This is a genomic window from Candidatus Planktophila versatilis, from assembly GCF_002288105.1.
Lineage (GTDB): Bacteria > Actinomycetota > Actinomycetes > Nanopelagicales > Nanopelagicaceae > Planktophila > Planktophila versatilis.
In genome coordinates this window covers 687,542-799,865 of the sequence record NZ_CP016774.1, presented here as the reverse complement: position 1 = coordinate 799,865, position 112,324 = coordinate 687,542, and the positions used below count along the sequence as shown (strand labels likewise).

General features: G+C 49.2%; 117 protein-coding genes, 3 tRNA genes and 1 riboswitch (1 of these 121 only partly in view). Of the genes, 75 read left to right on the top strand and 45 right to left on the bottom strand.

Annotated features, from left to right (window positions below; genetic code table 11):
* Window positions 1–85: 85 nt before the first annotated feature.
* From rpsP to A1sIA79_RS04040, 10 genes are all read left to right on the top strand, one after another.
* Entirely contained in the window at window positions 86–646 is a 561-nt protein-coding gene (gene rpsP / locus A1sIA79_RS04085) for a 30S ribosomal protein S16 (RefSeq protein WP_095674949.1), read from the top strand.
* 2 nt (window positions 647–648) lie between these two features.
* Window positions 649–888, top strand: a complete 240-nt coding sequence (locus A1sIA79_RS04080; protein WP_095674948.1) for an RNA-binding protein — start codon at window positions 649–651, stop codon at window positions 886–888.
* A gap of 11 nt (window positions 889–899) precedes the next feature.
* Window positions 900–1,403 carry a ribosome maturation factor RimM gene (gene rimM / locus A1sIA79_RS04075; RefSeq protein WP_095674947.1) on the top strand — a complete coding sequence of 168 codons (504 nt, stop codon included), beginning with the start codon at window positions 900–902 and terminating at the stop codon, window positions 1,401–1,403.
* Window positions 1,400–2,083, top strand: a complete 684-nt coding sequence (gene trmD, locus A1sIA79_RS04070) for a tRNA (guanosine(37)-N1)-methyltransferase TrmD (protein ID WP_095674946.1) — start codon at window positions 1,400–1,402, stop codon at window positions 2,081–2,083. The genes rimM and trmD overlap by 4 nt, the downstream gene beginning before the upstream one ends.
* Window positions 2,084–2,120: 37 nt before the next feature.
* On the top strand, window positions 2,121–3,089 hold the full coding sequence (locus tag A1sIA79_RS04065) for an acyl-ACP desaturase (RefSeq protein ID WP_095674945.1): 969 nt from the start codon (window positions 2,121–2,123) through the stop codon (window positions 3,087–3,089).
* A gap of 21 nt (window positions 3,090–3,110) precedes the next feature.
* Entirely contained in the window at window positions 3,111–4,526 is a 1,416-nt protein-coding gene (gene miaB / locus A1sIA79_RS04060; protein WP_095674944.1) for a tRNA (N6-isopentenyl adenosine(37)-C2)-methylthiotransferase MiaB, read from the top strand.
* Complete coding sequence (miaA, locus tag A1sIA79_RS04055) at window positions 4,523–5,422, top strand: tRNA (adenosine(37)-N6)-dimethylallyltransferase MiaA (RefSeq protein WP_095674943.1); 900 nt, start codon at window positions 4,523–4,525, stop codon at window positions 5,420–5,422. Before miaB ends, miaA begins: the two co-directional genes overlap by 4 nt.
* A gap of 4 nt (window positions 5,423–5,426) precedes the next feature.
* Window positions 5,427–6,236: a diaminopimelate epimerase gene (gene dapF / locus A1sIA79_RS04050; protein ID WP_095674942.1), complete on the top strand. Its 810-nt coding sequence runs from the start codon at window positions 5,427–5,429 to the stop codon at window positions 6,234–6,236.
* Entirely contained in the window at window positions 6,233–7,717 is a 1,485-nt protein-coding gene (gene hflX, locus A1sIA79_RS04045; protein WP_095674941.1) for a GTPase HflX, read from the top strand. Before dapF ends, hflX begins: the two co-directional genes overlap by 4 nt.
* 109 nt (window positions 7,718–7,826) lie before the next feature.
* A complete protein-coding gene (locus A1sIA79_RS04040) occupies window positions 7,827–8,123 on the top strand; it encodes a DUF4193 domain-containing protein (protein ID WP_095674940.1) in 297 nt (98 codons plus the stop codon).
* Here the strand turns inward: A1sIA79_RS04040 and A1sIA79_RS04035 are convergent.
* A complete protein-coding gene (locus A1sIA79_RS04035) occupies window positions 8,101–8,532 on the bottom strand; it encodes a DUF3093 domain-containing protein (protein ID WP_095674939.1) in 432 nt (143 codons plus the stop codon). The two genes, A1sIA79_RS04040 and A1sIA79_RS04035, sit on opposite strands and share 23 nt — an antisense overlap.
* A gap of 42 nt (window positions 8,533–8,574) precedes the next feature.
* Between A1sIA79_RS04035 and A1sIA79_RS04030 the strand changes: the two genes are divergently transcribed.
* The 3 genes from A1sIA79_RS04030 to A1sIA79_RS04020 are packed head-to-tail and all read left to right on the top strand — an operon-like array spanning window position 8,575 to window position 10,222.
* Window positions 8,575–9,159, top strand: coding sequence for a PaaI family thioesterase (locus A1sIA79_RS04030; protein ID WP_095674938.1), 585 nt, complete (start codon window positions 8,575–8,577; stop codon window positions 9,157–9,159).
* Window positions 9,156–9,596, top strand: a complete 441-nt coding sequence (dut, locus tag A1sIA79_RS04025) for a dUTP diphosphatase (protein ID WP_095674937.1) — start codon at window positions 9,156–9,158, stop codon at window positions 9,594–9,596. Before A1sIA79_RS04030 ends, dut begins: the two co-directional genes overlap by 4 nt.
* Window positions 9,596–10,222 (top strand): DUF3159 domain-containing protein, encoded by a 627-nt coding sequence (locus tag A1sIA79_RS04020; protein ID WP_223298321.1) that lies wholly within the window; start codon window positions 9,596–9,598, stop codon window positions 10,220–10,222. The genes dut and A1sIA79_RS04020 overlap by 1 nt, the downstream gene beginning before the upstream one ends.
* Here A1sIA79_RS04020 and A1sIA79_RS04015 read toward each other — a convergent pair.
* Both A1sIA79_RS04015 and A1sIA79_RS04010 read right to left on the bottom strand, forming a co-directional pair.
* Complete coding sequence (locus A1sIA79_RS04015; protein ID WP_095674936.1) at window positions 10,219–10,881, bottom strand: potassium channel family protein; 663 nt, start codon at window positions 10,879–10,881, stop codon at window positions 10,219–10,221. The two genes, A1sIA79_RS04020 and A1sIA79_RS04015, sit on opposite strands and share 4 nt — an antisense overlap.
* 3 nt (window positions 10,882–10,884) lie before the next feature.
* Window positions 10,885–11,544 carry a potassium channel family protein gene (locus A1sIA79_RS04010; protein ID WP_095674935.1) on the bottom strand — a complete coding sequence of 220 codons (660 nt, stop codon included), beginning with the start codon at window positions 11,542–11,544 and terminating at the stop codon, window positions 10,885–10,887.
* Between the two features lie 51 nt (window positions 11,545–11,595).
* Here A1sIA79_RS04010 and A1sIA79_RS04005 point away from each other — a divergent pair, with 51 nt between their 5' ends.
* Genes A1sIA79_RS04005 through dxs form a run of 3 tightly spaced genes read left to right on the top strand, consistent with a single transcriptional unit; the run spans window position 11,596 to window position 17,432 of the window.
* Entirely contained in the window at window positions 11,596–12,810 is a 1,215-nt protein-coding gene (locus tag A1sIA79_RS04005) for a class I SAM-dependent RNA methyltransferase (RefSeq protein WP_095674934.1), read from the top strand.
* A 33-nt stretch (window positions 12,811–12,843) separates the two neighbouring features.
* A complete protein-coding gene (gene acnA, locus A1sIA79_RS04000; RefSeq protein ID WP_095674933.1) occupies window positions 12,844–15,501 on the top strand; it encodes an aconitate hydratase AcnA in 2,658 nt (885 codons plus the stop codon).
* 14 nt (window positions 15,502–15,515) lie between these two features.
* Window positions 15,516–17,432: a 1-deoxy-D-xylulose-5-phosphate synthase gene (gene dxs / locus A1sIA79_RS03995; protein WP_095674932.1), complete on the top strand. Its 1,917-nt coding sequence runs from the start codon at window positions 15,516–15,518 to the stop codon at window positions 17,430–17,432.
* Here the strand turns inward: dxs and A1sIA79_RS03990 are convergent.
* The 5 genes from A1sIA79_RS03990 to A1sIA79_RS03970 are packed head-to-tail and all read right to left on the bottom strand — an operon-like array spanning window position 17,371 to window position 23,482.
* Window positions 17,371–19,482 (bottom strand): 3-hydroxyacyl-CoA dehydrogenase NAD-binding domain-containing protein, encoded by a 2,112-nt coding sequence (locus A1sIA79_RS03990; RefSeq protein ID WP_095674931.1) that lies wholly within the window; start codon window positions 19,480–19,482, stop codon window positions 17,371–17,373. The two genes, dxs and A1sIA79_RS03990, sit on opposite strands and share 62 nt — an antisense overlap.
* A complete protein-coding gene (locus A1sIA79_RS03985) occupies window positions 19,482–20,681 on the bottom strand; it encodes a thiolase family protein (RefSeq protein WP_095674930.1) in 1,200 nt (399 codons plus the stop codon). Before A1sIA79_RS03985 ends, A1sIA79_RS03990 begins: the two co-directional genes overlap by 1 nt.
* Window positions 20,682–20,738: 57 nt before the next feature.
* Entirely contained in the window at window positions 20,739–21,560 is an 822-nt protein-coding gene (gene efeU, locus A1sIA79_RS03980) for an iron uptake transporter permease EfeU (protein WP_095674929.1), read from the bottom strand.
* A 55-nt stretch (window positions 21,561–21,615) separates the two neighbouring features.
* Window positions 21,616–22,905 (bottom strand): HRDC domain-containing protein, encoded by a 1,290-nt coding sequence (locus tag A1sIA79_RS03975; protein WP_190277033.1) that lies wholly within the window; start codon window positions 22,903–22,905, stop codon window positions 21,616–21,618.
* The gene (locus A1sIA79_RS03970; protein ID WP_223298320.1) at window positions 22,898–23,482 is read right to left on the bottom strand and encodes a DUF3000 domain-containing protein; all 585 of its coding nucleotides are present in this window, start codon (window positions 23,480–23,482) and stop codon (window positions 22,898–22,900) included. Before A1sIA79_RS03970 ends, A1sIA79_RS03975 begins: the two co-directional genes overlap by 8 nt.
* A gap of 71 nt (window positions 23,483–23,553) precedes the next feature.
* Between A1sIA79_RS03970 and A1sIA79_RS03965 the strand changes: the two genes are divergently transcribed.
* Window positions 23,554–24,396 (top strand): DMT family transporter, encoded by an 843-nt coding sequence (locus A1sIA79_RS03965; protein ID WP_095674928.1) that lies wholly within the window; start codon window positions 23,554–23,556, stop codon window positions 24,394–24,396.
* Here the strand turns inward: A1sIA79_RS03965 and A1sIA79_RS03960 are convergent, their stop codons facing one another.
* A complete protein-coding gene (locus tag A1sIA79_RS03960; RefSeq protein WP_095674927.1) occupies window positions 24,397–24,888 on the bottom strand; it encodes a dihydrofolate reductase family protein in 492 nt (163 codons plus the stop codon).
* Between the two features lie 92 nt (window positions 24,889–24,980).
* Between A1sIA79_RS03960 and A1sIA79_RS03955 the strand changes: the two genes are divergently transcribed.
* Window positions 24,981–25,991 carry a C40 family peptidase gene (locus A1sIA79_RS03955; protein ID WP_223298319.1) on the top strand — a complete coding sequence of 337 codons (1,011 nt, stop codon included), beginning with the start codon at window positions 24,981–24,983 and terminating at the stop codon, window positions 25,989–25,991.
* A complete protein-coding gene (locus tag A1sIA79_RS03950) occupies window positions 25,991–27,148 on the top strand; it encodes a glycosyltransferase family 4 protein (protein ID WP_095674926.1) in 1,158 nt (385 codons plus the stop codon). Before A1sIA79_RS03955 ends, A1sIA79_RS03950 begins: the two co-directional genes overlap by 1 nt.
* Here A1sIA79_RS03950 and A1sIA79_RS03945 read toward each other — a convergent pair.
* Genes A1sIA79_RS03945 through A1sIA79_RS03935 form a run of 3 tightly spaced genes read right to left on the bottom strand, consistent with a single transcriptional unit; the run spans window position 27,141 to window position 30,118 of the window.
* A complete protein-coding gene (locus A1sIA79_RS03945) occupies window positions 27,141–27,758 on the bottom strand; it encodes a response regulator transcription factor (RefSeq protein WP_095674925.1) in 618 nt (205 codons plus the stop codon). The two genes, A1sIA79_RS03950 and A1sIA79_RS03945, sit on opposite strands and share 8 nt — an antisense overlap.
* Window positions 27,755–28,327, bottom strand: a complete 573-nt coding sequence (locus A1sIA79_RS03940; RefSeq protein WP_095674924.1) for a sensor histidine kinase — start codon at window positions 28,325–28,327, stop codon at window positions 27,755–27,757. The genes A1sIA79_RS03945 and A1sIA79_RS03940 overlap by 4 nt, the downstream gene beginning before the upstream one ends.
* A gap of 3 nt (window positions 28,328–28,330) precedes the next feature.
* Window positions 28,331–30,118, bottom strand: a complete 1,788-nt coding sequence (locus A1sIA79_RS03935; RefSeq protein ID WP_095674923.1) for an AMP-dependent synthetase/ligase — start codon at window positions 30,116–30,118, stop codon at window positions 28,331–28,333.
* Window positions 30,119–30,187: 69 nt separating this feature from the next.
* On the opposite strand from A1sIA79_RS03935, the gene A1sIA79_RS03930 reads away from it, so the two are divergent.
* Genes A1sIA79_RS03930 through A1sIA79_RS03920 form a run of 3 tightly spaced genes read left to right on the top strand, consistent with a single transcriptional unit; the run spans window position 30,188 to window position 32,323 of the window.
* Window positions 30,188–30,622 (top strand): SRPBCC family protein, encoded by a 435-nt coding sequence (locus A1sIA79_RS03930; RefSeq protein ID WP_095674922.1) that lies wholly within the window; start codon window positions 30,188–30,190, stop codon window positions 30,620–30,622.
* Entirely contained in the window at window positions 30,623–31,567 is a 945-nt protein-coding gene (locus A1sIA79_RS03925) for an ROK family glucokinase (RefSeq protein WP_095674921.1), read from the top strand.
* Between the two features lie 54 nt (window positions 31,568–31,621).
* A complete protein-coding gene (locus tag A1sIA79_RS03920; protein ID WP_223298318.1) occupies window positions 31,622–32,323 on the top strand; it encodes a lysophospholipid acyltransferase family protein in 702 nt (233 codons plus the stop codon).
* Here the strand turns inward: A1sIA79_RS03920 and A1sIA79_RS03915 are convergent.
* Together A1sIA79_RS03915 and A1sIA79_RS03910 are read right to left on the bottom strand one after the other, a co-directional pair.
* Window positions 32,320–33,018 (bottom strand): PD-(D/E)XK nuclease family protein, encoded by a 699-nt coding sequence (locus A1sIA79_RS03915; RefSeq protein ID WP_095674919.1) that lies wholly within the window; start codon window positions 33,016–33,018, stop codon window positions 32,320–32,322. The two genes, A1sIA79_RS03920 and A1sIA79_RS03915, sit on opposite strands and share 4 nt — an antisense overlap.
* Window positions 33,019–33,033: 15 nt before the next feature.
* Complete coding sequence (locus A1sIA79_RS03910; RefSeq protein ID WP_095674918.1) at window positions 33,034–33,675, bottom strand: LysE family translocator; 642 nt, start codon at window positions 33,673–33,675, stop codon at window positions 33,034–33,036.
* Between the two features lie 121 nt (window positions 33,676–33,796).
* On the opposite strand from A1sIA79_RS03910, the gene A1sIA79_RS03905 reads away from it, so the two are divergent.
* The 5 genes from A1sIA79_RS03905 (at window position 33,797) to A1sIA79_RS03885 (ending at window position 38,540) form a co-directional block, all read left to right on the top strand.
* Window positions 33,797–34,333 carry a PadR family transcriptional regulator gene (locus A1sIA79_RS03905; protein WP_095674917.1) on the top strand — a complete coding sequence of 179 codons (537 nt, stop codon included), beginning with the start codon at window positions 33,797–33,799 and terminating at the stop codon, window positions 34,331–34,333.
* Complete coding sequence (locus A1sIA79_RS03900) at window positions 34,330–35,430, top strand: inositol-3-phosphate synthase (protein ID WP_095674916.1); 1,101 nt, start codon at window positions 34,330–34,332, stop codon at window positions 35,428–35,430. Before A1sIA79_RS03905 ends, A1sIA79_RS03900 begins: the two co-directional genes overlap by 4 nt.
* Before the next feature lie 80 nt (window positions 35,431–35,510).
* The gene (locus A1sIA79_RS03895; protein ID WP_095674915.1) at window positions 35,511–36,254 is read left to right on the top strand and encodes an enoyl-CoA hydratase; all 744 of its coding nucleotides are present in this window, start codon (window positions 35,511–35,513) and stop codon (window positions 36,252–36,254) included.
* Window positions 36,255–36,265: 11 nt separating this feature from the next.
* Window positions 36,266–37,096 (top strand): SDR family oxidoreductase, encoded by an 831-nt coding sequence (locus A1sIA79_RS03890; RefSeq protein WP_095674914.1) that lies wholly within the window; start codon window positions 36,266–36,268, stop codon window positions 37,094–37,096.
* A 34-nt stretch (window positions 37,097–37,130) separates the two neighbouring features.
* The gene (locus A1sIA79_RS03885) at window positions 37,131–38,540 is read left to right on the top strand and encodes a purine-cytosine permease family protein (RefSeq protein ID WP_095674913.1); all 1,410 of its coding nucleotides are present in this window, start codon (window positions 37,131–37,133) and stop codon (window positions 38,538–38,540) included.
* On the opposite strand, the gene A1sIA79_RS03880 is transcribed toward A1sIA79_RS03885, so the two are convergent.
* A complete protein-coding gene (locus A1sIA79_RS03880; protein ID WP_095674912.1) occupies window positions 38,515–39,309 on the bottom strand; it encodes a Na+/H+ antiporter NhaA in 795 nt (264 codons plus the stop codon). The genes A1sIA79_RS03885 and A1sIA79_RS03880 overlap by 26 nt on opposite strands.
* Before the next feature lie 108 nt (window positions 39,310–39,417).
* Between A1sIA79_RS03880 and A1sIA79_RS03875 the strand changes: the two genes are divergently transcribed.
* Window positions 39,418–39,864 (top strand): hypothetical protein, encoded by a 447-nt coding sequence (locus tag A1sIA79_RS03875; protein WP_095674911.1) that lies wholly within the window; start codon window positions 39,418–39,420, stop codon window positions 39,862–39,864.
* Here the strand turns inward: A1sIA79_RS03875 and A1sIA79_RS03870 are convergent.
* Entirely contained in the window at window positions 39,836–40,453 is a 618-nt protein-coding gene (locus A1sIA79_RS03870; protein ID WP_095674910.1) for a TetR/AcrR family transcriptional regulator, read from the bottom strand. The two genes, A1sIA79_RS03875 and A1sIA79_RS03870, sit on opposite strands and share 29 nt — an antisense overlap.
* 104 nt (window positions 40,454–40,557) lie before the next feature.
* Window positions 40,558–41,991, bottom strand: a complete 1,434-nt coding sequence (glnA, locus tag A1sIA79_RS03865) for a type I glutamate--ammonia ligase (RefSeq protein WP_095674909.1) — start codon at window positions 41,989–41,991, stop codon at window positions 40,558–40,560.
* A gap of 154 nt (window positions 41,992–42,145) precedes the next feature.
* Here glnA and A1sIA79_RS03860 point away from each other — a divergent pair, with 154 nt between their 5' ends.
* Together A1sIA79_RS03860 and A1sIA79_RS03855 are read left to right on the top strand one after the other, a co-directional pair.
* Window positions 42,146–42,532: an RDD family protein gene (locus tag A1sIA79_RS03860; RefSeq protein ID WP_095674908.1), complete on the top strand. Its 387-nt coding sequence runs from the start codon at window positions 42,146–42,148 to the stop codon at window positions 42,530–42,532.
* 9 nt (window positions 42,533–42,541) lie between these two features.
* Window positions 42,542–43,192, top strand: a complete 651-nt coding sequence (locus A1sIA79_RS03855; RefSeq protein WP_095674907.1) for a UbiA family prenyltransferase — start codon at window positions 42,542–42,544, stop codon at window positions 43,190–43,192.
* 3 nt (window positions 43,193–43,195) lie between these two features.
* Here the strand turns inward: A1sIA79_RS03855 and A1sIA79_RS03850 are convergent, their stop codons facing one another.
* Genes A1sIA79_RS03850 through lipB form a run of 4 tightly spaced genes read right to left on the bottom strand, consistent with a single transcriptional unit; the run spans window position 43,196 to window position 46,167 of the window.
* Complete coding sequence (locus A1sIA79_RS03850) at window positions 43,196–43,870, bottom strand: DUF4191 domain-containing protein (RefSeq protein WP_095674906.1); 675 nt, start codon at window positions 43,868–43,870, stop codon at window positions 43,196–43,198.
* A 5-nt stretch (window positions 43,871–43,875) separates the two neighbouring features.
* Entirely contained in the window at window positions 43,876–44,574 is a 699-nt protein-coding gene (locus tag A1sIA79_RS03845; protein ID WP_095674905.1) for a lysophospholipid acyltransferase family protein, read from the bottom strand.
* Window positions 44,567–45,499: a lipoyl synthase gene (gene lipA / locus A1sIA79_RS03840; protein ID WP_095674904.1), complete on the bottom strand. Its 933-nt coding sequence runs from the start codon at window positions 45,497–45,499 to the stop codon at window positions 44,567–44,569. Before lipA ends, A1sIA79_RS03845 begins: the two co-directional genes overlap by 8 nt.
* Window positions 45,496–46,167 (bottom strand): lipoyl(octanoyl) transferase LipB, encoded by a 672-nt coding sequence (gene lipB, locus A1sIA79_RS03835; RefSeq protein ID WP_223298317.1) that lies wholly within the window; start codon window positions 46,165–46,167, stop codon window positions 45,496–45,498. Before lipB ends, lipA begins: the two co-directional genes overlap by 4 nt.
* Before the next feature lie 75 nt (window positions 46,168–46,242).
* On the opposite strand from lipB, the gene A1sIA79_RS03830 reads away from it, so the two are divergent.
* Window positions 46,243–48,396: an MMPL family transporter gene (locus tag A1sIA79_RS03830; RefSeq protein WP_095674903.1), complete on the top strand. Its 2,154-nt coding sequence runs from the start codon at window positions 46,243–46,245 to the stop codon at window positions 48,394–48,396.
* A gap of 14 nt (window positions 48,397–48,410) precedes the next feature.
* The gene (locus A1sIA79_RS03825) at window positions 48,411–49,556 is read left to right on the top strand and encodes an NAD(P)/FAD-dependent oxidoreductase (RefSeq protein WP_095674902.1); all 1,146 of its coding nucleotides are present in this window, start codon (window positions 48,411–48,413) and stop codon (window positions 49,554–49,556) included.
* On the opposite strand, the gene A1sIA79_RS03820 is transcribed toward A1sIA79_RS03825, so the two are convergent.
* The 4 genes from A1sIA79_RS03820 to A1sIA79_RS03805 all read right to left on the bottom strand — a co-directional run bounded on the left by A1sIA79_RS03820 (window position 49,533) and on the right by A1sIA79_RS03805 (window position 55,061).
* Window positions 49,533–50,423: a TIGR01777 family oxidoreductase gene (locus A1sIA79_RS03820; RefSeq protein WP_095674901.1), complete on the bottom strand. Its 891-nt coding sequence runs from the start codon at window positions 50,421–50,423 to the stop codon at window positions 49,533–49,535. The two genes, A1sIA79_RS03825 and A1sIA79_RS03820, sit on opposite strands and share 24 nt — an antisense overlap.
* A 3-nt stretch (window positions 50,424–50,426) precedes the next feature.
* A complete protein-coding gene (gene sucB, locus A1sIA79_RS03815) occupies window positions 50,427–52,082 on the bottom strand; it encodes a 2-oxoglutarate dehydrogenase, E2 component, dihydrolipoamide succinyltransferase (protein ID WP_095674900.1) in 1,656 nt (551 codons plus the stop codon).
* Window positions 52,083–52,101: 19 nt separating this feature from the next.
* Window positions 52,102–53,469, bottom strand: a complete 1,368-nt coding sequence (lpdA, locus tag A1sIA79_RS03810; protein ID WP_095674899.1) for a dihydrolipoyl dehydrogenase — start codon at window positions 53,467–53,469, stop codon at window positions 52,102–52,104.
* Window positions 53,470–53,561: 92 nt separating this feature from the next.
* Entirely contained in the window at window positions 53,562–55,061 is a 1,500-nt protein-coding gene (locus A1sIA79_RS03805) for a leucyl aminopeptidase (RefSeq protein WP_095674898.1), read from the bottom strand.
* Between the two features lie 81 nt (window positions 55,062–55,142).
* On the opposite strand from A1sIA79_RS03805, the gene gcvT reads away from it, so the two are divergent.
* Window positions 55,143–56,231 (top strand): glycine cleavage system aminomethyltransferase GcvT, encoded by a 1,089-nt coding sequence (gene gcvT, locus A1sIA79_RS03800; RefSeq protein WP_095674897.1) that lies wholly within the window; start codon window positions 55,143–55,145, stop codon window positions 56,229–56,231.
* Here gcvT and A1sIA79_RS03795 read toward each other — a convergent pair.
* The 4 genes from A1sIA79_RS03795 to A1sIA79_RS03780 are packed head-to-tail and all read right to left on the bottom strand — an operon-like array spanning window position 56,191 to window position 59,911.
* Window positions 56,191–57,018: an ECF transporter S component gene (locus tag A1sIA79_RS03795; RefSeq protein ID WP_095674896.1), complete on the bottom strand. Its 828-nt coding sequence runs from the start codon at window positions 57,016–57,018 to the stop codon at window positions 56,191–56,193. The genes gcvT and A1sIA79_RS03795 overlap by 41 nt on opposite strands.
* On the bottom strand, window positions 57,015–58,619 hold the full coding sequence (locus tag A1sIA79_RS03790; protein ID WP_095674895.1) for an ABC transporter ATP-binding protein: 1,605 nt from the start codon (window positions 58,617–58,619) through the stop codon (window positions 57,015–57,017). Before A1sIA79_RS03790 ends, A1sIA79_RS03795 begins: the two co-directional genes overlap by 4 nt.
* A complete protein-coding gene (locus A1sIA79_RS03785) occupies window positions 58,616–59,359 on the bottom strand; it encodes an energy-coupling factor transporter transmembrane component T family protein (protein ID WP_095674894.1) in 744 nt (247 codons plus the stop codon). The genes A1sIA79_RS03790 and A1sIA79_RS03785 overlap by 4 nt, the downstream gene beginning before the upstream one ends.
* Before the next feature lie 12 nt (window positions 59,360–59,371).
* Window positions 59,372–59,911, bottom strand: a complete 540-nt coding sequence (locus A1sIA79_RS03780; RefSeq protein ID WP_095674893.1) for an SCO2322 family protein — start codon at window positions 59,909–59,911, stop codon at window positions 59,372–59,374.
* 75 nt (window positions 59,912–59,986) lie between these two features.
* Window positions 59,987–60,147, bottom strand: a riboswitch (adenosylcobalamin (AdoCbl) riboswitch).
* 62 nt (window positions 60,148–60,209) lie between these two features.
* Between A1sIA79_RS03780 and A1sIA79_RS03775 the strand changes: the two genes are divergently transcribed.
* On the top strand, window positions 60,210–61,211 hold the full coding sequence (locus A1sIA79_RS03775; RefSeq protein ID WP_095674892.1) for an aldo/keto reductase family protein: 1,002 nt from the start codon (window positions 60,210–60,212) through the stop codon (window positions 61,209–61,211).
* A gap of 10 nt (window positions 61,212–61,221) precedes the next feature.
* On the opposite strand, the gene A1sIA79_RS03770 is transcribed toward A1sIA79_RS03775, so the two are convergent.
* Both A1sIA79_RS03770 and nadA read right to left on the bottom strand, forming a co-directional pair.
* On the bottom strand, window positions 61,222–61,752 hold the full coding sequence (locus tag A1sIA79_RS03770; RefSeq protein WP_095674891.1) for a DUF3043 domain-containing protein: 531 nt from the start codon (window positions 61,750–61,752) through the stop codon (window positions 61,222–61,224).
* 8 nt (window positions 61,753–61,760) lie between these two features.
* Window positions 61,761–62,900, bottom strand: a complete 1,140-nt coding sequence (gene nadA / locus A1sIA79_RS03765) for a quinolinate synthase NadA (RefSeq protein WP_095675488.1) — start codon at window positions 62,898–62,900, stop codon at window positions 61,761–61,763.
* A 66-nt stretch (window positions 62,901–62,966) separates the two neighbouring features.
* On the opposite strand from nadA, the gene erpA reads away from it, so the two are divergent.
* Both erpA and A1sIA79_RS03755 read left to right on the top strand, forming a co-directional pair.
* On the top strand, window positions 62,967–63,329 hold the full coding sequence (gene erpA, locus A1sIA79_RS03760) for an iron-sulfur cluster insertion protein ErpA (RefSeq protein WP_095674890.1): 363 nt from the start codon (window positions 62,967–62,969) through the stop codon (window positions 63,327–63,329).
* Between the two features lie 39 nt (window positions 63,330–63,368).
* Window positions 63,369–64,346, top strand: coding sequence for a carbohydrate kinase family protein (locus A1sIA79_RS03755; RefSeq protein WP_095674889.1), 978 nt, complete (start codon window positions 63,369–63,371; stop codon window positions 64,344–64,346).
* On the opposite strand, the gene A1sIA79_RS03750 is transcribed toward A1sIA79_RS03755, so the two are convergent.
* Window positions 64,343–65,410, bottom strand: coding sequence for an aminotransferase class V-fold PLP-dependent enzyme (locus tag A1sIA79_RS03750; RefSeq protein WP_095674888.1), 1,068 nt, complete (start codon window positions 65,408–65,410; stop codon window positions 64,343–64,345). The two genes, A1sIA79_RS03755 and A1sIA79_RS03750, sit on opposite strands and share 4 nt — an antisense overlap.
* Before the next feature lie 22 nt (window positions 65,411–65,432).
* Here A1sIA79_RS03750 and ctaC point away from each other — a divergent pair, with 22 nt between their 5' ends.
* The 4 genes from ctaC to A1sIA79_RS03730 are packed head-to-tail and all read left to right on the top strand — an operon-like array spanning window position 65,433 to window position 69,163.
* Entirely contained in the window at window positions 65,433–66,206 is a 774-nt protein-coding gene (gene ctaC / locus A1sIA79_RS03745; RefSeq protein WP_095674887.1) for an aa3-type cytochrome oxidase subunit II, read from the top strand.
* On the top strand, window positions 66,203–67,861 hold the full coding sequence (ctaD, locus tag A1sIA79_RS03740; RefSeq protein WP_095674886.1) for an aa3-type cytochrome oxidase subunit I: 1,659 nt from the start codon (window positions 66,203–66,205) through the stop codon (window positions 67,859–67,861). The genes ctaC and ctaD overlap by 4 nt, the downstream gene beginning before the upstream one ends.
* Before the next feature lie 2 nt (window positions 67,862–67,863).
* Window positions 67,864–68,268 (top strand): cytochrome c oxidase subunit 4, encoded by a 405-nt coding sequence (locus A1sIA79_RS03735; RefSeq protein ID WP_095674885.1) that lies wholly within the window; start codon window positions 67,864–67,866, stop codon window positions 68,266–68,268.
* A gap of 31 nt (window positions 68,269–68,299) precedes the next feature.
* Window positions 68,300–69,163, top strand: coding sequence for a DMT family transporter (locus A1sIA79_RS03730; RefSeq protein ID WP_095674884.1), 864 nt, complete (start codon window positions 68,300–68,302; stop codon window positions 69,161–69,163).
* A gap of 10 nt (window positions 69,164–69,173) precedes the next feature.
* Here the strand turns inward: A1sIA79_RS03730 and qcrB are convergent, their stop codons facing one another.
* The 4 genes from qcrB to ctaE are packed head-to-tail and all read right to left on the bottom strand — an operon-like array spanning window position 69,174 to window position 73,206.
* Window positions 69,174–70,763, bottom strand: coding sequence for a cytochrome bc1 complex cytochrome b subunit (gene qcrB / locus A1sIA79_RS03725; RefSeq protein ID WP_095674883.1), 1,590 nt, complete (start codon window positions 70,761–70,763; stop codon window positions 69,174–69,176).
* Window positions 70,760–71,752, bottom strand: a complete 993-nt coding sequence (qcrA, locus tag A1sIA79_RS03720) for a cytochrome bc1 complex Rieske iron-sulfur subunit (protein ID WP_095674882.1) — start codon at window positions 71,750–71,752, stop codon at window positions 70,760–70,762. Before qcrA ends, qcrB begins: the two co-directional genes overlap by 4 nt.
* 4 nt (window positions 71,753–71,756) lie before the next feature.
* Window positions 71,757–72,551, bottom strand: coding sequence for a cytochrome bc1 complex diheme cytochrome c subunit (gene qcrC / locus A1sIA79_RS03715; RefSeq protein WP_095674881.1), 795 nt, complete (start codon window positions 72,549–72,551; stop codon window positions 71,757–71,759).
* A gap of 25 nt (window positions 72,552–72,576) precedes the next feature.
* Window positions 72,577–73,206 (bottom strand): aa3-type cytochrome oxidase subunit III, encoded by a 630-nt coding sequence (gene ctaE / locus A1sIA79_RS03710; protein WP_095674880.1) that lies wholly within the window; start codon window positions 73,204–73,206, stop codon window positions 72,577–72,579.
* A gap of 140 nt (window positions 73,207–73,346) precedes the next feature.
* Here ctaE and A1sIA79_RS03705 point away from each other — a divergent pair, with 140 nt between their 5' ends.
* Window positions 73,347–73,793 (top strand): response regulator transcription factor, encoded by a 447-nt coding sequence (locus A1sIA79_RS03705; RefSeq protein WP_095674879.1) that lies wholly within the window; start codon window positions 73,347–73,349, stop codon window positions 73,791–73,793.
* A gap of 23 nt (window positions 73,794–73,816) precedes the next feature.
* Window positions 73,817–74,875, top strand: coding sequence for an anthranilate phosphoribosyltransferase (trpD, locus tag A1sIA79_RS03700; protein WP_095674878.1), 1,059 nt, complete (start codon window positions 73,817–73,819; stop codon window positions 74,873–74,875).
* Here trpD and A1sIA79_RS03695 read toward each other — a convergent pair.
* Complete coding sequence (locus tag A1sIA79_RS03695; protein WP_095674877.1) at window positions 74,850–75,530, bottom strand: exonuclease domain-containing protein; 681 nt, start codon at window positions 75,528–75,530, stop codon at window positions 74,850–74,852. The two genes, trpD and A1sIA79_RS03695, sit on opposite strands and share 26 nt — an antisense overlap.
* Window positions 75,531–75,554: 24 nt before the next feature.
* Here A1sIA79_RS03695 and A1sIA79_RS03690 point away from each other — a divergent pair, with 24 nt between their 5' ends.
* The 8 genes from A1sIA79_RS03690 to A1sIA79_RS03655 are packed head-to-tail and all read left to right on the top strand — an operon-like array spanning window position 75,555 to window position 82,322.
* Entirely contained in the window at window positions 75,555–76,319 is a 765-nt protein-coding gene (locus A1sIA79_RS03690; protein ID WP_095674876.1) for an alpha/beta hydrolase, read from the top strand.
* A gap of 25 nt (window positions 76,320–76,344) precedes the next feature.
* Entirely contained in the window at window positions 76,345–77,253 is a 909-nt protein-coding gene (locus A1sIA79_RS03685) for an oxygenase MpaB family protein (RefSeq protein ID WP_095674875.1), read from the top strand.
* Entirely contained in the window at window positions 77,250–77,654 is a 405-nt protein-coding gene (locus A1sIA79_RS03680) for an HIT family protein (protein WP_095674874.1), read from the top strand. The genes A1sIA79_RS03685 and A1sIA79_RS03680 overlap by 4 nt, the downstream gene beginning before the upstream one ends.
* A gap of 4 nt (window positions 77,655–77,658) precedes the next feature.
* On the top strand, window positions 77,659–78,801 hold the full coding sequence (locus tag A1sIA79_RS03675) for an NAD(P)/FAD-dependent oxidoreductase (RefSeq protein ID WP_095674873.1): 1,143 nt from the start codon (window positions 77,659–77,661) through the stop codon (window positions 78,799–78,801).
* Window positions 78,798–79,061 (top strand): (2Fe-2S)-binding protein, encoded by a 264-nt coding sequence (locus A1sIA79_RS03670; RefSeq protein ID WP_223298112.1) that lies wholly within the window; start codon window positions 78,798–78,800, stop codon window positions 79,059–79,061. Before A1sIA79_RS03675 ends, A1sIA79_RS03670 begins: the two co-directional genes overlap by 4 nt.
* Entirely contained in the window at window positions 79,058–80,392 is a 1,335-nt protein-coding gene (locus A1sIA79_RS03665; RefSeq protein ID WP_095674872.1) for an FAD/NAD(P)-dependent oxidoreductase, read from the top strand. Before A1sIA79_RS03670 ends, A1sIA79_RS03665 begins: the two co-directional genes overlap by 4 nt.
* A gap of 22 nt (window positions 80,393–80,414) precedes the next feature.
* Entirely contained in the window at window positions 80,415–81,308 is an 894-nt protein-coding gene (locus A1sIA79_RS03660; protein ID WP_095674871.1) for a dihydrodipicolinate synthase family protein, read from the top strand.
* 9 nt (window positions 81,309–81,317) lie between these two features.
* A complete protein-coding gene (locus A1sIA79_RS03655; RefSeq protein ID WP_095674870.1) occupies window positions 81,318–82,322 on the top strand; it encodes a proline racemase family protein in 1,005 nt (334 codons plus the stop codon).
* Here A1sIA79_RS03655 and A1sIA79_RS03650 read toward each other — a convergent pair.
* A complete protein-coding gene (locus A1sIA79_RS03650) occupies window positions 82,319–83,806 on the bottom strand; it encodes an aldehyde dehydrogenase (NADP(+)) (protein ID WP_095674869.1) in 1,488 nt (495 codons plus the stop codon). The two genes, A1sIA79_RS03655 and A1sIA79_RS03650, sit on opposite strands and share 4 nt — an antisense overlap.
* 28 nt (window positions 83,807–83,834) lie before the next feature.
* On the opposite strand from A1sIA79_RS03650, the gene A1sIA79_RS03645 reads away from it, so the two are divergent.
* Entirely contained in the window at window positions 83,835–84,707 is an 873-nt protein-coding gene (locus A1sIA79_RS03645; RefSeq protein ID WP_125918787.1) for a DMT family transporter, read from the top strand.
* Here the strand turns inward: A1sIA79_RS03645 and A1sIA79_RS03640 are convergent.
* A complete protein-coding gene (locus A1sIA79_RS03640) occupies window positions 84,697–85,308 on the bottom strand; it encodes a LysE/ArgO family amino acid transporter (protein ID WP_095674867.1) in 612 nt (203 codons plus the stop codon). The genes A1sIA79_RS03645 and A1sIA79_RS03640 overlap by 11 nt on opposite strands.
* Window positions 85,309–85,412: 104 nt before the next feature.
* Between A1sIA79_RS03640 and A1sIA79_RS03635 the strand changes: the two genes are divergently transcribed.
* The gene (locus A1sIA79_RS03635) at window positions 85,413–85,970 is read left to right on the top strand and encodes a hypothetical protein (protein ID WP_095674866.1); all 558 of its coding nucleotides are present in this window, start codon (window positions 85,413–85,415) and stop codon (window positions 85,968–85,970) included.
* Window positions 85,971–86,293: 323 nt separating this feature from the next.
* Here the strand turns inward: A1sIA79_RS03635 and A1sIA79_RS03630 are convergent.
* From A1sIA79_RS03630 to A1sIA79_RS03615, 4 genes are all read right to left on the bottom strand, one after another.
* A tRNA-Val gene (locus A1sIA79_RS03630) sits at window positions 86,294–86,365 on the bottom strand.
* 55 nt (window positions 86,366–86,420) lie between these two features.
* Window positions 86,421–86,765 carry a phosphomannose isomerase type II C-terminal cupin domain gene (locus tag A1sIA79_RS03625; RefSeq protein ID WP_095674865.1) on the bottom strand — a complete coding sequence of 115 codons (345 nt, stop codon included), beginning with the start codon at window positions 86,763–86,765 and terminating at the stop codon, window positions 86,421–86,423.
* 37 nt (window positions 86,766–86,802) lie between these two features.
* A tRNA-Cys gene (locus A1sIA79_RS03620) sits at window positions 86,803–86,873 on the bottom strand.
* A gap of 62 nt (window positions 86,874–86,935) precedes the next feature.
* Window positions 86,936–87,008: transfer RNA gene (locus A1sIA79_RS03615), tRNA-Gly, on the bottom strand.
* A gap of 81 nt (window positions 87,009–87,089) precedes the next feature.
* Between A1sIA79_RS03615 and A1sIA79_RS03610 the strand changes: the two genes are divergently transcribed.
* Genes A1sIA79_RS03610 through A1sIA79_RS03595 form a run of 4 tightly spaced genes read left to right on the top strand, consistent with a single transcriptional unit; the run spans window position 87,090 to window position 91,348 of the window.
* Entirely contained in the window at window positions 87,090–88,115 is a 1,026-nt protein-coding gene (locus A1sIA79_RS03610; RefSeq protein ID WP_223298314.1) for a chorismate-binding protein, read from the top strand.
* On the top strand, window positions 88,105–88,827 hold the full coding sequence (locus tag A1sIA79_RS03605; RefSeq protein ID WP_095674864.1) for an aminotransferase class IV: 723 nt from the start codon (window positions 88,105–88,107) through the stop codon (window positions 88,825–88,827). The genes A1sIA79_RS03610 and A1sIA79_RS03605 overlap by 11 nt, the downstream gene beginning before the upstream one ends.
* Before the next feature lie 5 nt (window positions 88,828–88,832).
* Window positions 88,833–90,821 carry a threonine--tRNA ligase gene (thrS, locus tag A1sIA79_RS03600; protein ID WP_095674863.1) on the top strand — a complete coding sequence of 663 codons (1,989 nt, stop codon included), beginning with the start codon at window positions 88,833–88,835 and terminating at the stop codon, window positions 90,819–90,821.
* 26 nt (window positions 90,822–90,847) lie between these two features.
* Window positions 90,848–91,348, top strand: coding sequence for an HIT family protein (locus tag A1sIA79_RS03595; RefSeq protein ID WP_095675485.1), 501 nt, complete (start codon window positions 90,848–90,850; stop codon window positions 91,346–91,348).
* On the opposite strand, the gene A1sIA79_RS03590 is transcribed toward A1sIA79_RS03595, so the two are convergent.
* Window positions 91,331–91,927 (bottom strand): P-loop NTPase family protein, encoded by a 597-nt coding sequence (locus tag A1sIA79_RS03590; protein WP_095674862.1) that lies wholly within the window; start codon window positions 91,925–91,927, stop codon window positions 91,331–91,333. The two genes, A1sIA79_RS03595 and A1sIA79_RS03590, sit on opposite strands and share 18 nt — an antisense overlap.
* 24 nt (window positions 91,928–91,951) lie before the next feature.
* Between A1sIA79_RS03590 and pgsA the strand changes: the two genes are divergently transcribed.
* From pgsA to A1sIA79_RS03520, 14 genes are read left to right on the top strand one after another with little or no spacing between them, the layout of a single operon-like run.
* Window positions 91,952–92,554 carry a phosphatidylinositol phosphate synthase gene (pgsA, locus tag A1sIA79_RS03585; RefSeq protein WP_095674861.1) on the top strand — a complete coding sequence of 201 codons (603 nt, stop codon included), beginning with the start codon at window positions 91,952–91,954 and terminating at the stop codon, window positions 92,552–92,554.
* Window positions 92,551–93,435 carry a phosphatidylinositol mannoside acyltransferase gene (locus A1sIA79_RS03580; protein ID WP_095674860.1) on the top strand — a complete coding sequence of 295 codons (885 nt, stop codon included), beginning with the start codon at window positions 92,551–92,553 and terminating at the stop codon, window positions 93,433–93,435. Before pgsA ends, A1sIA79_RS03580 begins: the two co-directional genes overlap by 4 nt.
* Window positions 93,435–94,613 (top strand): glycosyltransferase family 4 protein, encoded by a 1,179-nt coding sequence (locus tag A1sIA79_RS03575; protein WP_095674859.1) that lies wholly within the window; start codon window positions 93,435–93,437, stop codon window positions 94,611–94,613. The genes A1sIA79_RS03580 and A1sIA79_RS03575 overlap by 1 nt, the downstream gene beginning before the upstream one ends.
* Complete coding sequence (locus A1sIA79_RS03570; protein ID WP_095674858.1) at window positions 94,606–95,109, top strand: LemA family protein; 504 nt, start codon at window positions 94,606–94,608, stop codon at window positions 95,107–95,109. Before A1sIA79_RS03575 ends, A1sIA79_RS03570 begins: the two co-directional genes overlap by 8 nt.
* Entirely contained in the window at window positions 95,099–96,133 is a 1,035-nt protein-coding gene (locus A1sIA79_RS03565; RefSeq protein WP_095674857.1) for a DUF3048 domain-containing protein, read from the top strand. Before A1sIA79_RS03570 ends, A1sIA79_RS03565 begins: the two co-directional genes overlap by 11 nt.
* 44 nt (window positions 96,134–96,177) lie before the next feature.
* Window positions 96,178–97,065 carry a pyridoxal 5'-phosphate synthase lyase subunit PdxS gene (gene pdxS, locus A1sIA79_RS03560; protein WP_095674856.1) on the top strand — a complete coding sequence of 296 codons (888 nt, stop codon included), beginning with the start codon at window positions 96,178–96,180 and terminating at the stop codon, window positions 97,063–97,065.
* Between the two features lie 13 nt (window positions 97,066–97,078).
* Window positions 97,079–97,651, top strand: coding sequence for a pyridoxal 5'-phosphate synthase glutaminase subunit PdxT (pdxT, locus tag A1sIA79_RS03555; protein WP_095674855.1), 573 nt, complete (start codon window positions 97,079–97,081; stop codon window positions 97,649–97,651).
* A 58-nt stretch (window positions 97,652–97,709) separates the two neighbouring features.
* Window positions 97,710–98,462 (top strand): YebC/PmpR family DNA-binding transcriptional regulator, encoded by a 753-nt coding sequence (locus A1sIA79_RS03550; protein ID WP_095674854.1) that lies wholly within the window; start codon window positions 97,710–97,712, stop codon window positions 98,460–98,462.
* Window positions 98,463–98,494: 32 nt separating this feature from the next.
* The gene (ruvC, locus tag A1sIA79_RS03545) at window positions 98,495–99,049 is read left to right on the top strand and encodes a crossover junction endodeoxyribonuclease RuvC (protein WP_095674853.1); all 555 of its coding nucleotides are present in this window, start codon (window positions 98,495–98,497) and stop codon (window positions 99,047–99,049) included.
* On the top strand, window positions 99,046–99,654 hold the full coding sequence (ruvA, locus tag A1sIA79_RS03540; protein WP_095674852.1) for a Holliday junction branch migration protein RuvA: 609 nt from the start codon (window positions 99,046–99,048) through the stop codon (window positions 99,652–99,654). Before ruvC ends, ruvA begins: the two co-directional genes overlap by 4 nt.
* Window positions 99,655–100,713, top strand: coding sequence for a Holliday junction branch migration DNA helicase RuvB (gene ruvB / locus A1sIA79_RS03535; protein WP_095674851.1), 1,059 nt, complete (start codon window positions 99,655–99,657; stop codon window positions 100,711–100,713). It abuts the gene before it with no gap.
* Between the two features lie 11 nt (window positions 100,714–100,724).
* Window positions 100,725–102,257 (top strand): protein translocase subunit SecD, encoded by a 1,533-nt coding sequence (gene secD / locus A1sIA79_RS03530; RefSeq protein ID WP_095674850.1) that lies wholly within the window; start codon window positions 100,725–100,727, stop codon window positions 102,255–102,257.
* Between the two features lie 4 nt (window positions 102,258–102,261).
* Window positions 102,262–103,311, top strand: a complete 1,050-nt coding sequence (gene secF / locus A1sIA79_RS03525; RefSeq protein WP_095674849.1) for a protein translocase subunit SecF — start codon at window positions 102,262–102,264, stop codon at window positions 103,309–103,311.
* 11 nt (window positions 103,312–103,322) lie between these two features.
* Window positions 103,323–105,482, top strand: coding sequence for a RelA/SpoT family protein (locus A1sIA79_RS03520; RefSeq protein WP_095674848.1), 2,160 nt, complete (start codon window positions 103,323–103,325; stop codon window positions 105,480–105,482).
* A gap of 10 nt (window positions 105,483–105,492) precedes the next feature.
* Here the strand turns inward: A1sIA79_RS03520 and A1sIA79_RS03515 are convergent, their stop codons facing one another.
* Window positions 105,493–106,809, bottom strand: coding sequence for a DUF349 domain-containing protein (locus tag A1sIA79_RS03515; protein WP_095674847.1), 1,317 nt, complete (start codon window positions 106,807–106,809; stop codon window positions 105,493–105,495).
* A gap of 117 nt (window positions 106,810–106,926) precedes the next feature.
* Between A1sIA79_RS03515 and A1sIA79_RS03510 the strand changes: the two genes are divergently transcribed.
* The 5 genes in view from A1sIA79_RS03510 to alaS are tightly spaced (at most 38 nt apart) and all read left to right on the top strand, a layout consistent with a single transcriptional unit that may run on beyond the window.
* Window positions 106,927–107,583: an MBL fold metallo-hydrolase gene (locus A1sIA79_RS03510; protein WP_095674846.1), complete on the top strand. Its 657-nt coding sequence runs from the start codon at window positions 106,927–106,929 to the stop codon at window positions 107,581–107,583.
* Window positions 107,580–108,848, top strand: coding sequence for a histidine--tRNA ligase (gene hisS, locus A1sIA79_RS03505; protein WP_095674845.1), 1,269 nt, complete (start codon window positions 107,580–107,582; stop codon window positions 108,846–108,848). The genes A1sIA79_RS03510 and hisS overlap by 4 nt, the downstream gene beginning before the upstream one ends.
* Before the next feature lie 29 nt (window positions 108,849–108,877).
* Complete coding sequence (gene aspS, locus A1sIA79_RS03500) at window positions 108,878–110,617, top strand: aspartate--tRNA ligase (protein WP_095674844.1); 1,740 nt, start codon at window positions 108,878–108,880, stop codon at window positions 110,615–110,617.
* A gap of 18 nt (window positions 110,618–110,635) precedes the next feature.
* Window positions 110,636–110,998 (top strand): DUF948 domain-containing protein, encoded by a 363-nt coding sequence (locus A1sIA79_RS03495; protein WP_095674843.1) that lies wholly within the window; start codon window positions 110,636–110,638, stop codon window positions 110,996–110,998.
* Between the two features lie 38 nt (window positions 110,999–111,036).
* On the top strand, window positions 111,037–112,324 hold the 5' end (the start) of the coding sequence (gene alaS, locus A1sIA79_RS03490) for an alanine--tRNA ligase (RefSeq protein ID WP_095674842.1). The gene runs 1,388 nt beyond the window's last position; the window shows 1,288 of its 2,676 coding nt (coding positions 1–1,288); it begins with the start codon at window positions 111,037–111,039; its stop codon lies beyond the right edge, outside the window.

Here is a 112,324-nt window from a genome sequence, read left to right as displayed (position 1 = left end):
ACAATCCAATCCACAGTTGGACCACTTAGTTACGCACCCCGCTGTAGCAATTTGGTTCGGCACACTTTTTAGGAGCACAAGTTCTTTGTCTACAAAAATTCGCTTAATGCGCATGGGAAAAATTCGCACACCTTATTTCCGCATCGTAGTTACAGATTCACGTAAGGCTCGTAACGGTCTTTCAATTGAAGAAATTGGTCGCTACGTTCCAGGTCAAGAACCATCACTGATCGAAGTTAATTCAGAGCGTGCTCTGTACTGGCTTGGTGTTGGTGCACAACCATCAGAGGCAGTAGAGGCGCTTCTGAAGGTGACCGGAGATTGGCAGAAGCACAAGGGTCTTCCAGGAACAGAAGGAACGCTTCGTGTTGCAGCTCCAAAGCCACACAAGAGCGTTGCCTATGAAGCAGCTGTGAAGGCTGCCGCTGCAGAACCTGCAGAAGGTGCAACAACTTTGAAGAAGAAGGCACAGGACAAATTAGCTGCAAAGGCAAATCCTATTGTGGCAGAGCCAGTGGCAGAAGTTGTTGCAGAAGCTCCAGCTGAAGCTGCAGTAGAAACTCCAGTCGAAGTTGTAGCCGAAGAAACTCCCGCTCCAGAAGCGGTTGTAGAAGATGCGGCTGTAGCAGAAACTCCTGCTGAATAAATATGATTGACGAAGCACTCGAACATCTCGTAAAGGGAATCGTTGATAACCCTGACGATGTCAATGTTAAGGAAAAGACTCATCGTCGAGGAACAACTCTCGAAGTACGTGTTAATCCTGAAGATATCGGCAAGGTGATTGGCCGTAACGGTCGTACAGCTAAGGCGCTACGCACAGTCGTAAGCGCGCTAGCAGGACGCACTGTTCGTGTTGATCTCATCGATACCGACGAGGTTCGCTAACTTTTACACCCATGAAATTAAACGTGGGCCGCATTGGTAGAGCTCACGGAATTTTAGGTGAAGCGACAATCGAAGTTCGCACTGACGAAGCTGAAAATCGCTTTGCTATTGGTGCAGTCTTAGAGACAGATAGCCACGGTGAATTAACTGTGGTTTCTGCCCGCGTTCACAATGGAATTCTTCTCCTTGGTTTCCAAGGAATTGAGGACCGCAATTCGATTGAAGCGCTGCGCAATGAACTTCTCTATGCCGAAGTTGATATCCAAGCGCCCGGAATTGATGAAGATGATTATCACGTCTTACAACTTGTTGGCTGCACCGCATATCTCGTTGACGGAGATGAATTCGGAGTTGTCACCGATGTTTTGAACTTGCCGGGTCAAGATGTCTTAGCAATCAAGAGCGCTGATGGCGAAGTGCTGATTCCATTTGTCCGTCAATTGGTTCCGGTTGTCGATATTAATGCTAAGCGAATGACGGTAATTCCACCTGATATCGATGGAAGTGTGCGATGAAAATAGATGTCATTTCCATATTTCCTGAGTATCTATCACCGCTGAAACTATCCCTCCTCGGCAAAGCTCAAAGCTCAGGTCTACTTGAGATTGAAGTTCATGATCTGCGCGCTCTGAGTACCGATAATCACAACACTGTTGATGACACCCCCTACGGTGGAGGCGCCGGTATGGTGATGTTGCCGGAAGTTTGGGGAAAGACCCTTGATCCATTGATGAGTGAGAATACAGATCTCATCATCCTCACCCCAGCAGGTCGTCGCTTTACTCAGAAAACAGCGGAAGAATTCTCAACTGCAAACCATCTAGTTTTTGCATGCGGACGCTATGAAGGAATTGATGATCGTGTGCGTCAGTATTATTCAACGCAAGAATTTAAGAATCGCAATATTCGCGTTCATGAAATCTCCATTGGTGACTATGTTCTAGGTGGGGGAGAAGTTGCATCGATGGTCATGATTGAGGCCATTACACGACTCATACCAGGAGTGCTCGGTAACCCAGAGTCTTTGTCGGAAGAATCACATAAATTTGAGGGCTACCTCGAATATCCAAACTTTACCAAGCCACAAGAATGGCGAGGTATCTCGGTACCAGAGATATTACTCAGCGGAAATCACGCAGAAATTGCAAAGTGGCGAAGCCAACAGGCAGAAAAACGTGCAAAAGATAATCTTTAACTCGAAAGTAATGGCACTTCTGCCTTACTCTTAGCCCATGAGTGAAGAGTCAGCAAAGATCCAGTCTCGCTTAATTCGCGACCTAGAGCCTATTGTTGCAGTTGAACTCGAGCGACATATTTCAGTTCAGAAGAATTGGTACCCACATGAATATGTCCCATGGTCTGAAGGACGCGATTATGCGGGTCCACTTAATGGAGATGCCTGGGAAGCGAAAGATTCTCGCCTGACTCCGGTGGCGCAAGATTCACTCGTACTCAATTTACTGACAGAAGATAACTTGCCGAGTTACCACACCGAGATTTCAATCTCGATGGGCCGTGATGGCGCATGGGGTAATTGGATCGAACGTTGGACGGCAGAAGAAGCTCGCCATGCGATTGTTATTCGTGACTACCTCATGGCTACTCGAGGTGTTGACCCATACGAACTCGAAGATCTTCGGATGGCTCATATGTCACTCGGATATCAGACTCCATATGAGAACGACATGCTGCACACGATTGCTTACGTCTCCTTCCAAGAGTTAGCAACACGTATTTCACACCGCAATACTGGAAAAATTTCAGAGGATTCGATTGCCGAAGGAATGATGCAGCGAATAGCGCTGGATGAGAATCTTCATATGCTTTTCTATCGCAATACTCTTTCTGCAGCACTTGATATGGAACCTAACGCTGCAATGCGCGCCATTACAGATGTAGTAACAAACTTTGATATGCCAGGGGCAAACATGCCGGGCTTTGGACGAAAAGCTGTGCAGATTGCGCTGGCTGGAATCTATGATCTGCAGCAACACCTCGATGATGTGATTGCTCCCGTTCTGCGGGCTTGGAATGTATTTGAAAGAACCGATCTTTCCGGTGATGGAATTAAGGCTCGTGATGAACTTCAGGCCTTCATGGATGAGACATATAAAGCGGCTTCCGTATTTAACGATAAGCGCGAAGTTCACTTCGAGCGTCAAATCGCGCGCGGTATTGCACCGATTCGCATCACTAACTGACTCTGAAATAAGATAGGCGCCATGTCGCGCACATATTTGGTTGAGACCTACGGGTGTCAGATGAACGTGCACGACTCAGAACGCATCGCTGGTCTGCTAGATGAAGCAGGACATATTCCTGTTATTCCCGGTGAACAAGCTGACATCGTGGTCTTTAATACCTGTGCGGTTCGCGAGAATGCTGATAATAAGCTCTATGGAAATCTAAGCTTCCTGGCACCGATTAAGAAGAAGAATCCTGCGATGCAGATTGCCGTTGGCGGATGTTTGGCGCAGAAGGATCAATCGATTATCCTTAAAAAAGCGCCATATGTGGATGTAGTTTTTGGAACGCATAATGTGGGCTCCTTGCCGCTTCTACTTGAGCGTGCTCGTATCGAAGAAGAGTCTCAGATTGAAATATTGGAATCACTTGAGCATTTTCCTTCTACGCTACCTGCTCGCAGATTCTCGGCCTTCACTTCGTGGGTCTCAATCTCCGTTGGATGCAATAACACCTGCACCTTCTGTATCGTTCCCGCACTTCGCGGAGTAGAGAAAGATCGAGCTGCCTCAGATGTGCTCAAAGAGATGCAGATGCTGGCCGATCAGGGTGTCATCGAAATTACTCTGCTTGGGCAGAATGTGAACGCCTATGGTGTCGAATTTGGTGATCGCGGCGCCTTTGCCAAACTCTTACGTGATGCTGGCAAGATCCAGGGGCTAGAACGAGTTCGTTTCATGTCCCCTCATCCTCGTGATTTCACCGATGATGTCATTGAGGCGATGGCCCAGACTGAGAATGTCATGCCACATCTGCACATGCCGTTGCAATCAGGCTCAGATTCCATTTTGCAATCTATGCGCCGGTCATATCGCACTGATAAGTATCTCGGAATTCTTGAACGGGTACGGGCAGCTATTCCGCAAGCGATGATTACAACTGACATCATTGTTGGCTTTCCGGGAGAGAGTGAAGAAGATTTTCAGGGGACGTTAGATATCACAACGCAGGCGCGATTTGCCGCGGCTTATACATATAAGTATTCAATTCGTCCTGGTACACCTGCAGGAGTTATGCCAAACCAAGTGCCGCAGGAGATTGTGGCAGAGAGATATACCCGCTTGCATGAGCACCAACAGAAAATCTCGCTTTCAGTCAATGAAGAATCTATTGGCTCAACGCATCGTGTGATGGTCTCTGAAGTTGAGGGTCGACGAGATGAGTCTCGCTCTCGCATGACCGGAAAATCAGAAGATTTCCGGCTTGTGCACTTCGATGCCGATACTGATGCCCGCCCCGGTGATTTTGTTGATGTTCACATTACCGAAGCATCGGCGCACTATCTGATCGGAAGCGCAGTGTCAGTAATGCGCACACGTGGGGGAGATGCCCATGCGGCAAAGTCCGCGCCAGCTTCAACATCGCTAGGAATTCCAAAGGTTCGTACTTCGTGAAAGTAATTGTCATTTGTGGTGCCACCGCAACGGGTAAGAGTGAAATGGCGCTAGATGTTGCAGAGCAGATAGGCGCCGAAATTATCAATGCCGACTCGATGCAGCTATATACGGGTATGGATATTGGTACGGCAAAGCTAAGCGTTGCAGAGCGCCGCGGTATTCCTCATCACCTACTTGATGTTCTGAGCGTGAAGCAGGATTCCACTGTTGCCTGGTATCAACAGCTGGCGCGTGATCGAATCAGTGAAATTCATTCTCGGAATCAACATGTGGTCATCGTTGGCGGAACCGGGCTCTATATCAAGGCCGTTCTAGATGACCTCAACTTTCCAGATACCAACCCGGAAGTGCGAGCACGACTGGAGTCTGAGGCAGAAGAGTTTGGATCAGATTCACTTTTCACACGTTTGCAAGAGTTAGATCCGGCAGCAGCGTTGGCTATTGATCGAGCGAATACTCGTCGGATTATTCGTGCTCTAGAAGTCATTGAAATTACTGGAAGGCCATTTACTGCAAATCTTCCACGAGAAGATAGCTCGAGATTTCCAGATGCGCTGCAATTTGGCCTAGTCATGGAGCGCGAGCATCTTGGAGAGCGGATTGATCTTCGGGTGGAGAAAATGTGGGAGCAAGGATTCCTCGCAGAAGTTGATGCACTCATTGCAGAAGGAATTCTTCAAGGGTCAACTGCTCAACGCGCCTTGGGATATTCAGCCCTGATTGCAATGCGCGCCGGACAGATGACGGAAGCGGAAGCTAAGGAAGAGACAAAGCGCTCCACCCGCCAATATGCACGCCGGCAAGAGACCTGGTTCTCACGCGATGCCCGGATTCAATGGATAGCACCTCATCAACCTCGCCTTGAAACCATCATGCAGAAGATAAACTCATAGCGTTATGTCGAAATCAATCATTGCCACATATGGTCACGGAACTGAGAATGATTTTGTCATTCTCTTTGACCCAGATAATCAACGCGAGATCTCGTCTCACCAAATAGCCGCAATCTGCAATCGTAAGACTGGCATCGGAGCCGATGGGTTTATTCGCATTCTAAAAAATGGCAAGCAGTGGTTTATGGATTATCACAACGCCGATGGCTCACTTGCGGAGATGTGCGGCAATGGAATTCGGGTGATGGCCAAGTACCTAGTTACGCACGAGCATCAGCCTGAAGGCATTTTTGCTATTGATACCCGGGCTGGAATCAAGCACCTTCGCGTTCCACGTGATGGCGATATCTCGGTCAATATGGGTCATGTGACAGATGAGATGGAAGAAATCTCGGTCACACACAATGGGCATACCTGGAGCGGATACAACATCAATGTGGGAAATCCACATGCAGTGGTATTCGTCGATGATCTCGAGCAAGTGGGCTCACTAGAAGTAGCACCGCTTGTCTCACCTGCATCCTCTTATCCTGAAGGCGTCAATGTTGAATTTGTTCAGTTACTTCCAGATAAAGAAGCACGTATGCGCGTGCATGAACGCGGTAGCGGTGAGACACGATCTTGTGGAACTGGTACCTGCGCAGTGGCGTTAGCAGCTGCTATGAAGACAGGTATCTCGCTGCCATCTCGATGGACAATTTTCCCACCAGGAGGTCGGCTCATTGTCGATATTGATAACCATTCAAATGCGACTCTGATTGGCCCGGCAGAACTCATCAGCGAACATGACATCTCTACCTACCTCAATTCATGACTACCTCCGAGGACGGTTACGACAAACTTTTCGAAGATCTACTGCGAGAGAGCGCACGAGCCGCCGCCGACTTTGATTCTGATGAGACCGAGTATGAAGAAAATGAACAGCAGGAACTTTCCGATCGAAATGCACTTCGACGGGTAAAAAGCTTCTCCACAGAACTTCAAGATATTTCTGATGCCGAATATCGTCAACTACAACTTGAACGGGTAGTGCTCGTTGGTGTGTGGACCGAAGGCACTGCTGAGATGGCAGATAATTCCTTAGCTGAGCTCAAAGCACTTGCAGAAACTGCTGGTTCGGAAGTGATGGAAGGACTCATTCAACGCCGAGATAAACCTGATCCATCTACCTATATCGGTTCCGGAAAGTTAATTGAGCTACGACAAATTGTTATCGCCACAGGGGCCGACACTGTCGTATGCGACGGCGAACTTTCACCTTCGCAGCTTCGCACCTTAGAAGAGAAACTTAAGGTGAAGGTTGTTGATCGGGTTGCGCTAATCCTTGATATTTTTGCCCAACATGCAAAGAGTAAAGAAGGCAAGGCGCAGGTTGAGTTAGCCCAGATTGCCTATCTTCTTCCGCGACTTCGTGGATGGGGAGATTCTCTCTCTCGTCAGGTCGGCGGACGCGCAGCAGGTGGCGCCGGTATCGGCGGTAGAGGTCCCGGTGAAACCAAGATTGAGACCGATCGCAGACGTATCCGCGACAAGATGGCCAAGCTTCGACGTGAAATCGCCGAGATGAAAACTTCTCGCGACACAAAGCGACAAGAGCGCAAGCGAAATAACATCCCATCGGTTGCTATCGCTGGTTATACAAATGCTGGAAAATCTTCACTTCTTAATGCGCTCACCGGTGCGGGAGTGTTGGTAGAAAACGCGCTCTTTGCAACCCTTGATCCCACGGTTCGTAAGTGCGAAACCGCGGAAGGTCGCATCTACACACTCTCAGACACCGTCGGTTTTGTTCGCCATCTGCCGCATCAGCTCATCGATGCCTTTAAATCAACTCTGGAAGAGGTGTCAGGCTCAGATCTGATTGTGCATGTAGTAGATGGATCTCACACAGACCCCTTTGAACAGATTCGCGCTGTTCGTGAAGTTATTACTGAAATTGGTGGGGCACACATCCCAGAAATTATCGCTATTAACAAGGTCGATATTGCAGATCCTGCTGTTGTCCTTGAAATATTGCGAAAAGAACCCAATAGCTATGCCTTCTCCGTCCGTTCTGGATTTGGAATGGAGGGACTTATTCGTGCAATCGAAAAATCTCTTCCTCATCCAAGTGTCGAGATAACAGCGGTAATTCCATATAGCCGAGGCGATCTAGTTTCTGCCGTCCATGAACAGGGCGAAATTCTGAGTGAAGAACATCTACCTGAGGGAACATCGATTCATGCCTACGTTGATGCCGGGCTAGCGATGGCTATTGCCAAAGCGGAAGAAATCGCCGCCTCTACCCAGGAATAAAACCGACACGCCGGGGGTTGTATCGGCTAGATAGCGGGTAATGCGCGACTATTCGCGCAGGTAGCGGACCAATCGTTCGCACAAAGATGATGGAAGCGAGGTGAGATCAGTGGCAACAGATTACGACACACCCAGAAAAACCGACGAGGAGCTTCACGAGGAATCGTTGGAAGAACTCAAAGCAAAGCGAGTAGATGCACAATCAGGACAGATTGATGTTGATGAAGCAGAAGCTGCAGAGACTCTTGAACTTCCTGGAGCAGATCTCTCAGGTGAAAAACTTGCCGTGCGAGTGGTGCCAGTACAGACAGATGAATTCACATGCTCTAAATGTTTCCTCATTCACCACATTACTCAATTAGCAAAAGGTGAAGGCGCGAAAGCTATTTGTAAAGAGTGCTCTTAAGCTCTTTCCCTTTTTTGCAACTAACAAGCCAATAAGGTGTGGGATCACGCGGATCCTTGAGCGTAATCTTCACACCTGTTGACATCCAAAACTTAATTGCCAAGAAGGCGGCAGGATCAGCATCACGCGTGCGCAGCAGTCTCATAGCGTTCTTATCTAGAATTTCAACGCCTGCTAGATATTTGACTCCTATATGAGCTTTCCCGATTACCAACTCATCCTGGGTAACTCTGACTTCACTCTTTGCCGTCACGGCAATGGCAAGAAGTGCAATGGTCAGAGCGATGAAGGTGACCAGCGCGCTGAAATTGCCCAGCGCAGCCCAGACTGCGATGACTAAAGATAGAAACATGAAGTAGATGAAGGCCAAGAGCCAAAGTGGGGGACGTATCACTTCTTTAAAGAGCATGAGCCCTAGGCTATCTCTTACTTCATCAAGTAACCTTGCGCCATGAGTCGCGTTGCATCCACTACGCCGCCTGAGGGCTCGGTGATTCCAGAGCGTCATCCGCTCTCACCTTCAACAGGTGCCCAGATACCTTCACACTTTGCACATTGCTTCGGCTGCGGTGAACTTCACCCCACCGGACTACATCTTGTTGCTCATGTCGGTAAAGGCGCAGATATCACTGCCGAATTTACTGTCTCGGAAAATCATCAAGGGGCTCCGGGTCTGGCACACGGTGGTCTCTTATCACTTGCCTTCGATGAAGCGCTAGGAAAATTGATGTGGCTCCTTCGCGCCCCGGCAGTTACTGCTCGCCTGGAAACGGATTTTCTAAAGCCTGTGCCGATTGGAACCGTTCTGCATATTTCTGCTCGGATCACGGGCCAAGTAAATAGAAAAGTGTATTCAGAGGCGGTTGGGCGACTAGGGGGAATCGATGGCGAAATTGCAGTGCGTGCAGCCGCACTCTTTGTCATCGTGCCGATGAAGCATTTCTTAGAGAGTGCACCGGCAGAATATTTGGCAGCACTTCGCAAAAACCCACAACTTTTCGCCTTTGTAGATCCTGAATTCGAGATTAATCCATGAGTAATTTTCAGGTCTTAATTAAAAGACTAGATCCTGATCTGCCGCTTCCGAAATACTCCAAAGGTGGAGATGCGGGAGCCGATATCGTCTCCCGGATTGACATCACCTTGCAGCCGGGGGAGCGAGCATTGGTGCCTACTGGAATTTCCATCGCACTTCCTGATGGTTATGTTGCACTGGTCCACCCACGCTCTGGCTTAGCAATTAAACATGGAGTCACGATGGTCAATGCCCCAGGCACCGTCGACGCTGGATTTCGCGGAGAACTTCAATGCATCTTGATTAATCATGATTCTCAAGAAAGTGTTAGTTTTAAGCGAGGCGATCGAATTGCACAATTGGTCTTTCAAAAAGTAGAACGCGCCGAATTTATTGAAGTTGATGTGCTGCCAGGCTCAGGTCGCGGCGAAGGTGGATTTGGATCAACTGGATCGTGATGAGTAGCGATAATCAAATGAACTCAGCTGAAGATAGAGATAAGGTCATTTCCGCCTTTGGCGGCAAGAAGGGGCTGATTGATTCAGGTATTCCGGCAGTAATATTCTTGGTTATTTTCAATGTCACCAAAGATTTGCAGAGCGCACTCATAGCTTCAATTTCCATCTCAGCGCTTCTGACGGTGATTCGTTTAGCCAGGCGGGATACTCTTCAGCACGCTTCGAGTGGATTTATTGGCGTTCTTATCTGTGCCTGGTTTGCCAATAGAACTGGCAATGCAAGTGATCTCTATGTTCCTAAGTTGTTGACCAATCTTGGATATGGAAGCGTGTATCTGATTGCAAACCTCGTTGGTTGGCCGGTTCTTGGCCTGATGCTTGGGCCAATTTTGGGCGAAAACCTCTCATGGCGTAATCATCCAGAACGTAAGCGGGCTTATGTGCAGGCAAGCTGGCTCTGGGTAGCGATGTTCTTCACGCGAATTGCAGTGCAGTATCCAATTTATAGAAGCGGTAATGTCAATTTGCTAGGAACTGTCAATCTAGCGATGGGATATCCGTTCTTTATCGCTACCGCATATGGTTCTTGGCTCATTATTCGCCGCGTTCCCACAGTTAAGCCTTAAGAACGAGCGATAAAACAATCTCTGATTTTATCTTCAGCTTGGGCTGAAGCAACAAAGAGCAATTCATCGCCAGCGATAAAGAGATCACTTGGCGTAGGCGAGATTACTCGTCCATCTCGCACGATGGCAGCAAGGGATGCATCTTCCGGAAGCTCTACTTCTTCAATTGTTTTTCCAATACAGATAGAAGAATCTGGCAGCGTAATTTCAACTAGATTTGCCTGACCCTTTCTAAATGAGAACAGACGAACAACATCGCCAACGCTGACGGCCTCTTCAACAAGTGCGGAAATAATTCGCGGGGTAGATACCGCAACATCAACGCCCCAAGATTGATCAAAGAGCCATTCATTCTTTGGGTGATTGATTCGAGCGACAACTCGGGGAACTCCGTATTCAGTCTTGCCAAGAAGTGATGCGACAAGATTGACCTTGTCATCGCCGGTAGCGGCAACTAGTACCTGACAGTTATTCAATTGAGCATTATCAAGTGATGCAATCTCACAAGCATCTGCCATCAACCACTCAGCGTCAGGCACGGAATCAATCTTTAACGCTTTCGGATCGCGGTCTATCAGAAGAACCTGGTGGCCATTATCAAGAAGTTCGCGAGCAATTGCTCGTCCCACATTTCCGGCACCTGCAATAGCAATTCTCATTTCTTAGGCACCTGGGCCTTTCGATAACACTGCTTCAGCAATTGCCAATTGTGTATCGAGAATAGTCATGTGGACTAAGTCTCCATCTTGTAAAACGGTGTGCTCATCGGGGATGAGTGCTTCACCTAAACGGGTCAGGAAAGCCACGCGTGACTCGGTGGCTGTTTCAAGTTCAGAGATCGGACGACCGTACCAATTTAGATGTGGGTGCACCTCAAGTAATTGAACGGTGCCTGTGGCATCGCGCCATTCTGAACGAGCACCACCTGGCAAAATTCGACGAAGGATTTGATCACTTGCCCAAATAACTGTGGCAACTGTTGGAATACCTAAGCGCTGATAAATTTCAGCACGCCCTGGGTCATAAATGCGAGCAACAACATTAGTGACGCCATAATTCTCGCGGGCAACGCGGGCAGCTAAAATATTTGAGTTATCACCATTACTGACTGCAGCAAATGCATCAGCGCCATCAATTCCCGCTTCCAGCAAAGTGTCGCGATCAAAGCCAACACCAACAATTGTGCGCCCCTTGAAATCAGCACCGAGTCGACGGAAGGCGTCTTTTGATTGATCAATGATGGCTACTGAGTGTCCAGCTGCTTCCAGAGCGGTCGCCAAAGATGAACCGACTCGTCCGCAACCCATGATGACTACGTGCACAGGACTAACTTACTACTCTTGCGCAGATTTATCTCGACTACGCTAAGGCCTATGTCACCACCCAAGAAAGCGTCCATCGAGGTGGGGGCGCGAATCAGGGTCGAGATTGAGAAAGTCGCCCATGGCGGCCACTTCATCGCACGCCATGAGGGCGCCGTGATCTTTGTTCGCCACGCGATTCCAGGTGAATCTGTTGAGATCGAAGTAACGAGTGTGGGTGCAAGTTTTAACCGAGCTGATGTAGTTGAAGTAATAACACCTTCGGCTGACCGCGTAACAGCACCGTGTAGATATGCACACAGGCTTGGCTGCGGTGGCTGCGATTTCCAACATATAACACCAGCGCGCCAGCGAAATCTCAAGAGTGAAGTAATCTCAGAACAGTTTTCTAGAATTGCAAAGATGGAAATTGACGTTGAGGTAGAAGAGGTAAGTGCACCCCTGGGATGGCGAACTCGGTGTTCGGCGCACTCAACTAAGAGTGGCGCCCTAGGTTTCTATCAAGCACGCAGCCACAAAGTAACCCCAGTCGATGACTGCCGGATTCTTGTTCCGGAGATGAAATTTGCAGAGCTTGCCCAACGTGGAGTCAAAGGCGATCAACGGCTAGAGATTTCCATTTCCAACACTGGCGAACGCACAATCGCCACCGCAAACTCTCGTGATGAATCACCGATGCGACTCTCTGATGGTCCCGAAATTGCCCACTATCAGGTGGGAGATAAAGTCTTTAATGTCAGTCAGAAATCTTTTTGGCAAAGTCATAAAGATGCCCCTCGTGTACTCAGTGATGTGGTTGTCGAACTAGGTCAATTCCAAGCCGGTGATCACGTGCTAGATCTCTATGGGGGAGTCGGACTATTTGCAGCAGCTATTTTGCCAATCATTGGAGAAGCAGGCGCTGTTGATATCGTCGAGGGAAGTAAAGCTGCCACTGCCGATGCCAGTAGTAATTTCGCAGACAACAGCAATGTCACCGTGATTACCGCCGATGTAGCAAAAGCCATCACTCGATTTACACAGGCAGATGTCATTGTTCTCGATCCACCGCGGGAGGGTGCTGGAAAAGAAGTACTGCAAAATTGTGCACGGATTGCACCGCGTGCGATCATCTATGTGGCGTGCGACCCAGCGGCGCTGGCCCGGGACACCGGATATCTGCGTGAATTCGGATACACGCTAGAAAAAATACGCGCCTTCGACCTCTTTCCCATGACACATCACATCGAATGTGTTGCCAGATTTGTTGCCGATAAGGTATCTTGATATCAAGATAAATTCACTGAAGGAAGTTGCGTGATGAGTAAGAATTCATTGGGAACCAAGAAAAATCTCACTGTCGGCGGTAAAGATTTTGAAATCTTTGATATTTCAACGGTTGAAGGCGCCGCGAGTTTACCTTTCTCGCTCAAGATACTTTTAGAGAATTTACTACGCACTGAAGATGGCGCAAATATCACCATTGATCACATCAAGGCGCTGGCACAGTGGGACCCATCAGTCGAGCCAGATACGGAAATTCAATTTACCCCAGCACGCGTTGTGATGCAGGACTTCACAGGCGTTCCTTGTGTAGTCGACCTTGCCACTATGCGCGAGGCGATTGTCGATCTTGGTGGAGACCCAAGCAAGGTAAACCCATTAGCTCCAGCTGAATTGGTGATCGATCACTCTGTAATTGCAGATGTCTTTGGAACAAAAGATTCTTTTGAGAAGAACACAGATATTGAATACGAACGCAATCGTGAGCGCTACCGATTCTTGCGTTGGGGCCAAGGCGCCTTTGATGAATTTAAGGTAGTTCCACCGGGAACGGGCATCGTTCACCAAGTAAATATTGAGTACCTAGCTCGCGTTGTCATGACCCGGACTATCAATGGCGTGCTCCGTGCATATCCAGACACTGTTGTTGGTACCGATTCACACACCACGATGGTCAATGGGCTTGGAGTTCTCGGTTGGGGCGTTGGCGGCATCGAAGCAGAAGCGGCCCTTCTTGGTCAGCCAGTTTCAATGTTGATTCCACGCGTTGTCGGTTTCAAACTCTCTGGCCAGCTTCCTGTGGGCACAACTGCTACAGATATGGCGTTAACCATTACTGAGATGCTTCGCAAGCACGGAGTAGTTGGTAAGTTCGTAGAGTTCTACGGACCTGGCGTGGTCTCTGTCCCAATGGCCAACCGCACCACAATTGGAAACATGTCGCCCGAATACGGATCAACGTGTGCGATTTTCCCTATCGATGAAGAGACCCTTCGCTACTTGCGACTTACTGGACGAAGTGATGAGCAAGTAGCTCTCGTGGAACAGTATGCAAAGGCACAGGGCATGTGGCATGACCCATCTATTTCACCGCGCTTTTCCGAAAATATTGAACTAGATCTTTCAACTGTTGTTTCATCAATTGCTGGACCAAAGCGCCCGCAAGATCGCATCTCACTTACCGACTCAAAGAGTGCATTTTCTAAGATTCTTCCAACCTATTTCACTGACAAGACTGGAAAAGAAGCGTATCCAGTGCATGTGGGGGCTAACGACACAACAATCAAAAATGGAGATGTGGTTATTGCATCGATTACATCGTGCACAAATACATCTAATCCTTCGGTCATGATTGGCGCGGCTCTTCTTGCCAAGAAAGCGGTAGAGAAGGGGCTGACATCTAAACCATGGGTGAAAACCACCTTGGCTCCTGGCTCAAAAGTTGTTACTGATTACTACGACCGCTCTGGACTTACCAAATACATGGAAGCACTCGGATTTAACCTTGTTGGCTACGGATGCGTTACCTGTATTGGCAACTCCGGACCGCTGCCTATTGAAATCAGTAAGGCAGTCAATGAGAACGATCTTGCAGTCTCTGCGGTGCTTTCCGGAAATAGAAACTTTGAAGGGCGCATTAGCCCAGATGTGAAGATGAATTACTTAGCTTCACCACCTTTGGTAGTTGCCTACGCACTTGCTGGAACCATGAACCATGATTTTGAGAAAGATTCCTTGGGTATGGATAAAGAGGGGAAGCCAGTTCTTCTTAAAGACATCTGGCCAACTGAAGCAGAGATTCAATCAGTCATTGACTCTTCAATTTCCTCTGAAATGTTTACCAAGGATTATGCATCTGTCTTTGAAGGCGATCATCGTTGGAAGTCACTTGATACTCCAACTGGAAAGACATTTGATTGGGATCCGAAATCAACTTACGTCCGCAAGCCGCCATATTTCGATGGCATGCCAGCGCAGCCAAAACCAGTAACAGATATAGCAGGAGCACGAGTCTTAGCAATTCTGGGGGATTCTGTGACAACTGATCACATTTCACCTGCTGGAAATATCAAGGCTGATTCACCTGCCGGTAAGTATTTGGAAGACAATGGTGTGGAGCGTAAAGATTTCAACTCTTACGGCTCCAGACGTGGAAATCACGAAGTAATGATTCGTGGAACCTTTGCCAATATCCGCCTAAAGAACACACTTCTAGACGGTGTCGAAGGTGGATTCACTCGCAACTTCTTAGCAGATGGCGCGCAATCAACTATTTATGATGCATCTGTTGCCTATCAAGCAGCTGGAGTTCCTCTAGTAATTCTTGCTGGCAAAGAGTATGGATCAGGTTCTTCCCGTGACTGGGCGGCAAAAGGAACAGCGCTACTTGGTGTACGAGCAGTAATTGCGGAAAGCTTCGAAAGAATTCACCGCTCTAACTTAATTGGCATGGGAGTTCTTCCGCTTCAATTTATTAACGGACAGAGCGCGCTATCACTTGGTATCAAAGGTGATGAGGTCTTTGCCATCACAGGAGTGGTAGCACTTAACAACGGCCAGGTTCCAAAGGAAGTCACCGTCACAGCGGGGGATATCACCTTCACAGCAAAGGTGAGAATCGATACACCGGGTGAGGCAGATTATTATCGCCACGGCGGCATCATGCAGTATGTGCTGCGCCAACTGCGTGGCTAATCTAGACTGGGCCGATGCTTGAAACGATAAAGAGCCCAGCCGATCTTCAAGGGCTCTCCTATGAGCAGCTGACTGAACTCAGCGCTGAGATTCGTCAATTTCTTATTACCAAAGTTTCAAAGACTGGTGGCCACCTTGGACCCAATCTTGGCGTTGTGGAACTCACGATTGCAATCCACCGGATATTTGATTCTCCAAAAGATGTAGTTCTCTTTGATACCGGTCATCAATCATACGTTCACAAAATTCTTACCGGCCGCGCTGATCAATTCGATGGCCTGCGCCAACGTGGCGGAATAGCCGGTTATCCCAACCGCGCTGAGAGTGAACACGATGTGATTGAAAATTCACATGCCTCTACCGCACTCTCATGGGGCGATGGAATTTCTCGTGGATTTGCCATCACCAATCAAATCGATCGCAGCGTTGTAGTAGTTGTAGGTGACGGTGCACTTACTGGCGGAATGTCATGGGAAGCCCTTAATAACATTGCAGCGTCAAATGATCGAAATCTTGTCGTTATTGTCAATGACAACGAACGTTCTTACTCACCAACTATTGGCGGCCTAGCTACATATCTAGCAACTCTTCGAGTCACTCGTGGCTATGAGAAGTTCCTTGATTGGGGCAAAGAGGTACTAACAAAGACCCCGGTTGTTGGAAATCCAATTTATGAAACTCTTCACGGAATGAAGAAGGGGATCAAAGACATCATTGCGCCACAAGGAATGTTTGAAGATCTTGGTCTTAAATATGTTGGCCCTATTGATGGACATGATTTAGTTGCGATGGAGCGGGCGCTGACCCAGGCAAAAGAGTTTGGTCAACCAGTATTAGTTCATGTGATTACTGAAAAAGGTAAGGGTCATCAACCTGCCATTGAAGATCAGGCTGAGAAGTTCCACGCCGTGGGCGTTGTTGATCCCGAGACCGGAACTCCGCTTGGCAAGTCAACAACCAGCTGGACCAATATTTTTTCTGAAGAGATGCTCGCAATCGGTGAAGAGCGCGAAGATATTGTTGCCCTCACAGCGGCAATGCTCGGGCCTACTGGCCTAGATAAGTTCCAAGAGAAGTTTCCGATGCGCACTATCGATGTGGGAATAGCTGAACAACATGCTGTCACCAGCGCAGCCGGACTGGCATTTACCGGTCTTCACCCTGTCATTGCTGTGTATTCAACATTTCTCAATCGCGCCTTTGATCAACTCTTACTCGATGTTGCACTCCATAAGGCCGGTGTCACTTTTGTACTCGATCGTTCTGGAGTTACCGGAGATGATGGACCTTCTCATCACGGAATCTGGGATCTAGCACTCACCGGAATCATTCCAACAATGCGGGTAGCCGCACCGCGCGATGCCTCACGACTACGTGAAACTTTGCGCGAAGCACTCGAAGTCAGTGATGCACCTACTGCAATTCGTTTTCCGAAAGGTGCAGTCACCAAAGACATTCCGGCCTTCGAACGACGCGATGGTGTGGATGTGCTCTACCGAGGAGAAAGTGCCGACGTACTTCTTGTCAGTATCGGTGCCATGGCAGCAATTTCGGTGGAAGCCGCCTCACAGGCATACCGTGAAGGTGTGGGCGTGACAGTTATTGATCCGCGCTGGGTGAAGCCAATCCCAGAGTCACTTATTACTATGGCACGTCGCTATAAGAGCGTTGTTGTTCTAGAAGATGGCATCAAGCGCGCCGGAATTGCAAGTTCAATCTCGGAAGCATTTCGCGAGGCAGGCCTGAACGTCGCTATTCACAGCATTGGCATTCCGCTTGAGTTTATTGAGCACTCAAAGCGATCAGAGATTCTTGATGACCTTGGAATTAACGCCCAGCGGATTTCACGCGACATCGTCGCATGGAACTCTACTGTGGAAGAGATGCAATTCCCGGAGCATGAAAACGTTGACCGCACACAGAATCGCTAATTCCTTCACGATCTAAGTACGGCAAAATTCCACCTAAGTGCATCGGCCAACCGGCTCCCATCAACATGCAGAGATCAATCTCTGCCGGACTAGAAACCACACCTTCATCGAGCATCATCCGCGCTTCTTCCGCTAACGCTTTGAGTGCACGAAGTCGTACTTGCTCAGCTGTTGATGGCGCATCACCCTTGTGAACCAGGGCAAGAGCAGCCGGGTTGGCGCTAAATGTGCCATCGTCGTTTTTGAGATAGAAAGTCTTTACGCCTTCTTTGACCATCGCCTGCATTGTGGGGGAGATGCGATATCGCGGTCCTAGATTTGCATGCAGTGTTTCGGCAACGTGTACAGCAACACCCGGACCAACAAGACCTAATAATTCAAAGGGCGACATTGGAAAGCCGATGCTGCGCATCGCATTATCAGCTACCTGCGGATCAGTTCCCTCATCAACTGCGTCGGTGATTTCTCCCATGAAGCGTGTGAGTAAACGATTGACGACAAAGCCCGGAGCATCTTTGCAAATAATCATCGTCTTTTTCAACTCTTTGCCAATACTGACGGCAGTTGCAGTAGTTGCATCATCGGTATGAGTTGTGCGAGCGATTTCAAGAAGAGGCATCACCGCAACTGGATTAAAGAAGTGAAAACCAACTACTCGTTCTGGATGTTCTAAGCCTTCGCTCATGGCTTGAACTGATAGCGATGAGGTATTTGTGGCCAGCACGCATTCTGGTCCAACAATCTTCTCCAATTTTTTGAAGAGCTCTTGCTTAAGCGTTAGCTCTTCAAAGATCGCTTCGATGACAAAGTCACAACCCGCAAAGACACTTTGATCTGCAGAACCGCTGATGAGCAAGGCAAGACGCGCGGCAGATTCTGCGTTCATGCGCTTTTTCTCGACCAACTTAGTTAATTCAGCCTTTACCCACGCCACACCTTTATCAGCGCGCGCTTGGTCAATGTCGGTCATGACAACGGGACATTTAAGGTTGCGAAGAAGAAGCAGCGCTAGTTGGGAAGCCATCAATCCAGCACCGACAACGCCTACTCGAGCAACCTTTCGTGCTAGCGCTGGCTTTGGCGCCCCTTCAACCTTTTTACGCTTCTTTTGAATGACATTAAAGGCATAGAGGGAGGCACGTAATGGATCTGACATCGTCAGATCTGCCAGCGCTTGATCTTCGGCATCAAAACCAGCACCACGGGAATTGGTTTTGGCAGCTTTGATGAGCTCTAGCGCCTTAGTAGGTGATGCCATTTCTGCGCCACCATATTTCTTCAACGCAGTTGCGCGACCAGCAGAAAGTGCAGCATCCCAAGCCGGGTCTGCTGAGTAATCTTTTCGCTCAATATTTTGCGCTCCATTTAACATGCGAGCTGCAAAGGAGACCGATTTTTCTAAGAAATCTGCCGGTTCGTAGACGGCATCCACAACACCGAGTGCCAGCGCATCCTTTGCTTTCATCATGGTGTTGTTATTGAGTGAATTACCAATAATCACCTGCACCGCACGTTCTGGTCCAATTAACTTAGGAAGAATGGTCGCACCGCCCCACCCTGGAACGAGTCCGAGGAATACTTCTGGTAGCGCGGTAAATGCGGTGGTGGCAAGTGTGCGGTAATTACAGTGCAGTGCTATTTCTAGACCGCCACCAAGGGCTAACCCATTAACGAATGCGAATGTTGGAATTCCAATCTCATCTAAACGCCGAAAAACATCGTGGCCCAGCTTGCCAATGGCCACTGCTTGATCGCGGGTATTAAGAAATGCTAGGCCTGAGAGGTCAGCGCCAGCGGCAAAGATAAATGGCTTTCCAATAATTGCAATCGCAGCAGGTGTGCGAGCGGCGGCATCAGTGATTGCAGCATCTAAGGCCAACAGTGATTGTGGTCCGAGGGTGTTGGGGCGAGTGTGATCGAGTCCGTTATCAAGTGTGATCAAGGCAAGTGAACCCTTAAAGCCAAATGGTGTGAGATCCACATCGCGCACTAGCGATTGGGTAATGACTTCTTCCGGTGCACCTTCCGGAAGGGTAATTGCGGTAGCCATTACTTAGTCCCTCCTGTGTAATGTGGATTTTCCCAAATAACAGTTCCACCCATTCCTAAACCAATACACATCGTAGTAATTCCATAACGAACATCTGTTTTCTCTTCAAATGTGCGAGCTAAATTAAGCATCAGGCGCACACCTGATGAGGCAAGTGGATGGCCAACAGCGATGGCGCCCCCGTAAGGATTCACACGCGGATCATCATCTGCAATTCCAAAGTGATCTAGAAATGCCAGTACTTGCACGGCAAATGCTTCATTGACTTCAAAGGCTCCAATATCTTCAATCTTAAGTCCAGCTTTATTAAGTGCTTTGATCGTTGCTGGAACCGGTCCATATCCCATTACTTCTGGCTCAACGCCGGCAAAGGCGAAAGTGACAAGCCGGGCCTTAATGGAAAGTCCAAGTTCTTTTGCTTTAGCTTCACTTGCGAGCAACGCAGCAGTAGCACCATCGTTGAGACCAGATGAGTTTCCGGCAGTGACGCGACCTGCTGGGCGAAACGGAGTTTTCAGTCCAGCTAGACCTTCAATAGTTGTTGTGGGGCGAGGTGATTCATCAACAGTTGCAATACCCCAACCAGTCTCAGGATGACGGGCCGCCGTTGGAATGAGATCTCGCTGAATCTTTCCATCTGCATATGCCTTCGCAGTTTTCATCTGAGAATTAAAGGCATAGGTATCTGCCCGCTCTTTTGTTAAATGTGGGAAGCGATCATGTAAGCGTTCTGCCGTTGCTCCCATGGCAAGTGCATCTTGTTCCACCAACTTCTCAGCTAGGTAACGCGGATTAGGATCCATGAGTTCACCCATTGGATGATTTCCCATATGTTCAACACCGCCAGCGATTGCAATATCTATTGCGCCCATCGCTATAGCGCCGGCAATGGTGGTTGTTGCAGTCAGTGCACCGGCGCACCAGCGATCGATGGAGTAGCCAGGAACAGTTTTAGGAAGGCCAGCAAGGAGGGAGGCGCTGCGACCAATATTCATTCCTTGATCACCAGTCTGGGTTGCAGCCGCGATGGCAACATCGTCAATGAGTTCGGGGGAGAGTTGGGGATTGCGCTCGAGTAGCCCGCGCATCGCTCGCACCATTAAGTCATCTGCGCGAGTTCCTGAATACATGCTGCCCGCTTTTCCAAATGGAGTGCGCACTGCATCAACGAGGACAACGCTATGGAGCTGGGATGTCATAGAACTTCCTTTACCTGGTGAGTATGAAGCTAGGTTACTCGCCAGTAGAAAAAAGCGCTACGCGTTGGCGGGAGTATTTACCTTCTTAGCCGGGGCGAGGTAGAACCTCAGCGTCAAGCCAATGTAGGTGAGCCATCCGGCTAGTTGTAGCCACGATGTTGTGGTGTCAAAACCGATCATTCCACCCAAGAGCCCAGCAACAAGTGACTCCTTTGGCATCCAGGAAGTAACGTCCCAGACAAATGCATCTGGGCCAGGAAGAATTCCGAACTCTTGGAACTCGTGAATACCGTAGGAAAGAACTCCAGCTGCAACAACTACGAGAGCCACACCAGAGTAGGTAAAGAACTTTCCGAGATTGAGTTTAATTGAGCTCTTGTAGATTCCGATTCCAAGTCCGATAGCAAGTGCTAAACCAAGAATTAAGCCCAGGGTCGCACTTGATACAGCGCCCACTGTCTTAAAGTTTGTATAGAGAAATAGTGAAGTTTCCAGGCCTTCGCGAGCAACGGCGAAGAAGGCCGCAAGTGCCAGTGCGATAGAACCTGCACCAATCGCTGATTCAGCCTTGTTCTGCAGTTCATTACGAAGTCCGCGAGCAGCACGCTTCATCCAGAAGACCATCCAGGTTACGAAGCCAACAGCTATGAAAGAGGTTGTTCCCGCAAAAAGCTCTTCCCCACGTGATGAGAGTTCGGCAGATGTGTATGACAGGAATGCGCCAAAGGCGAGACTGGCCACGATCGCAACTGCCACACCACTCCAGAGCGCGCGCAAATGGCGCTGGCGCCCAGTCTTGACTAGGTAGGCAACCAAAATACCGACGATGAGTGAAGCTTCTAGCCCTTCACGAAGGGCGATGATGAATGTACTGAGCATGGAATGAGAATAATTGACTCCCCATATTTACGCAACTCCTATGTTGCGTAATTCATCACTCTTCAGCCGACTCCGAAGTGGGTTCTGCCTCGGGCAGCTCCAGGGCGACGGTCTCCAAAAGGGCCGCCTCAAGGACGGGAGCAGCTATCTCGGCCTGCCAGCGACGGGCACCCAGCGCTTGCAAGGCCTCCTGCACAGAGCTGTTTAGGGGAGGCGACCAACAGATGCGGCGCACGAGTTCCGGGCTAATCAGATTCTCAAGAGGGATCGAAAGCTCCTCGGCCTTGGCAGCAAGGTTAAAGCGAGCATGTGAAAGCGGGATGAATTTTTCAGGAAAACGTTCGCGCCAGAGTTTAATCGGCGGCAAGGTATCGCTTTTAGAACGCGCCTCTGGCCACTGATCTTCTGGCAACTCCATTGCAGTGGTGATTGATGTAATCCATATGGCTGCATTCTCTAACCAGCGCGCTCGCAATCCGAGCGGGCGCAAGATCTTCTCCAGATGTTTGCGATTTGTAATAGGTGACTTCTCGGCATTCTGCGCCAACTCAGTAATCGCGGCATCTGATAACAATCGACTAGGTGAGACATCTGCGCCCCGCGCAATCTCATCCCGCGCCTGCCATAACTCGCGCACTATCGCCATCTGCAGTCGCTTCTTAATTTTATGCATTCCAGAAGTACGACGCCATGGATCAATACGAGGGGCCGGCGCAGGAGCAGAAATGATTGCGGCAAAATCTTCCTCGGCCCATTTCCATTTCTTTGCATCTACTAAGAGTGCATGGACTTTATCGCGCAGTTCTACCAGAAGTTCCACATCAAGTGCTGCGTAGTTAAGCCATTCTTCCGGCAATGGGCGCTTAGACCAATCAGCTGCCGAATGTTCTTTGGCTAGTGATACCCCCATCAATGATTCCAAAAGTGGCCCTAGGCCAACGCGGGCAAGACCGGCAATACGTCCGCCAAGTTCGGTATCAAAGAGAATTTGCGGATTTATGCCTAATTCACGCAGACAGGGAAGATCTTGGGTACTTGCATGCAAAATCACTTCTTCTTCTGCAATCAAATTATTGAGTTCGACAAAGCATCGATGACCAGGACCAAATGGAATAGGGTCGATCAGATGCAATCCGCCCCCTGTGCGTTTTATCTGAATCAAATATGCGCGCGCACTGTATTTAAAGCCCGATGCACGCTCTGCATCAAATGCATATGGTCCGACCCCTTGCGCAAGTGCGGCTAGCGCCGCATCAAATGCTTGCTCGGTTTCGATGATTGCTGGAACTCCTGCTGCGGGATGCAGTAAGGCGATAGCGGCCGGCGTCTGTTCTTCTTCAGGCACGACGTCTTGCTGAACCAATTGTGGCAACACCTTCTGGAAGCGGTGGCAATCCGGCGACTTCCGTCATGAGATTGCACCAGGCCTGCACGTGCGGAAAGATTTCTTCAATCTGAGAAATAAGTGGAGTCCACGAAGCTCTGATCTCAATTTCGGAATCGCTATTGCGAGGAGATAACTTTCCAAAGGAGGCGCTAGAAACTCGAGTGACGGTTCCACTCGGTGCGTTGAATTGCGCGCCCGTTGCTCCTAAGCAATCAAGTAACCAGTTCCAGCCAACTTCAGGAAGTAGTGGGTCTTCTTGCATTTCGCTATCAACGTCGGCTCGCATAAAAGTAACGCAGCGAAAGTCACCTTCCCAGGTTTCTTGTCCACCTGGTTCGTGTAAGACCACAAAGCGGCCTGATGCAATTTCATTCTCGGCATCACCCGTAAGGCCATTTGAAATATCTGCTGTGAATGCAAATGAGTATGTGGCCAATTTCTGTGGTGCCGGTACTTCTTCCAGAATGATTTCTGCTCGAGGAGTGAAGGTACGAAGAAGTTCAATCATTTCATTAAAGGCAATTGGCGACTTCACTGCTCAATTCTAAAGTTTGTCCTGCGGTTTACCCGGGAGGCTAAGCCGATAGCCCGGTAGAGTCTGCCCTCATGGCCAGCATCCTCGCTCTCTTCTCGAGCGTTTTATGGGGAAGTGCCGATTATCACGCTGGCAGATTAAGTAAGAAATTTCCAACGATCGCAGTTCTAGCCGTTACTCAGGCAATTGGCTTTATTACTGGCGTTGTACTCGTTCTTGTCAGTCGCAGTTGGGATGCAGAGCCATTTGGAAGCGGGGGATATTTACTACCTGGAATGTGTGCCGGCATTTTTGGTTATCTCGGACTCATTTGTTTGTATGCCGGACTTTCAACTGGCCGCATGGGAGTTGTTTCACCCATTAGCTCCCTGAGCGCATTGATTCCACTTGGCTACGCGCTCTTCGTTAAAGGTGATCAGCTATCTACGATTGTCAGTATTGGAGTATTCATTGCAATGCTCGGTGGATTCCTGGCAAGTGGTCCGGAAGTTTCGCAGGGCCTTCCGTTAAAGCCAGTCCTCTTAGCCTTAAGCGCAGCGGTCTTCTTCGGTAGCGCACTGGTCTGTATGGCAATTGGTTCCGAGAGCAGTGCGCTGATGACCATGACAACGATGCGCACAACGACCCTGCTTGTTGGGATCACACTCTTTCTTCGTTATCGCCACGTTGGTGGATTAGGTAAGCCTGAACTACCAGTGCTCATCTTTATCGGAGTCGCAGATTTTGTGGCGAATTTGCTGTTGGGGGTTGCGACAACCAAGGGGTTAGTCTCTATTGCAATGGTGCTTGGTGCGCTTTATCCGATAGCGACCTCGTTACTGGCCTTCTTATTTCTTCATGAGAGATTACACAAGGTTCAGTATTTCGGAATAATTTTTGCAGTCCTAGGAGTTTCTATTATCTCCGTCTTTTAATTACTTCGATGCTGAGATGAATCTCGTCCCATCGATTACTTTCTCTTCCTGTGTTGTGAAGACTTCCAATAGCGCATCAATATCGACTCTCAATTCTCCGCCGGTGATGCTGGTAATACTCAGTTCCAGTTGGTCAATTTGGCCGGCGGCAATAAGTTCACTAATCATTGTTGCCCCGGCTTCAACATGAATACGAGGCCCAAAAGTCTCTATAGCTTTCACTAGCCCGGCTACCGGTGAAAGGTTCCATAGGTGGGCCAGTGGATTACTCGCTAATGGATTATCTAGTTGATGTGAAATCACCACTACCGGAACTGGTGTGCGAAGGTATGGCTCAGTACGCGCAGTGTTTCCACCGATGAAGATGCAATCAGCTAATCTGCGATGTTCAAGAAATTGCGCCCGATCGGCGCCACTGGTGACCCCCTGCGAAGTGCCGCCTTTTGTGGTCGAGCCATCTGCGCCTACTACCAGCGTTGCGATCACAGCCATGAGCGGAGAATATTCTTTTTCTCACACGATTATCATGGATATTCCACGCTTAAAATTGAAAATCAGCAATGAGGGGCATTAGCCTTTGAAACATGAAGAAACCGATGAGCGCTGCCACATGGGGCACCTCGTTAGCCATTCTTCTCTCCATAATTCAAGCGCCCACCTCGCAGGCGGCCCCAACTCTGGCGCAAGTGCAGGCACAGGTCATTCGTTATGAAGAGGAAGCAACCGCTGCGGCAGAAGGTGCGCAAGAAGCGAAGGTGAAATTGAATTCACTCACTCGAAGCCTTGCCGGCATTCAGGCGCAAGCCGAAATTCAAGCAAAGACAGTGGATGCAATTTCAAAGACGTTAGGTGCGATCGCTATCGATCAGTACAAATCTGGAACGATAAGTCAGAGCCTTGAACTGCTCTTCTCATCTGATCCTTCGCTCTATCTCTCATCTGCAGGCTCGCTAGAAGCAATCACGCGACAAAAAGGAATTCAGCTACGAAAGTTTCAATCAGCGGAACAGCAACTCAACGCCACCTCGCTCACAGTCAGTGATCGCCTAGCTCAGGTAAAGGCGTTGCAGAAAAAGTTGGCCGAGAAGAGCGCGCTAGCAACAGCCAAATTAGCTCAGGCAGAATCAGTATTGGCAAAACTAAAGAAGGAAGATCGCGAGCGACTAGCGAGGTTGGCGCAAGAGCGTGAAGATGCCGATCAAGCTTCTTCATTGAAGGCGGCAAGGAGTGCTGCCGGGGTATCAGGCCGTGCTGGGCTTGCAATTAAATTCGCTTTTAAACAAATTGGCGACAAGTATGTATTCGGTGCCGACGGGATGATCTACTGGGATTGCTCAGGATTAACGATGCGCGCATACCAAACGGCCGGAGTTTCACTTCCACATTCTTCAGCGGCGCAATCTCGTATGGGTAAATCAATTCCTTTTAGTCAAAAGAAGCCAGGAGATTTAATGTTCTTCGGCAGACCAGTCTCACACGTTGGAATTTATCTAGGTGGCGGCAAGATGGTCCATGCGCCTCGTTCCGGATCGCGTGTGAAAGTTGCAACGACCGATATGGGACGTAAGCGGCTGGTCGCAATACGCCGGTTCTAATGCTTGAAAATAGATTAGAACATCCACAAATACTCTGTATCACAAATGACTTTGGACCTCGCGCTGGAGGAATTGAAACTTTTATTATTGGATTGATTCAGCGCTTGCCCAAGAATTGCGTCATCGTCTACACCGCTTCCCAAGCGGGTTCTGCGCCCTTTGATGCGATGTGGCTACACGATTATGGCGTCGAAGTGATTCGAGATCCTTCCAAGGTATTACTTCCATCGTTTCGGGTGGGAAGGAAGGTAAGAAAGTTAGTTCGTGAGCGCGACATCAAAACTGTTTTCTTTGGTGCAGCTGCTCCCTTGGCACTTCTTGCCCCGGGACTTCGTAGAGTTGGAGTGAAGAAAATTGTTGCACTCACCCACGGACATGAAGTCTGGTGGTCCAGACTCTGGCCATTTTCCTGGGCTATCGCCCGAATTGGGCGCGCAGTTGATTCACTTACTTATCTAGGAGATTTCACGCGGGGAGAAATCGCCAAGGCGTTAGCTCCTGGCGATGTTGCAAAGCTAGTTCGCATCGCACCGGGAATCGACACGGATCATTTCACACCGCGCAGTGATGCCCGAGAACTTCGGGAAAGTTTAGGGCTTGGCAGTAAGACGGTAATTGTCAGCGTGGGGCGCCTGGTGCACCGAAAGGGACAAGATGTCTTGATTGCGGCGATGCCAGAGATCATCGCAGCTATTCCTGATTCCCATCTGCTCTTCATTGGCGAGGGTCCATATAAGAAGGAACTTGAGAAACGGATTAAGAAACTAGGTTTAGAAAACCGAGTTACTTTTGTTGGTCGAGTTCAGTACTCGGAGCTACCGCAATATATCTGTATCGGAGATGTCTTTGCCATGCCATCTCGTTCCCGCCTTGCTGGACTTGAAGTTGAAGGACTAGGAATTGTTTACCTTGAGGCGAGTGCATGTGGATTGCCCGTCATTGGCGGAATCTCTGGGGGAGCACCGGATGCAATTTTGCAAGGTGAGACGGGTTTTGCTGTCGATGGAACATCAGCGCATGAGGTTGCTCTGGCTGTGGTGAAAGTACTTGCAGATAAAGAGTTAGCGCAGAAACTAGGAATACGCGGACGGCAATGGATTATTGAAAAGTGGCAATGGCAGATCTGGTCAGAGCGGTTTAATCAGCTACTTAAGTAAGTCCAGTGACACGTGCTTTTTCAATTGCCTGCAGCCGACTGTGCACATCTAATTTGCGATAGATGCTGGAAAGATGGGTCTTGAGGGTCGCCTCTGTGATGAATAGCGAAGAGGCTAGCTCTGCAACCGGGGCAGCCTTGTGAAGTTGTGTGAGAATTTGTAGTTCTCGTTGCGATAAATCAAATTTATCTCGCTTTCGCTCTACGGTTTTCACAGTCTCACGAGAGGAAAAGGAAAGCGGTGCAACCAGAGAGTGATCTATTGCGGCCAGGATTTCAAGAAGCGGCGCGGATTTATTCAGATATGACGAAGCACCCGCCTTCATGGAAGCGAGAAGAAAGTCATCGTGTTCATTGAGGGTCAGAACAATGATGGCAATCGTCTGTGATATCGAACGGGCCCAAGAAACTATCTCTAAACCACTTCCATCGGGAAGATTGATATCAACAACGATGACATCAGGATTCACTTTCGCCATCTGGGCAAACGCCTCTGACTTTGATGCCGCTTGAAATATGGAGAAATCTTCTCGTCTTTCTAGCGCGGCACAAATTCCGGCTCGAACGATGGCATGGTCATCAATAACTAGAACCCGGATTGAGGTGCTCATACTGAGATTGAAATATGAGTGCCGTCTCTATCTTCAATGATGCAACTTCCGTTGAGAGCCTGAATTCGTTCTGTGATTCCTTGCAGCCCCCAACGGTTCTCTTTCATCACTGCGCCACCATTTCCGTTATCACTTATCTCTAGGTAGGTGTGATTGTTGACCCAGTAGAGCTTGATGAGAATGAGGGTAGCCCCAGAGTGGGCAACGATGTTTCGAAGGATCTCTGATGCCACTGCCAATAGTTCACTTTGCGCAGTGGCATCTACCGCTACCTCCTCAATCTCAAATGAGATCTCCATCCCAGCGCAAATTTCTTTCGCATACCTTTGTAGGAGCAAGTGAAATGGATCTTCGGAGTCTTTCCGCAGTGCAAGAATTTCATTGCGAACTTTGATGATCAGAGAATCGATATGTAACCGTGAGGCTCGAACCTGATTTCGTGAGAGTTCACTCAACTTCGAATCAGCCATGATGAGATCGAGTTGATAGCCAAGGCCAACTAAATCTTGCGCAATTCCATCGTGTAACTCCCGAGCAATACGTAGTCGCTCGGGAGTATTAGTAGCCACTAATTACTTTGTAAAGAGCGCTGAAATTTCAGCAGCAAATTGCTGGGCAATGATGTGACGCTTAAGCGAGAGTTTTGCTGTGAGCTGTCCACCTGCGATAGTGAAATCAACTGGCAGAATCGTAAACTTGCGAATTGATTCCGCCTTCGAAACTGCCTTATTTGCTTCATCGACAGCTGTTTGAATGACCGCAATTAAATCGGGGTCATTTCGCAGCGACTCGATTGTTGCGCCAGTCTTTGCATTCGTTGCAATCCAGCCTTTGAGCATATCTTGGTCGATAGTTATCAGAGATGCGATAAATGGTTGGTTATCTCCGACGACCATGCATTGACTGATAAGGGGGTGAGCGCGAAGACGATCTTCCAGAACAGCTGGCGCCACATTCTTACCACCGGCAGTCACAATGATTTCCTTCTTGCGGCCGGTGATATAGAGATAGCCATCTTCATCAAGGCGACCAAGGTCGCCAGATCTAAACCAGGCACCGTCGAAGACCTCTTCATTTGCCGCATCGTTCTGCCAGTATCCACGCATCACGATTGGTCCGCTGATGAGAACTTCGCCATCGTCTGCAATCTTGATGGAAGTTCCAGGAATTGGTTTACCTACTGAGCCAACGCGAAGAGAATTGGTGAGATTTAAAGTAGCTCCAGCGGTAGTTTCGGTGAGTCCGTAACCCTCTAGAACTGTCACGCCTGCCCCACGATAGAAGTGTCCGAGTCGTTCACCCAGTGGTGCGCCACCAGAGATAGCTGCTTCAACTGCGCCACCCATACCGGCGCGAATCTTTGAATACACAAGCTTGTCGAAGAGTGCATGCTTGAGAGTCAGAAGTGGATTAAAGCCACCTTTATCTTTGCTCTCGCTATATGCGATAGCTACATGAGCAGCTGCTCTAAATATCTTTCCCTTACCGGCAGCCTCTGCGCGCGCCTCGGCGCCGTTGTAAATCTTTTCAAAGATGCGTGGCACAGCAAGTACGAAGGTTGGCTTAAAGGATGCTAAATCTTGCGGTAGTCGACCTACCGGATCACTGCAATGCGCTAGGTGAAGTCCGGCATGGATCGAGCCAATTTGAACCATTCGACCAAAGACGTGTGCGACCGGTAAGAAGAGCAGGGTAGAGCCACCTGGTTTCTTAAAGAGATCACTTGCCGCCTCAACAACATTTCCACACTCTGCCAGAAAGTTTGAGTGAGTAATTTGCACACCTTTTGGACGTCCGGTTGTTCCGGATGTGTAGATCAAAGTCGCAAGTGTGGTTGGCGCCAACGAATTGCGACGACGTTGGATTTCTTCATCGGTGATCTGCGCCCCTGAATTACGGAGCCCTGGAAGAACATCATCTGTCATGACCCAGACGTGTTTTGTGTAAGAAGGAAGAACTGGCGTGACAAATTCTTTTAACAATGGAGTTTCAACAATGATTCCAACTGCTCCAGAATCTTCTAGAATCCATTGCACTTGTTCGGCAGAGGATGTTTCATAAATAGGAACTACCGAGCCACCGGCATACCAAATTGCGAAATCTAGGACGGTCCACTCATAACGCGTGCGCGCCATGATTGCTACCCGATCACCAACGGCAATTCCGGCAGCGACCAAACCTTTTGCAGTGGCGCGGATTTCTACTTCCAATTCCTTCGCAGTCATTGGTTGCCATCCATCGCCAAGCGGACGCGAGATTGTGATTCGCTCCGGTTCGGTTCTTGCGCGGTCGGCGATGAGATCGGTGAGATTTCCGGTGGTTGCAGCGGGAATAATGGCGGGTGTGGAGACTAGATTCATGGCTCTAACGCTATATGGCAGATGCCAGAAATGGGAAGATGCTTTTCAAATAATTGATAGCCTTTGACCATGTCTGAGAAAAGTTCTTCCACGATAGTCATCGATGCCCCACTCGCCGACGTACAGGCAGCCCTATTTGATATCGCCACTTATCCCGAATGGCTCACCTCCATTAAGAAGGCCGATGTCTTAGAAAGTGATGACCAGGGACGGGCGGTCAAAGCCAAGCTCTCCATCGATGCAGGCATGATGAAAGATCGCGTCACTCTGGATTATGACTGGAGTGCGGCCCCTGCGAGTCTGTCATTTACTATGGATGAAGCCGATCTACTCACGCAAATGGATGGCACTTATTTCATTAAAGCGTTAGATGAAGATTCAACGCAGGTAACGTATGAACTCACTGTTGCAGTCTCGCTTCCTGTGCCAGCAATGATGATTACCAAAGCACAGCAGCAGACAATTGATGCAGCACTGAAAGAGTTAGCTGCGCGAGTTTCCTAGATGGGTTACACGGTAGGCATCGACATCGGGGGAACGAAAGTTCTTGGTGGAGTTGTCGATGAGACAGGTGCACTCATTAAACGAGCACGCAGAGATACACCTGCCGAAGGTGGAGTAGCACTCACGCAGGCTATTGCAGATGTTGCGCTAGAACTCATGAAAGATTCCGAGATTGAATCAGTTGGAGTCTCGGTTGCCGCCTTTATCTCCGCAGACCGCAAGACAATTCTGGCCACGCCAAACATTAAGGATTGGAATGGGGTCAATCTTGATTACGAACTCACCTCGCGTATTGGGCTACCGGTAGTCATTGAAAATGATGCCAACTCCGCCGCTTGGGGTGAATTTAAATTTGGTGCAGGTCGCGGTAAAGAAAATATCTTGATGCTCACCGTTGGAACCGGAATTGGTGGCGGAATCGTAGTAAATAGCAATCTCCTTCGGGGATCATTTGGTATCGCCGCCGAGATTGGACACTTACGCATTGTGCCAAACGGCCTGCTTTGTGGCTGCGGCGCTTATGGATGCTTTGAACAATATGGTTCAGGGACCGCACTTCTTCGACATGCACGCGAAGCAATACAGGCACACCCTGATCGCGCTAGCAATATTCTTAATCGTGGTGATGGCTCGATTGAAGGAGTCAAAGGCAGTGCAATCACCGCAGCTGCGGGCGATGGCGATGAACTCGCGCTCTCAATTTTTGAAATAACTGGAGATTACATAGGAGCAGGAATCGCATCCCTTGCTGTCATTCTTGATCCAGAAGCAGTAGTTATTGGTGGGGGAGTAATTGATGCAGGAGATATTCTGCTCAATCCGATTCGCACCGGGATGGAGAAGTACATGCCTTTTGCAGGAAAACATCCACATCCGCAAATCATTGGTGCACAGTTGGGTAATGAGGCTGGATTAGTCGGAGTTGCCGACCTTGCGCGCATCTAGAGCGCCCGGCTGGACGTTTTACACAATAGAAGAGATTCGCGGTAAATTACTTCGGTGAACAACCTTCCTTACGGAACGCTCCGTGCGTTCCTGACTCCCTTCTTGATGTTGTTGTTCAGACCAAAGGTAAAGGGTCTACGTAACGTTCCAGTTTCCGGACCCCTCATTCTTGCCTCCAACCATCTCTCCTTTAGCGATTCCATCTTCATGCCCTTAGTTGTTCCACGTAAAGTAACTTTCCTTGCTAAGAGTGAATACTTCACTTCCCCTGGACCTAAGGGATTCATTAAGAAGCTGACCTTTATCGCACTTGGACAAGTACCAGTAGATCGCTCGGGTGGACGGCGCAGTGAGGCTGCCCTGATTACTGGACTGCAAGTTCTTTCGGCCGGCAACTCACTGGGAATTTATCCAGAAGGAACTAGGTCTCCTGATGGTCGCTTATATAAGGGCCGCACCGGAATTGCCCGCTTGGCAATTGAATCTGGCGCACCAGTGATTCCAATCGCAATGTTTAATACCGACAAGATCCAACCGACGGGAAAAGTTGTTCCCAAGGTGATGCGGGTAGGAATTACGTTTGGCGAGCCGATGTATTTTGAAGGCGATTCAACTGACCTTCAATATTTACGTGAAGTCACAGATCAAATCATGAAGCGAATTCAACAGCTCTCTGGGCAAGAATATGCGGACACTTATGCAGTGAAAGTGAAGAAGTCTAAAGTCAAGGACGAAAATAGCGAAGAGAGCGATTAATCGATCTGCAGCTCTGAACGCTTAAGTAAGTAGTTACAAACATTGCACTCCGCACCGGAATCGGGCATCCCACCTTCGATTGTTGAAATGAGCTCTTCTAGAAGTGCGGTAAATGTTGCGGTGTCACGTTCGACCGGAACATAGTGTTGGTTAACTCCAAAGCCGTGAGAATTCGAGGCAAGTTCACTTGCAGATGTCTCTGTTACTCCAGCTAACTTCCAAATCAGCAGCCCCATGGAGGTGACAGGAAATGGCTTTCCCTTATCTGGGTTCTCTAGCGCATGTGCATATGCTTCAAGTTGCGGGGCATAAAACGGCCCATTATCGCGATCTGAATCAGAGACCTTGCAATCAATAATTCCAACAGTGCCATCTTCGTAATGACCCAAGAGGTCATAAATTCCCAATATCTTCCAACGTGTTTCAAAGCCATTGATTTTTATGGGAGCACTCTTTACCCACTGCCCCCATTGCTTTACTACACCGGGCTTTAACGTGGGAGAAATATCTGGCATTGATGCGCGCCGGAAATGCTCTTCTTGCGAATCTGCCAGTGGTTTGACAAGTGGAAACTCTTTCTTCAGATCGAATTTAAACCAGTACTTAAGCCAGAGACATCGTTTGCACGTTGATAATCCGAAGGTGAGATCAGATGGAGCAATCGTGTCGCGGGCAGGAACCTCTGGTTTATTCATAGCGACATTCTCTCGCTAGGAACTGACAACTGCGCTGATCAGCACGAGTACTCCAAGCACAATCATGACGAGCCCACCGGTTGCACGTAAGCCCTCAAGGCGCCGGGCATCAGTTGCCAACCACTGCCTGGCAGTTCCGGCAAGTAATCCCCAAGTGCCATCAGAGATAAATGCCAGAACACAGAAGACCAAGCCCATAAAGAGAAGTTGCGCGGTGACATTGCCGCCGTCGATATCAACAAATTGGGGAAGGACAGCGGCGAAGAAGACGATTGCCTTTGGATTGAGAACACCGACCCAGAATCCATCACGAATCGATTGCCCCACACTTGGCACACGTGGTCCCTGGTTGGTCATATCAGCTGCATGCTCAGAACGTTTTCTAATGGCATCGATGCCCAGATAGATTAGATAAAGCCCGCCTCCCCATTGCACCGCCAGATAGGCAAGATCGGAGCGAGCAAGGATGGGACCTAGTCCCAAGGCAACCAGGGTCGATAAGACAAATGAGCCCGAGACATTTCCGGCCACAGTTAAGACGGCCACTTTGCGCCCCCAGGAGATGGCGCGGGCTATGACAAATAGGACGCTGGGCCCTGGAGCCAGGATGATGATGATGGCGGCCACGATGTATTCAGGCAGGCGCGTTGGAATCACCGGCCCAGGGTAGCGCCAGGGGCGGTGTGTCGATTTGCGATTGGCGCCTGACTCCAGTTAAATACCGTCTAGATATATCGTTACGATATATACATCGGTTATAACCATTCGGAGGCAGGAAATGCGATCACGCGCAGATTCACTGGAGTTTGCCCTGCTTGGGCTGCTCTCAGATTCTGCCCTCCATGGCTATGAGCTGCGTAAGCGCCTGATGACGATCTTTGGCCCCTTTCGGGCGCTCTCGTTCTCAGTTCTCTATCCGCAACTCAAGCGGATGGTGATTGCCCAAAGCATTGAAGCGAAAGAGGTAGGTGTGACATCACGTCGCACCCGCATCGTCTACACAATTACTGAAAAAGGACTCAAACGTTTTGCTGAACTCAATGGTTCTGTGACTGCAGAAGCTTGGGAAGATGAAGGCTTTGGAGTGCGCTTTGCATTCTTTAGCCCGACCACAATGAATAACCGGGTAAGAATTTTGGAGGGGCGCTTGCGTCGCCTTCAAGATAAGGCAGAGGCGCTGCGTACTGATCTTCAGGCGCAACCTCTGGGGATAGATAAGTATCTCGAAGAGTGGCGACGCTTTTCACTCGAGTCACTCGAGCGCGAGATTTCATGGTTAGAAACAATGATTAAGAGTGAAGGGAAAGTAAAGTGAATTTAAAGACTGGAACTGGAGACATTCGCGTTGCGATTGTTGGAGTTGGAAACTGTGCCAACTCGCTCGTGCAAGGTGTTACCTATTACAAGGATGCAGCGATAGATCAGGAAATTCCTGGCCTTATGCATGCAGTAATCGGCAACTACCACATCAACAATGTTAAATTTGTCGCAGCCTTCGACGTTGATGCCAAAAAAGTAGGTCTTGATCTCGCTGACGCTATCTGGGCAAGTGAAAACAACACCATTAAATTCTCTGACGTCGCCAAGACTGGTGTCCCTGTACAACGTGGAGTCACCCTCGATGGACTCGGAAAGTATTACAAAGAGACTATTGCCGAATCCACTGCTGCTGCGGTTGATGTCGTGGCTACTCTTAAAGAGGAAGCTGTCGATGTTCTAATTTGTTACCTTCCTGTGGGCTCAGAAGAGGCTGCAAAGTTCTATGCTCAATGTGCCATCGATGCGGGTTGTGCATTTGTGAATGCGCTACCGGTCTTTATTGCATCCGATCCAGTATGGGCGAAGAAGTTTGAAGATGCCGGGATTCCTATCGTCGGCGATGACATCAAGAGCCAGGTCGGTGCCACAATCACCCACCGGATTATGGCCAAGCTATTTCAAGATCGTGGAGTTCACCTTGATCGCACCTACCAGCTTAACGTGGGTGGAAATATGGACTTTAAAAATATGCTGGAACGCGATCGTCTTGAATCAAAGAAGATCTCAAAGACCAACTCAGTTACTTCTCAGCTAGATCACGACATGGGTGCAAAGAATGTACACATTGGACCTTCTGATTACATTCCATGGCTTGATGACCGCAAATGGGCCTATGTCCGCCTTGAAGGTCGCGCCTTTGGTGATGTTCCTTTGAACCTGGAATACAAGCTTGAAGTATGGGATTCTCCCAACTCAGCAGGCGTGATTATTGATGCGCTGCGCTGCGCAAAGCTAGGTCTTGATCGCAAGATCGGGGGAGCACTCCTTGCTCCATCTTCATACTTCATGAAGACTCCACCAATTCAATACACAGATGAACAAGCTCACACAGCGGTCGAAGAATTCATTTCGGCGGTACTTGTTAAAAAATAAATCTACATAAAAAACCCCGGGTTCTGAGTAATCAGAGCCTGGGGTTTTCTTTCTTGCACTTCTCGCTTTAAGATGCCTCAATGAGTGAAATCACCAGCACCCGCATAGGCCAGACCCAGGTAATTCGCTTCAATCGCCCCGAGAAGATGAATGCAATCACTCGCGATATGTATGCCGGGTTAACATCTGCACTCAATGACGCTGCCGGAGATTTCGGCGTTCGCACAGTTGTCATCACCAGCGAAGGCGATCATTTCACCGCGGGAAATGACATTAAAGACTTCATGGCTAACCCGCCAACGGAGGAATCATCGGATGTCGCACGATTCTTAGCATCTCTCCTTGAATTCCCAAAGCCACTTATCGCTGCGGTGAAAGGTAATGCCGTTGGAGTGGGGACAACGATGCTCTTACATTGCGACATCGTCATTGCGACACCAAATACTAGCTTTTCCATGCCATTTACCTCACTTGGTTTAGTCCCGGAAGCAGGCTCCACAAAGTTATTTCCTGAACTCGTGGGATATCAACGAGCTGCTCGAATCTTTATGACAGGTGATCCATTTACTGCAGATGAAGCTAAAGAGATGGGACTTGTTGAAACCATTACTTCAGATCCAGAAAAAGTCGCAATGGAGATTGCAGAGCAGATAGGACAACAACCACCACAAGCAATCATTAACACCAAAGCCCTCATGAAGGCCGGTAAGCATGATGCCGTGGCCGCGGTAATGAAGGCAGAGTTTCAGATCTTCGCACTTGCGTTGCAATCTGAAGAGGCGGCAGATGCCTTTATGAAGTTCATGTCCAAGAAGAGTAAATAGGGGAGTCTGTAATGTCACTTCAGGGAAAACGTATATTTGTTACTGGCGGTTCTCGCGGTATTGGTTTAGCTATCGCACTGCGGGCTGCTGCAGATGGTGCTCTTGTAGCAATTGCAGCAAAGACATCTGATCCAAACCCAAAGTTACCTGGAACGATTCACTCTGCAGCCGAGGAGATTCGGGCTGCTGGCGGCACAGCCCTACCTATCCAGTGCGACCTACGTGATGAGAATCAGATTGCAGATGCAGTTGCCCAAGCCGCTAAAGAATTTGGTGGCATTGATATTCTGATCAACAATGCCAGTGCGATTAATCTGACTCGCACCGAAGATACTCCAGCGAAGCGATTTGACCTTATGTTTGATGTCAACGTGCGTGGAACATTCTTGACTTCACAGGCCGCGCTACCGCACCTTCGTGAATCAGCCGAAGCTGGACGCAACCCACATATTCTTACCTTGTCGCCTCCACTTTCTATGAAAGCTAAGTGGTTTAAGGACCATGTTGCATACACGATGGCTAAATATGGAATGAGTATGTGTGTCCTTGGTATGGCTGAAGAGTTTAAGCGAGATGGAATTGCCGTTAATGCGCTCTGGCCGCGCACCGCAATCGATACCGCCGCCCTGCAAATGATTCCTGGAGTAGATACCGCAGCTTGTCGCACACCTGAAATACTTGCAGATACCGCTTACATCATTCTGAATCGCAATTCAAAGGAATGTACAGGCAACTTCTTCGTCGATGATGAGGTTCTGGCAGCTGAAGGAATCACAGATCTTGAGAAGTATTCAGTCGTTCCTGGAACGAAAGACTTCTTACTCGATTTCTTCTTAGACTGAGCAAATATTGGTTAGGTAATCTAAACTCGCCTGCATGAACCTGGAACTCAACGGCACCAACGTTATCGATGAGAGCGAGCGTGGTGGTAAAGCGTCCTCACTCTTCTGGCCTTGGTGTGGGGCGAACGTTTCTTTGCTTGCTCTTTCTTACGGCTCCTTCTTCTTAGGCTTTGGCATCTCTTTCTGGCAGGCAACGGTTGCAGCGGTTTTAGGAACAGTCCTTTCATTCCTGCTTGTCGGTGTTAGTTCACTTGCTGGCAAGAAATCAAATGCGCCAACGATGGTGCTTTCTAGAGCCGCCTTTGGAGTGAAAGGCAACCTGCTACCGGGCCTGCTCTCCTACTTAATCTTTGTTGGTTGGGAAACAGTGCTTGTCTCTCTTGCAACGTTAGCTACCGGCACAGTGTTCGTGCGAGTTGGCCAGCTTGATCGCGACACTGCGATGATTCTTGGTTTTGCACTAGCAGTCGCACTTACTGTCTCAGCCGGGGTGCTGGGCTTTGGCGTGATCATGAAACTACAGCGCTATCTAACGATTATCACGATCGCCATGACCTGCGTATACATCGCGCTGACAATCAACAAAGTTGATTGGAGTCTTGTGACATCTATGAAAGCTGGAAGCGTGCAGGGCTTCATTGGAGCACTGATTTTCGGTGCCACCGGAATAGGTTTGGGTTGGGTGAATTCTGCCGCTGACTATTCACGCTACCTGCCCAGGACCGTCTCCAGCAGAAGCGTTATCGGCTGGACCGTCTTTGGAGCATCAGTGGTCCCAATTATCCTGGTTATTTTTGGTGCCGCCCTCTCTGCTAGTAGTGAAGATCTGGCGGGTGCGATTGCCAGTGACCCCATCGGCGCACTGACAACTATTTTGCCAACCTGGTATTTGATTATCTTTGCGCTGGTAGCAATCCTTGGCTTGGTTGGGGGAGCGATTCTTAATCTCTACTCATCTGGATTAACTCTTATTTCACTTGGTCTACCTGTGAAACGACATGTTGCAGCTTCACTTGATGCCATCATCATGCTTGCTGGGGCTATCTACTTCGTCTGGGTTGCAGATGACTTCTTCTATCCATTCCAGGGATTTCTCATCACACTGGGCGTTCCTATTGCCGCCTGGTCTGCGATATTTGTGACCGATGTATTGCTGCGAAAGCGTTATGACCAGAATGATCTCTATCGAATAGAAGGTCGATATGGTGCCTGGAATTTCACATCAATTGGCATATTGGTTATTGCGACCATCGTTGGCTGGGGATTTGTCACAAATGGTTTTGCTAGTTGGCTTACTTGGCAGGGCTATTTCTTGGGTGCACTTGGTGGCAAAGAGGGGCAGTGGGCATATGCAAATCTGGGAGTCTTCTTTGCCCTCGTTATTGGCTTTTTTGGATATGCATTAATCGCGCGAAAAACTATCGTGCGACAGGAGAGCGTTTAAGCCAGAGGAGTCCGAGAAGGCCAGAGATAAGAGCTGCGATAAAGAGCCCCATTCGAACCTGGCTAAGTTCCACATCAGATTTCACTGTAATTTCGGCGATCACCATAGACACGGTGAGGCCCATGCCAGATAGGAAGCCAATTCCGATGATGTCCGTGAGTTGGACATTTCTCGGATATTTAAGAGATGTTATTTTCACAAGTAACCAGGCGGTCAAAGATATGCCGAGAACTTTTCCAACAACTCTGGCGGCGATAATTGAAAGTGAGACTGCAGATGTTGCCTGGGAGAAATCCAACTGGGCTAATAAATTGATGATGATATAGACAGGAATGATGAAGAAGGTTACGACAGGGGAGAGAACTTTGATGAGTTGGGCGCGATAAGGAAGTAGGTAACCAATTGCGGCCGCGCCTAAGGTGTAGATAAAACTTTCTAGGCGCAGCTCAGATTTAAAGAACATTCCGATTACCGCAAGCGAGAAGAAGTCATCAGCAATCGCGAGAGTCAGAAGGAAGAACCGCACCTCAGGTTTAATCCGTTTTCCAAGGAGTGAGAGAGCACCTAAAGCCAGTGCTACGTCTGTAGGCATAGAAACTGCCCAAGCGGGCGAGTCTGGATTGAGGGAGATGAAAATAATCGCGGGCACCAACATTCCGCCAAAAGCACAGATCGCGGGAAGAATTACATCCTTAGGTTTTTCAAGCCCATGTCGGATTTCAAGTCCAATTAATAGAAAGAAGATGAAAGTCAGGATGTGCGAGAGCATGCTTAGATTCTAATGTATTTGCCGACGTTAATCAGGAACCTGTCGAATAAAAGTAGATGGAGATAGGCATAAGGTCTAACGCATACACCCATTTGATAGGAGTTTTTTGTGAAGAAGTTTCTCTCCGTTTTAATCCTCGGTTTGCTCGTAGTAAGTAGTAGTAGCGCATCAGCTCTAACACAGGTAAAGGTAACCCCGCAGTTTAAAATCAATAAGAAGAACCCGATAGTCACGATTAAGGTCGCTGGACTTCCACTAGATCACGGAATCTATATCAGCCAATGCATGGCTCCTAAAAAGGCTGGAGATTTGCCAACGGCATGTAATCCTTCGACTGCTTCCAAGCTCTGGATCTCAAGTGTCGCCGCTGATCAGAAAATGGGAGCGAAGTCCGGAACATCAAAATTGACGATGAAGCTGGATAAGTATTTCGATAAGGGTGATTGCATTCACACAACATGCGTCCTCTTTGTTACAAGCGATCACAACGCATCAGATGATCGCAGTGAAGACCAAGCTCTCAAAATTAAATTTGACGGCCTTCTTCCCTTCTAGCATCTTGAGCTAGCGCTCGGAGTCCAGCTAACGAATATTTCTGTGCGTTACGGATTTCGAGCGCTGATTCATGCCCAGATTCGATTCTAGTTGCGGCGACATCAATGGTGTTCTGCAGATAACTCATTGCACCTCGAATATCCTCAAGTCCCATCTGTTCAAGTGGGGCAGCGATAGATGCCATGAGATTTCTATGGCCTTGAGCAATTTCTCCTCGACGAAATTCGGGTATAGCAGCGCTGTTCAAACTCTTAACAAGTAAGTGTCGACCATCAATGACATATTCAAGTGCTTCTGCAATCCACAGTTCGATGTATCGATAAGGGTCCTGGACATCTTTCACCGCTGTCATTAGACGTTCTTGATAGATGGAGAGCTCTTCCATGACTAAGTCCGCAACTAAATCCGCTGAGGATGAGAAATATTCATAGACCGAAGATCGAGCAATGCCCGCCTTCTTAGCTACTGCGGCTACTGTTATAGACGATGCTCCGTCTTTAAGCGCGATTGAAAGAGCAGCGTCAATAATCTGACTCTGGCGCATCTTGCGTTGCTCTAGAATCGTCCGAGCTTGAATCTTTGGAGACATGTCGCAATTCTTCTATGAGCGGACACTTGGTGCCACTGGAACTGATGTGATGTTGGAAATAGAAAACCCCGCCATCGCTGACGGGGTTTTCCTATAACAATCTCTTAGATGTCGTAGTAGAGCTCGAACTCAGCTGGATGTGGACGCAAGCGAACATAATCAACTTCATTCTTACGCTTCCACTCAATCCAGGTTGAGATGAGGTCTTCGGTGAAGACGCCACCCTTGGTGAGGAACTCGTGATCCTTTTCCAGGCTGTTAAGAACAGCATCAAGTGAACCTGGAACTTGAGGAATAGAGGCAGCTTCTTCGCCCTCTAGTTCATAGAGATCCTTATCAACTGGAGCAGGTGGTTCAATTTTGTTCACGATTCCATCGATACCAGCCATGAGCATCGCAGCAAATGCTAGATATGGATTAGATGATGGATCTGGGCAACGGAACTCGACGCGCTTAGCCTTTGGTGATGACCCGGTAATTGGAATACGGATACATGCAGAACGATTACGAGCTGAGTAAACAAGGTTTACTGGCGCTTCATAACCTGGAACCAGGCGACGATATGAGTTCACAGTTGGGTTGGTGAAGGCAAGTAGTGATGGAGCGTGCTTGAGAAGTCCGCCGATGTACCAGCGCGCCATATCTGAAAGATCGCCATATGTGCCAGCTTCGAAGAAGAGTGGCTTGCCGTTCTTCCACAGTGACTGGTGAACGTGCATACCAGAACCGTTATCTCCAAAGAGTGGCTTTGGCATGAAGGTGGCGGTCTTACCACCTTCCCAAGCAACGTTGCGAATAATGTATTTGAACTTCATCAATTCATCACCGGCAGAGAGAATGTCGGTGAAGCGATAGTTAATCTCCATCTGTCCGGCAGTTCCCACTTCGTGGTGTGAACGCTCGACCAGAAGACCTGCGCGACCGAGTTCCATCACCATTTCATCTCGAAGGTCTGCAAATTGATCTGTTGGTGAGACTGGGAAGTAACCGCCCTTAACGCGTGTGCGATAGCCACGGTTAGGTGTTCCATCTGGATCGGCAACGATGCCGGTATTCCAAGAACCTTCATATGAATCGATGTGGTGGTATGCCTCATTAATGCCAGTCTTAAAACGCACTGCATCAAAGACGTAGAACTCAGCCTCTGGTGCAAAGAACGCCTGATCTGCAATACCAGTTGACTTCAAGTAATCAACAGCCTTCTTCACTACACCACGTGGGTCGCGTGAGTATGGAGTGTTATCAGAAGGGTTGTGAACAGAGAAGATAATGACAAGAGTTTTTTCAAGACGGAATGGATCAATAAATGCTGATTCTGGAACTGGGAGCAACTTCATATCTGACTCATGGATTGATTGGAATCCGCGAATCGATGAACCATCGAACATCAGTCCATCGGTAAAGACAGCTTCATCAAATGATTCAACTGGAACGTTGAAGTGATGCTGGATACCTGGAAGGTCGGTGAAGCGAACATCGACAAGCTTCACATCTTCCTTCTTGATGTATGCAAAAATTTCGGTTGAATTCTTAAACATAGTTACTCCCATTTAAGGCTAGTGATTGCCCAGCGAAATCGTCTTTGCGAGCTCAACTCTGAGTGCGCCTGATGGAGTGAAGGTTAGTTCCGTTGCGTAAAAATGTCATATTCTCTGTGTTACAGCCGTGTTACATCACACTAGGCTTGCGCCCATGACTCAGAAGGATTTTCCGCGTGTGAGCCAAGGCCGTCGCCTTATGGGCATCACTCTCGACTGGTTGGCCTGCTATGCCATAGCCCTTGGCTTCTTTGCCGGGTCAGGCACTTTGGCCGATCGAGTTCCTAACGCTCGAATCCCGCTCCTGATTCTGCTCTTCGCCGAGTACTCACTCTTGATCGCACTCACCGGAGCATCCTTTGGCCATCGTCTTGTGGGGCTTAAGGTCGTTCGCTTTTCAGATGCTGGACCAGTAACACCCATACAAGCTCTCATTAGGACAGCTCTTCTTATGCCACTGGTTACCGCGATCACCTTCGATGAAAACGGTCGAGGGATTAATGAGAGATTTTCTAATACCGTTTTGGTGCGTAGTAGATAGCTGATTGCAATGTCGAAAATCGCTGCGCTTCTGAAAGCATCACACTTTGGTCCCACCGTACTTGTCACAACGATTGCCTTCTTCTTCGCCCAGTATTACTGGTGGGAGGGTCCGGCTTATCTCATAGCTTTCGGAGTTTTCTTAGGTCAACTCATTGTTGGCTGGAGCAATGACCTATATGACTATCAGGATGATCTCTCACATCAGCGAATAAAGAAGCCGCTCGTTGCCCAGGCTATTTCTTATAACGCACTTCGCAAGTGGACCTTCTGGATGATTCCATCTGCTTTCTTTGCAAATCTTTTTGGCCCACTGGGCATAAAAGGCGGCCTGGTATATATGTTGGGAATCGCTTGCGGAGTTGGTTACAACTTCTACTTTAAGTTCACAGCTCTTTCTCCGCTTCCTTACGCAGTTGCATTTGCGGCGCTTCCTTCATGCATTGTGAAATCGAAGGAGATTACGCCGCCACTGTGGATGTGGCTTGGGGGAGCGATCTTTGGCGTGGCAGCACATTTCATCAATGTGTTAAAGGATATGAAAAAGGATCAGCAAAGCGGAATTCGTGGACTGCCACAAAGACTAGGTAGCGTTGGCTCAATTATTGCAGCTGCAGTTCTGATTATTGCTGGAGTTCTTCTACTTCTTTACTCCCGCTAGGGCTTAACGAATCTTTATACCTTTTGGCATTGGACCCTTTGGAATCGGCATAGACAGACCACCAACTGCTTTCAGACGCGCACGAACTTCACGCATTTGATGAGCAGATAGCTTCTTAGGAAGTTTGGTGACGTGCTTTTGTAACTTACGAATTGAAATCTGGCCATCGCCATCGCCCACGATAATTTCAGTAATGGGTACACCTGGAGCAAAGCGTTCAGCCTTCTTCTTTTCGTCTTGAATCATCTGACGCACTGCAAAGCCACCTTCGCCGGTAAGAACAATTCCGGCGCGACCAACGCTGCGATGGACCATATCTTGTTGGCGATTGACTGCAACAGCGGGAGTTGTTGTCCATCCTTTACGAATTGCCATGAGAACACTGGCGCCTGCGCCCATTTGGCCTTCAATATTTGCATAGGCAGCAGAGCCCGCAACACGAGTAAAGAGAAACATTGCAGCGAGCACAGCCACCGGAATTGTGACAAAGCCGCCATAGACAGGGTGATCAAAAACAAAGCCAAGCGTGATTCCAATTGCTAGAACAATGAGGAATGTAACAATGAGAACAACACCGATCCACGGTTTTACTGATTTAGTGACGGCATATGCATCACGAATCGTTTTAAAACGAGGAGTCTTGATCTTGGGTTCTTTACTCTTTTTTCGCTTAAACATGGGCGTTAGTTTAGGGGAGCGGGGGCGCTACCACCAAGGCGGAGCGGGGCCCAGCGTTGACCCTGGTGTGAATCGGGATACTTCTGCTGCACCTGATGAAGCATCGTAATCATAGTTTCGCGTAGCAAACTCTCACTGGCTTCAACATCGCTCTGCTTATCAAAGTAGAGCGGCTCACCGAATTCCACGATGATGGGTATCTTCTCGCGTCGCAGATTGCGCTTCACCTTTTTAGTCCAAATTCGCTGCGAACCCCAGACGATTGTGGGAATAACGGGAACACCGGCAGCCATGGCAAGACGCACGGCGCCAGATTTTAACTCCTTTATTTCAAAGCTGACCGAGATGGTTCCTTCCGGAAAGATGCCGACTATTTCACCTGCGCGAAGGGCGCGTAGTGCTGCTACGAAAGATGCCGAGCCACTATTTCTATCGACGCAGATATGGTGCATTCCACGCATAAGCGGCCCAGCTAATTTATTATCGAAAACTTCTTTCTTTGCCATGAAGCGTACGTAGCGACCAGTGGGAAGAGCGGCAGTTCCGGTGAGTGCGAAGTCTAAATAGCCCACGTGATTGATGGAGAGAATTGCCCCTCCATCGCGTGGAATATGGTGAACGCCCTGAAAATCAAATCGAAGTCCTAGATATTTCCAAAAAAGCTTAATAGCTACGACAACTGGTGGATAGACAAGATCAGCCACGTAGTGAGCGCTTTTCTTGTGCTTGCTTATATAAGCGACCAGCGCGATATGAGCTTCGCACCAGTGGGCCACTCATAACGCCACTGAAACCAATGTCTTCGGCCTCTTGTGCCAACTCAACGAATTCATGAGGCTTGACCCATCGCTCAACTGGGTGATGCTTACTTGTCGGACGCAAATATTGCGTGATAGTGATGAGGTCACATCCGGCAGCATGGAGATCTATGAGTGCCTGTGAAATTTCTTCACGAGTTTCACCAAGGCCAAGGATGAGGTTTGATTTAGTGATTAGACCAAATTCTCGCGCCTGGGTAATGACATTGAGCGAGCGTTCATAGGTAAATGCCGGACGAATCCTTTTGAAGATACGCGGAACTGTTTCAAGATTGTGTGCGAAAACTTCAGGACGTGTCTCAAAAACTTCGTTGAGAAGGACGGGGTTTCCGCTGAAATCTGGGGCAAGCATTTCAACACCAGTGCCAGGGTTGAGTTCGTGCACCTTACGAATAGTCTCGGCATAGAGCCAGGCACCTTCATCTTCTAAATCATCACGAGTAACTCCTGTGATGGTGGCGTATTTAAGACCCATTGATTGCACTGACTCTGCAACTCGTCGTGGTTCATCTCGGTCTAGTGGGTCAGGTTTACCAGTATCGATATTACAAAAATCGCAACGACGAGTGCACTTTTCGCCGCCGATAAGAAATGTTGCCTCTTTATCTTCCCAACATTCAAAAATATTCGGACATGCCGCTTCTTGGCAGACTGTATGAAGGCCTTCGGATTGAACAAGGGAGCGAAGTCTGGTGTATTCAGGGCCCATATTCGCCCGAGTCTTAATCCACTCCGGCTTGCGTTCAATAGGGGTCTCGGTATTTCGAGCTTCAATACGGAGCAGCTTGCGACCTTCGGGTGCGATTGTCATGCGCTCACCTTCGCTAAGTGTTGGCAGAGAATCTCTTCGACAACAGGTTGCACTTCATTAATAGTAATCGCTCTACCCAATTCCTTTGCCATTGAGGTAACTTCGGCATCGTTAATCCCACAGGGAACAATCTTGGTAAAGGCCGCTAAATCAGGATTTACATTGATGGCAAATCCGTGCATGCTCACACCCGATGCCACACGGATTCCAATGGCTGCAATTTTGCGCGCACCGCTTGAATCCTCCACCCAGACCCCAGATCTTCCGACGATGCGTTTACTTTCAATACCGAAGTGATTGCAGACTTCAATCAGCGCTGCTTCAATTTCGCGTACGAAACCAACTAATTCGCGTGGGTTAGCGAGTTTAACAATGGGATATCCAACTAGCTGTCCAATTCCGTGCCAAGTAATTTTCCCACCACGATCAACATCAATGACGGGCGTGCCATCTGTTGGCTTCTCTGAATCGAGAGTCCTTCTGCCAGCGGTGTAGACCGATGGATGTTCAACAATGAGTAGCGTATTTCTAGCGAGCTCTTTGGTTACATCCAGATGAATTTTGCGTTGGATCGCCAGCGCCTGGTCATAATCCCGGGTACCGAGTCGCTGGGTCGCGATGGCTTCTGCGGATATTTGCGACTCGAGGTCGGGGCTAACAACTGGCACGGGTACAGCCTAAAGGTAGGCTAGGGCTCTAGCGAATCTCACATCCGCGCAAGCCCGAAAGGTCCACCCATCTCCATGTCTATTAACACTGCCCAAAAATCTCGTAAGCCTTTTGCCCTTGCAATGCTCGTGGTCATCATCTGGTTCCTGATCGTGGGCATCTTCGGACCGCTCTTCGGCAAGCTCACCTCGGTTCAAGAGAACAACAACTCTTCATTCCTGCCAAAGGGTGCGGAAGCCACACAGGCATCTGAAGTTATTCAAACATTCTCCGGCAAGGACTCATTTAACTTGCCAGCGCTGGTTCTCTTTGAGGGTAAGACAACTCCCGAAACTATCGCAAAGATTAATGATCACATGCTTGGTGTTGGTGAACTGACTTTAGGTGGAACTGAGAAGAAGATCTCTGATTACCTAGCTCCAGATCAGGTGATTACTGTTTTCCCAGCGGCAGATGGTGAAGCCATTTTGGCAAATGTTCCACTTGATGGAAGCGCCATTGGCGAGCTATTGCCTAATGACGAGCCAGTTCTACCAGCAGTGGTTGAAGCTCTGCGCGAAGATGTCAAGGAATTTGCCCAAGGTGCTGGCGTCACTCAATATGTGACAGGACCTGCTGGATTACTCGGTGATCTCTTTAAAGCATTTGGTGCAATCGATTCGGTTTTACTCTTGGCAACACTCGGCGTGGTGGCAGTGATCCTGATCTTTGTTTATCGTTCTCCGATTCTTTGGATTATTCCCTTACTTTCATCGCTATTTGCTCTGGCAACTGCCGGTGGAATTATCTATCTCTTGGCAAAAAATGACATTCTCGATGTGGATGGACAATCGCAGGGAATTCTTTCGGTTTTAGTTATCGGTGCGGCAACGGATTACGCGCTGCTTTTGATTGCTCGCTATCGAGAAGAGTTGCATCATCATGAAAATAGGTTCGATGCCATGCGCGCTGCCTATAAAGGTGTGTGGGAACCAATCTTGGCTTCTGGTTCCACCGTCGCAATCTCGCTTATGGTTCTTCTCTTTAGCCAATTAACCAACACAGCAAGCTTGGGTCCTATCGGAGCTATCGGAATTGTTGTCTCAATGATCACCATTCTGACTTTACTGCCAGCCCTGATGTTGATTTTTGGTCGCTGGTTGTTCTGGCCGCGCGTGCCACATAATGATGGCGATGATCATGTGCTGGAAGGCATGTGGTCAAAGGTAGGAAATTCTATTGGTCGCAATCCACGTAAGTCTTGGATAGTAACTGGAGCCATTCTTCTACTCTTTGCATTTGCATCAACTACTTTGAAAACTGATGGATTAGGAACGGTAGATTCATTTACCGGAAATCCAGAATCAGTAGTTGGCCAAAAACTACTAGAAAAGCACTTTCCGGGCGGTCAAGGTGACCCCACACAGGTTGTCGTCAGTGCCGATAAAATTCAAGTGGTAACAGATGCGGTCAGGAACGCCCCTGGCGTAACAGATGTTTCTCCACAATTAGATGGTTTCCCGGTTCCGGGTCAACCACTGCCGGCGGTTAAGATTGTGAACAATAGGGCGATATTGAATCTGACCCTGAATAAGGCACCGGATAGCGTTGAAGCGGGTAATGATGTTCCTGAGATTCGCCGACTTGCTAAGGCGGCAGATCCCACCGCTTTAGTGGGTGGAACCAGTGCGGTGTATTACGACGTACGTCAGGCAAATGATCGTGATAACAAAACAATTATTCCAATCATCTTGATTGTCATCACCATCATCTTGGGACTTCTACTGCGAAGTATTCTTAGTGCAATAGTTCTGCTTGGAACTGTAGTTCTCTCATACTTTGCAACTTTGGGTGTGTGCGCACTTGTCTTTAACCATGTATTTGGTTTCGCCGGCGGAGATAATTCATTCCCACTCTTCGCCTTCATCTTCCTGGTAGCTCTTGGCATTGACTACAACATCTTCCTTATGACGCGTGTGCGGGAAGAGTCGACAAAGATTGGAACTCGTGCCGGAGTTGTTAAAGGTGTGACCGTCACAGGTGCCGTGATTACATCTGCTGGAATTGTGCTCGCTGCTACCTTTGCCGTCCTTGGCTTGCTCCCACTGGTTCCACTTGCGCAACTCGGCTTTGCCGTCGCATTTGGAGTACTGCTTGACACCATTATCGTTCGATCAATATTGGTGCCGGCGCTAGTTCATGAAATTGGACCAAAAATCTGGTGGCCTTCAAAACTGCAAAATAAGTAAGCCATAATCACTTCGTGTCCGATAAACCTGTTGCCGTAATCGGGGCTGGCCTTGCCGGGCTCAGTGCCGCACTTACCTTGCAAGAGGCTGGTCGTGAGGTTGTTATCTACGACGGTAGTGATCGCGTGGGGGGCAGGGTAGCCACAGATTACATCGATGGGTTCACACTTGATCGCGGCTTTCAGCTCATCAATGCCAAATACCCAGAGCTCCTTCGACTCGGAGTAGTTGATGAATTGGATTTCATCTTTGCACCACGCACTATTGATGTGTGCGTGGGAGAGAAAAGGATCGCGCTCGGAGACCCGCGTAGTAATCCGTTCGCTAGTTTGAATCCGGCAGCTGGAACCTTAATTCAGAAGCTTGGCTTGGTTGCCTATCTCTTGCGCACAGCTGATGCAGCGAAATCTGTCGAAGAAGAACTAAGCCATCTAGGAAAACTTTATTCACGAGTACTCAAACCATTTCTCTCCGGCGTCTTTTTGACATCACCGGCATCGGTGAATGCAGTAATTGGAAAAGGATTGATTACATCGTTCATTTCTGGAAAGCCCGGGCTACCGCGTAAGGGGGTGGGGGCACTCCCAGCTGCACTTGCCGCTCGTATTCGCAAGATTGAGCTGAACCACCGAATCGACTCGTTATCGCAGTTTGAGAATCAAGAAGTTATCGTTGCCACAGATCTCACGACGGCTGCGCAATTACTTGATATTGCAAATGTGCCCAAATTGGCCGGTAGTACGACCTGGTACTACGAAGTACCCCAAGAACTCACCGGATCTGCGCGCCTGCTTATTGATGGTGAGCACCGGGGCCCGGTAGTGAACTCCATTGTCCTATCCAACTTGATTTCTACATATGCACCAGATGGAAAATCTCTGCTGGCTAGTACGACGCTAGATTTCGCTTCAGAGTCCGAGGTGCGAAGACATCTGGCTCTGATGTGGGGAGCACACACAGGCGGATGGTCCCTTATCGCTAAATATGACATTCCAAAGTCGCTACCAATTTTTGCGATTGGCAATCAAAGCGCAGCATCATCACAATTTTCTAATAACATCTATGTGGCGGGGGATTACAGAACTGCACCTTCACAAAATGGAGCGCTTTTGTCAGGTCGCCTTGCGGCGCAGGAGTTACTCCTCGATCAGGGCCGTTAGTGCAGTTGTGATGTGTGGGTAATCCCAGGTAAAGCCAGCTTCGGTAAGCGCCTGCGGAGTTACCTTCTTGCTTCCGAGGACTTCACTTGAGAAACCACCGAGTGCGATCTTTAGCGCAAAGGCTGGTGCTGGAAAAAGGGCTGGGCGGTGCATTGCGCGAGCTAGTGCTGATGTGAATTCTTGGTTCGTCACAGGATTCGGAGAGGTGAGGTTAACCGGACCAGATATTGGTTTTTCTAGGATAAAAGTGATTGCGTTGATGAGATCGTGCAAGGTAATCCAAGACCACCATTGTTTACCTGAACCAAGTTTTCCACCCAGACCTAAACGAAACAGTGGCAACATCTTTCCTAGTGCGCCGCCAGTTGGATCAAGAACGAGACCGGTGCGAATCTTTACGGTGCGCACACCCGTTGCAAGATCTGCAGCACCTTCCCACTCGCGGCAGACGGCTGCTAGGAAATCATCGCCGACGCGATCACTTTCTACAACCGCGCGGTTTCCTGATTCGCCATACCAACCAATAGCACTGGCTGATATGAAGACTTGTGGCTTTACTTCTGTCACAGCATTTGCAATCGCAGTCGTTCCAAGCAGACGTGAGTTAAGGATTTCCGACTTATATTTCTTGCTCCAACGCTTATCGCCAACGCCAACTCCGGCCAAGTGAATCACCGCATCGACGCCACGTAGGGCTTCGATATCTACATATCCAGTCTTTGGATCCCACTGAATTTCATCAGGTGCAACAACGGCCCGGCGCACAAGGCGCTGCACAGTGTGGCCTTCACTTTTAAGATGACCAACAAGTGCGGTTCCGATAAGACCGGAGGCGCCAGTGATTGCAATACGTTGCGGAACTGACATCTATTAGAGACCTAGGTCTGCTTCGAAGGAACCACCTTCTAGCCGCTCTTTGAGTGTTACCAAGAAGCGAGCTGCATCTGCGCCGTCAACAACTCGGTGATCATAGGAAAGTCCAAGATAGACCATGGAGCGAATCGCAATAGTTTCTCCACCATCTTCACCCTTAACGACCATCGGACGTTTCACAACTGCCCCTAGTCCAAGGATCGCGACCTGTGGTTGGTTAATGATCGGGGTATCAAAGAGCGCGCCACGTGAACCGGTGTTAGTGATTGTAAATGTTCCGCCGCCTAGTTCATTTGGAGTGACCTTGTTATCGCGAGTACGCGCAGCAAGATCTGCAATCTTTCGGGCAACGCCCCCCATGTTCAGATCACCCGCATTATGGATAACTGGGACCAAAAGACCACGATCGGTATCAACGGCAATAGCTAGGTGCTCTGCGCCGTGGTAAATAATCTGGTCACCTTCGACAGATGAGTTCAATACCGGATGTTGCTTCAGGGCTTCACATACTGCCACCGCAAAGAACGGAAGGAATGAGAGCTTGACGCCTTCACGTGCTTCAAATGTTGCCTTTGATTTATCACGCAAGCGTGCAATCTTGGTGACATCCACTTCAACCACAGTGGTCAATTGTGCTGATACTTGTAGTGATTCAACCATGCGAGCTGCAATAACTTTTCGCAGGCGAGACATAGTCACAGTTGTTCCGCGAAGAGGCGATGCGGCAACTGGCGCTGCTGCTTTCACTGGCGCCGAAGCAGCAGGTGCTACTGAAGCTGGCGCAGCAGGAGCGTTCTTCGGAGCAAGGGCTTCAATATCTTCCTTACGAATTCTTCCGCCGATACCGGTTCCCTTAACTGATGCCAGATTTACCCCGAGATCGTTAGCGAGTTTGCGAACGATCGGAGTGACATAGGCATCTGTTGGTTGTGAGACAGGAGCAGGTGCAACAGGTGTTGGTGCTACAGGAGTTACAACGGGTGCAGCAACTGGTGCTGGGGCCGTAGCAACTGGGGCTGCAACTACTGGAGCAGGTGCGGCTGGTGCTGGAGTCGCAACTGGTGCTGGTGCGCCACCTTGAACTCCAATGAGTCCTAGACGTGCACCGACTGCAACAGTTGTATCCACCGCTACATCGATGGCTAACAAAACTCCTGCGACAGGCGATGGAATTTCGGTATCGACTTTATCTGTAGAAACTTCAAGAAGTGCTTCATCAACTGCAACCGCATCACCAATGTTCTTAAGCCAACGTGTGACAGTTCCTTCACTCACTGATTCACCGAGTGCTGGCATGGAAATCACTGTTCCGCTACCACTGGCAGCAACAGGTGCTGCAACAGGAGGGGGAGTTGGTGCTGCAACAGGTGCTGCGGCAACAGGTGCTGCGGCAACAGGTGCCGGTGTGCTTGCGCCAGCTTGTGCAATTACTGCTAACTCTGCTCCAACTGCAACGGTCTGATCTACGCCGACAACAATCTTTGAAAGAACGCCTGCTGCTGGCGATGGGATCTCGGTATCAACCTTGTCTGTCGAAACTTCAAGGAGTGGCTCATCAACTGCAACGACGTCGCCTTCATTCTTAAGCCAACGAGTGACGGTGCCTTCAGTGACGCTCTCTCCGAGAGCTGGCATTGTGACTGAGAATGACATAGTTATTTTCTCCTCTTACTTAACCGTGCGAGTGAAGTGGTTTGCCTGCCAGAGCCATATGAGCTTCGCCCATCGCCTCTGACATTGTTGGATGTGCATGTAGAAGAGGAGCAACATCATCTGCAGTTGCTTCCCAGTTAAAGATTAATTGTGCTTCAGCAAGAAGTTCACCGACGCGAGCTCCCACCATATGAATTCCTAAAATTGGGCCATTCTTTTGCGCCACAAGTTTGATGGATCCGGCGGTCTTAAGAATCTGCGCCTTGCCATTACCGGCTAGGTTGTAGTCGAGCTCAACCACATCGTGTCCGCGTTCCTTGGCAACCTTTGTGGAGAGACCAACGGAGGCAACTTCAGGCTCGGAATAGGTAACGCGTGGAACGCCATCGTAATTAATTGGTCGAGGATTCAGACCAGCAATTGTTTCGGCAACAAGAATTCCCTCCTGGAATCCAACATGTGCTAACTGCAAGGTAGGGATGATGTCTCCTACTGCGAAGATGCCAGGAATATTTGTGCGGCAGTGGTCATCAACTGTGATGTATCCGCGATCCATTGCGATACCGACTTCTTTGTAGCCAATCCCATCGGTGACAGGCCCACGACCAACAGAGACTAGAAGAACATCAGCTGTGAATTCACGACCATCTTCTAAAGTGACCGTTACTCCCTTGGAATCAACGCGATGGGATTTAAATCGAGTTCCAAGCTCAAAGTTGATGCCACGTTTGCGAAAAGCTCGCTCAAGTAACTTGCTTGAAGATTCATCTTCTAGTGCTACTAGATGCGGCAGACCTTCAATGATTGTGACCTCAGAACCGAATGATTTCCAGACCGATGCAAACTCGCAACCGATAACGCCACCACCAAGAACGATGACGCTCTTAGGGACATAATCCATTGCGGTGCCATGATCGGATGTGATGACCTGCTTGCCATCGATATCTAAGCCAGGCAGCGTGCGCGCATAGGATCCGGTAGCTAGAACAATATTTTTTCCAACGTACTGGGTTCCGTTAACATCAACTGTGTTATTTGAAACTAGACGTCCAGTTCCTTCAACGTAGGTGATTCCGCGAGATTTAACCAGACCTTGTAGTCCTTTATAGAGACCGGCGATGACGCCATCCTTATAGGAGTTCACTCCGCCCATATCGATGGAGTTAAATGTTGCATTGACTCCAAATTGGGAAGACTCGCGAGCGCTATCTGCAACTTCACCTGCGTGAAGCAACGCCTTGGTTGGAATACATCCGCGGTGTAAACAAGTACCGCCAACCTTGTCCTTCTCGATCAGTGCCACGGATAAACCGAGTTGTGCACCTCGAAGGGCTGCTGCGTAACCGCCGCTTCCTCCACCAAGAACTACAAGATCAAAATTCGACACAGATTGACTCCTCTAAGCCTGCTCAACTTTAGCTTCCAACAGGGGTTATCTTGCCAGCCTTAGCCGCCTAAGGCTAAATCGCGAGAGAGTGACTACTGGCCGCGCGCTAATTCGACCAAAGAGCGCAGGGCGATACCTGTGCCTCCCACGGGGGTGTAGCCATGGGGCGCAGCTTCGTTAAATGCTGGGCCGGCAATATCAAGATGTAGCCAGGGAAGATCTTCGCTGACAAACTCCTTAAGAAATAGACCGGCAACAAGCATGCCGCCCATGCGATCTCCGATATTGGCCATATCGGCAACAGGGGAGTCAAGTGATGCACGTAACTCAACCGGAAGTGGCATGGGCCAGAAAGATTCACCGGCAATCTCTGTCGCTCTCAAAAAGGTAGCTGAGAAATCTTCATTGTTAGTCATGACCGCACTGGTGCGAGTACCGAGTGCGACAACTTGGGCGCCAGTAAGAGTTGCAACATCGATGATTCCATCTAGGTCACTTGTTTCCTGTGCTTTCACAAGTGCATCCGCCAGAACTAAACGACCCTCTGCATCAGGGTTGAGAACTTCCACGGTTTTTCCACCATAGATGGTGATGACATCACTGGGTCTGGTCGCATTCTCACTCACCATATTTTCAGCAAGGGGCGCCCAAGTTTCGATAGCTACCGGTAACTTCAGTAAAGCGATAGCAATTGTTGCTGCGCACACCGCCGCAGCTCCACTCATATCTGACTTCATCGCCTCCATACCGAGGGCGGGCTTGAGCGCGAGTCCACCGGTGTCGAAGGTAATTCCTTTCCCGACGAAGGCATATTTCTTCTGCGGTGTCGCACCCTTTGGGGTGTAGGTAATGTTCAGAAGTCTTGGTGGATTAACCGATCCTTGACCGACAGCGGTGATGCCACCGAAACCTTTAGATTTCAATTGCGATTCGTTCATCACTGAAACTTTTAGCCCCACAGCTGCGCCACCAGCAACTTTGACAGCGTCGCTGATTGCGGCGCAGAAACTTTCCGGTGTGAGGTGACTTGGGGGAGTGTTGATTAAATCGCGCACCAGATGGGTATAGGTAGCAATCACTTCGGCTGAGTGAGCAGCATCCTTTGCTGCAGGTGTTGGGGCTAGAAGTGAGAAGAGGGTGATGTTTTTTAGGGGAGACTTTTGAGCATCCTTCGTAGAACCTCTAAATGAATCAAAGAGGTAGCTTCCAAGTCCAGCTCCTTCGGCGATAGCAGTCAGACTGCGGAGATCCTTGGCGGGCAGTGCGAAAGTTGCACTGGCATGTCCGGCTAGCGAGCGAGCGGCGGCGCCAGCCGCGCGACGTAGTACTTCAGAGTCATAAGATGATGAAACTTTTCCGAGTCCGGTAAAGATAATCAAGCGAGTTGTGATGCCGGCAACTTTAATTACTTCATCGGCTTTTCCTGTCGCACCTAAATCACTGAGGGCTTGTAGCAGAGGTTTGGTGTCAAAGGGAAGGTCACCAGATTCAATCTGAAATGAAGCCTTGGCACTCTTTCCAACTTTTGACGCGAGACCAACAACCAGCACATCGTCTTTCACGATTCCGTCGGTGAGGCGGATGGTTGTCATTAATTGCTCCTTCGATTCTCTCGCCCAGTTTTCGTGATGGCGATACAGAGTTCAGATGTTGGGTAAGTGTAAGTTGTCATCGTGAAAAACTCACCTTTGCATCAGAAACATATCCAGCGCCAAGCCAAGATGGCCGACTTTGGTGGTTGGTTGATGCCGATTGAATACCCCGGAGCTGGAGTTCTTGCTGAGCACAAGGCGGTGCGCGAGCGGGTTGGGTTATTTGACGTTTCCCATCTTGGCAAAGCCAGTGTGAGCGGACCAGGGTCGCTGGAATTTCTCAATCTGATGTTTACCAATGATCTGAGCCGAATTACTGATGGCAAGGCCCAATACACCCTGCTCTGCAACGATGATGGTGGAGTTGTTGATGACCTAATTGCCTATAAGAATAGTGATGAGGATTTCTTCTTAATCCCAAATGCATCAAATACTGCTGATGTAGTTCGCGTTCTGCAATCCCAAGCCCCACAGGGAATTTCGGTCACCAATCTTCATGAAGAATTCGGGGTGTTAGCGCTGCAAGGCCCCGACGCGCAGGCAGTGATTGAAAGCTTGGGAGTTAACCCAACGATGGATTACATGGCTTTTGCTCACGTCATGATTGGTGGTTGCGATGTGATTCTCTGCCGAACTGGTTACACCGGTGAACATGGATATGAAATCGTTCCACGTTGGGATGATGCCGAAGTTGTGTGGGATGTCCTAGTGCAAGCGATGCAAGCATTCGATGGCGAGGTATGCGGACTAGGAGCCCGAGATACCTTGCGCACTGAGATGGGTTATCCATTACACGGTCATGAACTCACGCTAGAGATCACACCAGTTCAGGCAAGTGCGGGATGGGCAATCGGATGGAAGAAAGTGAATTTTCGCGGCGCCACATCGCTACGTGCCGAGCGCGAAGAGGGCACTGTTCGCACACTGCGCGCCCTGAAATCAAATGATCGCGGTATTCCGCGCGCGGGAATGGTTGTGAAAGATATGCAAGGTGCGGAAGTAGGAGTCGTCACAAGCGGAACCTTCTCCCCGTCACTAAAAGCTGGAATTGCACTGGCACTGATTAATCCAGGGTTGAGCGAAGGTGATGAAGTAGTGATAGATGTGCGAGGGCGCACATCTTTGGCAACTATAGCTTCGTTGCCTTTTTCCCCATCGCACGTTCGCTAGTCGTTAAATTTCTAAATTCAATTGGTGAGAGAAATGCAGCGCGCGTATGAGCACGTCGCAGCGCTCCAAGTACGGGTGCCCCGGTCAAAATTATCAGAACCGACGTGAATATCGCACGGGGAATATCCCAGGCCATGGCAGATAAGAAGTGGTAACTCAGAAAGTTACTCAAGTTGGCAGATATCGGTGCACCAGCAGTGAATGAAAGTTGAGAGTCGACCCCCAAAAACCATGGCCAGAATTGCAAATCCATGGCGATTCCAAAGAATTCGGCGGCAAGAATTCCATAAAAAACGAGAAGTGCAATCTCTTTCTTTCCGCGCACCTTGCGTGGGAGTAACCCAACTCCAAGACCAATCCAGGCTGCGGCAAAACATTGATATGCCAGCCACGGTCCGGTGCCGCCAGTGATGAGCGCTGATAGCAACATGGAAAGTGCTCCGAGGAGAAAGCCAAATGATGGACCAAAAACTCGCGCACTTAAGATTAAGAGGAACCACATAGGTTCAAGGCCCACCGCACCCGTTCCAAGAGGACGCAGGGCAGCAACTAGCGCGCAAAGCAGAGCAAGGAGGGCGACTGATTTTGCATCGAGTGAACCGTTACTGACACTGATCAGAAAGAGCGCGAGTGCAAGTGGAGTAGCACAGAGAAAAATCCATTGCGGATGCGAAACTTGCGTAGAGATTAGAAATGGCCAGCAGAATCCAAGTAGTCCCACCGTACTCGTTGCAGCTAGCACCAAGGACTGTAGCTTCGAGAAGATGAGTATGTTCTTGGTTTTCATGAGTTTGCTGCTAACGCTGCAACAACATGATCAACTGTGAGCCATGGTTGCGGAGACATAATTTTTGCAACTTGTGGTGCAAAGGCGGGCGAACTCAGTAAAACATCGAGGGTAGAACCATCGGCAACTATTTCACCTTCTGCTAAGAAAATAACTCGGTCAGCTAATTCGGCAACAAGTTCAACATCGTGTGTGGCAAGTAGAACGGGGTTATTAAGTGTTTTGGCATACTCTTTGAGTGCAAGTGTAAAGAGTGCTTTTGCTTGATAATCCAAACCTCGAGTGGGCTCATCAAGAATGAGAAGTTTCGGATTTCCAGAGAGCACAATGCTCAGTACGAGTGCTAACCGCTGTCCTTCGGATAGATCGTGGGGATGTGCAGTCTCAGATATTGCCGGAACAAGTCTGTTTAAGAATGCGAGTGTGGTGCCTGGCGTAAGGCCAGCTTGGACATCGGCTTGCGTGCACTCACCTCGCACGCTTTGGCCATAGAGTAAATCGGCCGGCTCTTGTGGAACATAACCAATCGTTTCTCGTCGTTTACTTCCTGCCAGCTCAGCCGGATCGCCACCGTAAACCCGCACCGAACCAGCATTGGGGTTTAGTACTCCCACAATGGCTTCAAGAAGCGAACTCTTACCAGCTCCATTGCGTCCCATCAGAGCAACAATTTCTCCTTGGCCGATAACGGTCGAAATCTTATGCAGCGCAACATCGTCGCCATATTGAATCTGAAGTGAGTCCACTTCGATCACGGGTGAAGTTGACGGTCGTGGCTGTGCCACCACCTGGGTATCAATATTTCTGACTTCAGTTGTAAGCCGGCGCACTTCTCGCACACTCGTTCCAAATTCACTTAAGTTCAGCGCGCGGGCTAGTCGGATAATTGGCGGAACAAGAGTTGATTTTTCAAGTATCTCTTCGGCGCTACCAATGGAAGTTTCGCCATCACTTTCGATATAGATGATGCGATCAACAAATTGAATCACTCGTTCCAAACGATGCTCGGCAATGATGACAGTGACGCTGAGATCGTGCACCAGGCGGTGCAAGACAGAGAGAACTTCTTCGGCCGCTATCGGATCCAATGCACTGGTCGGTTCATCAAGAACCAATACTTTGGGGTGCATTACCAGCGCTGAGGCGATGGCCACACGCTGTTGCTCACCACCGCTGAGCGAACTGATTGCTCGATTACGAACCGAGTTCAGACTGAGTAAATCAAGGACTTCCTCGACCCGCTTTCGCATCACATCAGGTGCGAAATTAAGAGCTTCCATGCCAAATGCAATCTCTTCTTCGACAATATCTGTCACAAAACCATTGATGGGGTTCTGTCCAACAATTCCTACTAAGTGAGCGAGGGAGCCGGGCTTTACCTCGCGCGTAGAAATTCCATCGACTGTAATGTCACCAGCCAGGATTCCACCCGTGTGATGGGGAACAAGGCCATTGATAAGACGTAAGAGTGAAGATTTTCCAGATCCGGTCTGGCCCATGACTAAGACCATTTCACCTTCAGCGATCTGGCAAGTGAGGTCTTCCAAGATTGTCTTGGTCGAGTGCGGATAGATCAGTGAAACATTGGAAAAGGTAATCATGATGCGACCATCACAGTTGCCGCGGCCACAGCCGTTATCACAAAGTAAAAATCACGAGCAAGCCACGGTGCGGGGCGATAGCGAGACCTCTTTCGGCTCACACCATAACCACGTGAATCCATTGATTGCGCCAGCTGCAAAGAGCGAGTGAGAGTTTCCTCCAGTAATGGCAGGGCGATAGAGCGCAGCGAGACTTTATCGATGCCTCTCATCTGTTGCGCCCTTCTTATTCGTTTCACACTCTGTGCAAGTTGTGGAAAGACGGAGGTTGCAATTACAAGGGTGATGCCGATTTCATAAATGAATACGGGCAAGACTCGGAGCAATTTGTGTGGACTAGTCAGAGCTGACGCCGCTCCGAAGAGAGCGATCATGGTGGCGATGATGACACCCTCGTGAATAGATGAAGAGAGTCGTTCCAGGGTTACTGCGCCGCCGATACGGATTCCGGGCATCCAGGAGGGTAGCTCGAGGATTGGAATCCGAAAGAGTTCGGTTCCTGGAATCGGAACACCGATGAGTACTCCCATGAGTGCGCGGATTGCGATGATGAAAACTCCGACTCGAAGAGACCACCAGAAGGTTGCATTCCAAGGCGAACCATCTCTGCGTAGGTAGACAACTAAGGCCGCTACACCCACTGTGGCAAGTGCCACCCAGATGTTATCTAAAGCCACGATTCCAATTGCGAGAATCAGCGACCAGACCCACATAGTCAGTGGGTGTAGCGGTTTAGTCATAAGTGTTGCTAGTTACTTCTTGAGAAGTGCGGCCGGAGTTTTGATCTCCACGCCACATTCCTTCTTTGGATATCCATTAAAGCCGCAGATGAGCCCTGATTTAGCTGCGCGGACTTTAACTACTTGGCCCAAGACATCAATACCTTGTGAGCTCATCGCGGTGGTAACGCAGCGAGTGATTGTCTTTTGCACCATTTCACCTGCAGGTGCGTATGCCTTGTTTCCAAAATCAACAACGAGTGCGATGCGTTTCTTGCCAGGAACCGCCTTTGTATTTCCACAGATAGCTGTGAAATTAGCCTTCACTGAAGGTGCTACCGATGGAATGTCATCGCTGCTAAATACGAACGACCATCCTTCAACTGCGCCATCTTTGATATCAACGGTTGGGCCTGTCATTGCCGCAGTCCACGTGGTGGCACCTGGTGCTGCTTGGAAGTAACCCCAATAGCGGTATCCCTTAGTAGCTGCTGCTTGAGATGGTGCCATTGAAATGGCTTGGGAAGCGATCAAGATGATCGCGATGAGTGATGCTGTTTTACTGTGCTTCATGTACTGGAGTCTCCTGTGTTAGAGAGTCTCACAGGGGTAGCTCGCAAGCGCTAAGCACGGAAGGCCTAGTAACTCTTGGACTACACCCCGCAAACCTCGGCGGGTGTTGGTCTATTGCAAATATCTAGGTGGGTAATCCGACTTGATTAGAAGTTAAAGCTTCTGCTCTTACGGTTGCGGGTCAGCGTCGGATTTGCACCGAACTTCCCCCACGGAGATATCTATTAAGTTGTGGTCGAAGAAAACCACATGAGGTGACCCTTGGCAACTAGCCACGCAAGGACATAAGGTGGGTGATATGGAATATAGACGCCTCGGAAGTTCAGGAATGTATGTCTCAGAGATTTCATATGGAAACTGGGTTACCCATGGATCCCAAGTTGAATCTGAGGCAGCTGCAAAATGTGTGAAGGCTGCCCTCGATTGCGGCATCACAACATTTGATACCGCCGATGTCTACGCTGGAACCAAGGCAGAAGTTATTTTGGGTAGAGCGCTCAAAGGCGTGCGCCGTGAATCATATGAATTACTTACCAAGGTTTACTGGCCAACTGGACCTGGAAAAAATGATCGTGGACTCTCTCGTAAACACATTATGGAATCTTGCAACGCTTCACTCAAGCGTCTAAAAACTGATTACATCGATCTTTATCAGGCACATCGATTTGATGTGGAAACACCGCTAGAAGAAACCTTAAGCGCCTTCGATGATCTGATTCGCCAGGGGAAAGTTCACTACATCGGTTTCTCGGAATGGACCGCCCCACAGATAGCCCAGGCACTTGCGATTCAAGATGCACGTGGATACAACCGATTTGTCTCCAGCCAACCGCAATATTCTGCGCTCTGGCGAGTGATTGAAGCCGAAGTTGTTCCGCTTTCGAAGAAAGAGGGAATCGGTCAGATTGTTTGGTCACCGATGGCGCAAGGAGTTCTCACTGGCAAGTATCTGCCGGGCGTGAAACCTCCGGCCGGTTCAAGGGCAACGGATAAGAAGAGCGGAGCAGGTTTTATCTCAGCCTTTATGAAAGATGAAATTCTGGTTGCTGTGCAAAATCTGAAACCGATAGCGGCAGATCATGACTTAACTACTTCTCAGCTTGCGCTGGCCTGGGTATTGCAGAACGAGAATGTCTCTTCGGCAATCATGGGTGCTACAAAACCGGCTCAGGTGAAAGAAAATGTTAAAGCGGCTGGAGTAAAGCTCTCACTCGATGTGATGGCAACTATCGATAAAATCCTGGGGGATTTACCCGAACGCAGAGCCGATCAAGATAAAACTCCTAGACCACGCGCTTAAGTAAAGAAGTTTAGAAAGAATCTCCGCGTTTGATTGCTGGCTTTGGCGTACGCATTCTGCGCATCTGGGTGGATCGCAGCCAGCCATACATTCCAATTCCTTTGAGTTCAGCGCCTGGGAATTTTTCGGTCACTACTGTCTTGAGTTTTCGACTGAGGAAGAATCCATCAACTACTGAGGTGAGAAGTACCGCATACATAATGAAGATACTGCCGAGCTGAAAGATCCTAGATGGAATCAGGGTCAGAACTAGAACGACGAAGATAATCGGCAAGAAATATTCGCCCACTGAGCGACGGGCATCAACATAGTTACGAACAAATTTCTTAACCGGCCCCTTATCGCGCGCAGGAAGTGCGCTCTCATCTCCGCGAAGATATGCAGCGCGCTGCGCTACACGTGCGGCGCGTGATGCTTCTTTAGCGCGAGCCTTCTCTGCCTTAGTAGATGCGGGGGCGATTGAAGAAACTTTGCGTGCAGCTTCGGCCTCTTTGCGCTTAGGAGTAGGGCGACCTTTTTTATCGTCAGTTGATTCAGTCATGGGCGCAACTATAGAGCGAGCATCTGTTCTAGAGCCAACTTTGCATACTTTGCTACGCGTGGATCGACCTTAATCTCATTAACGATGTGGCCGGCAATGATGGACTCCATCGACCAGACCAGGTGCGGCAGGTCGATTCGATTCATGGTTGAGCAGTAGCAGACCGTCTTATCCAGAAAGACAACTTCCTTATCTGGATTATTGGCAGCCAGCCTAGAGACTAAGTTCAACTCGGTACCGACCGCCCATTTACTGCCAGGAGCTGATTGCGAAACAATCTGAATAATTCTTTCAGTACTTCCCACAACATCCGCCGCCGAGACAACCTCATATTGGCACTCTGGATGGACAATCACTTGCACGCCAGGAATCCGCGCACGTACCTCATGAATTGATTCGATTGAAAAGCGACCATGAACTGAGCAATGTCCGCGCCACAAAATCATCTTGGCCCTACGGATTTCATCTTCGGTGAGCCCGCCCATTGGTTTCCATGGATTCCAGAGCACGCAATCTTCCAGTGATAAGCCAAGAGATAGCACAGCGGTATTTCGCCCTAGGTGTTGATCGGGCATAAACAAGACTTTCTCGGATTTAGCAAAAGCCCACTCAAGTGATTTCTGCGCATTTGATGAGGTGCAAATAGTTCCACCATGTTCGCCGGTGAAACTCTTGATGGCTGCAGATGAATTCATATATGTCACTGGCGTCGTGCGGGAGGCAACACCTAACTTCTCAAGATCTTTCCAACATTGATCCACTTGATTGGCCGTGGCCATATCTGCCATAGAACAACCAGCAGCTAGATCCGGAAGTATGACTTTCTGTGTTGCGCTAGTCAGAATGTCGGCACTTTCGGCCATGAAATGCACTCCGCAGAAAAATATGAACTCTGCCGAACTTTGATCGGCGGCGGCTTGTGCGAGCTTAAATGAATCACCAGTGATATCGGCAAAGCGGATGACTTCATCGCGTTGGTAATGATGACCAAGGATCAGGGCTCGATCACCTAATGTGGCTCGGGCAGCTATCGCTCTCTCAACTAAGGTGGGGTCACTTGCAGCCGGTAACTCACCCGAGCAGGAGACTCCCCGTTCAGAGGCTAGGTCTTTGCCTTGGCCTAAGACGAGCAGATCTGAGAGTGAGATAGACACGGGAGCATTGTCATCTCTTTCGGTTCGCCACGGCAACCCGGCGCGAGTATTCTTAGCCACATGACTACTGAAATGACTTCAACTCCTGTCGAGCTTACAACTGGCATCACACTTACTGATGTCGCGGCCGCAAAGGTTTCAGCCCTTTTAGCTCAAGAAGGTCGCGATGACCTCTATCTTCGTGTGGCAGTGCAACCAGGTGGCTGCTCTGGTCTTAAGTACCAGCTCTACTTCGATGACCGCGCACAAGATGGCGATATCGCACGTGAATTCGGTAGCGTCAAAGTTGTCGTAGACAAGATGAGTGATCCATATTTGATGGGCGCTTCAATTGATTTTGTAGACACCATCGAAAAGCAGGGCTTCACCATTGATAATCCAAATGCGCAAGGTTCATGCGCATGCGGCGATTCATTTAACTAACCCCACCTTTTACTGAGAATCTCTCGATAGATTGCGCCCATGAAAATTGGCGTTGCAGGTTCTGTTGGGCTAGATCACCTGATGACCTTTCCGGGCAAGTTCACAGATTCACTGGTCGCTGGTTCACTTGAAAAAGTCTCGCTCTCATTCCTTGTCGATGGTCTAGATGTTCGTCGCGGTGGATGCGCCGCCAATATCGCTTTCGGCCTTGGAGTTCTGGGACTTAACCCAATCTTGATTGCTGCGGTAGGTAAAGATTTCGCTGATTACGATGCCTGGCTCACACGCCATGGCGTGGACACTTCACACGCACTAGTTTCTACCGAGCAACATACTGCTCACTTCACTGTCACAACAGATACTGAGCTCAATCAGATTGCATCATTTTTTCCCGGTGCCATGTCAGAGGCTCGCAACATTGAGCTAAAGCCAATCATCGACAAGGTAGGAAAACTCGACATCCTGGTTGTTTCTCCAGATGATCCGGAGGCGATGCTGCGTCACACAGAAGTGGCGATTGCGATGGGAATCGCGGTGGCAGCTGATCCTTCCCAGCAGATGGCGCGCATGAACGGTGAAGAAATCAAGAAGCTTATTGATGGCGCTACCTACCTATTTATGAACGAATATGAGTTGGCACTTGCTATTCAAAAGACCGGGTGGAGTGATCACGAAATTCTGCAGCGAGTCAAATATCGGATTGTCACATTGGGTTCAGATGGCGCCCGGGTTGAAAGTGTTGATGGAACATTCATTAAAGTCGGATGCGCCAAAGAGAAAGCAAAAGTGGATCCAACTGGTGTCGGTGATTCCTTTAGATCTGGCTTCGTTGCCGGGCTTGCCTGGGGACTATCGCATGAGCGGTGCGCCCAACTTGGTTCAATGATTGCTACCTATGTGATTGAAACTACTGGTACTCAGGAATATCGATTTACCAGCGCTGAATTTCTCACTCGCTTCACCGAGGCTTATGGAGATAAAGCGGCAAGTGAAATTGCCAGCCACCTTCCCGCTTAAGACGTAATCTCAGAAATCGCGCTTACTAAAGCTTGAATATCTGCGCGAGTCATCCCAGATTTTAAAGTGATGAGCAGATGTCCATCGGTCGGATAACCCATCGCTGCCAATACATGGCTGGGCTGTAGGTCTGCGGGGGAGCAGGCAGAGCCTGAATCTACATCAAGTGATCGCGCAGCTAGCTCGCGCACCAAATGCTCTCCATTAAAGCCAGCGACGACGATCGAGAAAACGTTAGTAGTAGCAGGCGCTTGTGGGGCGACCATGCGCACACCAGGAATTGCAGCTAATTCAGATATTGCGAACTCACGAAGTGTGGCCTCTTCGGGAGTGAAGTTTTCCAGTGCAACTGATGCGGCTATCAGCAAGGGCAGCGAAAATGTTCCGGGTGATTTTATTGGAGCAATATGAGGCAGCGGATATGCGAATTGGGTTTTGTTCTTAATCGCAAGAATAGCTAACCCGCCAGGGCCATACCAAGAACGGGCGTCAAAGAGTGCGGTATCCCAATGATCAGGTAGCGCAATTCTGGGGCCGGAAGATGTTGCATCGACGGCTACGAAATTCGATAGTCCTGCAAGTCTCTGTGAGTCCTGCACAATGCCAGTTTCACCATTGGCTAATTGCAATGAGAGCACTGAATTCTGTGGAATTTGAGCAGAGTTAATCGCCCCCTGATCATCGACCTGTAATTCCGTAATGGCTCCACGATGAGATCGTGCTATCGCTCTGATTTTTCCTTTATCGGTAGCCGAGTATGCAAAGGTGAGGTCATCTCGAAGCAGGCCGGTGATAGCCAAGTAGTGGCCAAGAGCGGGTTCGCCAAGGACTTCCAAGGAATCTGCCGGCACCTTCAAATTCGCAGCGATATTTTCCAAGGCTTGATTTCCCAGAATTGCCGCTCGGGCCGATGACTGCGAAAGTTTCTTCGGATCAGCCCATCCTTGGTCAAAGGCGGACAGCAGGGCGCTACGAACTACCTCGGAAAGAGGCGACTCTGATGTGAAGTTTCCTGTGACACGTACCACCGGATGAACGCTACTGCCTCGAATGGGCGCATGCACTTCTCGCCACTATCCTTAACCCATGTCTTTAGACGCACCACGCAACTGGCGCCCACTCCGAGTAGCGGCGGCAATACTGCCGGCGCTATTTCTCCTCAGCGGTTGCTCATTTGATCTGAACAATGTTTCTGGAATGGGCTTTCCTAAGGGAGTCTCTAGCGTCAATGACATTTCACTCTCGCTCTGGCAGGGCTCATGGATTGCGGCCGGAGTAGTTGGAGTCTTCACTCTGATTTTAATTCTCTGGCCAGCTGTTTTTCATAGAGCTAACGCTAGTAAAGGTGAATTTCCGAAGCAGACCCAATACAACGTTCCAGTTGAAATTCTTTACACCGTTATTCCCTTCATTATCGTGGCAGTGCTCTTCTACTTCACCGTCATAAAAGAAAATAAGATTGTTGATAAAACAACACCGGTCAAGCATGAGATTTCAGTTGATGGCTTCCAATGGTCTTGGCAGTTCTCATACCCAGAAGCGGGAGAGGATGCAGTTGTTACCGGCACACCGGCACAACCACCAACTCTCTATCTTCCACAGGGCGAGAGTGTGCGCTTTACCTTAAATGCCAACGATGTGGTGCACGGTTTCTGGATTCCGGCTTTCATGATTCAGATGCAGAATTTGCCGGGAGAGACGAACCACTTGCAATTTACTGCCAATAAAATTGGTGAGTTCCCGGGTCGATGCAACATCTTGTGCGGGCGAAACCATTCACAAATGCTCTTTAAGGTGAAGGTAGTTTCACCAGAGAATTATCAGAAGTATCTTGACTCACTGAAGGCGAGCGCAGCATGACCACGTATGCAGAACGTCCAACGATTGCAGCTCCGCGCCAGGGAGTCCAAAAGACATCTTTAGGCTCTCAGTTCGTAAAGACAATCACCTCAACGGATCACAAGCGCATTGGTTATCTCTACCTAGCAACATCATTCTTCTGGTTCCTCTTTGCCGGAGTTCTAGCACTTCTCATCCGCATCGAGCTTGCCCGTCCAGGAATGCAGTTCATTAGCGTGGAGCAGTACAACCAGATCTTCACCATGCACGGAACGATCATGTTGCTGATGTTTGCCACACCGCTCTTTGTTGGTTTTGCAAACGTCATCATGCCGCTACAAATCGGAGCAGCAGATGTTGCCTTCCCTCGTCTTAATATGCTTTCTTATTGGCTCTTTCTCTTTGGTTCAATTCAAGCCGTTGCCGGTTTCTTAACTCCCGGGGGAGCGGCATCATTTGGTTGGACTGCCTACGCACCTCTTGCTAACTCAACCTACTCTCCGGGAATTGGTGGCGACCTCTGGGTAATGGGTCTTGCTATCTCAGGCCTTGGCACAATCCTGGGCGGCGTTAACTTCATTACAACAATCTTTACGATGCGCGCACCTGGAATGACGATGTTCCGCATGTCCATCTTCTCATGGAACGTTCTCCTGACTTCAATTCTTGTTCTGCTTGCCTTCCCACCTTTGGCCGCAGCGCTCTTTGGACTTGAATCAGATCGACTCTATGGAACACATATCTTTGATCCGGCAAACGGCGGAGCCATGTTATGGCAGCACTTGTTCTGGTTCTTTGGTCACCCTGAGGTCTATATCTTGGCACTGCCATTCTTTGGAATCGCAACTGAAATCTTGCCGGTCTTTAGCCGTAAACCAATCTTTGGTTATAAAGGTTTGATTGCTGCAACTATCGCCATCTCAGCTCTCTCGGTTGCAGTGTGGGCGCACCACATGTTTGCTAGTGGAAAAGTGCTCTTGCCCTTCTTCTCCTTTATGACATTCCTTATCGGTGTCCCCACCGGTGTGAAGTTCTTTAACTGGATCGGAACCATGTGGCGCGGCCATGTCACCTTTGAAACACCGATGCTCTGGGTCATGGGATTCCTCGTCACATTCCTCTTCGGTGGAATCACCGGAATCATCCTGGCCTCACCACCACTTGATTTCGCTGTCTCTGCTTCTTACTTCGTGGTTGCGCACTTCCACTACGTCTTATTTGGAACCGTGGTCTTTGCTATGTTCGCTGGCTTCTATTTCTGGTGGCCAAAGATGACCGGACGCATGCTCAATGAACGCCTAGGCAAGATTCACTTCTGGACTCTCTTCTTTGGCTTCCACCTCACCTTCCTGATTCAGCACTGGTTAGGTATTAAGGGCTTCCCTCGTCGCTATGCCGACTACCTAGCAACCGATGGCTTCACCGAGATGAATATGATTTCAACGGTTGGTTCATTCTTACTGGCTCTTTCCATGATTCCGTTCTTCGTCAACGTCTGGATTACCCGTAATTCACCGAAGGTTGAAGTCGATGATCCTTGGGGCTATGGCTCCTCCCTCGAGTGGGCAACATCGTGTCCACCACCACGCCATAACTTCACATCTATGCCACGCATTCGCTCTGAACGACCAGCATTTGATTTGCACCACCCTCACATTAAGACAGAAGGTCACTAAGCATGAAGGCTAATTGGCAACTCTTTACCGGACTCTCTATTTTCTATGTGATTATGTCAGTGGTTTATTACTACGTCGGTGGCGAAGCAGTTGGTATTACCGGCATGATCCTGGCAGCATGTTTAGCTGGCATGGTCGGCTTCTATATCTGGTTTACGCAGAAGCGAATTGGCTTTGATATTCCTTCAGATAATGTCGATGCTGAGATAGCAGATGATGCCGGTGAACTTGGTTTCTATAGTCCACATTCATGGTGGCCACTTCCGGTTGCGCTAAGTGCAACTGCCATGGGTCTTGGTCTCATCATTGGCTGGTGGCTCACCCTGATTGCGCTAGGTGCGCTCATTATCAGCATCATTGGCATGGTCACTGAGTACGAAAAGCCACTGACCAGTAGCAATCACTAAGAATCACTAGCGAAGCTGCCGCAAGGATATTGTGCGAAAGCTGGTAGCACTTGCGCCCTGGATCTTCGTCCTGATCTGGAGTTCAGGATTTCCAGTCTCAAAGTACGCATTTTCATCAGGGGATCCGCTCTATTTTCTCGCAATCAGATTACTTCTAGCCGCACTCATTCTGCTGCTGCTGGCGATTATTTTTCGAGCCCCGTTAAAGCTCTCTCGGAGTGATTTTCTCGCCTCACTAGCAATTGGAATCACTCTTCACGGTATGTATTTAGCGGGAGTTTGGTATGCCATCAGCTTGGGAGCACCAGCAGGCCTATCTTCAGTGATTACAAGTATGCAGCCGGTGCTGGTCTCCCTGATCGCCATTCGATTATTGAGTGAACCCTTAACTAGAAAGCAGGTAGTCGGTTTAGTACTGGGATTCATTGGAGTCTTTCTTGTCGTCTTACCAAAGCTCTCTGGCACATCACACTTTACGACAACATCACTCGGGCTACTGGTCCTAGCACTCTTGGGAAGCACGGTTGCGACCCTGATGCAGAAGAAAATTGGTCACGCAATTCCGCTTTTAATTGGTACCACCTATCAGTTTGCAATCTCTGGCGTAGTTCTGCTGATTCTCTCTGTTGCGCTAGGTAAGACTGAATTCCACCTCACCCAGACCGGCTTATTTGCAATGCTCTGGGCGGTGCTTGTCACATCGATTGCGGCAGTGCTCTTGCTCTTTTGGCTGCTCAATCGCGGTTCGGCTGCCAAGGTCTCATCCTTGTTCTATCTCGTGCCACCGATAGCAGTGCTAGAGACCTATATTCTCTTTGGCGAAAAGATCAACGCCCTGGGGTTCATCGGAATTGCGATGACCACACTGGGCGTTGCCTTAGTTCTACAGAACTAGTTCTTTCTTATTAGTGACGACCTTCAAGTTCCTTGCGCTCTGACTCAGTTGCTTTTGGCACCGCTGTTGCCATCGAGCGTGAGATGCGATTACGAATCTTGTTCTTGATTGCCCCTGGTCTGCGAACTCCGCCGCCGTCTAGATCAGGAAGTTCAAGTGGTGCTAGTTGCTCGTGGGAAGTGAGCAGCCAAGCCTTTTCAGGTGAGATTGGCTCATGAATTTCAGTGAATTCACCGCTAGGCATGCGAACCAGGCGTCCGGTCTCGCGCCCGTGGAGAACGAGATCGCGATCAGCGCGCTGTAGTGAAAGACATAAGCGTTTGGTAATCACATATGCAAGAGGCGGCAAGACAATGACACCAATGCGAGAGAACCACATCATCTGATTAATGGTGAGATCAAATGTTGTTGCAATTATGTCGTTACCGCCATTGAGAAGTGTGACAAGTGTGAATGTCAGCGCCATCGCACCGATTGCCGTGCGTGTTGGTGCATTACGTGGACGATCAAGCAGATGATGCTCGCGCTTATCTCCAGTTGCCCAGCTCTCAATAAATGGATAGAGCGCTAGGGCGGTGAACATGATGCCGGGCAAGATAAGTCCAGGAATCAAAATGTTCCAAGAGGTGGTGTATCCGAAGGTGACTGTTTCAAGTGGGGGAGCCATACGAACCAAACCATCTAGCCAACCCATATACCAATCGGGTTGGGAGCCGGCCGAGACTTGTCCTGGCGTGTATGGACCGTATAACCAGATGGGGTTAATCGATGCGACCGCGCCAAGAAAAGCGGTAACGCCAAAGACAATGAAGAAGAATCCGCCAGCTTTAGCCATATAGACCGGCATCAGTGGATAACCAACAACGTTCTTCTCGGTGCGACCCGGGCCTGGGAACTGGGTGTGCTTCTGGTACCAAACAAGCATTAAGTGAACAGTGATGAGTGCCAGGAAGATTCCTGGAAGCAAGAGCACGTGCACGGTATAGATACGTGGGATGAAAGCGACACCCGGAAATTCGCCGCCGAAGGCGAAGAAGGCAAGGTAGGAACCAACTACAGGAAGGGCTTGAATAATTGCTTCCGCGATGCGGATACCAGTACCGGAGAGAAGATCATCGGGAAGTGAGTAACCCAAGAAGCCTTCCACGATCCCAAGAGTGAGAAGTCCAACTCCGATAATCCAGTTAAATTCACGAGGCTTACGGAATGCGCCGGTGAAGTAGACGCGCATCAAGTGCACGACAATTCCCACCATAAATATGAGTGCGGCCCAGTGGTGAATCTGGCGCATGAGTAATCCGCCACGAACTTCAAATGAAATATCGAGAGTAGATGCGTATGCCGCTGACATCTCCAAGCCCTTTAACGGTTCGTATGAACCCTCATAGACGACTTCGCGCATTGATGGATCAAACCAAAATGTAAGGAAAGTTCCGGAGAGAAGCAGAATGACGAAAGAGTAGAGACAGATTTCACCGAGCAAGAATGACCAGTGGTCGGGGAAGACCTTGGTGAGATTCTTCTTCATCCACTTGGCCGCACCTGTGCGATCATCGACATATCCTGCGACGTTACCGGCGATTCTTTCGCGTGCTGTCATCTTGAGCGCTCCCAGAAACTAGGTCCGACGGGTTCATTAAATGGTGCTTGTGCCACGAGGTAACCCTCGGCATCAATTGTAATTGGCAACTGTGGAAGTGGGCGAGCTGAAGGTCCGAAGATGACCTTGGCTGCGCGAGTCACATCGAATGTTGATTGGTGACATGGACAGAGCAGATGTTTTGTCTGCTGCTCATAGAGGGCAACAGCGCATCCCATATGAGAACAGATCTTCGAGAAGGCAATAATTCCTTCATAGGTCCAGGAAAGTCGCTCGGCATCGAGATTAAATTCTTCCGGGCGAAGACGGATAAGTAGCACCGCATCTTTTCCAATGTCATTTAAAGATCGGTGCTCGCCAGGTGCTATCGCTGGGAGTGTCTGAGCTACTGCGCCTACTTCCAAATCTTCCGGACGTAGCGGGCGATCACCTGGATCAGTAACCAGGCGAGTGCCCTTCTTCCACGATGTTGTCTTAAGTTTGTTTCCAGGTAGTGGACCGAGGTCACCTAGTAGAAGCACCGGTGAGATAGCAGAGAGACCAAGGGCTGCGCCTAGCGTGCGCTTAATCAGTGGTCTGCGACCAAGACCGGCAGCGGCGGCGCCAGCTTTAACAGTCTTAACAAAATCTTCCCGGTCTTCATCTTCAGATTTAAATTCATGACGCTGGGCAATTACTTCTTCGTCAGGCATCAGTGTCTTGGCCCAGTGAATCAAACCTGCACCAATACAGAAGAGCGCGATAGCCATTCCCATTCCCAGGCCAAGCTGGTGAGCATTGGTATTTCCTAGAACTGGAATGAAGAAGAAAATGTCTTCATCGACGAAGAGATATGAGTAAACAAGAAGGACAGTTCCGAGGGCGGAGAGAATAAAGAGCGTTGCTACCTGACGCTCGGCACGAACAGCAGCCTTTGGGTCAGTATCTGCGCGGCGATGAACATGTGCTGGCAGACCTGGATCTTTGATGAGTTCTATCTCGTTAGACATCTATCTATCTCGCCTTCGCTGCTAACCAGACCGCAACACCAATAAGCAGTCCGATTCCGAGTGTCCACACAAGCAAACCTTCAGTAACTGGACCAACACGACCGAGGGCGGCTCCACCCAACTGAGGTTCTGCTTCGGCAGCCTTGATCCACTTAATCATGGAGAGTTTTTCTTCAGGGGTAATTGTCTTATCGCTAAATACAGGCATTGATTGCGGACCGGTGATCATTGCTTCATAGATATGAACAGGTTCTACTCCCATCACAGTGGGTGCATATTTACCTTGGGTAAGTGCGCCACCTTGCCCGGCGAAGTTGTGACACATCGCGCAGTTAGTTCTAAATAGTTCGCCACCTTCAGCAGTAGAACCATCGCGTTCGTAGTTCAACATCTCCTCGGTTGGAATTTCTGGTCCGGGGGCAAGGGATGCGACATACATGGCGAGTGCATAGACCTCTTCGGCGTTATATACCGGGGTCTTTCGCATCGCTTGCACGCTCATGTCTCCCATCGGCATGCGACCTGTTGCTACCTGGAAATCTACTGATGCTGCGCCAACTCCAATCAGAGAAGGAGCGATCTCGCCGCCTTCTGCGTTAAGTCCGTGGCAAGAAGAACAGCCCTTAAGGAAAATCTCACGACCTTCATCGATAGCAGCAGAGCGGGCTGCGATTGTTGTCGTTTGTTCGGCATCGACGGCGCTTGCAACTTGGAAGGTTGTGCCGATGGTGAAGAGAGCAAAGATCAGCAGGATTGGACCTGTCGCTCGATGTCTACGTAGCCGAGAAAGACGCTTCACAGTGTTCCTTTCAATTCGTTCTTAATCATTTGATGAGGTAAATAGCAGAGAAGAGAGCGATCCAAACAACGTCTACGAAGTGCCAGTAGTAGGAAACCACGATTGCAGTTGTTGCTTGACCTTGTGTAAAACGACGAGCTTTAGCAACGCGAACCATGACGATCAGGAATGCGATGAGACCACCTGTTACGTGCAGACCGTGGAACCCAGTTGCGAGGTAGAAAACCGAACCGTAGGCATTGGATGAAAGAGTGAGTCCTTCGAGAACAAGGTGTGCGTACTCATAAATCTGCCCAGCGACGAAGAAGCCACCCATAAGAAATGTGAGTGAGAACCATTCGCGCATTCCCCATTCGGTGAATTTGAAAAGTGATCCGGTGCGTCTTGCTTGGTAGCGCTCTGCGGCAAAGACACCGAACTGACAGGTGACAGAGGAGAGAACAAGTACCGTGGTGTTAAATGCAGCAAATGGAATATTAAGAACTTCAGTAGATTCAAGCCAGATAGTTGGACCTTGCACAGCGCGCGTTGTGAAATACATGGCAAAGAGTGCGGCAAAAAACATCAGCTCACTTGATAGCCACACAATCGTTCCGACCGCCACCAAGTTAGGGCGGGTTATCTTGTGGTGCGAGCTCACGCTAGTGCTAGTCATGGGCGCCATTATTCCCGAAAAGGTGCGAACTGACCTATTTAAGCCCCCGCCCGGAGGCCCGATTTGCCCTTGGAAATAGGTGAAAAGGGTCACCAAAAAATGAGAGTCGACATCCGGATTATCCAGAATAGACTTCGCTCATGTCCGAGTCCCACAGTAGTAAAGAGCGTAAATACTCCATTGTTTTATTCTCAGATGATTCATCTGTGAGGGAAGCGATTATTGGCGCCCTGGGAAATCGAGTAGCACCTGAGATGGCCGAACACGTGATTCATGAATTCGCCACCGGGGCAGCCCTTCGACTCTTTGTCGATGGCAAGAAGCCAGGAACCGATAAGCCAATTGATTTATTCATTCTCGACGCAGAATCTGTTCCGGAAGGCGGCCTTGGAATCGCGCGCCAACTTAAAGACGAGGTTTTCAATTGCCCACCAGTATTGGTTATCACTGGCCGCAAAGCTGATGCCTGGCTGGCAGCGTGGTCTCGGGCAGAGGCAAATGTGCTTCACCCGATTGATCCATTCACACTTTCGGCCACGGTCGCAGATCTTCTTCGTACTCGCACAACTGCACTTTCCACGCTTTAGACAAGACGGGAAACGAAGGCGCCATGGGCTCATCACTTGCTGATGGAAATTTTGCTGCGAGTATAGAAATCCTCAACGCGGGCAGAGATTTGAAACCGGAGCAAATTCGGTTTGTGATGCGGGAAATCTTGAATGGAAACGCTGATGTGGAATCGATCAAGAGCTTTCTGCTCGCGCTTAAAGCCAAGGGTGAAACCGCTGATGAAGTAGGAGCACTCGTTGCCGAGATGTATGCACACGCAGCGCCCATCAATATCACAGAACGCGCAGTCGACACCGTGGGAACTGGCGGAGATGGCGCACACACCATCAACATTTCAACAACTGCGGCAATCATTGCAGCCGCAGCTGGTGCTCGAGTAGTTAAACATGGCAATCGCGCTGTCTCATCCAAGTCTGGCGCCTCTGATTTCCTGGAAGCCTTAGGTGTAGTACCGGGCCTTGATGGCAAAGGTGTGGAGCGCACAGTGCGGGAGCTAGGCATTGGTTTCTGCTTCGCTCCGATTTTTCATCCCGCTATGCGATTTGCTGCACCAGCTCGAAAAGAACTTGGCGTTTCAACAGTCTTTAATATTCTGGGTCCGCTAGCCAACCCGGCCAAGCCAAAGGCAGCAGCTGTGGGTGTTGCCAATGAACGGATGCATTTAGTGATGGCGCAAGTATTGGCTGCCAAAGGCTGCGATGGTTTTGTCTTTCGCGGCGATGATGGGCTTGATGAAATTACGATAGCGACAACAACGACCATTCTCTCTATTGGGAAAGATGTCGTCACAAGTGATCGAATTGATGCAAAAGATTTTGGTCTCTCCAATGCACCGCTATCAGCCATTGTTGGGGGAGATCCAGCTGAGAATGCACGCATCAGCCTTGCCATTCTTGCAGGTGAACTGGGTGCACCCCGTGATGCGGTTCTACTTAATGCTTCCGCAGCCATTGCCGCTTTCGAAGGCGACTTAGATTCGGATGTTAAGCAGCGACTCACCGCTGGGCTTTCGCGTGCAACAAAAGCTGTCGATTCTGGAGCAGCTAGTGCGTTACTCAAGAAATGGGCGGCGCTTACTTCCCAGATTTCGGCTTCTTAACTTTTTTGCCAAAGTTGTGAAGTTCTTCCAAGGTATAGATATCGAAGGAGCCAAGGCGCTCAATTAATCCATGTAAGACATCAACTGTTGCCCGGGCATCATCAAGTGCGCGATGGTTAGGAGTGGTCTGGGTTCCAAAGAAGGCAGCAAGAGTTCCCAACTTACAGTTCGGCACTTCATCCCGAGTTAAAACCTTGCGCGCGATGATCGCGGTATCGAGGACAGTAAATGCCGGCCATGGGAAATCGTGCACTCGCGCGTAGTGCTTAAGAAAGGCGAGATCAAAGGGGGCATTCTGCGCAACGAGTACCGTCTCTTGATGAGAACCAAGAAACTCAAAGAGTGAGGGCAGAACAGTAGATATTGAGGGAGCCTGATGAACCATGGAGTCGTTGATGCCGGTGAGTTCTTGGATGTAATCGGGGATTGGATGACCAGGATTGATGAAGGTTTCAAATTCACCAAGAGTTTTACCTGCCTTAACTTTGACCGCACCAATTTCGGTAATAGCAGCGCCGATATGCGGGCCAGCACCAGTGGTCTCCAAATCAATAACAACGAAAGTTGTTTCCAGCAGGGGACGACCAAGATCTTGCAACGTTGATTGCCAGGAATTGTCGTTCACGCAACGAACTGTATGTGATTGCTCTGACATTGCTTACGCCATACCATTTTCGATATGAGCATCCACGGCGTTCCGATTGAGTTATTGCGTGATTGGCAGGCGGTAGGACACGGGGCCAATGCAAAGATCGGCGTTCTTCTAGTTCATGGTTTTACCGGCTCTCCAGCCTCGATGCGTCCATGGGCGGAGTATCTAAACGCCCGCGGATACACCGTCAACGTTCCGTTACTTCCGGGTCATGGCACGAAAGTCGAAGATCTGAACCTAGTGAAGTGGCAAGAATGGCCAGCCAAGGTGGAGAGTGAATTACAGTCATTGCTGGCTATTTGCGAGAAAGTTTTTCTTGTTGGGTTTTCGATGGGTGGAACCACTTCTTTAAATATTGCAGCGCGCTACTCACAGGAACTTGCGGGTTTGATTTTGGTTAATCCCATGATCCACATCAGGTTTGTGCCCGCGCAATTGGCTTGGCTCCTCAGTCGCTTTCAGAAGTTTCGCTCGGCTATTGGTGATGACCTCAAGCGCCCAGGAGTGACTGAGGCTGGCTATGACGCCAATGCCATTGTGGGCGTCTATGAACTACTGAAGATGTGTAGCGTCACTCGCAAGCAGTTACCCAAAGTCACCTTGCCAGTTCAGCTCTTTCACAGCACCGAAGACCACACCCTTCCAGTGTCTAACACCGAGATTATTCTGAAAGGAATAGCCTCACGTGAAAAGAGCAGAATTGAGTTGGTTAATAGCTATCACGTTGCCCCGCTTGATTATGATGCCGAAATCATCTTTGAAAACTCTCGGTTATTTATCGAATCGCATTAAGTTGCATCTTTGTTAAACTTTCATCGTGCATAAAATTGTCGCCCTTCTCGGTGGAAAGCGCGCGGCAGACTCCTTTAGAAAGACAGTTTCCGGAGATGCCAGCGGTGCACCTGCATGGTCTGCGCAGATGGCAATTGGTGATGACATCGGTTACTTCGGGCCTGGCAGTGCGGTGTGGCAAGTACACGGCTGTATCTCAACAATTGTGGGCGGAATCAGAGCGTTACTGATGCAGGCGGCACATCCAGCTGCACTCACAGGTGTGGCAGAACATTCACAATATGACTCTGATCCATTAGGACGCCTTGAGCGCACCACTCGTTGGCTCACTATCACCTCCTTTGGATCGACCGAAGCTATAGAACGCGAAGCCGGGAGAGTGAATGAAATTCATAAGCGCGTTGTGGGCAATTACCCGGATGGCAAGAACGAAATTCGCCCTTATGCGGCAAGTGATCCTAGATATTTACTGTGGGTGCACTGTGCTTTCACTGATTCCTTCTTGCGCACTTACCAAGAACTCGGCTATGACACAGAACGCATAGGTGATCAATACATCCGCGAGTGGTCACAGAGCGCCAAACCGCTAGGGCTTAATTCTGCTCCACAGTCCATGCGTGAATTAGATGCTGAGATTGCAAGGTTTGTTAAGGATGAAGTTGCAGCTATCGCGATGACGCCACCTATCGTGCGATTTATTCTCGCGCCTCCATTTAGCAAGGGAGGGCTCTTCTTCTATGCGATCTTGCGCAATGCAGCCATTGCCACAATCGATGAACCATTTCTCACCGTCCTGGGGCTGAAGCCAAAATCCAAGAGATGGCTGAAGGTAAGCCGGGTTTTACTTGATTTTCTCTCCTACATGCTCGGCCATGAATCTCCTTCACAAAGGATTGCTCGTGAGCGAATCAAAAGAATAGAGTTAGCTGCATGAGCGATTGTCTCTTCTGCAAGATTGTTGAAGGCTCTGTGCCATCTAGGAAAGTCTTTGAAAACGATAATTGCTATGCCTTCCTCGATATCTTCCCTGCTGCTAAGGGGCACACGTTAGTGATTCCTAAGCAGCATTTCACAGATATTCACGAGTTAGATGCACAGAGCTATGGCGCAGTAGCTGCTGCCACTAAAGAGGTAGCTGATTTATTGCACAAGAAGTTGGGTTCAGAAGGAATGACCATCTTTCAAATGAATCGGGAAGCTGGCTGGCAAACTGTCTTTCATCTACACATGCACGTCATTCCACGATGGGATAACGACGGACTACATAAGCCATGGGATATGGCAGCTGCCACAGATGACGATCTTGCTGCTGTGCATAAAGAAATCTTGGGTTGAGAAGATGAAGAATCCAGATGCAATAGTTATCGGTGCTGGAATCGTTGGTGCGTGCGCTGCGCTATCGCTCACTAATGCTGGTTTCAAAGTATTGATAATCGACCGGGGCACGGTAGCTAGCGGAACAACTGGAGCCGGTGAGGGAAACATTCTTGTCTCAGATAAAGATCCTGGTCCTGAGCTCACTCTTGCGCTGAGATCTCGCGATCTCTGGTTTGAGATGCAAGAAGATGTGGGGGACTCCTTTGAGTTAGAAGCCAAGGGAGGTGTGGTGGTAGCACGCTCAGATAACTCACAGCTGATGGCGCTGGCGCGATCTCAGTCAGAGCATGGCGTTGTCACTGAAAAACTTGATTCCAAGCGGCTTCATGAACTGGAACCGTATCTGCATCCAGAACTCTCATCAGGAGTTTTCTATCCGCAAGACGCTCAATGCCAACCCATGCTTGCTGCTGCTCGCATTATTCAGAGCGTGATTGCTCGGGGTGGAGAGCTGGTGATGCGTTCGAAAGTTCTTGGTTTCACTATCGCTGATGACTCGATAAAAAGTGTCAAGACGAGCACTGGAGAGTATTCGGCGCCAATTGTTATCAATGCAGCTGGCACATGGGCGGGCGAAATAGCATCGCTGGCGGGATCACATCTACCTGTTGCACCTAGACGTGGTTTTATCTTGGTAACCGAACCCGCCCCGCAATATATATTCCATAAGGTCTATGACTCAGACTATGTAGTCAATGTGGCCAGCAGTGATGCCGATTTACAGACCAGTACGGTGGTAGAGGGAACTCGCAGCGGAACCATTCTTATTGGAGCAAGTCGTGAGCGAGTTGGCTTTGATTCCACCATGAACTACGAAATTGTGCGCAAGCTAGCTGCCCAGGCAACATCGTTGTTTCCTATCTTGCGCGATGTCCAACTCCTGCGCGTCTATCGCGGCTTTAGACCTTATGCACCAGATCATCTTCCTTTGATCGGTGAAGATTACAAAGTAAAAGGATTGTGGCATTCCGCCGGACATGAAGGAGCGGGCATCGGACTTGCACCAGGATCGGCTGCCCTAATCACCGACACCATTCTTGGTCGCCCATCATTTATGGACCCGGCTGTTTTCTCACCGAAGAGATTTGCTGAGGTCTTATTGTGAGCAACAACTTCAGTGGCGAGATTTCCTTTACCTTCAACGGAGATAGTTATGAAGGTGCGCAGGGTCAGTCGATTGCGGCAGCGCTGATGGCATCGGGCGTGCGAGAGCTGCGAACAACTCGCTTTCATAACGAACCAAGGCTGATTTTCTGTGGCATTGGCGTTTGTTTTGATTGCGTAGTTGTAGTCAATGGTGTTGCAAATCAAAGAGCATGTCTGGTCGAAATCCAACAGGATGATCAGATTGTGAGCAGCAAATGATTGCGATTATTGGCGCTGGCCCGGCAGGTCTGGCAGCTGCCATGACAGTGGCTGAGAACAATGAGCAGGTAGTGGTCATTGATTCGGCCCCACGTCCTGGTGGGCAGTACTGGAGACATTTGTCGCAGGTAGAGGGATATAAATCTGGGCGATCAGCCAAGTATTTAAGAGCTCTTCATGAAAATGAGAAGATCACTTACATCAGTCGTGCTCAGATCTGGAGCGCAGTTCACACTGAAAATGGAATTACTCTCAACTATCTTGCGGCTGGGATTGAATCATCAATAACAGTTGAAAGAGTTATTCTTGCGACCGGGGCCCACGATCGCGCCATTCCATTTACTGGGTGGGAGCGGCCAGGAGTCATGACACCTGGTGCAGCGCAAGCACTTCTCAAAGGTCACAACGTGATTGCCGGGCAGAGGATTCTAATTACAGGAACAGGTCCTTTTCTCTTGCCAGTTGCGGTCGGACTCGCCGCTGCGGGAGCAGATGTTGCCGGAATTATTGAGGCACACTCACCGCTTCGTTGGATTAAGTCGCCACTGGCGCTGCTACTTAATCCACAGAAATCATTTGAACTGATTTATTACGCTAGAAAAATAGCTCAGTACAAATTGAAGGTGAGCTTTGGTCGCGCAGTAGTTGCCTTTGATGGAAAAAGTGCAACTATTGCAAAGATAGATTCAGAGTTGCGAATCAAGCAAAAGGATTTTGATGTTGAGTGTGATGTCATTGCCGCGGGTTGGGGATTTACTCCCGATGTCACGCTAGGTGGAATTCTCGGGTGCAAGCAGGCGGTAGACCGTGATGGGACAGTTATCTTTGCCGTCGACGGTGAACAGCGAAGTTCGGCAAAAAATATTTGGATTGCTGGAGAAGCCACCGGAATTGGCGGGGCTGACTTAGCGCTGATCGAAGGTCGCATCGCAGCGCTGTCAGCTCTCGGTCTTACCATCCCGCTGCGCTTGCACTTTGCTCGATATCGATCGCAGAAATTTGCGACAGCTCTACAAGTGAGTTATCCCGTGGGTAATGGCTGGCAGGGATGGATAGCGCCGGAAAGTAACATCTGTCGTTGCGAAGAGGTTTCACTTGGTGAAATCTGCGCCTCGGTTACAGAGCTATCAGCCAATGACGCAAGAACATCAAAGCTATTCACCCGCGCCGGCATGGGGATGTGTCAGGGCCGAATCTGTTCTCGCAATGTCAGTGAAATTATCGCAAGTCAAACCCAATGCGAAGTCACAGATCTTGAACGAATTGGCTATAGCAATAGACCGATTGCCACTCCTATCTCACTCGGGGCGCTAGCCGATGGTATTAAATGAGGTTAGGAGATAACTTTCTCCCATGACGAAACCATGGAACGGCGTTCTCACAGCCACAGCAACACCTTTTAAATCCGATCTCTCGGTCGACTATGACAAGTATGCAGAGCACGTTGCCTGGCTTGCCGAAAATGGAACTCATGGTGTTATTCCTAACGGGTCTCTAGGTGAATACCAAGTGCTCACCCCAGAAGAGCGAGCAAAGATGTTGGAAGTTGCTATCGCGGCTGCGCCTAAAGGGTTCAACGTGGTTCCAGGTGTTGCTGCATACGGTGCGAGTGAGTCCCGAAAGTGGGCAGAGCACGCGCAGAAGGCAGGAGCCGGTGCGGTCATGCTGCTTCCACCCAATGCCTATCGTGCATCTGATGATGAAGTCATCGCTCATTACAAAGCTGTCGCCGTGGTTGGCATGCCGATCATTGCCTATAACAATCCGTTCGACACCAAAGTTGATCTCACGCCAAAGCTGGTCGCCAGAATTGCAGATGAAGTTCCTGAGGTTGTTGCTATCAAGGAGTTTTCTGGAGATGTGCGAAGAATCTGGCAGATAAAAAGGCTTGCGCCTAGAATTGAAGTCATTGTTGGAGCCGATGATGTGCTTCTAGAGCTTGCCACCGCGGGCATCGCCGGCTGGATTGCCGGTTTTCCTAATGCGTTGCCGAAAGAATCTATGGAGCTCTATAACTTGGCGATAGCGGGCAAGTTCACCGAAGCGGCGCCGATGTATGCAGCTTTACACGATGTCTTCCACTGGGATTCAAAGAAGGAATTTATCCAGGCGATCAAGTTGGGAATGGATCATGTCGGTCGATATGGCGGACCAACACGACTTCCTCGATTGCCGCTACCGAAGCATGAGCAAGAGCAGATTCGTCGTGAGATGGATGTAGCTCTCGCATACTTTAAGAGTCGCTGAGTCTTATAAATGAAGAGCCTTCGTACGGTCACCACAGTGGAGACACATACCGAAGGCATGCCAACTCGTGTTGTGACCTCTGGAATTGGTGAAATACCAGGGGCGACCATGTTTGAGAAGCGTCTTCATTTCATGGAACATATGGATTACTGGCGTCAATGGTTGATGTTTGAACCTCGTGGCCATAGCGCTATGAGCGGTGCGATATTACAAAAACCAACTCGACCTGATGCAGATTGGGGCGTTATCTACATTGAGGTCTCCGGCTGCCTTCCGATGTGTGGCCACGGAACAATTGGTGTGGCAACGGCGCTGGTGGAGAAGAAGTTAGTAAAGATTGTGGAACCGGTGACAACAATTCGACTTGATACCCCGGCTGGCTTAGTCGTCGTTGATGTCGCCATCGAAGATGGCAGAGCTAAGAATGTCACTATGACAAATGTTCCTTCCTTCTCCTACGCCCTTGATCAAGAGGTAGATGTTCCAGGGCTGGGTAAGCTCAAATATGACATGGCCTATGGTGGAAACTTCTATGCCATAGTTCCGATCGAGCGAGTAGATATTGAATTCGAACGTGAGAATGGGCAGAAGTTCTTAGATTTGGGCTTGCAAATATCTAATGCGATCAACGAACAAAATAGACCGGTCCATCCGGAGAACCCTGATATTGCAATCTGTCATCACATTGATTTCATAACTCCTGGTGGCCAAGGCCCGCTGCATTGGCGCAATGCGATGGCAATTCATCCTGGTTGGTTTGATCGTTCACCCTGTGGAACTGGAACTTCTGCCCGGTTAGCGCAAATGGTGGCTCGTGGTGAATTTAACGATGGCGATGTACTAATCAATGAATCATGGATTGGTTCCCACTTTGAAGGACGGGTAAAAGAGCACACGAAGGTCGGTAACTTCGATGCCATCGTGCCGATGATCACAGGCCGTGCTTGGGTTATGGGCGAATCAACCTGGATGTTGGATGAGAATGATCCATTTCCTAACGGATTTATTGTTTAGTTAATTCGCTGTTCAACCTTCCAAGGATTGGCATCCTGGAGCGCTGGCGGCAATACCGCCTGCGCAAATGATTGATACGAGACCGGGCGCATGAATCGATAGATGGCATCGATGCCAACCGATGTTGTGTGAGTTGATGATGCTGGCCATTGCCCGCCGTGCTGCATCGCCTCAGTGACGGCAACGCCTGTGGGAAATGCATTCCAGATAACCCTGCCGGCTTTCTGAGCCAAGATTGAAAGTAACTCAGTGAATGAATCAGAGGCACTGCCATGAATGGTGGCTGTTAGCTGCCCTTGCAGTTCGCCAGCGATCTTCACGAAGTCCTTTTCAGCTGCTGTGATAACCACGGTGGTAGGACCGAAGTGTTCTTCCAGTAACCCCTGAGTCGATTGCGCAGTTGACCAGTCGGTCACAAAGATGGTGGGTGTAACACCAAAACCATTCTCGGTAGCTTTTGCAGAAAAGATTTGCACTTTAGGTGCTTGTGCAAGTGATGCAATAGCAGCCCCATAGCGGCTGGCGATGGAGGAAGAAAGAAGTGGTCCGACTTGCAGCGTTGCCAGGTGGGCACTGATCTGCAAAAGGAATTCCTTCTGGTTATCAGGGATGAAGATGAGCCCCGGCTTGGTGCAAAACTGGCCAGAGCCAAGGAGAGCAGAATCAACTAAGCCTTTGGCTAACTCTTCCGAGCGTTCGCCGATTGCAGCACTTGTCACAAAGACAGGATTAAGACTTCCCATCTCGGCATAGACAGGAATCGGCACTTCCCGCTTGGCTGAAATATCGAGCAGGATTCTTCCCACCGCTTCCGAGCCGGTAAATCCGACAGCTTTGATGCGGGGATCTCCAGCAAGCCAGTGGGTTATTTGAGGATTTGTGCCCTGAACGATTGCAAAGAGATCGGTAGATAAACCAGATTTAGTCAGAGCGCTCTTTACTGCACCTTCAATAATCGCGCAGGTATTTGGATGTGAAGGATGAGCTTTTGCAACCACAGCGCTACCGGAAGCGATGGCAGAGGCGGAATCTCCACCAGCAACAGAGAAGGCGAGTGGGAAGTTACTCGCTGCAAAGATGGCAACGACTCCGAGTGGTTGGTTCTGTCGGCGAAGATCAGGGCGCGGAGCAGGGGAGTAGTTGGCATCGGCCTTATCGATGACCACTCTTAAGTGCCGTCCAGTTTCAACAAGATCTGCAAAGAGTTTGAATTGCACTGTGGTGCGAGTTATCTCGCCGCCGATGCGACCTTCAGGTAGGGCTGTCTCAGCACATGCACTTTCAATGAGCGCAGCTCGCTGAGATTCAATCGCATCTGCTATTTCCCGAAGTAAGGCAGCTGACTTGGCCGGTGAAAGATTAGCCAGAGTGTGAGCCTGTTCTTGTGCTTTAGAAATCAAGGCACGGACTTCTGCTTCTGAATTCTCATGGATAGGACTTCCGAATGGGGATGCATCACTTGGCTTAACGGCGGTAAATGTCATGGCCGAATCTTACGAGTATTCTTTCTAGGTGAACACCTCAACAAGGCGGATGGGAATTCTTGCAGTCCTAGGATCCGCACTCTGTTTTGGAACCACAGGTACTACTCAGCAGCTAGGCGTTCCAGATATTTCACCCCTGGCTGTGGGCGCCGCCAGACTTCTCTGCGGCTCACTCTTTCTCTTTGCCTTTGCTTACATCCAGCGCTCACAGCGCGGAAGTATTCGTATGTCTAGGCGAGACTTATTGATCTGCGGCTTTGGCGTGGCGGGCTATCAACTCACTTTTTTTAGCGCAGTTCACATCACCGGCATTGCGATCTCCACCGTTACCGCACTCGGTAGCGTTCCCACATTCTCGGCCATCGTCGCCTATTTAGTGATGGGAGAAAAACCTTCCAAGAGTTGGTATCTGGGCACATCGGTGACAATCCTTGGAATCATTTTGGTTGGCACAGCAAACGGTATTGCCGAATTTAAGCCACTGGGGATTCTTTTGGCCGCCATCGCTGGGTTTGGCTTTGCCGTCTTTAATGTCGTTAGTCGCAAATCTCTAGCGGCAGGGGCGCAAGATATTTGGTTGACCGCAACTTCATTTGGTGTGGCAGCGCTCATTACCGTGCCATTTCTTTTTGCCCAAAATCCAGAGTGGATTCTTACAACTAAGGGTGGGCTATCAGTTCTCTGGTTAGGACTTGTGCCCACAGCTATTGGTTATTTTCTCTTCACATCAGGGCTCAAAAAAATTGATTCAAGTACGGCCGCAACCGTGGTCTTAGCAGAGCCTGCAACTGCCACCATCTTGGCCGCAGTTGTTATTGGCGAAAGTCTTGTTCTCCAGAGCTATCTCGGTATAGCAATTGTCGCTGCGGGAATTCTCTATATCTCGCGCGCTAAGCCTTAAAGTCATAGAAGATAAGGAAGATCGCCACCGCAAACATCACGTTGGCAATAATGTAATCAAGCACCTTCCAAAAGATTAGCTTTGTCATAAAACGGGAGGCGGCGCGGGCTCCAAAACCAAGGGCTGAGAACCAGAGGATGCTGCCGATAGCGGCGCCGAGTGCGAAATACCAGCGATCGCTATGGAATTGGTTTGAAATACTTCCAAGCAAGATAACGGTATCCAGATACACATGAGGATTTAGAAAAGTAAAACCGAGCACCGAAGCGATTGCAGCTTTGCGCGAAATTGAAGTCTCGCCCTCAATACTCAAAGCACCGGGGCGGAAAACCTTGCGCAGTGTGTTGAGTCCAAAGAAGGTGAGGTAGGCAACGCCGAACCAGCGAATGATCTCAAGTGCGCGCGGTTGCGATTGGATAACGGCGCCAAGTCCTCCCGTGCCAAGGAAGATAAGCAGTGCATCAGATGCTGCGCAAATAACCACCACGAGCAGGACATTGGATTTAGCTAAACCTTGCCGGATGACGAAAGCATTCTGGGCGCCGATGGCGATGATGAGAGAGAGGCCAGTCAGTAAGCCTGGGAGAAATGCAATCACCATCAGATGCTACTTTGCGTTCTGGCATCTGGGAACAATGAAAAGGGCATCAAAAATCCTTAGGCGAGTCCTCATCAGTTCCAACACCATTAGTTTTAGGATTGAACATGCGCTTTAAGAATATCTTCGTCTTAAGTCCGGGAAGATCGGGCTCGAAGACTTTTATTGAGGCCTCATCGCATCTGACTAACTACTCCGCAGCCCATGAATCTTTGAGTGCTCATCTAGGTGATAAACGATTCGACTATCCAGCACACCATATTGAAGCTGATAATCGACTGATTTGGTTTACAGGAGATCTTGCTAAGCGATTTCCTGACGATGTTCTCTATGTCAATCTCATTCGAGATTTCGATGCAACAGTAGATAGCTTTCATCATCGCCTGCAGAACAGCTCTTATCGCGCTTCGATTATGAACGCCTTTGCACATGGAATTTTGATGAAGCCAGGGGATTGGAGAGCCGATCAGGAGCGAGATCTTGCGGCTTTCTATGTAGAAACTGTGCAATCAAATATCGAGTTTTTTCTTAAATATCGAACCCACCTCACCGTGCACTTAGAAGACGGCGGTGAAAGCTTCAATGAATTCCTGCAGCTGATTAAGGGCGAAGGAGATATGGACAAGGTTCGTTCGACCTGGCTGGAAGTTCACAACGCGCGATAGGAAGACGAGACTGGAATCAAACCAGTGAGCCCCGTAACGTAAACCTTCGCTTACGCGTGTGAATAGTGCAGACCAAGAAAGCCGTTTTTAACGGGAGTTAACAACCTTTTCCTTTACCGGGCTCACTACCGCACAAACTGGGCAGAGCGCTGTCTTACCAATCCAATTTTCATTTGGCTTAGTTAAATCCGCGTTCCATGCATGTCCACATTCAAGCCAATAGGCTGGTCTAATTGTAATGTCATGAGATTAGCAAAAAGTAAGCAAAAATGGAAAAACCAAAAACGAAAAATTTCTCTCTTGGAATTTCACGCTCAAAACAGTGGACGATACTGGGATCGAACCAGTGACCCCCACAATGTCAATGTGGTGCTCTACCGCTGAGCCAATCGTCCGGGTCTTACATCTTCGGTATGTATTTAGTTGTTTGCGAAAGTATAGCCGAGTGATTTATCGGGCGTAATCATCCTGAATACGCTCAATATCATCTTCACCGAAGTAGGTGCCGGTCTGCACTTCAATGAAGATCATTACTTCCGTGCCTGAGTTACCAATGCGGTGGAGCTGGCCAACCTGCACATCTACAGTCTCACCTGGGTATTTCTTAAAGCTTTCTTCACCCAGAACCACATCTGCAACACCAGAGACGATGAACCAATGCTCCTGCCGCTTTTGATGGCGTTGTAATGAGAGGCGATGGCCTGGTTCTACCCAGATTGATTTCACCTTATAGGTGGGAGTGTCCTGCAAGATCTCATAGCGACCCCAAGGTCGCCTTGAATCGTAATCTGACATATCTACTCCGTTGTAGTGCTGTTTCTATTCTTACTTGAGGTCGGAACGGGATTTGAACCCGTGTAGAGGGATTTGCAGTCCCTTGCCTCGCCTCTCGGCCATCCGACCAAACTGTTGACGCGATAGAGAAACCGCCACCTGAAAATTAATTCTAAGCGGCGGTTAATCCGAGCGGACGACGGGGTTCGAACCCGCGACCTGAACCTTGGCAAGGTTCCGCGCTACCAGCTGCGCTACGTCCGCATTTTGTGCAGGGGCAAATCTAGCGCAGAGCAGGGGTAAGTGCCAAAGCGTCAATTATTTCGCACTGTTTATACGCGCTAAGTGCGTAGCCTTAGCCAGGTGTATGGCCTTGAAAATCAATTCTGGATGGGTGGACGACTTGCGACCCAATTAGAGGAAATCAGCAACGATCCATCAGTGCTCAATGATGGAAACTTCTGGGCCGTTCTTGTTACATTCGAAGGAGAAATGACCTTTGCGCGCTTTGGGCACGTGCAAGACTCCAACTTCCCAGAGTCAGAATGGAGCCAATTACCAACCCCGTGGCGCTCATCTGTTGACCGTAATCAATACATCACTTATGTCAATCAGATTAGAGAAGAGATCGCCGCCGGCGGTGTCTATCAGGTCAACGCCTGTTATGAATTTACCAATCAGTTAGCGGAGCCGATTGAATATTTAGCAGGACTTTTCTCGGAATTAATCGCCAAGAACCCAGCGCCCTATGCACAATACCTGCGCCTACCTGATGTCGAGATCGCTTCCGCATCTCCGGAAAGACTCATCTCTCGCATAGGAGCGCAGATCACAACCTCACCCATTAAAGGAACAATCCGGGTGGAGCAAGAGTCCTTCGGGGATAAAGATAAAGCTGAGAATTTGATGATTGTGGATTTAATGCGCAATGACTTTGGCAAGATTTGTGAATCAGGAAGTGTGACTGTCAGTGAACTCTTTCGCATTGAAAAGCATCCAGGGCTCAGTCATTTGGTTTCAGATGTGACAGGAAGTGTGAATGCGAAGAACACATGGGCTGAGATCTTTGCGGCGCTAGCTCCCGCTGGGTCAATTAGTGGTGCTCCAAAGAGTTCAGCGCTACGGATTATTGCCACGCATGAGAAGGTATTGCGTGGCCCGTATTGCGGGGCCATCGGATGGGTGCAGGGGGATAAGGCTGAGATTGCAGTCGGAATCAGAACTTTCTGGAGAACGAATAAGGATGTGCTGCATTTTGGAACTGGTGCCGGAATTACATGGTCAAGTGACGCAAGTGCCGAATGGGATGAGACTCGGTTGAAAGCAGATCGATTATTGAGTATTGCAGGGGGAGGCTTCAATGACAATTGAACTTGACTCCTATGGCTTCCCGCGCACACCTGGCATCTTTGAAACAATCAAAACAATTGATGGTAAACCTATTGCACTGGCACGACATATGAGGCGTGCCATTAATTCGGCTCTCGAGCTTGGGATCACACTTCCCGATGAAGAGAGCATTAGGGTGAAACTCTCTGAGGTGTTAAGTGCAAAGAAGTTTGAAACAGGCCGCTTGCGGTTGTGCTTTGCAGATAATCTCTTTCACCTAAGCCATGATGAATATGAAGAACTGCAATCACCGAGTAATCTCAATTTCTATAGCGAAACAGTTCTTGGCTTCATCCACAAGAAGTTTCCATACGATGATCGCTTTGCCATTCTTAAGTCAGCACGGGACGAAGGATTCGATGACTCCATCCTTTTTAACGCTAAGAATGAGATTACTGAGACAGCGGTTTCTAACCTGGTGTTTCGCATCGAAGGAGCGTGGGTTACACCGCCCATTACATCGGGGGTATTGCCCGGCATTGTGCGAGCACTGGCTATTGAAGAGTGCGGGGTGAGTGTGCGCCCGATTCATATCTCGGAAGTTCCCGAGATTCAATCAGGATTCCTGGTTTCAAGTCTTCGTATCGCTCAACCCATCGCCTTTATTGGTGATATGAAATTGGAGATAGGTCAATCATCGCGTGAACTCGAGGCCCTCATTCGCGCTCACTTGCAACCAGTTTCGGTAGGCTAACGCCCATGTCACTGATCAACGTCACCGTCGATGGCCAATCGCGGTCGATTGAAAGTGACCAGCGCCCCACTCAAATATTTGCTGAGAACAAGGAAATTGTTGTCTGCACCATTAATGGCGCCCTCAAAGATCTCTGGACAGATTTAAGCGATGGCGATGTAGTCACATCGGTCTCAATTTCTTCACCAGAGGGTCTTGCAGTACTCCGACACTCGACCGCGCACGTGATGGCGCAAGCTGTGCAGCAAGTGTTTGCAGATACCAAGCTGGGAATTGGCCCGCCGATTACCGATGGTTTCTATTATGACTTTGATCCGCAGAACCCATTTAATCCAGATGATCTAGAAAAGATTGAAACGGCTATGCGCAAGATTGTTAAAGAAGGTCAAAGATTTAAGCGCAGAGTGACTACTGAATCAGATGCCCTGAAAGAACTTTCTCATGAGCCATATAAGTGTGAACTCATTGGCATCAAAGGTGGCGGCACTGATGAGACAAGTGTGGAAGTAGGCGGAACCGAGTTAACGATTTATGACAACTTAGGTCGCGATGGCCAGCCAGTGTGGTCTGATCTCTGCCGCGGCCCGCACCTGCCATCGACTAAACATATTCCGGCCTTTAAATTAATGCGCAGCGCAGCTGCCTACTGGCGAGGTTCGGAGAAGAACCCAATGCTGCAACGCATTTATGGAACTGCTTGGCCTTCCCAAGATGAACTGACCGCCTATCTTGAGTTACTTGCAGAGGCGGAAAAGCGTGATCATCGTCGTCTTGGCCAAGAGCTAGATCTCTTCTCATTTCCAGAAGAAATTGGTTCTGGACTTGCAGTCTTTCACCCTAAGGGCGGAATCATTCGCCGGGCGATGGAGGATTACTCTCGTAAGCGCCATGAGGAGGAAGAGTATGAGTTTGTCTACTCACCGCACTTAACTAAGGCAGCGCTCTTTGAAAAATCAGGCCACCTTGATTGGTATTCCGAAGGAATGTATCCACCGATGATCATGGATGAAGAACTCCATGCCGATGGAACTATCAAGCGTGCTGGTCAGCAGTACTACATGAAGCCGATGAACTGCCCCTTCCACAATTTGATCTTTCAATCTCGTCAGCGCTCTTATCGCGAACTACCGCTTCGACTCTTTGAGTTCGGAACTGTCTATCGTTATGAAAAATCTGGTGTATTACACGGCATCACTCGCGCCCGCGGCTTTACCCAAGATGATGCACATATCTACTGCACGAAAGAGCAGATGGCTGGTGAGCTCGATTCACTTCTGACCTTCGTGCTCAATCTGCTTCGTGATTATGGACTCGCAGATTTCTATCTCGAACTCTCAACTCGTAATCCTGAAAAATCAGTGGGAGAGGATTCCGATTGGAATGAGGCAACTGAGGCCCTGCGGGAAGCTGCGATGAAGCAGGGGCTCGAGCTAGTTCTAGATGACGGCGGAGCAGCTTTTTATGGTCCTAAGATTTCGGTGCAAGCAAAGGATGCGATAGGTCGCACCTGGCAGATGTCCACTATTCAAGTTGATTTCCAACTACCACAGCGATTTGATCTTGAATTTGCCGCAGCCGATGGCAGCAAGCAACGCCCAGTGATGATTCACCGCGCGCTCTTTGGCTCCATTGAAAGATTCTTCGGAGTTCTCACCGAACACTATTCCGGTGCTTTCCCACCATGGCTGGCACCCGTGCAAGTGATGGGTATTCCGGTTGCCGAAGCTTTTAACGATCACTTGGTGAAGGTGATAAATGCGATGAAGGCTGCCGGAATTCGCGCAGATATTGATCTCTCTGATGATCGCATGCAGAAGAAGGTGCGCAATGCCCAGATGCAGAAGATTCCATACATGCTCATCGCTGGCGAAGAAGATGTGAATTCAAATGCGGTCTCATTTAGATATCGCAACGGAGATCAGAAAAATGGCGTTCCGATTGCCGATGCAATTGCCGAGATTTTGGCAACGATTGCAGAACGTCGTCAGGTATAGCAGTGAGTGATATTGATGGCGTTGGCATGCCCGATGACTGGCAACGGTTATGGGCGCCTCACCGACTGGAGTATCTGCGTGGTGAAAATCGTCCACTAGATGGAAATGATGTCGAGTGCCCATTCTGCCGAATTCCATCTCTGAGTGATGAAGAAGGTTTGATTGTTCACAGGGGTGTGAGTGCATACGTTGTGATGAACCTTTATCCATATAACCCAGGACACCTCTTGGTCTGTGCCAATCGCCACGTCGCAGATCTCACTGAACTCACCACCGAAGAGCGCCATGAGATTACCGATATCAGTGCGCATGCGATGAATACTTTGCGCAAAGTTTCCAAGGCCGATGGATTTAACTTAGGAATGAATCAAGGTGCGATTTCGGGAGCTGGTGTGGCGGCGCATATCCATCAACATATAGTTCCTCGCTGGTCAGGGGATGCTAACTTCATGCCAATTATTGGAAAGACGAAAGTAATGCCGCAACTACTTACTATTACGCGAGATGAGCTAGCTGCTGCTTGGTAATGACTTAATGTAGTCGTGCACAATATCAAGGCCGATTCCGTTGGTGAGATTGATTGGAATGGCCGGAAATAAGATGCCAGCAGCGAATGCGCCATCATCCATCTCTTGCATCTGTTCTAAGAACTCTTCTCTAAATTCTTTGACCAACTCCTCATGTTCGGGATCACAAGCGCGCACTGATGCTGGTGTAGTTGAGTAATCGATGATGCTTAAATCATGCAGGCGAATGAGTGCCGCCGGTGATCCATCATCGTGGTGAAGAACTAGGTAAGGAGTAACCAGTTGATCAAAGACACGGTTAGCTACCATGACGGCATCTTCAAAATCTAACTCCTGCCCATCTAGCCCGTTGACGAGAACAAGTCGTGGAATCTGTATCTCGTCTAGGGCTGCCCACAGTGCAATAGTTGGGGCATCGATACCGGCTGCTGGGTTAATAACGAATATGGCAAGGTCAGATTCGTGCTCTGGTGCCGAAGAAACGGTGCCGCCAAATTCGGAGGCGATTGCCTGCGGGGCCCCCGACACGTGGCCGTATACGTGGATTCGTCGGGCCGCTTGGGAAATAGGTGAAGGCATGAGGGAAAGCCTACGATGGTCCTGATGATAAGTAGCGCACTGAAACCTGCGGTCACCAGATTAATCAATCCGTTGGCCAGAGCCGCCCTGCGTGTGGGCCTAACACCGAATTCTGTAACAATTTTAGGTGCGCTAGGTCTCATTATTTCAGCTGCATATTTCTACAGCAAAGAAGAATATTTTGTTGGAACGCTCGTGATTACAGTCTTCGCCTTGAGTGATCTCTTTGATGGTGCGATGGCTCGAATTTCAGATAAGGGTGCAACAGCCTGGGGTGGATTCCTAGATTCAACAATTGATCGTGTGACAGATAGTGCGATTGTCATCAGCCTGGCGCTGCCACTGATTCGTGATGAAGACCTTCTTGCATACCCGGCAGTTGTTGCCTTGGTAACTGGAGTACTCATTCCTTACATTCGAGCTAAGGCAGAGAGTTTCAACATTGCCTGCAGCGTTGGAATCACAGAGCGCACCGAACGACTTGTCATTATTCTGGTGGCCGCTGGTTTTCATGGGTTAGGTGTTCCATACATTCTGGCAATCGGAATTTGGACCTTGGCGGTATTGGGATTGGTCACGGTGTTTCAGCGCCTACAGGTGGTCCGTAAAGGTCTTGCAGATTCGTGATAGATAAGTTGGCAGCGCTGGCATATTTTGCTGGCTGGAGAATCGTTCGAGTTCTTCCTCATAAGTGGGCTTACGGCTTATTTGAAAAACTCGCGAAATATCTTGTGAAAAGGGATGGAAAAGGTGTTGCGCGACTTCGCAGTAATTTAAGTCGCATCAAACCAGGCTTGAGTGAAGCAGATATGGATGCGCTGCTACGGCAAGCGATGAGTTCCTACCTTCGCTATTGGTGTGACACATTCCGAATTCAAGATTGGTCAGCGTCCCAAATACAAGAGTCGGTCACACTCACACGAGGTGAGTTACTCCTTGATCCCATGCGCGAGGGCCGAGGAGTGGTCATCGCGCTTCCTCATTCGGGTAATTGGGATCATGCTGGTGCTTATTTCTGCTCTCTTGGAATTCCGCTCGTCACTGTTGCCGAAAGACTAAAACCAGAGGCGCTCTTTCAAAGGTTCCTGCGCTATCGCCAAGCTATGGGTTTTGAAGTGCTCGCCATCGATTCGCGTTCTTTTGCAACCCTAATCAAACGCGCCCTTGAGAAACGCTTGATCGCACTTGTGGCAGATCGAGATCTCTCGGCTTCAGGTATCGACGTGAACTTCTTTGGCTTTCCGGCACGGATGCCGGCAGGTCCGGCGCTACTCGCGATAAAGACGGGAATACCGCTTGTGGTTGCGCACGTTTCATATACGCAAAACGGAATCCATATTGAATTTACATCGGTAGATGTGTCAGAAGATGGAAGTGAGTCCGAACGTGTGGCGCAGATGACCCAACGGATGGCGAGCCTCTTTGAAAAAGGAATTGCTGCGCACCCGCAAGATTGGCATATGCTGCAACGGATCTGGACTGATGGAGATTTTAAGGAGAACAGCTAATGCCCTTAAGCAAGAAGCGCATTGGCATCGTCTGTCCTTATGGGTGGGATACACCCGGGGGAGTCAAGAGTCATATCGGTGACTTAGCTGAATATCTCATCGCACAAGGCCATACGGTTTCGGTATTAGCGCCATCATCAAGTGATGAGAATCTGCCTAGCTATGTCACAAGTGCCGGTCGCCCCATTTCGATTGCCTATAACGGAGCAGTGGCTCGTCTGCTCTTTGGTCCCGTTGCATTTAGTCGGGTGAAGAGCTGGATTGCAGATGGAAACTTCGATGTCTTACACCTTCATGAACCTGCGATTCCATCGATTTCACTTCTTGCTTGTTGGGCAGCAGAAGGACCGATGGTGGGGACCTTTCATGCAGCCTCCGCACGAAAGAAGATTGCCTTTGCAATTACGCCCTTTGTGGAGCCGGTGATTGAAAAACTCAATGCACGTATCGCGGTGAGTGAGGCTGCGCGTGAAACGTTACGGATACATCTTGATACCGATGCCATGGTTGTCCCCAATGGCATCTATGCAGCTCGTTTTGCAGATGCAACAGTGGATCCGCGATGGTCGGGAAATACCATTGGATTCATTGGACGTTTTGAAGAGTATCGAAAAGGACTCTCTGTGCTGATTGAGGCGTTGCCACAGATTTTGAGTCGAATCCCAGATATTCGCATTCTGATTGCAGGACCAGGAGACCCAGAGAGTTTCCTAGAGAAGCTGGAACCTCATCTGCGAAACCGATTTACATTCTTGGGAACAATTTCCGAGTCAGATAAAGCTAACTTCATGGCATCTGTGGGAATTTATGTTGCTCCGAACACTGGTGGAGAATCCTTTGGCATCATCTTGGCCGAAGCACTTGCGGCTGGCGCCGCTGTTCTAGCAAGTGATATCCCAGCATTTGATTCACTTCTTGGTGGCGGAGAGTATGGAACTCTCTTTGAATCTGAAAATGCACACGACTTGGCCGATAAGGCGATTGCTTTACTGCAAGATCCGGCGCATCGAAGTGCGATAGCAAAGAGAGGCCATGACTACGCCCAGTGTTTTGACTGGGACGTTGTTGCTGAGAGAATTTACGATGTGTATGAAATGGCGATGGTGGGTGGAAGGGGAGTAACGCTTGCTTCCGATAATCGTGCCTGGAATAGATTGCTAGGTCGCAGCAATGAATAACTTTCTCCTGGCCTTCTTCTTTCTCTCTATTTTCGCTTGGTACTTATCATTTCTGGCAACAAGACTTAATCGCTTACATCACCGGGTTGAGACCAGTTGGGCCAACCTTGATGGATTGCTGCAACGCCGAGCTGCGGTTGCCATTGAGATAGCCCGCTCTGAAATCTCTGATCCAGCAGCGTCACTACTTCTGACATTTGCCGCACACCAAGCACGTGAGGCAACGGTCCGAGATCGCTCACAAGCCGAGACTGGCCTGACTGGCGCACTAGGAATTCTGATTGAGAATTCTGCCGATACTCAAAATCCTTTGGAGCAAGAGCTCTTACTTGAACTAAAAGACCTGACAGCGAAAATCAAAGTTGCTATCGCCATACACGTTGAGTCTGTGACAAGAACACAGATGGTGCGCAGGAAGCTCTTTATCCGACTCTTTCGTTTAGCAGGTTCGGCGCCAGAGCCGGTTACTTTTGAATTTGAAGGCGATGTTTTTTAAGCGTTTAGTTGCGGTTATATTCGTGATCGCATCGTGCGCGGTTGTTCTCACCTCCGTCATTTCTCCTGACTCACTCTTTAAGGTAAAAAGCCCTTTTTCCAAAGCTCCGGCCGAGAATTCAATTAGTGGACGTGTGGGTGCTGATGGTCCGGTACTTGTTGTGAAGATTGATGACACATCGATGGCTCATCCACAGATTGGCTTAGAAGATGCTGATCTGGTTTACATCGAACAAGTTGAAGGTGGCTCTACCCGCCTTGCCGCAGTTTTCTCATCAAAGATTCCCACACGAATTGGACCAGTTCGCTCGGCGCGCATTTCAGATGTTGAACTGCTTGCTCAGTATGGTCGAGTGGGATTTGCTTATAGTGGAGCGCAAAGCAAAATGCTTCCGATTATTGCGGCGGCAAATCTTCATGACCTAGGGGCACAACGAAACTCGCCGACAATTTTCACAACAGATCCGAATCGCACCCAGCCATATGCGATGGTGCTGCGCGCAGACCTATTGCTGGAACTGGCAAAGAGCAGAGGCTTGGATTTTGCGCAATCAAAGAACATGGGCTGGAATTTTGGAAAAGTATCAGATGAAGGAGTAGCAATTACAACTGCACAGATTTCTTGGCCAGCTAGTTCCTATGATGTGCAATGGTCTAAGAAGGAGAATCGTTGGCTTTTAGATTTTCGAAAGGAGCCGAACATCACAGAAGATGGGACTCGGCTTGGTGCTTCTACATTTGTCATTCAACTAGTTTCAATTACGGATTCAATCTATAAGGACAAAAATGGAGAAGTGACTCCACTTTCAACGACTGTCGGGAGTGGCAGCGGTTACATCCTGCGAAACGGTAAATCCATTAAAGCCACCTGGAGCAGACCCACTGCCGAAGAGGGAACTCGCTGGCTCAGCATGAGTGGGGAAGAGATCACCTTTGAAAAGGGGCAGATATGGGTGGCCCTGACAGATAGGGAACCTGTTTTCACTCTCACAAACGCGGATGCAGCATCGGTAACTCCAAAGTAGACTCTTCTCCTGCACATACTGCACTGAACTAGGAGCTTTAATAAATGTCTGAAACAACTGGCACAGCACGCGTCAAGCGCGGCATGGCTGAAATGCTTAAGGGTGGCGTCATCATGGACGTCGTCAATGTTGAGCAAGCCAGGATTGCCGAAGATGCCGGTGCATGTGCAGTGATGGCGTTAGAACGCGTGCCGGCAGATATTCGCGCCCAAGGTGGCGTTGCACGCATGTCAGATCCGGACATGATTGAAGCAATTCAAGCAGCTGTCTCTATTCCTGTGATGGCCAAGGTTCGCATCGGTCATTTCGTGGAGGCTCAAATTATTGAAAGTCTCGGTGTTGATTACATCGATGAATCTGAAGTTCTCACCCCGGCTGACTACACCAACCATATTGATAAGTGGAATTTCAAAATTCCTTTCGTATGTGGCGCAACGAATTTAGGGGAAGCCCTTCGTCGTATTAACGAAGGTGCCGCCATGATCCGTTCCAAGGGTGAAGCCGGAACTGGCGATGTTTCAAATGCCATGATGCATATGCGCAGCATTGGCGCAGAAATTAGACGACTCTCTTCGCTACGCGAAGATGAACTCTATGTTGCAGCTAAAGAGTTGCAAGCACCATATGCGTTAGTCAAGGAAGTTGCTGAGACTGGAAAACTTCCGGTTGTGCTCTTTACTGCTGGTGGAATTGCAACACCGGCAGATGCTGCGCTCATGATGCAGATGGGCGCCGATGGCGTCTTCGTAGGATCTGGAATTTTCAAATCAGGAAATCCGGCACAACGCGCGGCAGCATGTGTGAAGGCAACGACGTTCTATCAGGATGCAAAGGTTTTGGCAGAAGTTTCCCGCGGTCTGGGCGAGGCAATGGTCGGAATCAATGTTGCAGATATTCCGGTGCCACATCGTTTAGCAAATCGTGGTTGGTAGTTAACGCAAGTTTATGAAAGTTGGCGTGCTAGCTCTACAAGGAGATTTCCGCGAGCACATTCTTGCCACAACCCAATGTGGTCATGAAGCTATAGAAGTAAGGCGTTTATCTGAATTAGAAAGTGTTGACGCGCTGATTTTGCCCGGGGGAGAGTCCACCACCATTGTTCATCTGGCCAAGACTTTCGAACTATTTAATCCCATCCGAAAGCGCATTGGTGATGGGCTTCCAGTGTATGGATCATGTGCTGGAATGATTCTCTTAGCCGAGCGCATTCTTGATGGTGCAAAAGGTCAAGAGACTTTCGGAGGTCTAGATATCACGGTGCGCCGAAATGCTTTTGGCAGGCAGGTTGATTCCTTTGAATCAGAGATTGAGTTCAATGGCAAGAAGATGAACGCAGTCTTTATCAGAGCGCCGTGGGTGGAGCAGTCTGGTCCTGGGGTTCAGGTTCTGGCGGAAGCTGCTGGGCACGCGGTTGCGGTGCGTGAAGGCAAAATCCTTGCGACTAGTTTCCACCCAGAATTAACGAGTAACCTGGAAATACATCGTTACTTCTTTGATGAGATGTGTAAACCGCGATAAAGTTGGGCTCTTAGAGGCGTAGGTAATCGCCTCTTGATTAACGATTGAGGTGTTGACAATGTCAGGCCATTCCAAATGGGCGACGACCAAGCATAAGAAGGCGATCATTGATAGCCGCCGGGCGAAGAATTTTGCCAAGTTAATTAAGGCTATTGAAGTCGCATCTCGTAATGGTGGTCCGGAAGTTGAAGGCAACCCAACCCTGTTTGATGCAATTGCCAAGGCGAAGAAGAATTCAATGCCAGCAGATAATATTGATAGAGCGGTTAAGCGTGGCGCGGGCCTTGAATCTGGCGGCGCTGATTGGCAGACGATTATGTATGAGGGCTATGGGCCAAATGGCGTTGCGCTCATGATTGAATGTTTATCTGATAATCGAAATCGCGCAGCTTCTGAAGTACGCGTTGCGGTCACTCGCAATGGCGGCAGCATGGCGGATCCTGGTTCTGTGGCATATCTGTTTAATCGCAAAGGCGTCATTATTGTGAATAAGGCTGGCGGGGTCACCGAGGATTCAATTCTGGAAGCGGCACTTGATGCTGGGGTTGAAGATGTGAATGATTTAGGTGAATCATTTGAAGTTGTCTGTGAAGCCAGTGATCTCGTAGCAGCTAGAACTGCGCTGCAAAGTGCCGGAATTGATTATGAATCAGCAGATTCTTCCTTCCTGCCGTCGATGCAGATTCCTCTGGATGCCGAAGGTGCTACCAAGGTCTTTGAACTTATCGATGCGATTGAGGAGTTAGATGATGTGCAGAACGTCTACTCCAATTTCGATGTCTCAGATGAAGTCTTGGCGAGCCTTTCTTAAGTCGTCGTAGGGCTGACCTAGGCTTAGAAGTTATGAGCCAGATATATAAACGAGTACTCGGGGTGGACCCTGGGCTGACTCGTTGTGGCGTGGGCGTTGTCGAAGGCGCAATTGGTTCACCACTTACATTAATTGGTGTCGGCGTGATTCTTACACCACCGGATGCCGCACTTGAATTGCGGCTACTTCAGTTAGAAAGTGAATTGGAGGAGTGGATAGCTCTTCATAAACCCACCGTGATTGCTGTGGAGCGAGTCTTTTCGCAACACAATGTTCGTACCGTGATGGGAACCGCGCAAGCTGCCGGAATCGCGCTCTTAGTTGCAGCGCGCAGAAACATTCCAGTGATGATGCATACACCCTCTGAAGTGAAAGCTGCCGTTACCGGATCTGGACGAGCAAATAAGGTGCAGGTCGCCGAGATGGTTAAGCGCTTACTTAATCTAGAGTCAATCCCGAAGCCGGTCGATAGCACCGATGCCTTAGCCCTTGCGATCTGTCATATCTGGCGAGGTGGGGCAAATACCAAAATTGCAGAAGCGGTAGCAATTGAGAAATCCCGGCTCGCTAAGTTGGTGAAGAAATGATTTCACTAGTAAACGGGATCGTTCGGTCAATTAATTCAGATCGGGCTGTGATTGAAGTGGGGGGAGTTGGGCTAGCTGTCTCCATCACTGGGCCGACCAGCGCGCAGCTTCATCTTGGTGCGGCAACTCAACTATTTACTTCCCTAGTTGTTCGGGAGGATTCACTTACTCTCTTTGGTTTTCTTGATGAGGAAAGTAGAAATACCTTTGAACTCGTGCAGACAGTCTCTGGAATCGGACCGAAGGTTGCGTTAGCAATCATGGGATCCCATAGCCCTGATTCTCTGTCTCGAGCCATTGCGCAGGAAGATATCAAGGCGATAGAGAAGGTTCCGGGAATCGGGCGCAAAGGTGCACAAAGACTCATTCTGGAACTCAAAGGGAAGATTTCTGATTTGGGCGGAGCCGAGCGCGTGCAGAGCCATCAACCTATTTGGCGCGAGCAACTTACTTCGGCACTGGTCTCACTTGGATTTAGTGCCAAAGATTCGGACTCGGCAATTAATGAAGTCTTGGCAACGTATGCCGAATCTGGTGTTGATGCTTCTTCCCTTGATTTATCTGAGTTACTGAAAGCTACTTTGGCACAAGGGCGACGGTCCTAAATGAATATCGAGCCAGGTAATAGTGGTGAGCGGATTGTGAACCCAGACCTCACAAATGATGACTCGGGAATCGAACACGCACTACGTCCGAAGACGCTAAAGGATTTCATCGGTCAGCACCGAGTGCGCGAACAAATTGATGTTTTGCTTAGTGCGGCCCGCAAGCGAGGATCTGCGGCAGATCACATTCTGCTTTCGGGTCCGCCCGGACTTGGCAAGACAACGCTGGCCATGATTCTGGCGAGTGAGATGCAGACCCCGATTCGAATCACCTCTGGCCCGGCAATTACTCATGCGGGGGATTTAGCGGCAATTCTTTCCTCTTTGGTTGAAGGAGAAATTCTTTTCCTTGATGAGATTCATCGTCTTCCGCGCCCGGCTGAAGAGCTGCTCTATCTTGCGATGGAAGATTTCCGAGTTGATATCGTTGTTGGTAAAGGTCCAGGAGCTACGGCTATTCCGTTGCAACTCCCTCATTTCACATTGGTTGGTGCCACTACTAGAGCAGGTCTGTTGACTTCACCATTGCGGGATCGTTTCGGTTTCACCGCCCACCTTGATTTCTATGAAGAATCTGAGTTGGCCCAAGTAATTTCGCGAAGTGCATCGCTGCTTGGCCTTGAAATTGATGTGAAGGCAGTTTCAGAGATTGCCGGAAGATCCAGAGGCACCCCCAGAATCGCAAATAGATTGCTGCGAAGAGTGCGAGATTATGCCCAGGTGCGAGGTTCTGAAAAAATCATTCACTCAGATGCAACTGCAGCGCTGCAAATGTATGAAGTTGATGAGAAGGGGCTCGATCGATTAGATCGATCTGTTCTCCTTGCACTCATTGAAAGATTTGCTGGTGGCCCGGTTGGACTCTCTACTCTTGCAATTGCCGTGGGTGAAGAGACTGAGACAGTGGAATCTGTTGCCGAACCGTTCCTCGTCAGAAATGGCTTTATGGCAAGGACTCCGCGAGGTCGAATTGCAACGGCTCTGGGTTGGCAGCATGTGGGGCGCACGCCCCCTGCTGGGACGATTTCTCTTTTCGACACACCAGCGCCTGACGCCTAGACTCTCCTCTTATGTCCACACCTACTAAAACTGTGAAGACCTCAGGTCGGCCTGCTCGAGCCTTAGCGCTGCTGGCAATCATTCTGCTCGGACTCGTAGGAACAGCCCTGATTCAGGGCGCATCCTCGGTCAAGCTAGGCCTTGATCTGCGCGGTGGCACAAGTGTCACGCTGCAACCTCGCGCTTCGAATGATTCAAATAAAATTACATCGGCGGCAATTGATCAGGCAGTCACGATTATCCGCCAACGTGTGAACTCACTTGGTGTCGCAGAGTCTGAAGTAACAGCACAGGGAAGCGGAACTAACCGCCAGATCGTTATCTCCGTTCCTGGAGATTCTGGTCGTCGTGTTGTTGATTTGGTTGGACAAACTGCAGAGCTTCGTTTTAGACAAGTTCTTGCAGAATCATCCGGCTTAGCGGGAAGTGGATTGGACACTGCCACTCCCACAGCAGGAGTCACACCGGAACTAAATGCAAAGTTTGCCGCACTTGATTGTTCCAAGTTGGAAAATCAACAGGGAACTGGTGCAGATTCCCCTGCTGAAACAATTGTTGCGTGTTCAAGAACAGGGGCAAGTAAGTACATTCTTGCTCCAGCTGAAGTGCTAGGACAACAGGTTTCTAAGGCATCGGCAGGCATTGATCAGCAAGGGTCAGCTGGATGGTTTGTATCACTTTCCTTTAACGGCGAAGGAACTTCAGCATTCGGTGCTCTCACAGGTCGCGTTACATCACTTGCCTCACCTTTAAATCAGGTTGCAATCGTGCTTGACGGATTAGTTGTTTCAGCTCCATCGATCAATGAAGCGATTCCTTCGGGTAACGCGCAGATCACCGGGTCATTTACCCAAACAGAGGCAGAAGATCTTGCCAACGTTCTTAAATATGGTGCGCTACCGCTGGCCTTTGATCGCGGTGAAGTTCAACAAGTTTCTCCAACGCTCGGTTCTGATCAGTTAGATGCTGGTCTGTTAGCTGGAGCACTGGGTCTGATTCTTGTGGTCATATTCTCAGTTCTGTATTACCGAGCACTTGGGTTAGTAACTGTTGGCTCACTCGCCGTTGCATCAGCGCTCGTCTATTTACTCTTCTTGGTTCTGGGTGAGGCAATCGGATTCACATTAACTCTGGCAGGTATCGCTGGCGCCATTGTTGCCATTGGAATTACCGCCGACTCATTTATCGTCTTCTTCGAACGTGTTCGTGATGAAGCGAGAGAAGGAAGATCTCTGAGATCTGCAGTCGATATGGGTTGGCTGCGAGCACGTCACACAATCATCGTGGCTGACATGGTCTCAATTCTTGCCGCAGTCCTCCTCTATTTCTTTGCCGTCGGTGGTGTGCGTGGTTTCGCATTTACATTGGGGCTCACCACGCTCGTTGACTTAATTGTGGTCTTCATCTTCACCAAGCCGCTTGTCACACTCATTGCGCGTATCAACTTCTTTGCCTCCGGTCATCCGCTCTCGGGCTTCTCGCCTAAGAGCGTCGGGCTCAAGGGTGCGAGAGCAAATACTTCAACTACTACTGTGGAGGCATAAGACAATGGCTAAAATTTCAGGTCTTGGTGGCCGCCTCTATTCGGGTGAAACATCATTTAATATCATTGGCAACCGCAAGCGTTGGTACTCGATTTCAGCGCTCTTTCTTCTCATCTCTATCGCTGCTCTTACCATTCAAGGTTTGCATTTAGGTCTTGAGTTCAAAGGTGGAGCTTCTTACACAGTGAGCAAGCCGGGAATCACACTTGAACAAGGTAGAGAAGCGGCTTCGAAATTTGATATTCCGGGCGAGGCAATTGTTCAAAAGATAGGTAACGACAAGATTCGTATTCAAACCGGAGCGCTCACTCCGGCAGAAGCGACAGCTGCCGAGAATGTTCTGACCTCCACTTTTGATGTTCAAGCTGAGTCAATCGACACGCAGATTGTTGGACCTTCGTGGGGTAAGGAAATTACCAAGAAAGCTATCTATGGATTGATCGCATTCTTATTGGCGGTCATGCTCTTTCTCGCAATGGCATTTGAACCCAAGATGGCACTTGCAGCGATTGTTGCAGTGGTGCACGATGTGCTCATTACCGTTGGTATTTATGCGGTTGTTGGTTTTGATGTCACCCCAGCAACGGTGATCGGATTCCTTACAATTCTTGGCTATTCGCTCTATGACACTGTCGTGGTCTTCGATAAGGTGAGAGAGAATACGAAATCTGTCACAGCCAACAGTAAGCAGACATATTCACAGGCTGCCAACTTGGCTGTCAATCAGACCCTCGTGCGCTCCGCGAACACATCCATCATCGCACTCCTACCTGTTGGTTCAATTCTTTTCGTAGGCGCTGGATTATTGGGCGCTGGCACACTGAAGGATCTCTCACTTGCACTATTCATTGGTTTAGCAGTGGGTACGTATTCATCTGTATTTATCGCTCCACCATTCCTAGCCTCCCTTCGTGAGAAGGAACCTGCGATGCAGGCACTTGCTAAGAGAGTTGCAGCGCGAAGCGGAGCACCGGTGCCTACAGAGAGCAAGCCAACAGATTCAACAGTTGCGCGTGGTCCACGTAATCAACCTAAGCGCAAAGGTCGCAAATAACCTTTTTGCATATGGATACAGAAACCTTAATCGCACCTCTTATAGGTGCGCTTAAGGAGCATCACCCTCAAAGTGATGGCGCAGAAATCACTCGGGCCTTCAAGATTGCCCGCACGGCACATGAAGGACAGCTAAGAAAATCTGGCGAGGATTACATCACTCATCCAGTAGCTGTCTCACTTATCTTGGCTGAATTAGGTTTGAACGAAATCACGATTGTGGCGTCACTGCTGCATGACACTGTTGAAGATACTCCATATTCACTCCAACAACTTCGTACTGACTTTGGCGATGAAATTGCTAACTTGGTCGATGGCGTTACCAAGCTCGACAAATTAGCTTATGGTCCAACCGCAGAGGCAGAGACCGTTCGCAAAATGGTCATTGCGATGTCGCGTGACATTCGCGTACTAGTTATCAAATTAGCCGATCGCCTTCATAACGCCCGCACCTGGGGTTTTGTCTCGGCCGAATCAGCACAACGCAAGGCGCAGGAAACTCTTGATATCTATGCCCCATTAGCCCACAGACTCGGAATGAATGCCATCAAGTGGGAGCTAGAGGATCTCTCCTTTGCAGTTCTTGAACCGAAGAAATTTGAAGAGATTTCAAGGCTGGTGGCAGAGAGATCGCCATCACGTGATGCACTGACATCTGAAGTTGTTGACGCTGTTGAGAAGGACTTGCAGCGAGACTTGATCACAGCAACGGTTACCGGACGTAATAAACATTTCTTTAGTGTTTATCAGAAGATGGTTGTCAGAGGTCGTGAGTTCAATGAAATCTATGATTTGGTGGGAATTAGAGTCCTGGTAAACGATGTGAAAGATTGTTATGCGGTATTGGGCTCGATTCATGCTCGCTGGAGTCCGGTTCCGGGAAGATTTAAAGATTACATAGCGATGCCTAAATTCAATCTTTATCAATCACTTCATACCACCGTCATTGGGCCAAACGGTAAAGCGATCGAAATTCAGATTCGCACCTATGAGATGCACTCTCGAGCTGAGTTTGGTATCGCAGCACACTGGAAATACAAGCAAAGCGGTGAGCCAGAGACTAATACCCCAGAGATGATGTGGCTGCGTCAATTACACGAGTGGCAGAAGGAGACCGAAGATCCATCTGAATTTCTAGAGGCGTTGCGTTTTGATTTGGGAAGTCCAGAAGTATTTGTCTTTACTCCCAAAGGCTCAGTTGTTGCACTTCCGGGTGGCTCAACACCGGTTGACTTTGCCTTTTCAGTTCACACTGATGTGGGTTTGCGCTGTGCGGGAGCTAAGGTTAATGGGCGCCTAGTTCCACTTGAATCAAAGTTGGTCAATGGTGATGTGATTGAGATTGTTACCAATAAGGGTGAACATGCGGGGCCGAGTCGCGATTGGCTCAATTTTGTTAAGAGTCCACGTGCTCGTTCAAAGATTAAAGCTTGGTTTAGCAAGGAGCGGAGAGAGGAAGCTATTGATGCTGGGCGCGAATCTATTGCCCGCCAAATGCGCAAAGCAGGACTTCCGCTACAGAAGATTTTCGCTGGTCACGCGCTGCTGGAACTAGCTCACGATATGCATTATGCCGATATAGATGCGCTCTATAACGCAGTTGGTGATGGACATGTTTCAGCTGCTTCAATCGTTGAAAAGCTCACCGCTTCGATGTCAGGTGATGATTCTCATCCAGAAGTTACTATCGAGAATATTCCGACTGGTATGCAAGTTACCAAGCGGACATCGAGCGCCGTGGAGGTTGAAGGCGTTGATGACGTATTGGTAAAGCTCGCTCGTTGCTGCACGCCAGTTCCAGGGGATGCAATTATGGGCTTTATTACCAAGGGATCTGGCATCTCTGTACATCGAGAGGATTGCATCAACGCTACCGATCTTCGCGAGAATCAAGGCGAGCGAGTAGTGGGAGTGAAGTGGTTATTGGGTGCGGCAAGCTTATTCCTGGTAAACATTCAGGTTGAAGCTTTAGATCGTGCGCGCCTGTTAGCTGATGTCACCAGAACTCTGTCGGAGCAGCACGTAAATATTCTTAGCGCAGCAGTGAGCACATCTAAGGACCGCGTTGCAATCTCTCGCTTTACCTTTGAAATGGCTGATGCCAAGCATCTTGATTCTGTGCTGGCTGCGGTGCGAAATATTGAAGGCGTCTATGACGTCTATCGAACTTAACTAGTTTTGATTAGCTAAATTCAGCGAGATGCTTTTCAGCCTCTGCTAGCCACACCGTACGAGCTTCAGCTGATTCAAGTGCTTCTTTCGCCTTCTTCTCATTACCTGCTGCCTGTGATTTTGCGGCAACCTTGCGGTAGTTTTCAATAGATTCACTGAGCTGCTTCACTACTTCAGCAGCGCGTGCCTTTGCCGCAGGATCTGTCTTACGCCAAATCTCGGCCTCAGCCTCTTTAATCACTTCTTCGACCTTGGCTACCCGGGCATCGAAAGCGGCTCGCTTATCGCGATGGGTAATGCCGATCTTCTCCCAGGTGCGCATCAAGTCGCGGAATGAGTTCTTTGCTGCCTTGGCATCTGTAAATGGCACCAAAGCTTCGATTTGAACAATGAGTTCTTCGCGCTTAGCAAGATTTGCCGTCATCGAAACCTCGCGCTTTTCCAGATCCGCACTCTTTGCAGTGAAGAACTGATCTTGGGCCGCTTTAAATCGCGCCCACAACTTAGCTTCATCGCTCGGCTTTCCGCGACCAGCTGTTTTCCATGAATCCATCAGTGTCTTAAATCGACGAGCAGTTGCAACCCAATCGGTAGAGGTTGCAAGCTTTTCAGCCTCTGTGATGATCTCCATCTTTGCTGCGGAAACTACAGATGAGGTCGCCTCAAGTTGTGCAAAGTGAGTGCGACGACGCTTATCAAACTTATTGCGGCTGGCTGAGAAACGCTTCCAGAAATCTCCATCAGCCTTCTTATCTAGACGAGGCGCCGCTTTCCACTCATCGAGCAGAGTCTTCAGTCGATCTCCAGTAACTTTCCAGTTCTCTGACAGAGCAAGTGATTCCGCCTCAGCCACTATCTTCTCTTTCTCAACCAAAATCTGTTCCCGGCGAGCAGCCTTGACCGCACTCTCTGCCGCTTTCTTTGCTTCATATGCCTCGCGGTTTCCTTCAATGAGCGGTTCAATTTGTTCCACCGATAGGGCAAGGGAATCCAGATCTCCGACGCCATTGAGTTCGCGAACTTGCTGACGCAGCTTCTTCACAGATTCGTGTGCATCCTGCGGAACCATCGCGCCACTTGTGATGCGGGCTGCGGTGAGCGCAACTTCGGATGCGAGTGCTTCAAATTTTCTGACAAAGTAGGCAAGTGCTTCTTCCGCGCTCTTGCCTGGGTAGGAACCAACTGGCTTTTCGCCTTCAGAGGTGCGAACGAATACCGTTCCATCTTCTCCGACGCGACCGAATTGAGAAGGATCTCCAATGAGTGCAGATGCTGCACTAGGTGCTACTTGTGTGTGAGCTAGCGTTCCTGGATTGATATCGGTCATGATTTCCCCCTCAGCGCGTCGGCGGTTGCCTTCGTTGTTTAGTGCGATTGTGTAAGAGGAGAAGGCTACCCTGACCCCCGTACAACAGTAAATCCATGCGAGATTTCGGGGCCCACCATGCTTGTTCTGTCTTATCCAGCGCCTATGTTCGCCACCAACTGCTGGGTGATTTCTGCGGGTGTGGGCCAAGAGTGCATCATCATCGATCCTGGGATGCCTGATATTTCATCTGAAGTAACCATGCTGGTTGAAGAGTACAAATTGAAACCAGTGGCAGCGCTGCTTACCCATGGACATCTAGACCATACATTATCCATAGTTCCGCTTGCCGATGGATATTCGATTCCAACATATATACATAGCGAAGATCGTCGCTTCGTTTCTAATCCATCCGGGATACACGGGCCCGATCTGATGGCGCAACTAGGAGAGATGACATTTACGGAACCGAAAGATCTTCGAGAATTGAAGAACGGTGAAGTGATAAATCTTTTGGATCTCAAGCTCACCGCAATCCACGCTCCAGGTCATACTCGTGGTTCAACCATGTTCACCCTCAATGAGGAGATACTCATTAGCGGAGATGTTCTCTTTGCTGGCTCCATTGGGCGAACAGATTTACCGACAGGCAGTGCAGCGCAGATGAGAGAGACGCTCATCAAGAAGGTTTTACCGCTGAACGATGATTTGCGCGTGCTACCAGGACATGGCCCTGAGACCACAATCAAATTCGAGAGAAAAAGCAACCCTTATCTGAAAGAATTGACCTCATGAAATACGAGAAGATTCAAGGACCTAAAGGTGTTCGTGAATACTTGCCGCCCGAATCTGCCGCCTTCGAATGGGTACGTGAGCAGTTAATCGCACCTGCCAAGGCAGCCGGTTATCAATTAATGGAACTTCCGGTATTTGAAGATACAAATCTTTTTACTCGCGGTGTTGGTGAATCAACCGATGTGGTTTCAAAAGAGATGTATACCTTTGAAGATCGTGGTGGACGATCAATTACCTTACGGCCGGAAGGAACAGCTGGTGTGATGCGTGCTGTGATTGAACAGAATTTAGATCGAGGTCAACTCCCCGTGAAGGTCTGGTACTCCGGGCAATTCTTTAGAGCAGAGCGGCCGCAAGCTGGACGCTATCGACAGTTCTACCAAGTGGGAATCGAAGCGATTGGCCTTGATGATCCAGCTATAGATGCCGAAGTCATTGCAATTGCAGATCGGGGTTTTAAGAACTTAGGGCTTCGAAACTATCGTTTGGAAATTACCTCGTTAGGAGATGCGCAATCACGCGCGGCTCATCGCATAGATTTGATGGCCTTTATCAAGAAACTTGATCTAGATGAGGCAACAGCTAAGCGCGCTGAGATCAACCCGCTCCGGCTCTTCGATGACAAGCGGCCAGAGATGCAAGCGGCGATGGTGAAGGCGCCGCTATTACTTGACTATCTCTCTGATTCTTCCCGCAAGAGCTTTGAATTAGTGCAAGGTTATCTGCGTGCGATGAAAATCGACTTTGTCATCAACCCGCGCATGGTTCGTGGATTGGATTACTACACGGGAACTACCTTTGAATTTGTTCATTCCGACCTAGGTGCGCAATCGGGCATCGGTGGTGGTGGTCGCTATGACGGCTTAATGGAGATTTTGGGTGGACAATCATTATCAGGAATTGGATTTGGACTTGGTGTGGATCGGGCACTGCTTGCAGCGATTGCTGAGAAATCACTACCAGCCGAAGATTTCACCTCGGATTTGTTCCTTATTCCATTAGGTGAGAGCGCGATGGAGATTGCCCTCACAACAGCACAAGAATTGCGTGCGGCTGGAATTCGAACTGAAATTGCCTTCGGAGATCGTGCGCTCAAAGGTGCTATGAAAGCTGCTGATAAATCTGGAGCCCGATATGTAGTGGTGCTGGGGGATTCCGAGATTTCAAGCGGGAACGTTGACCTTAAGCGCATGAGTGATGGAGTTCTAACTTCGGTTAAGATTACGCAATTGCGGGATCAGTTACGTCAGGCACTTTCGCTCTAACGCACTCATTTCTTAAAGGTGGCTTTCTAATGTTGAGAAATCATGATGCTGGCGCTCTACGGGCTACGCACGTCGGCCAGGTTGTGACTTTGGCTGGCTGGGTTGCTCGTCGGCGTGATCATGGCGGTGTTGCTTTTATTGATTTGCGTGATGGCACGGGTTCAGTGCAGGTAGTTATTAGGGATGAAAAACTCGCAGGTCAACTACGTGCTGAGTGGTGTCTGCAAATTACCGGGGAAGTTGCCTTGCGTCCTTCCGGAAATGAAAATGCAAATATTCCAACAGGTGCAATCGAAGTAATGGGCGATGACATCGTGGTTCTGAGCGAATCGGCCCCGCTTCCGTTCCCAGTTGATGCAGGAAGTGAAGTAGATATTTCTGAGGAAGTGCGTCTGCGTTATAGGTACCTAGATCTACGTCGTGAAGGACCGGCGGCGAATCTACGACTACGTTCCCGGGTGACCACAGCTATTCGCGGTGTGATGGAAGATCTTGATTTCTATGAGATTGAAACTCCCTATCTCACCCGATCAACTCCGGAAGGTGCACGCGATTTCCTCGTTCCGGTTCGCCTGCAGCCAGGCAGTTGGTATGCGCTGCCACAATCACCGCAGTTATTTAAGCAACTACTGATGGTCGCCGGCATGGAGCGCTACTACCAAATAGCCCGTTGTTTCCGTGATGAAGATTTCCGTGCAGATCGTCAACCTGAATTTACCCAGCTGGATATTGAGATGTCATTTATTGATCAAGCAGATATTTTGGCTATTGCGGAAAAGATCCTGGTGAAGGTGTGGAAGCAGGCCGTTAATTACGATATTCCCACCCCCATCCCGCACATGACTTATGCCGATGCCATGGACAAGTATGGTTCTGATAAACCAGATCTTCGTTTCGGACAGCAATTAGTTGAAGTCACTGAGTTCTTTAGTCAGACACCTTTTAGAGTATTTCAAGCTCCTTATGTTGGAGCGGTCATCATGCCAGGCGGCGCTGATTCACCTCGTCGTGAATTAGATGCGTGGCAAGACTGGGCAAAGGCACGTGGCGCTAAGGGCATTGCATACATTTTGGTGAATGCCGATGGCACCCTTGGTGGTCCCGTTTCAAAGAATATTTCTGAGTCAGAACAAGCGGGCATTGTGGCAGCTGTAGGAGCTAAGGCCGGAGATGCGATTTTCTTCGCAGCCGGAGATAAGTCATCCTCTCAACAACTATTGGGTGCAGCACGACTCGAAATTGGTAAGCGTTGTGATCTCATCAAGCAAGGCTCATGGGAGTTTGTCTGGGTAGTTGATGCTCCAATGTTTGAACCAACCGATGGTGGAGGCTGGACTGCAGTTCACCACCCATTTACCGGACCTAAGCCAGAGTTTGCTAAGAGTTTCAAAAGCGATCCGGCGTCAGCTTTGGCATATGCCTATGACATAGTGCTTAATGGAACTGAGCTAGGTGGCGGTTCGATTCGTATTCATGATCGAGAGATGCAAAAGGATGTGTTCTCGGTTATTGGACTCAGTGATGAGGAAGCGCAGAGCAAGTTTGGCTTTCTGTTAGAAGCTTTTAATTATGGACCACCTCCACATGGTGGAATTGCACTTGGTTTGGACCGAGTATGTGCATTGCTAACAAACTCAGATTCAATTCGTGAGGTCATCGCCTTTCCAAAGACAGCCAGCGGGGGAGACCCACTTACTGGTGCGCCGACTCCCATTACTGCTGCGCAACGTAAAGAGGCAGCAATCGATTGGACACCTCCGAAGGAGTAATTCCGGTAGGCTAGAGATATGGGTCCTGGTGGAATCGCAACAATAATTGCGGCCGCATCACTTTTCGTGATTGCCGTGGCAGTCGCCTATGCCGTTATCCGCGTGGGTAGATTCATTGACGAGGCCAAAGTCTCGCTCAAGGCTTTTACTGAGGACACAACACCGCTTTTAACTGAGTCGACTCGCACATTAGAGCTCATCAATAGTCCGCTGGCAAGCTTTGCCAAGATCACTAAGAATGTCGAAGAAGTCACCACCAAGGTAACTGATGCAACAACGGGCTTCATGGATAAGAACGGCCCGGCTGTCAAAGTTGCGGGCGCTCTTATTAGCGCTGCGCAGATGAGTAAGGGTCGTAAATCGAAGAAGAAATCTGACTAGTCAGAAATCTCAATAGTCAGAGTGGGTGAATGTAACTAGTGGAGTCCTCCGAGATACGTTCGCGTTGGCTACGATTCTTTGAATCAGAAAATCGTCAAGGCCTCACCCACACAGTTGTCCCTTCGGCATCTCTCATTGCGGATGATCCCAACCTGCTTTTGGTTAACGCGGGTATGGTGCCCTTTAAGCCGTTCTTCCTTGGCGAGGTAACACCTCCTTATAAGCGCGCTACGTCAGTCCAAAAATGTGTTCGTACGCTAGATATTGATGAAGTAGGAAAGACCACTCGTCACGCTTCCTTCTTTCAGATGTGTGGCAACTTCTCATTCGGTGATTACTTCAAAGAAGGTGCTATCGCACTCGCTTGGGAACTTCTCACACGACCAATTAACGATGCTGGTTATGGTTTTCCGGAAGATAAGTTGTGGGTAACTGTTTATTTAGATGATGACGAAGCTGCAGATATTTGGCACAAGAAGATTGGCGTTCCGCGTGAACGCATTCAACGTAGAGATATGGCAGATAATTTCTGGTCGATGGGTGTTCCAGGTCCATGCGGTCCCTGTTCTGAAATCTATTACGATCGCGGGCCCGCCTACGGTGTTGACGGTGGTCCTATCGCTGATGAAAATCGTTACCTTGAAATTTGGAATCTTGTCTTCATGCAAAATGAACGAGGCGCTGGCGGCGGTAAAGATGGATATCCAATCCTTGGCGAACTACCAGCAAAAAGTATTGATACTGGTTTAGGTTTAGAGCGAACAGCTGCACTTTTACAAGGTGTTGAAAATATCTATGAGATTGATACCACGATGAAGATTCTTACCCGAGCATCTGAGTTATCGGGAGTTAAATACGGTTCATCTCAAAAATCAGATGTGGCGCTACGCGTTGTGGCAGACCATGCCCGCACATCGGCAATGCTTATTGGCGATGGGGTTACACCAGGGAATGAAGGACGCGGCTATGTTCTGCGCCGGATGATGCGCCGAACAATTCGTAATATGCGCTTACTCGGTGTGAACGACCCCATCATGTCTGAACTCACCGTTGCAGCAATTGGGGCAATGGGCGCCCAGTATCCAGAGCTTATTTCAGATCAGAAGCGAATTCTTTCGGTCTCAGAATCTGAAGAAGAGTCATTTTTACAAACGCTCAAAAGTGGCACACAGATCTTTGATTTAGCATCAACCCAGCTCAAGGCGAGCAAGAAGAAGGTTCTTCCTGGGGATGAAGTTTTCAAACTCCACGATACCTATGGATTTCCATTTGATCTCACCTTAGAAATGGCCCGCGAGGAAGGCCTTGAAGTTGATGAAGATGGCT

What these genes read in the sequence shown, in the direction of transcription:
- A1sIA79_RS04080 (WP_095674948.1), top strand. Translation starts at nt 649, where the DNA reads ATGATTGACGAAGCACTCGAACATCTCGTAAAGGGAATCGTTGATAAC.
- rimM (WP_095674947.1), top strand. Translation starts at nt 900, where the DNA reads ATGAAATTAAACGTGGGCCGCATTGGTAGAGCTCACGGAATTTTAGGT.
- trmD (WP_095674946.1), top strand. Translation starts at nt 1,400, where the DNA reads ATGAAAATAGATGTCATTTCCATATTTCCTGAGTATCTATCACCGCTG.
- A1sIA79_RS04065 (WP_095674945.1), top strand. Translation starts at nt 2,121, where the DNA reads ATGAGTGAAGAGTCAGCAAAGATCCAGTCTCGCTTAATTCGCGACCTA.
- miaB (WP_095674944.1), top strand. Translation starts at nt 3,111, where the DNA reads ATGTCGCGCACATATTTGGTTGAGACCTACGGGTGTCAGATGAACGTG.
- dapF (WP_095674942.1), top strand. Translation starts at nt 5,427, where the DNA reads ATGTCGAAATCAATCATTGCCACATATGGTCACGGAACTGAGAATGAT.
- hflX (WP_095674941.1), top strand. Translation starts at nt 6,233, where the DNA reads ATGACTACCTCCGAGGACGGTTACGACAAACTTTTCGAAGATCTACTG.
- A1sIA79_RS04035 (WP_095674939.1), bottom strand. Translation starts at nt 8,532, where the DNA reads ATGCTCTTTAAAGAAGTGATACGTCCCCCACTTTGGCTCTTGGCCTTC.
- A1sIA79_RS04030 (WP_095674938.1), top strand. Translation starts at nt 8,575, where the DNA reads ATGAGTCGCGTTGCATCCACTACGCCGCCTGAGGGCTCGGTGATTCCA.
- dut (WP_095674937.1), top strand. Translation starts at nt 9,156, where the DNA reads ATGAGTAATTTTCAGGTCTTAATTAAAAGACTAGATCCTGATCTGCCG.
- A1sIA79_RS04020 (WP_223298321.1), top strand. Translation starts at nt 9,596, where the DNA reads ATGAGTAGCGATAATCAAATGAACTCAGCTGAAGATAGAGATAAGGTC.
- A1sIA79_RS04015 (WP_095674936.1), bottom strand. Translation starts at nt 10,881, where the DNA reads ATGAGAATTGCTATTGCAGGTGCCGGAAATGTGGGACGAGCAATTGCT.
- A1sIA79_RS04005 (WP_095674934.1), top strand. Translation starts at nt 11,596, where the DNA reads ATGTCACCACCCAAGAAAGCGTCCATCGAGGTGGGGGCGCGAATCAGG.
- acnA (WP_095674933.1), top strand. Translation starts at nt 12,844, where the DNA reads ATGAGTAAGAATTCATTGGGAACCAAGAAAAATCTCACTGTCGGCGGT.
- dxs (WP_095674932.1), top strand. Translation starts at nt 15,516, where the DNA reads ATGCTTGAAACGATAAAGAGCCCAGCCGATCTTCAAGGGCTCTCCTAT.
- A1sIA79_RS03990 (WP_095674931.1), bottom strand. Translation starts at nt 19,482, where the DNA reads ATGGCTACCGCAATTACCCTTCCGGAAGGTGCACCGGAAGAAGTCATT.
- A1sIA79_RS03985 (WP_095674930.1), bottom strand. Translation starts at nt 20,681, where the DNA reads ATGACATCCCAGCTCCATAGCGTTGTCCTCGTTGATGCAGTGCGCACT.
- efeU (WP_095674929.1), bottom strand. Translation starts at nt 21,560, where the DNA reads ATGCTCAGTACATTCATCATCGCCCTTCGTGAAGGGCTAGAAGCTTCA.
- A1sIA79_RS03965 (WP_095674928.1), top strand. Translation starts at nt 23,554, where the DNA reads ATGGCCAGCATCCTCGCTCTCTTCTCGAGCGTTTTATGGGGAAGTGCC.
- A1sIA79_RS03960 (WP_095674927.1), bottom strand. Translation starts at nt 24,888, where the DNA reads ATGGCTGTGATCGCAACGCTGGTAGTAGGCGCAGATGGCTCGACCACA.
- A1sIA79_RS03955 (WP_223298319.1), top strand. Translation starts at nt 24,981, where the DNA reads ATGAAGAAACCGATGAGCGCTGCCACATGGGGCACCTCGTTAGCCATT.
- A1sIA79_RS03950 (WP_095674926.1), top strand. Translation starts at nt 25,991, where the DNA reads ATGCTTGAAAATAGATTAGAACATCCACAAATACTCTGTATCACAAAT.
- A1sIA79_RS03945 (WP_095674925.1), bottom strand. Translation starts at nt 27,758, where the DNA reads ATGAGCACCTCAATCCGGGTTCTAGTTATTGATGACCATGCCATCGTT.
- A1sIA79_RS03935 (WP_095674923.1), bottom strand. Translation starts at nt 30,118, where the DNA reads ATGAATCTAGTCTCCACACCCGCCATTATTCCCGCTGCAACCACCGGA.
- A1sIA79_RS03930 (WP_095674922.1), top strand. Translation starts at nt 30,188, where the DNA reads ATGTCTGAGAAAAGTTCTTCCACGATAGTCATCGATGCCCCACTCGCC.
- A1sIA79_RS03925 (WP_095674921.1), top strand. Translation starts at nt 30,623, where the DNA reads ATGGGTTACACGGTAGGCATCGACATCGGGGGAACGAAAGTTCTTGGT.
- A1sIA79_RS03915 (WP_095674919.1), bottom strand. Translation starts at nt 33,018, where the DNA reads ATGAATAAACCAGAGGTTCCTGCCCGCGACACGATTGCTCCATCTGAT.
- A1sIA79_RS03905 (WP_095674917.1), top strand. Translation starts at nt 33,797, where the DNA reads ATGCGATCACGCGCAGATTCACTGGAGTTTGCCCTGCTTGGGCTGCTC.
- A1sIA79_RS03895 (WP_095674915.1), top strand. Translation starts at nt 35,511, where the DNA reads ATGAGTGAAATCACCAGCACCCGCATAGGCCAGACCCAGGTAATTCGC.
- A1sIA79_RS03890 (WP_095674914.1), top strand. Translation starts at nt 36,266, where the DNA reads ATGTCACTTCAGGGAAAACGTATATTTGTTACTGGCGGTTCTCGCGGT.
- A1sIA79_RS03885 (WP_095674913.1), top strand. Translation starts at nt 37,131, where the DNA reads ATGAACCTGGAACTCAACGGCACCAACGTTATCGATGAGAGCGAGCGT.
- A1sIA79_RS03880 (WP_095674912.1), bottom strand. Translation starts at nt 39,309, where the DNA reads ATGCTCTCGCACATCCTGACTTTCATCTTCTTTCTATTAATTGGACTT.
- A1sIA79_RS03870 (WP_095674910.1), bottom strand. Translation starts at nt 40,453, where the DNA reads ATGTCTCCAAAGATTCAAGCTCGGACGATTCTAGAGCAACGCAAGATG.
- glnA (WP_095674909.1), bottom strand. Translation starts at nt 41,991, where the DNA reads ATGTTTAAGAATTCAACCGAAATTTTTGCATACATCAAGAAGGAAGAT.
- A1sIA79_RS03860 (WP_095674908.1), top strand. Translation starts at nt 42,146, where the DNA reads ATGACTCAGAAGGATTTTCCGCGTGTGAGCCAAGGCCGTCGCCTTATG.
- A1sIA79_RS03855 (WP_095674907.1), top strand. Translation starts at nt 42,542, where the DNA reads ATGTCGAAAATCGCTGCGCTTCTGAAAGCATCACACTTTGGTCCCACC.
- A1sIA79_RS03850 (WP_095674906.1), bottom strand. Translation starts at nt 43,870, where the DNA reads ATGTTTAAGCGAAAAAAGAGTAAAGAACCCAAGATCAAGACTCCTCGT.
- lipA (WP_095674904.1), bottom strand. Translation starts at nt 45,499, where the DNA reads ATGACAATCGCACCCGAAGGTCGCAAGCTGCTCCGTATTGAAGCTCGA.
- A1sIA79_RS03830 (WP_095674903.1), top strand. Translation starts at nt 46,243, where the DNA reads ATGTCTATTAACACTGCCCAAAAATCTCGTAAGCCTTTTGCCCTTGCA.
- A1sIA79_RS03820 (WP_095674901.1), bottom strand. Translation starts at nt 50,423, where the DNA reads ATGTCAGTTCCGCAACGTATTGCAATCACTGGCGCCTCCGGTCTTATC.
- sucB (WP_095674900.1), bottom strand. Translation starts at nt 52,082, where the DNA reads ATGTCATTCTCAGTCACAATGCCAGCTCTCGGAGAGAGCGTCACTGAA.
- A1sIA79_RS03805 (WP_095674898.1), bottom strand. Translation starts at nt 55,061, where the DNA reads ATGACAACCATCCGCCTCACCGACGGAATCGTGAAAGACGATGTGCTG.
- A1sIA79_RS03795 (WP_095674896.1), bottom strand. Translation starts at nt 57,018, where the DNA reads ATGAAAACCAAGAACATACTCATCTTCTCGAAGCTACAGTCCTTGGTG.
- A1sIA79_RS03790 (WP_095674895.1), bottom strand. Translation starts at nt 58,619, where the DNA reads ATGATTACCTTTTCCAATGTTTCACTGATCTATCCGCACTCGACCAAG.
- A1sIA79_RS03785 (WP_095674894.1), bottom strand. Translation starts at nt 59,359, where the DNA reads ATGACTAAACCGCTACACCCACTGACTATGTGGGTCTGGTCGCTGATT.
- A1sIA79_RS03780 (WP_095674893.1), bottom strand. Translation starts at nt 59,911, where the DNA reads ATGAAGCACAGTAAAACAGCATCACTCATCGCGATCATCTTGATCGCT.
- A1sIA79_RS03775 (WP_095674892.1), top strand. Translation starts at nt 60,210, where the DNA reads ATGGAATATAGACGCCTCGGAAGTTCAGGAATGTATGTCTCAGAGATT.
- A1sIA79_RS03770 (WP_095674891.1), bottom strand. Translation starts at nt 61,752, where the DNA reads ATGACTGAATCAACTGACGATAAAAAAGGTCGCCCTACTCCTAAGCGC.
- erpA (WP_095674890.1), top strand. Translation starts at nt 62,967, where the DNA reads ATGACTACTGAAATGACTTCAACTCCTGTCGAGCTTACAACTGGCATC.
- A1sIA79_RS03755 (WP_095674889.1), top strand. Translation starts at nt 63,369, where the DNA reads ATGAAAATTGGCGTTGCAGGTTCTGTTGGGCTAGATCACCTGATGACC.
- ctaC (WP_095674887.1), top strand. Translation starts at nt 65,433, where the DNA reads ATGTCTTTAGACGCACCACGCAACTGGCGCCCACTCCGAGTAGCGGCG.
- ctaD (WP_095674886.1), top strand. Translation starts at nt 66,203, where the DNA reads ATGACCACGTATGCAGAACGTCCAACGATTGCAGCTCCGCGCCAGGGA.
- A1sIA79_RS03735 (WP_095674885.1), top strand. Translation starts at nt 67,864, where the DNA reads ATGAAGGCTAATTGGCAACTCTTTACCGGACTCTCTATTTTCTATGTG.
- qcrB (WP_095674883.1), bottom strand. Translation starts at nt 70,763, where the DNA reads ATGACAGCACGCGAAAGAATCGCCGGTAACGTCGCAGGATATGTCGAT.
- qcrA (WP_095674882.1), bottom strand. Translation starts at nt 71,752, where the DNA reads ATGTCTAACGAGATAGAACTCATCAAAGATCCAGGTCTGCCAGCACAT.
- ctaE (WP_095674880.1), bottom strand. Translation starts at nt 73,206, where the DNA reads ATGACTAGCACTAGCGTGAGCTCGCACCACAAGATAACCCGCCCTAAC.
- A1sIA79_RS03705 (WP_095674879.1), top strand. Translation starts at nt 73,347, where the DNA reads ATGTCCGAGTCCCACAGTAGTAAAGAGCGTAAATACTCCATTGTTTTA.
- trpD (WP_095674878.1), top strand. Translation starts at nt 73,817, where the DNA reads ATGGGCTCATCACTTGCTGATGGAAATTTTGCTGCGAGTATAGAAATC.
- A1sIA79_RS03695 (WP_095674877.1), bottom strand. Translation starts at nt 75,530, where the DNA reads ATGTCAGAGCAATCACATACAGTTCGTTGCGTGAACGACAATTCCTGG.
- A1sIA79_RS03690 (WP_095674876.1), top strand. Translation starts at nt 75,555, where the DNA reads ATGAGCATCCACGGCGTTCCGATTGAGTTATTGCGTGATTGGCAGGCG.
- A1sIA79_RS03680 (WP_095674874.1), top strand. Translation starts at nt 77,250, where the DNA reads ATGAGCGATTGTCTCTTCTGCAAGATTGTTGAAGGCTCTGTGCCATCT.
- A1sIA79_RS03675 (WP_095674873.1), top strand. Translation starts at nt 77,659, where the DNA reads ATGAAGAATCCAGATGCAATAGTTATCGGTGCTGGAATCGTTGGTGCG.
- A1sIA79_RS03665 (WP_095674872.1), top strand. Translation starts at nt 79,058, where the DNA reads ATGATTGCGATTATTGGCGCTGGCCCGGCAGGTCTGGCAGCTGCCATG.
- A1sIA79_RS03660 (WP_095674871.1), top strand. Translation starts at nt 80,415, where the DNA reads ATGACGAAACCATGGAACGGCGTTCTCACAGCCACAGCAACACCTTTT.
- A1sIA79_RS03655 (WP_095674870.1), top strand. Translation starts at nt 81,318, where the DNA reads ATGAAGAGCCTTCGTACGGTCACCACAGTGGAGACACATACCGAAGGC.
- A1sIA79_RS03650 (WP_095674869.1), bottom strand. Translation starts at nt 83,806, where the DNA reads ATGACATTTACCGCCGTTAAGCCAAGTGATGCATCCCCATTCGGAAGT.
- A1sIA79_RS03640 (WP_095674867.1), bottom strand. Translation starts at nt 85,308, where the DNA reads ATGGTGATTGCATTTCTCCCAGGCTTACTGACTGGCCTCTCTCTCATC.
- A1sIA79_RS03635 (WP_095674866.1), top strand. Translation starts at nt 85,413, where the DNA reads ATGCGCTTTAAGAATATCTTCGTCTTAAGTCCGGGAAGATCGGGCTCG.
- A1sIA79_RS03625 (WP_095674865.1), bottom strand. Translation starts at nt 86,765, where the DNA reads ATGTCAGATTACGATTCAAGGCGACCTTGGGGTCGCTATGAGATCTTG.
- A1sIA79_RS03605 (WP_095674864.1), top strand. Translation starts at nt 88,105, where the DNA reads ATGACAATTGAACTTGACTCCTATGGCTTCCCGCGCACACCTGGCATC.
- thrS (WP_095674863.1), top strand. Translation starts at nt 88,833, where the DNA reads ATGTCACTGATCAACGTCACCGTCGATGGCCAATCGCGGTCGATTGAA.
- A1sIA79_RS03595 (WP_095675485.1), top strand. Translation starts at nt 90,848, where the DNA reads ATGCCCGATGACTGGCAACGGTTATGGGCGCCTCACCGACTGGAGTAT.
- A1sIA79_RS03590 (WP_095674862.1), bottom strand. Translation starts at nt 91,927, where the DNA reads ATGCCTTCACCTATTTCCCAAGCGGCCCGACGAATCCACGTATACGGC.
- pgsA (WP_095674861.1), top strand. Translation starts at nt 91,952, where the DNA reads ATGATAAGTAGCGCACTGAAACCTGCGGTCACCAGATTAATCAATCCG.
- A1sIA79_RS03575 (WP_095674859.1), top strand. Translation starts at nt 93,435, where the DNA reads ATGCCCTTAAGCAAGAAGCGCATTGGCATCGTCTGTCCTTATGGGTGG.
- A1sIA79_RS03570 (WP_095674858.1), top strand. Translation starts at nt 94,606, where the DNA reads ATGAATAACTTTCTCCTGGCCTTCTTCTTTCTCTCTATTTTCGCTTGG.
- A1sIA79_RS03565 (WP_095674857.1), top strand. Translation starts at nt 95,099, where the DNA reads ATGTTTTTTAAGCGTTTAGTTGCGGTTATATTCGTGATCGCATCGTGC.
- pdxS (WP_095674856.1), top strand. Translation starts at nt 96,178, where the DNA reads ATGTCTGAAACAACTGGCACAGCACGCGTCAAGCGCGGCATGGCTGAA.
- pdxT (WP_095674855.1), top strand. Translation starts at nt 97,079, where the DNA reads ATGAAAGTTGGCGTGCTAGCTCTACAAGGAGATTTCCGCGAGCACATT.
- A1sIA79_RS03550 (WP_095674854.1), top strand. Translation starts at nt 97,710, where the DNA reads ATGTCAGGCCATTCCAAATGGGCGACGACCAAGCATAAGAAGGCGATC.
- ruvC (WP_095674853.1), top strand. Translation starts at nt 98,495, where the DNA reads ATGAGCCAGATATATAAACGAGTACTCGGGGTGGACCCTGGGCTGACT.
- ruvA (WP_095674852.1), top strand. Translation starts at nt 99,046, where the DNA reads ATGATTTCACTAGTAAACGGGATCGTTCGGTCAATTAATTCAGATCGG.
- ruvB (WP_095674851.1), top strand. Translation starts at nt 99,655, where the DNA reads ATGAATATCGAGCCAGGTAATAGTGGTGAGCGGATTGTGAACCCAGAC.
- secD (WP_095674850.1), top strand. Translation starts at nt 100,725, where the DNA reads ATGTCCACACCTACTAAAACTGTGAAGACCTCAGGTCGGCCTGCTCGA.
- secF (WP_095674849.1), top strand. Translation starts at nt 102,262, where the DNA reads ATGGCTAAAATTTCAGGTCTTGGTGGCCGCCTCTATTCGGGTGAAACA.
- A1sIA79_RS03520 (WP_095674848.1), top strand. Translation starts at nt 103,323, where the DNA reads ATGGATACAGAAACCTTAATCGCACCTCTTATAGGTGCGCTTAAGGAG.
- A1sIA79_RS03515 (WP_095674847.1), bottom strand. Translation starts at nt 106,809, where the DNA reads ATGACCGATATCAATCCAGGAACGCTAGCTCACACACAAGTAGCACCT.
- A1sIA79_RS03510 (WP_095674846.1), top strand. Translation starts at nt 106,927, where the DNA reads ATGCTTGTTCTGTCTTATCCAGCGCCTATGTTCGCCACCAACTGCTGG.
- hisS (WP_095674845.1), top strand. Translation starts at nt 107,580, where the DNA reads ATGAAATACGAGAAGATTCAAGGACCTAAAGGTGTTCGTGAATACTTG.
- aspS (WP_095674844.1), top strand. Translation starts at nt 108,878, where the DNA reads ATGTTGAGAAATCATGATGCTGGCGCTCTACGGGCTACGCACGTCGGC.
- A1sIA79_RS03495 (WP_095674843.1), top strand. Translation starts at nt 110,636, where the DNA reads ATGGGTCCTGGTGGAATCGCAACAATAATTGCGGCCGCATCACTTTTC.